The 110,715-nt window shown below is 63.5% G+C and carries 112 protein-coding genes, 1 other RNA gene, 2 pseudogenes and 1 riboswitch (2 of these 116 cut by a window edge); of the genes and pseudogenes, 58 read left to right on the forward strand and 57 right to left on the reverse strand.

Annotation, left to right across the window (positions count from 1 at the left end; genetic code table 11):
- The 5 genes in view from ABVK50_RS23105 to ABVK50_RS23125 are tightly spaced (at most 17 nt apart) and all read right to left on the reverse strand, a layout consistent with a single transcriptional unit that may run on beyond the window.
- Window positions 1–815, reverse strand: partial view of a VWA domain-containing protein gene (locus tag ABVK50_RS23105; RefSeq protein ID WP_353644362.1) — the 5' portion only. Its footprint begins 376 nt before the window's first position; the window shows 815 of its 1,191 coding nt (coding positions 1–815); it begins with the start codon at window positions 813–815; its stop codon lies beyond the left edge, outside the window.
- 7 nt (window positions 816–822) lie between these two features.
- On the reverse strand, window positions 823–1,254 hold the full coding sequence (locus tag ABVK50_RS23110; protein WP_353644361.1) for a YeeE/YedE family protein: 432 nt from the start codon (window positions 1,252–1,254) through the stop codon (window positions 823–825).
- 3 nt (window positions 1,255–1,257) lie between these two features.
- Window positions 1,258–1,686 carry a YeeE/YedE thiosulfate transporter family protein gene (locus ABVK50_RS23115; RefSeq protein WP_353644360.1) on the reverse strand — a complete coding sequence of 143 codons (429 nt, stop codon included), beginning with the start codon at window positions 1,684–1,686 and terminating at the stop codon, window positions 1,258–1,260.
- Window positions 1,687–1,703: 17 nt separating this feature from the next.
- Window positions 1,704–2,150, reverse strand: a complete 447-nt coding sequence (locus ABVK50_RS23120; RefSeq protein WP_353644359.1) for a GNAT family N-acetyltransferase — start codon at window positions 2,148–2,150, stop codon at window positions 1,704–1,706.
- 2 nt (window positions 2,151–2,152) lie between these two features.
- Window positions 2,153–2,992, reverse strand: a complete 840-nt coding sequence (locus ABVK50_RS23125) for a MoxR family ATPase (RefSeq protein WP_353644358.1) — start codon at window positions 2,990–2,992, stop codon at window positions 2,153–2,155.
- Between the two features lie 357 nt (window positions 2,993–3,349).
- On the opposite strand from ABVK50_RS23125, the gene ssrS reads away from it, so the two are divergent.
- From ssrS to ABVK50_RS23145, 4 genes are all read left to right on the forward strand, one after another.
- Window positions 3,350–3,506: non-coding RNA, 6S RNA (gene ssrS / locus ABVK50_RS23130), on the forward strand.
- Between the two features lie 117 nt (window positions 3,507–3,623).
- The gene (locus ABVK50_RS23135; protein ID WP_353644357.1) at window positions 3,624–4,217 is read left to right on the forward strand and encodes a 5-formyltetrahydrofolate cyclo-ligase; all 594 of its coding nucleotides are present in this window, start codon (window positions 3,624–3,626) and stop codon (window positions 4,215–4,217) included.
- Window positions 4,214–5,038 carry a TIGR00282 family metallophosphoesterase gene (locus ABVK50_RS23140; protein ID WP_353644356.1) on the forward strand — a complete coding sequence of 275 codons (825 nt, stop codon included), beginning with the start codon at window positions 4,214–4,216 and terminating at the stop codon, window positions 5,036–5,038. Before ABVK50_RS23135 ends, ABVK50_RS23140 begins: the two co-directional genes overlap by 4 nt.
- Before the next feature lie 164 nt (window positions 5,039–5,202).
- Window positions 5,203–5,970 carry a TerC family protein gene (locus ABVK50_RS23145; RefSeq protein ID WP_353644355.1) on the forward strand — a complete coding sequence of 256 codons (768 nt, stop codon included), beginning with the start codon at window positions 5,203–5,205 and terminating at the stop codon, window positions 5,968–5,970.
- A gap of 96 nt (window positions 5,971–6,066) precedes the next feature.
- Here ABVK50_RS23145 and ABVK50_RS23150 read toward each other — a convergent pair whose 3' ends face one another.
- Window positions 6,067–6,429 (reverse strand): hypothetical protein, encoded by a 363-nt coding sequence (locus ABVK50_RS23150; protein ID WP_353645839.1) that lies wholly within the window; start codon window positions 6,427–6,429, stop codon window positions 6,067–6,069.
- Between the two features lie 39 nt (window positions 6,430–6,468).
- Window positions 6,469–6,927 (reverse strand): annotated as a pseudogene (locus ABVK50_RS23155) (SRPBCC domain-containing protein); the annotation flags it as partial.
- Window positions 6,928–6,978: 51 nt separating this feature from the next.
- On the opposite strand from ABVK50_RS23155, the gene ABVK50_RS23160 reads away from it, so the two are divergent.
- Complete coding sequence (locus tag ABVK50_RS23160; protein WP_353644354.1) at window positions 6,979–7,302, forward strand: metalloregulator ArsR/SmtB family transcription factor; 324 nt, start codon at window positions 6,979–6,981, stop codon at window positions 7,300–7,302.
- Between the two features lie 63 nt (window positions 7,303–7,365).
- On the opposite strand, the gene ABVK50_RS23165 is transcribed toward ABVK50_RS23160, so the two are convergent.
- The gene (locus ABVK50_RS23165) at window positions 7,366–7,707 is read right to left on the reverse strand and encodes a helix-turn-helix domain-containing protein (protein WP_353644353.1); all 342 of its coding nucleotides are present in this window, start codon (window positions 7,705–7,707) and stop codon (window positions 7,366–7,368) included.
- 135 nt (window positions 7,708–7,842) lie between these two features.
- Here ABVK50_RS23165 and ABVK50_RS23170 point away from each other — a divergent pair, with 135 nt between their 5' ends.
- Window positions 7,843–8,550 (forward strand): glutathione S-transferase, encoded by a 708-nt coding sequence (locus ABVK50_RS23170; RefSeq protein ID WP_353644352.1) that lies wholly within the window; start codon window positions 7,843–7,845, stop codon window positions 8,548–8,550.
- 111 nt (window positions 8,551–8,661) lie between these two features.
- Window positions 8,662–9,171 (forward strand): metallophosphoesterase, encoded by a 510-nt coding sequence (locus tag ABVK50_RS23175; protein ID WP_353644351.1) that lies wholly within the window; start codon window positions 8,662–8,664, stop codon window positions 9,169–9,171.
- A 7-nt stretch (window positions 9,172–9,178) separates the two neighbouring features.
- Here ABVK50_RS23175 and ABVK50_RS23180 read toward each other — a convergent pair whose 3' ends face one another.
- Window positions 9,179–9,988, reverse strand: a complete 810-nt coding sequence (locus ABVK50_RS23180; protein WP_353644350.1) for an MBL fold metallo-hydrolase — start codon at window positions 9,986–9,988, stop codon at window positions 9,179–9,181.
- 112 nt (window positions 9,989–10,100) lie between these two features.
- Window positions 10,101–10,316, reverse strand: coding sequence for a ribbon-helix-helix protein, CopG family (locus ABVK50_RS23185; RefSeq protein WP_353644349.1), 216 nt, complete (start codon window positions 10,314–10,316; stop codon window positions 10,101–10,103).
- A gap of 140 nt (window positions 10,317–10,456) precedes the next feature.
- On the opposite strand from ABVK50_RS23185, the gene ABVK50_RS23190 reads away from it, so the two are divergent.
- Together ABVK50_RS23190 and ABVK50_RS23195 are read left to right on the forward strand one after the other, a co-directional pair.
- A complete protein-coding gene (locus ABVK50_RS23190; RefSeq protein WP_353644348.1) occupies window positions 10,457–11,206 on the forward strand; it encodes a YebC/PmpR family DNA-binding transcriptional regulator in 750 nt (249 codons plus the stop codon).
- Window positions 11,207–11,348: 142 nt separating this feature from the next.
- A complete protein-coding gene (locus ABVK50_RS23195; RefSeq protein ID WP_353644347.1) occupies window positions 11,349–11,657 on the forward strand; it encodes a SelT/SelW/SelH family protein in 309 nt (102 codons plus the stop codon).
- Here the strand turns inward: ABVK50_RS23195 and ABVK50_RS23200 are convergent, their stop codons facing one another.
- The 4 genes from ABVK50_RS23200 to rpmE all read right to left on the reverse strand — a co-directional run bounded on the left by ABVK50_RS23200 (window position 11,658) and on the right by rpmE (window position 13,217).
- Window positions 11,658–12,098 carry a GNAT family N-acetyltransferase gene (locus tag ABVK50_RS23200; RefSeq protein WP_353644346.1) on the reverse strand — a complete coding sequence of 147 codons (441 nt, stop codon included), beginning with the start codon at window positions 12,096–12,098 and terminating at the stop codon, window positions 11,658–11,660.
- Window positions 12,099–12,146: 48 nt separating this feature from the next.
- A complete protein-coding gene (locus tag ABVK50_RS23205) occupies window positions 12,147–12,308 on the reverse strand; it encodes a hypothetical protein (RefSeq protein WP_353646078.1) in 162 nt (53 codons plus the stop codon).
- A gap of 82 nt (window positions 12,309–12,390) precedes the next feature.
- Window positions 12,391–12,870: an anthrone oxygenase family protein gene (locus ABVK50_RS23210; RefSeq protein ID WP_353644345.1), complete on the reverse strand. Its 480-nt coding sequence runs from the start codon at window positions 12,868–12,870 to the stop codon at window positions 12,391–12,393.
- A gap of 125 nt (window positions 12,871–12,995) precedes the next feature.
- Window positions 12,996–13,217: a 50S ribosomal protein L31 gene (gene rpmE, locus ABVK50_RS23215; protein WP_353644344.1), complete on the reverse strand. Its 222-nt coding sequence runs from the start codon at window positions 13,215–13,217 to the stop codon at window positions 12,996–12,998.
- Window positions 13,218–13,405: 188 nt separating this feature from the next.
- Between rpmE and ABVK50_RS23220 the strand changes: the two genes are divergently transcribed.
- Both ABVK50_RS23220 and ABVK50_RS23225 read left to right on the forward strand, forming a co-directional pair.
- Window positions 13,406–15,211, forward strand: a complete 1,806-nt coding sequence (locus ABVK50_RS23220) for an ABC transporter transmembrane domain-containing protein (RefSeq protein ID WP_353644343.1) — start codon at window positions 13,406–13,408, stop codon at window positions 15,209–15,211.
- A gap of 97 nt (window positions 15,212–15,308) precedes the next feature.
- On the forward strand, window positions 15,309–15,914 hold the full coding sequence (locus ABVK50_RS23225) for a hypothetical protein (protein WP_353644342.1): 606 nt from the start codon (window positions 15,309–15,311) through the stop codon (window positions 15,912–15,914).
- A gap of 1 nt (window position 15,915) precedes the next feature.
- On the opposite strand, the gene ppa is transcribed toward ABVK50_RS23225, so the two are convergent.
- From ppa to ABVK50_RS23250, 5 genes are all read right to left on the reverse strand, one after another.
- Entirely contained in the window at window positions 15,916–16,449 is a 534-nt protein-coding gene (gene ppa / locus ABVK50_RS23230; RefSeq protein ID WP_353644341.1) for an inorganic diphosphatase, read from the reverse strand.
- 104 nt (window positions 16,450–16,553) lie between these two features.
- The gene (locus ABVK50_RS23235) at window positions 16,554–17,060 is read right to left on the reverse strand and encodes a GNAT family N-acetyltransferase (RefSeq protein WP_353644340.1); all 507 of its coding nucleotides are present in this window, start codon (window positions 17,058–17,060) and stop codon (window positions 16,554–16,556) included.
- A gap of 142 nt (window positions 17,061–17,202) precedes the next feature.
- Window positions 17,203–17,847, reverse strand: coding sequence for a TPM domain-containing protein (locus ABVK50_RS23240; protein WP_353644339.1), 645 nt, complete (start codon window positions 17,845–17,847; stop codon window positions 17,203–17,205).
- Window positions 17,848–18,660 (reverse strand): YgcG family protein, encoded by an 813-nt coding sequence (locus tag ABVK50_RS23245; RefSeq protein WP_353644338.1) that lies wholly within the window; start codon window positions 18,658–18,660, stop codon window positions 17,848–17,850.
- 61 nt (window positions 18,661–18,721) lie between these two features.
- Window positions 18,722–19,360 carry a LemA family protein gene (locus tag ABVK50_RS23250; RefSeq protein ID WP_353644337.1) on the reverse strand — a complete coding sequence of 213 codons (639 nt, stop codon included), beginning with the start codon at window positions 19,358–19,360 and terminating at the stop codon, window positions 18,722–18,724.
- Window positions 19,361–19,512: 152 nt separating this feature from the next.
- On the opposite strand from ABVK50_RS23250, the gene ABVK50_RS23255 reads away from it, so the two are divergent.
- Window positions 19,513–19,764 carry a hypothetical protein gene (locus ABVK50_RS23255; protein ID WP_353644336.1) on the forward strand — a complete coding sequence of 84 codons (252 nt, stop codon included), beginning with the start codon at window positions 19,513–19,515 and terminating at the stop codon, window positions 19,762–19,764.
- A 6-nt stretch (window positions 19,765–19,770) separates the two neighbouring features.
- On the forward strand, window positions 19,771–20,655 hold the full coding sequence (gene pdxY, locus ABVK50_RS23260) for a pyridoxal kinase PdxY (RefSeq protein WP_353644335.1): 885 nt from the start codon (window positions 19,771–19,773) through the stop codon (window positions 20,653–20,655).
- Between the two features lie 7 nt (window positions 20,656–20,662).
- On the opposite strand, the gene phnF is transcribed toward pdxY, so the two are convergent.
- On the reverse strand, window positions 20,663–21,415 hold the full coding sequence (gene phnF / locus ABVK50_RS23265; RefSeq protein WP_353644334.1) for a phosphonate metabolism transcriptional regulator PhnF: 753 nt from the start codon (window positions 21,413–21,415) through the stop codon (window positions 20,663–20,665).
- Between the two features lie 101 nt (window positions 21,416–21,516).
- On the opposite strand from phnF, the gene phnG reads away from it, so the two are divergent.
- The 8 genes from phnG (at window position 21,517) to ABVK50_RS23305 (ending at window position 27,600) form a co-directional block, all read left to right on the forward strand.
- The gene (gene phnG / locus ABVK50_RS23270) at window positions 21,517–21,987 is read left to right on the forward strand and encodes a phosphonate C-P lyase system protein PhnG (RefSeq protein ID WP_353644333.1); all 471 of its coding nucleotides are present in this window, start codon (window positions 21,517–21,519) and stop codon (window positions 21,985–21,987) included.
- Entirely contained in the window at window positions 21,987–22,598 is a 612-nt protein-coding gene (phnH, locus tag ABVK50_RS23275) for a phosphonate C-P lyase system protein PhnH (protein ID WP_353644332.1), read from the forward strand. The genes phnG and phnH overlap by 1 nt, the downstream gene beginning before the upstream one ends.
- 1 nt (window position 22,599) lies before the next feature.
- Window positions 22,600–23,706, forward strand: a complete 1,107-nt coding sequence (locus ABVK50_RS23280) for a carbon-phosphorus lyase complex subunit PhnI (RefSeq protein WP_353644331.1) — start codon at window positions 22,600–22,602, stop codon at window positions 23,704–23,706.
- A 150-nt stretch (window positions 23,707–23,856) separates the two neighbouring features.
- Complete coding sequence (locus ABVK50_RS23285) at window positions 23,857–24,762, forward strand: alpha-D-ribose 1-methylphosphonate 5-phosphate C-P-lyase PhnJ (RefSeq protein WP_353644330.1); 906 nt, start codon at window positions 23,857–23,859, stop codon at window positions 24,760–24,762.
- Complete coding sequence (gene phnK / locus ABVK50_RS23290; protein ID WP_353644329.1) at window positions 24,759–25,535, forward strand: phosphonate C-P lyase system protein PhnK; 777 nt, start codon at window positions 24,759–24,761, stop codon at window positions 25,533–25,535. Before ABVK50_RS23285 ends, phnK begins: the two co-directional genes overlap by 4 nt.
- Window positions 25,536–25,604: 69 nt before the next feature.
- The gene (gene phnL, locus ABVK50_RS23295; protein WP_353644328.1) at window positions 25,605–26,312 is read left to right on the forward strand and encodes a phosphonate C-P lyase system protein PhnL; all 708 of its coding nucleotides are present in this window, start codon (window positions 25,605–25,607) and stop codon (window positions 26,310–26,312) included.
- Complete coding sequence (locus tag ABVK50_RS23300) at window positions 26,309–26,926, forward strand: DapH/DapD/GlmU-related protein (RefSeq protein ID WP_353644327.1); 618 nt, start codon at window positions 26,309–26,311, stop codon at window positions 26,924–26,926. Before phnL ends, ABVK50_RS23300 begins: the two co-directional genes overlap by 4 nt.
- Before the next feature lie 59 nt (window positions 26,927–26,985).
- The gene (locus ABVK50_RS23305) at window positions 26,986–27,600 is read left to right on the forward strand and encodes a GyrI-like domain-containing protein (RefSeq protein WP_353644326.1); all 615 of its coding nucleotides are present in this window, start codon (window positions 26,986–26,988) and stop codon (window positions 27,598–27,600) included.
- A 44-nt stretch (window positions 27,601–27,644) separates the two neighbouring features.
- On the opposite strand, the gene ABVK50_RS23310 is transcribed toward ABVK50_RS23305, so the two are convergent.
- Window positions 27,645–28,634 (reverse strand): Tim44 domain-containing protein, encoded by a 990-nt coding sequence (locus tag ABVK50_RS23310; protein WP_353644325.1) that lies wholly within the window; start codon window positions 28,632–28,634, stop codon window positions 27,645–27,647.
- Window positions 28,635–28,785: 151 nt separating this feature from the next.
- Here ABVK50_RS23310 and ABVK50_RS23315 point away from each other — a divergent pair, with 151 nt between their 5' ends.
- A complete protein-coding gene (locus ABVK50_RS23315; protein ID WP_353647051.1) occupies window positions 28,786–29,007 on the forward strand; it encodes a DUF3016 domain-containing protein in 222 nt (73 codons plus the stop codon).
- A 150-nt stretch (window positions 29,008–29,157) separates the two neighbouring features.
- Here the strand turns inward: ABVK50_RS23315 and ABVK50_RS23320 are convergent, their stop codons facing one another.
- Complete coding sequence (locus tag ABVK50_RS23320; RefSeq protein WP_353644323.1) at window positions 29,158–29,553, reverse strand: hypothetical protein; 396 nt, start codon at window positions 29,551–29,553, stop codon at window positions 29,158–29,160.
- Window positions 29,554–29,804: 251 nt separating this feature from the next.
- Here ABVK50_RS23320 and phnC point away from each other — a divergent pair, with 251 nt between their 5' ends.
- The 4 genes and pseudogenes from phnC to phnE (ABVK50_RS23340) all read left to right on the forward strand — a co-directional run bounded on the left by phnC (window position 29,805) and on the right by phnE (ABVK50_RS23340) (window position 34,198).
- On the forward strand, window positions 29,805–30,647 hold the full coding sequence (gene phnC, locus ABVK50_RS23325; protein WP_353644322.1) for a phosphonate ABC transporter ATP-binding protein: 843 nt from the start codon (window positions 29,805–29,807) through the stop codon (window positions 30,645–30,647).
- Window positions 30,648–30,728: 81 nt separating this feature from the next.
- Window positions 30,729–31,640: a phosphonate ABC transporter substrate-binding protein gene (gene phnD, locus ABVK50_RS23330; RefSeq protein ID WP_353644321.1), complete on the forward strand. Its 912-nt coding sequence runs from the start codon at window positions 30,729–30,731 to the stop codon at window positions 31,638–31,640.
- 64 nt (window positions 31,641–31,704) lie between these two features.
- Window positions 31,705–32,658, forward strand: a complete 954-nt coding sequence (gene phnE, locus ABVK50_RS23335; protein WP_353644320.1) for a phosphonate ABC transporter, permease protein PhnE — start codon at window positions 31,705–31,707, stop codon at window positions 32,656–32,658.
- Between the two features lie 3 nt (window positions 32,659–32,661).
- Window positions 32,662–34,198: pseudogene (phnE, locus tag ABVK50_RS23340) on the forward strand (phosphonate ABC transporter, permease protein PhnE).
- A gap of 4 nt (window positions 34,199–34,202) precedes the next feature.
- On the opposite strand, the gene ABVK50_RS23345 reads toward phnE (ABVK50_RS23340), so the two are convergent.
- Window positions 34,203–35,426 (reverse strand): multidrug effflux MFS transporter, encoded by a 1,224-nt coding sequence (locus tag ABVK50_RS23345; protein ID WP_353644318.1) that lies wholly within the window; start codon window positions 35,424–35,426, stop codon window positions 34,203–34,205.
- A complete protein-coding gene (locus tag ABVK50_RS23350; protein WP_353644317.1) occupies window positions 35,423–35,899 on the reverse strand; it encodes a MarR family transcriptional regulator in 477 nt (158 codons plus the stop codon). The genes ABVK50_RS23345 and ABVK50_RS23350 overlap by 4 nt, the downstream gene beginning before the upstream one ends.
- Window positions 35,900–36,033: 134 nt before the next feature.
- Here ABVK50_RS23350 and ABVK50_RS23355 point away from each other — a divergent pair, with 134 nt between their 5' ends.
- Together ABVK50_RS23355 and ABVK50_RS23360 are read left to right on the forward strand one after the other, a co-directional pair.
- Complete coding sequence (locus tag ABVK50_RS23355) at window positions 36,034–38,112, forward strand: M3 family metallopeptidase (protein ID WP_353644316.1); 2,079 nt, start codon at window positions 36,034–36,036, stop codon at window positions 38,110–38,112.
- 123 nt (window positions 38,113–38,235) lie between these two features.
- Window positions 38,236–39,807: an alkaline phosphatase gene (locus tag ABVK50_RS23360; protein WP_353644315.1), complete on the forward strand. Its 1,572-nt coding sequence runs from the start codon at window positions 38,236–38,238 to the stop codon at window positions 39,805–39,807.
- Between the two features lie 68 nt (window positions 39,808–39,875).
- Here ABVK50_RS23360 and ABVK50_RS23365 read toward each other — a convergent pair whose 3' ends face one another.
- Entirely contained in the window at window positions 39,876–40,157 is a 282-nt protein-coding gene (locus tag ABVK50_RS23365) for a hypothetical protein (protein WP_353644314.1), read from the reverse strand.
- Window positions 40,158–40,341: 184 nt separating this feature from the next.
- Between ABVK50_RS23365 and typA the strand changes: the two genes are divergently transcribed.
- Entirely contained in the window at window positions 40,342–42,168 is a 1,827-nt protein-coding gene (typA, locus tag ABVK50_RS23370; RefSeq protein ID WP_353644313.1) for a translational GTPase TypA, read from the forward strand.
- Window positions 42,169–42,190: 22 nt separating this feature from the next.
- On the opposite strand, the gene ABVK50_RS23375 is transcribed toward typA, so the two are convergent.
- Window positions 42,191–43,054, reverse strand: a complete 864-nt coding sequence (locus ABVK50_RS23375) for an RNA polymerase factor sigma-32 (RefSeq protein ID WP_353644312.1) — start codon at window positions 43,052–43,054, stop codon at window positions 42,191–42,193.
- A 161-nt stretch (window positions 43,055–43,215) separates the two neighbouring features.
- Here ABVK50_RS23375 and ABVK50_RS23380 point away from each other — a divergent pair, with 161 nt between their 5' ends.
- Window positions 43,216–45,006 (forward strand): acyl-CoA dehydrogenase, encoded by a 1,791-nt coding sequence (locus ABVK50_RS23380; RefSeq protein WP_353644311.1) that lies wholly within the window; start codon window positions 43,216–43,218, stop codon window positions 45,004–45,006.
- An 81-nt stretch (window positions 45,007–45,087) separates the two neighbouring features.
- Here ABVK50_RS23380 and ABVK50_RS23385 read toward each other — a convergent pair whose 3' ends face one another.
- From ABVK50_RS23385 to ABVK50_RS23405, 5 genes are all read right to left on the reverse strand, one after another.
- Window positions 45,088–45,675, reverse strand: coding sequence for a CarD family transcriptional regulator (locus ABVK50_RS23385; RefSeq protein ID WP_353644310.1), 588 nt, complete (start codon window positions 45,673–45,675; stop codon window positions 45,088–45,090).
- Window positions 45,676–46,126: 451 nt separating this feature from the next.
- Window positions 46,127–46,465 carry a ferredoxin FdxA gene (fdxA, locus tag ABVK50_RS23390; RefSeq protein ID WP_353644309.1) on the reverse strand — a complete coding sequence of 113 codons (339 nt, stop codon included), beginning with the start codon at window positions 46,463–46,465 and terminating at the stop codon, window positions 46,127–46,129.
- Window positions 46,466–46,615: 150 nt separating this feature from the next.
- A complete protein-coding gene (locus tag ABVK50_RS23395; RefSeq protein WP_353644308.1) occupies window positions 46,616–47,005 on the reverse strand; it encodes an RNA-binding S4 domain-containing protein in 390 nt (129 codons plus the stop codon).
- Entirely contained in the window at window positions 47,006–50,506 is a 3,501-nt protein-coding gene (locus tag ABVK50_RS23400; protein WP_353644307.1) for a helicase-related protein, read from the reverse strand.
- Window positions 50,507–51,382: 876 nt separating this feature from the next.
- A complete protein-coding gene (locus tag ABVK50_RS23405) occupies window positions 51,383–52,264 on the reverse strand; it encodes a LysR family transcriptional regulator (RefSeq protein WP_353644306.1) in 882 nt (293 codons plus the stop codon).
- Between the two features lie 172 nt (window positions 52,265–52,436).
- Between ABVK50_RS23405 and ABVK50_RS23410 the strand changes: the two genes are divergently transcribed.
- Together ABVK50_RS23410 and ABVK50_RS23415 are read left to right on the forward strand one after the other, a co-directional pair.
- A complete protein-coding gene (locus ABVK50_RS23410; RefSeq protein ID WP_353644305.1) occupies window positions 52,437–53,933 on the forward strand; it encodes a CoA-acylating methylmalonate-semialdehyde dehydrogenase in 1,497 nt (498 codons plus the stop codon).
- A gap of 226 nt (window positions 53,934–54,159) precedes the next feature.
- Window positions 54,160–54,462 carry a hypothetical protein gene (locus ABVK50_RS23415; protein ID WP_353644304.1) on the forward strand — a complete coding sequence of 101 codons (303 nt, stop codon included), beginning with the start codon at window positions 54,160–54,162 and terminating at the stop codon, window positions 54,460–54,462.
- Between the two features lie 6 nt (window positions 54,463–54,468).
- Here the strand turns inward: ABVK50_RS23415 and ABVK50_RS23420 are convergent, their stop codons facing one another.
- A complete protein-coding gene (locus ABVK50_RS23420; RefSeq protein ID WP_353645838.1) occupies window positions 54,469–55,059 on the reverse strand; it encodes a GntR family transcriptional regulator in 591 nt (196 codons plus the stop codon).
- Window positions 55,060–55,220: 161 nt separating this feature from the next.
- On the opposite strand from ABVK50_RS23420, the gene ABVK50_RS23425 reads away from it, so the two are divergent.
- The 11 genes from ABVK50_RS23425 to ABVK50_RS23475 all read left to right on the forward strand — a co-directional run bounded on the left by ABVK50_RS23425 (window position 55,221) and on the right by ABVK50_RS23475 (window position 69,922).
- On the forward strand, window positions 55,221–56,114 hold the full coding sequence (locus ABVK50_RS23425) for a dihydrodipicolinate synthase family protein (RefSeq protein ID WP_353644303.1): 894 nt from the start codon (window positions 55,221–55,223) through the stop codon (window positions 56,112–56,114).
- 194 nt (window positions 56,115–56,308) lie between these two features.
- The gene (locus ABVK50_RS23430; RefSeq protein ID WP_353644302.1) at window positions 56,309–57,568 is read left to right on the forward strand and encodes an FAD-dependent oxidoreductase; all 1,260 of its coding nucleotides are present in this window, start codon (window positions 56,309–56,311) and stop codon (window positions 57,566–57,568) included.
- A 9-nt stretch (window positions 57,569–57,577) separates the two neighbouring features.
- A complete protein-coding gene (locus ABVK50_RS23435) occupies window positions 57,578–58,579 on the forward strand; it encodes a 4-hydroxyproline epimerase (RefSeq protein ID WP_353644301.1) in 1,002 nt (333 codons plus the stop codon).
- A 334-nt stretch (window positions 58,580–58,913) separates the two neighbouring features.
- Window positions 58,914–59,816, forward strand: coding sequence for a branched-chain amino acid ABC transporter permease LivH (locus ABVK50_RS23440; protein ID WP_353644300.1), 903 nt, complete (start codon window positions 58,914–58,916; stop codon window positions 59,814–59,816).
- Between the two features lie 4 nt (window positions 59,817–59,820).
- Window positions 59,821–61,215, forward strand: a complete 1,395-nt coding sequence (gene livM / locus ABVK50_RS23445; protein WP_353644299.1) for a high-affinity branched-chain amino acid ABC transporter permease LivM — start codon at window positions 59,821–59,823, stop codon at window positions 61,213–61,215.
- Between the two features lie 17 nt (window positions 61,216–61,232).
- Window positions 61,233–62,603: an ATP-binding cassette domain-containing protein gene (locus ABVK50_RS23450; protein ID WP_353644298.1), complete on the forward strand. Its 1,371-nt coding sequence runs from the start codon at window positions 61,233–61,235 to the stop codon at window positions 62,601–62,603.
- Window positions 62,603–63,331 carry an ABC transporter ATP-binding protein gene (locus tag ABVK50_RS23455; RefSeq protein ID WP_353644297.1) on the forward strand — a complete coding sequence of 243 codons (729 nt, stop codon included), beginning with the start codon at window positions 62,603–62,605 and terminating at the stop codon, window positions 63,329–63,331. Before ABVK50_RS23450 ends, ABVK50_RS23455 begins: the two co-directional genes overlap by 1 nt.
- Window positions 63,332–63,420: 89 nt before the next feature.
- Window positions 63,421–63,768 carry a DUF6867 family protein gene (locus ABVK50_RS23460; RefSeq protein ID WP_353644296.1) on the forward strand — a complete coding sequence of 116 codons (348 nt, stop codon included), beginning with the start codon at window positions 63,421–63,423 and terminating at the stop codon, window positions 63,766–63,768.
- A 146-nt stretch (window positions 63,769–63,914) separates the two neighbouring features.
- Complete coding sequence (locus ABVK50_RS23465; protein WP_353644295.1) at window positions 63,915–65,030, forward strand: branched-chain amino acid ABC transporter substrate-binding protein; 1,116 nt, start codon at window positions 63,915–63,917, stop codon at window positions 65,028–65,030.
- A gap of 146 nt (window positions 65,031–65,176) precedes the next feature.
- Window positions 65,177–68,635 (forward strand): pyruvate carboxylase, encoded by a 3,459-nt coding sequence (gene pyc, locus ABVK50_RS23470; protein WP_353644294.1) that lies wholly within the window; start codon window positions 65,177–65,179, stop codon window positions 68,633–68,635.
- A gap of 108 nt (window positions 68,636–68,743) precedes the next feature.
- A complete protein-coding gene (locus ABVK50_RS23475; RefSeq protein ID WP_353644293.1) occupies window positions 68,744–69,922 on the forward strand; it encodes an MFS transporter in 1,179 nt (392 codons plus the stop codon).
- A gap of 58 nt (window positions 69,923–69,980) precedes the next feature.
- On the opposite strand, the gene ABVK50_RS23480 is transcribed toward ABVK50_RS23475, so the two are convergent.
- The 5 genes from ABVK50_RS23480 to ABVK50_RS23500 form a co-directional block, all read right to left on the reverse strand.
- Entirely contained in the window at window positions 69,981–70,139 is a 159-nt protein-coding gene (locus ABVK50_RS23480; protein ID WP_008834744.1) for a DUF3309 family protein, read from the reverse strand.
- A 115-nt stretch (window positions 70,140–70,254) separates the two neighbouring features.
- Window positions 70,255–73,422 carry an efflux RND transporter permease subunit gene (locus tag ABVK50_RS23485; RefSeq protein ID WP_353644292.1) on the reverse strand — a complete coding sequence of 1,056 codons (3,168 nt, stop codon included), beginning with the start codon at window positions 73,420–73,422 and terminating at the stop codon, window positions 70,255–70,257.
- Window positions 73,423–73,426: 4 nt separating this feature from the next.
- The gene (locus ABVK50_RS23490) at window positions 73,427–74,560 is read right to left on the reverse strand and encodes an efflux RND transporter periplasmic adaptor subunit (protein WP_353644291.1); all 1,134 of its coding nucleotides are present in this window, start codon (window positions 74,558–74,560) and stop codon (window positions 73,427–73,429) included.
- A 285-nt stretch (window positions 74,561–74,845) separates the two neighbouring features.
- Window positions 74,846–77,122 carry a xanthine dehydrogenase family protein molybdopterin-binding subunit gene (locus ABVK50_RS23495; protein ID WP_353644290.1) on the reverse strand — a complete coding sequence of 759 codons (2,277 nt, stop codon included), beginning with the start codon at window positions 77,120–77,122 and terminating at the stop codon, window positions 74,846–74,848.
- 2 nt (window positions 77,123–77,124) lie between these two features.
- On the reverse strand, window positions 77,125–77,586 hold the full coding sequence (locus ABVK50_RS23500) for a (2Fe-2S)-binding protein (protein ID WP_353644289.1): 462 nt from the start codon (window positions 77,584–77,586) through the stop codon (window positions 77,125–77,127).
- Between the two features lie 96 nt (window positions 77,587–77,682).
- Here ABVK50_RS23500 and ABVK50_RS23505 point away from each other — a divergent pair, with 96 nt between their 5' ends.
- Complete coding sequence (locus ABVK50_RS23505) at window positions 77,683–78,285, forward strand: helix-turn-helix domain-containing protein (protein WP_353644288.1); 603 nt, start codon at window positions 77,683–77,685, stop codon at window positions 78,283–78,285.
- Window positions 78,286–78,295: 10 nt separating this feature from the next.
- Here ABVK50_RS23505 and ABVK50_RS23510 read toward each other — a convergent pair whose 3' ends face one another.
- The 5 genes from ABVK50_RS23510 to ABVK50_RS23530 form a co-directional block, all read right to left on the reverse strand.
- Window positions 78,296–79,426, reverse strand: coding sequence for a patatin-like phospholipase family protein (locus ABVK50_RS23510; protein WP_353644287.1), 1,131 nt, complete (start codon window positions 79,424–79,426; stop codon window positions 78,296–78,298).
- 10 nt (window positions 79,427–79,436) lie between these two features.
- Window positions 79,437–80,219 (reverse strand): 3-hydroxybutyrate dehydrogenase, encoded by a 783-nt coding sequence (locus ABVK50_RS23515; protein ID WP_353644286.1) that lies wholly within the window; start codon window positions 80,217–80,219, stop codon window positions 79,437–79,439.
- A 110-nt stretch (window positions 80,220–80,329) separates the two neighbouring features.
- Complete coding sequence (locus ABVK50_RS23520) at window positions 80,330–81,316, reverse strand: iron ABC transporter permease (RefSeq protein WP_353644285.1); 987 nt, start codon at window positions 81,314–81,316, stop codon at window positions 80,330–80,332.
- Window positions 81,317–81,345: 29 nt separating this feature from the next.
- A complete protein-coding gene (locus tag ABVK50_RS23525) occupies window positions 81,346–82,290 on the reverse strand; it encodes an ABC transporter substrate-binding protein (RefSeq protein WP_353644284.1) in 945 nt (314 codons plus the stop codon).
- Entirely contained in the window at window positions 82,287–83,090 is an 804-nt protein-coding gene (locus ABVK50_RS23530) for an ABC transporter ATP-binding protein (protein ID WP_353644283.1), read from the reverse strand. Before ABVK50_RS23530 ends, ABVK50_RS23525 begins: the two co-directional genes overlap by 4 nt.
- A gap of 171 nt (window positions 83,091–83,261) precedes the next feature.
- A riboswitch (cobalamin riboswitch) is annotated at window positions 83,262–83,471 on the reverse strand.
- 125 nt (window positions 83,472–83,596) lie between these two features.
- On the opposite strand from ABVK50_RS23530, the gene ABVK50_RS23535 reads away from it, so the two are divergent.
- The 5 genes from ABVK50_RS23535 (at window position 83,597) to ABVK50_RS23555 (ending at window position 88,676) form a co-directional block, all read left to right on the forward strand.
- The gene (locus ABVK50_RS23535) at window positions 83,597–84,637 is read left to right on the forward strand and encodes a zinc-dependent alcohol dehydrogenase family protein (RefSeq protein ID WP_353644282.1); all 1,041 of its coding nucleotides are present in this window, start codon (window positions 83,597–83,599) and stop codon (window positions 84,635–84,637) included.
- Window positions 84,638–84,712: 75 nt separating this feature from the next.
- Complete coding sequence (locus tag ABVK50_RS23540) at window positions 84,713–85,651, forward strand: bifunctional helix-turn-helix transcriptional regulator/GNAT family N-acetyltransferase (protein WP_353644281.1); 939 nt, start codon at window positions 84,713–84,715, stop codon at window positions 85,649–85,651.
- Window positions 85,652–85,732: 81 nt separating this feature from the next.
- Window positions 85,733–86,986, forward strand: a complete 1,254-nt coding sequence (gene ispG, locus ABVK50_RS23545) for a flavodoxin-dependent (E)-4-hydroxy-3-methylbut-2-enyl-diphosphate synthase (RefSeq protein WP_353644280.1) — start codon at window positions 85,733–85,735, stop codon at window positions 86,984–86,986.
- 4 nt (window positions 86,987–86,990) lie between these two features.
- A complete protein-coding gene (locus ABVK50_RS23550; RefSeq protein ID WP_353644279.1) occupies window positions 86,991–87,854 on the forward strand; it encodes a lytic transglycosylase domain-containing protein in 864 nt (287 codons plus the stop codon).
- Between the two features lie 66 nt (window positions 87,855–87,920).
- Window positions 87,921–88,676 carry a methyltransferase domain-containing protein gene (locus ABVK50_RS23555; RefSeq protein ID WP_353644278.1) on the forward strand — a complete coding sequence of 252 codons (756 nt, stop codon included), beginning with the start codon at window positions 87,921–87,923 and terminating at the stop codon, window positions 88,674–88,676.
- Between the two features lie 16 nt (window positions 88,677–88,692).
- Here ABVK50_RS23555 and ABVK50_RS23560 read toward each other — a convergent pair whose 3' ends face one another.
- Entirely contained in the window at window positions 88,693–91,029 is a 2,337-nt protein-coding gene (locus ABVK50_RS23560; RefSeq protein WP_353644277.1) for a response regulator, read from the reverse strand.
- Between the two features lie 125 nt (window positions 91,030–91,154).
- Window positions 91,155–92,096, reverse strand: a complete 942-nt coding sequence (locus ABVK50_RS23565; protein WP_353644276.1) for a polyprenyl synthetase family protein — start codon at window positions 92,094–92,096, stop codon at window positions 91,155–91,157.
- A 169-nt stretch (window positions 92,097–92,265) separates the two neighbouring features.
- Here ABVK50_RS23565 and ABVK50_RS23570 point away from each other — a divergent pair, with 169 nt between their 5' ends.
- The 5 genes from ABVK50_RS23570 to ABVK50_RS23590 all read left to right on the forward strand — a co-directional run bounded on the left by ABVK50_RS23570 (window position 92,266) and on the right by ABVK50_RS23590 (window position 95,279).
- Window positions 92,266–92,973 (forward strand): transglycosylase domain-containing protein, encoded by a 708-nt coding sequence (locus ABVK50_RS23570; RefSeq protein ID WP_353645837.1) that lies wholly within the window; start codon window positions 92,266–92,268, stop codon window positions 92,971–92,973.
- Window positions 92,974–93,206: 233 nt separating this feature from the next.
- Window positions 93,207–93,389, forward strand: a complete 183-nt coding sequence (rpmF, locus tag ABVK50_RS23575) for a 50S ribosomal protein L32 (RefSeq protein ID WP_008834724.1) — start codon at window positions 93,207–93,209, stop codon at window positions 93,387–93,389.
- A 181-nt stretch (window positions 93,390–93,570) separates the two neighbouring features.
- Window positions 93,571–93,978 carry a hypothetical protein gene (locus ABVK50_RS23580; protein ID WP_353644275.1) on the forward strand — a complete coding sequence of 136 codons (408 nt, stop codon included), beginning with the start codon at window positions 93,571–93,573 and terminating at the stop codon, window positions 93,976–93,978.
- 561 nt (window positions 93,979–94,539) lie between these two features.
- Window positions 94,540–94,812, forward strand: a complete 273-nt coding sequence (locus tag ABVK50_RS23585; protein ID WP_353646971.1) for a hypothetical protein — start codon at window positions 94,540–94,542, stop codon at window positions 94,810–94,812.
- Window positions 94,809–95,279: a VOC family protein gene (locus ABVK50_RS23590; protein ID WP_353644274.1), complete on the forward strand. Its 471-nt coding sequence runs from the start codon at window positions 94,809–94,811 to the stop codon at window positions 95,277–95,279. Before ABVK50_RS23585 ends, ABVK50_RS23590 begins: the two co-directional genes overlap by 4 nt.
- A 244-nt stretch (window positions 95,280–95,523) precedes the next feature.
- Here ABVK50_RS23590 and phaR read toward each other — a convergent pair whose 3' ends face one another.
- Window positions 95,524–96,129 carry a polyhydroxyalkanoate synthesis repressor PhaR gene (phaR, locus tag ABVK50_RS23595; protein ID WP_353644273.1) on the reverse strand — a complete coding sequence of 202 codons (606 nt, stop codon included), beginning with the start codon at window positions 96,127–96,129 and terminating at the stop codon, window positions 95,524–95,526.
- 270 nt (window positions 96,130–96,399) lie between these two features.
- Between phaR and ABVK50_RS23600 the strand changes: the two genes are divergently transcribed.
- A complete protein-coding gene (locus ABVK50_RS23600; RefSeq protein ID WP_353644272.1) occupies window positions 96,400–97,587 on the forward strand; it encodes an acetyl-CoA C-acetyltransferase in 1,188 nt (395 codons plus the stop codon).
- Window positions 97,588–97,716: 129 nt separating this feature from the next.
- Window positions 97,717–98,439 (forward strand): acetoacetyl-CoA reductase, encoded by a 723-nt coding sequence (gene phbB / locus ABVK50_RS23605; protein WP_353644271.1) that lies wholly within the window; start codon window positions 97,717–97,719, stop codon window positions 98,437–98,439.
- Window positions 98,440–98,515: 76 nt separating this feature from the next.
- On the opposite strand, the gene aqpZ is transcribed toward phbB, so the two are convergent.
- The 10 genes from aqpZ to rsfS all read right to left on the reverse strand — a co-directional run bounded on the left by aqpZ (window position 98,516) and on the right by rsfS (window position 108,165).
- Complete coding sequence (gene aqpZ / locus ABVK50_RS23610; protein ID WP_353644270.1) at window positions 98,516–99,232, reverse strand: aquaporin Z; 717 nt, start codon at window positions 99,230–99,232, stop codon at window positions 98,516–98,518.
- A 102-nt stretch (window positions 99,233–99,334) separates the two neighbouring features.
- A complete protein-coding gene (locus ABVK50_RS23615; protein ID WP_353646972.1) occupies window positions 99,335–99,865 on the reverse strand; it encodes a transglutaminase-like cysteine peptidase in 531 nt (176 codons plus the stop codon).
- A gap of 235 nt (window positions 99,866–100,100) precedes the next feature.
- Window positions 100,101–101,354, reverse strand: coding sequence for a D-amino acid dehydrogenase (locus ABVK50_RS23620; protein ID WP_353644268.1), 1,254 nt, complete (start codon window positions 101,352–101,354; stop codon window positions 100,101–100,103).
- Between the two features lie 43 nt (window positions 101,355–101,397).
- Entirely contained in the window at window positions 101,398–102,513 is a 1,116-nt protein-coding gene (gene alr, locus ABVK50_RS23625) for an alanine racemase (RefSeq protein WP_353644267.1), read from the reverse strand.
- 176 nt (window positions 102,514–102,689) lie between these two features.
- Window positions 102,690–103,211 (reverse strand): RNA pyrophosphohydrolase, encoded by a 522-nt coding sequence (locus tag ABVK50_RS23630; protein WP_353644266.1) that lies wholly within the window; start codon window positions 103,209–103,211, stop codon window positions 102,690–102,692.
- A 2-nt stretch (window positions 103,212–103,213) separates the two neighbouring features.
- Entirely contained in the window at window positions 103,214–104,377 is a 1,164-nt protein-coding gene (locus ABVK50_RS23635; protein ID WP_353644265.1) for a divergent polysaccharide deacetylase family protein, read from the reverse strand.
- A gap of 166 nt (window positions 104,378–104,543) precedes the next feature.
- Window positions 104,544–105,869, reverse strand: coding sequence for a S41 family peptidase (locus tag ABVK50_RS23640; protein ID WP_353644264.1), 1,326 nt, complete (start codon window positions 105,867–105,869; stop codon window positions 104,544–104,546).
- Window positions 105,859–107,178, reverse strand: coding sequence for a murein hydrolase activator EnvC (locus ABVK50_RS23645; protein ID WP_353645836.1), 1,320 nt, complete (start codon window positions 107,176–107,178; stop codon window positions 105,859–105,861). The genes ABVK50_RS23640 and ABVK50_RS23645 overlap by 11 nt, the downstream gene beginning before the upstream one ends.
- Window positions 107,179–107,283: 105 nt before the next feature.
- On the reverse strand, window positions 107,284–107,766 hold the full coding sequence (gene rlmH, locus ABVK50_RS23650; RefSeq protein WP_353644263.1) for a 23S rRNA (pseudouridine(1915)-N(3))-methyltransferase RlmH: 483 nt from the start codon (window positions 107,764–107,766) through the stop codon (window positions 107,284–107,286).
- A 21-nt stretch (window positions 107,767–107,787) separates the two neighbouring features.
- A complete protein-coding gene (gene rsfS, locus ABVK50_RS23655) occupies window positions 107,788–108,165 on the reverse strand; it encodes a ribosome silencing factor (protein ID WP_353644262.1) in 378 nt (125 codons plus the stop codon).
- Between the two features lie 239 nt (window positions 108,166–108,404).
- On the opposite strand from rsfS, the gene ABVK50_RS23660 reads away from it, so the two are divergent.
- Window positions 108,405–108,968 carry a mechanosensitive ion channel domain-containing protein gene (locus ABVK50_RS23660; protein WP_353644261.1) on the forward strand — a complete coding sequence of 188 codons (564 nt, stop codon included), beginning with the start codon at window positions 108,405–108,407 and terminating at the stop codon, window positions 108,966–108,968.
- Complete coding sequence (locus ABVK50_RS23665) at window positions 108,890–109,237, forward strand: hypothetical protein (protein WP_353644260.1); 348 nt, start codon at window positions 108,890–108,892, stop codon at window positions 109,235–109,237. The genes ABVK50_RS23660 and ABVK50_RS23665 overlap by 79 nt, the downstream gene beginning before the upstream one ends.
- Window positions 109,238–109,251: 14 nt before the next feature.
- Here the strand turns inward: ABVK50_RS23665 and ABVK50_RS23670 are convergent, their stop codons facing one another.
- Window positions 109,252–110,538: an MFS transporter gene (locus ABVK50_RS23670; RefSeq protein WP_353644259.1), complete on the reverse strand. Its 1,287-nt coding sequence runs from the start codon at window positions 110,536–110,538 to the stop codon at window positions 109,252–109,254.
- A gap of 98 nt (window positions 110,539–110,636) precedes the next feature.
- Window positions 110,637–110,715 carry the 3' portion of a nicotinate-nucleotide adenylyltransferase gene (locus tag ABVK50_RS23675; RefSeq protein WP_353644258.1) on the reverse strand. The gene runs 524 nt beyond the window's last position, so only the last 79 of its 603 coding nucleotides appear in the window; its start codon lies beyond the right edge, outside the window; the stop codon is at window positions 110,637–110,639.

Here is a 110,715-nt window from a genome sequence, read left to right on the forward strand (position 1 = left end):
AAGTAGAAATATTCGAGCTGGCGGAACTCCGCCCGGACCGCCGAAAACAGCTCTTCCACCACTTTGATGTGGTCGTCCATGGAGCCGCCGACGTCGAAGAACATCAGGAGCTTGACCGCATTGCGCCGCTCCGGCCGCGTCCTGACGTCGAGATAGCCGTGCTCGGCGGTGGCGTGGATCGTGCCGGGCAGGTCGAACTCCTCCTCCGCGCCCTCGCGCACCCAGCGGCGCAGGCGCTTCAGCGCGATCTTGATGTTGCGCGTGCCTAGCTCGACGGAATCGTCGAAGTTCCTGAATTCGCGCTTGTCCCAGACCTTCACCGCGCGGCGATGGCGGCTTTCGTGCTGGCCGATCCGCACGCCTTCCGGATTGTAGCCATAAGCGCCGAACGGCGAGGTGCCGCCCGTGCCGATCCATTTCGAGCCGCCCTGATGCCGGCCCTTCTGCTCTTCCAGCCGCTTCTTCAGCGTCTCCATCAGCTTCTCGAAACCGCCCAGCGCTTCGACCAGCTTCTTCTCTTCCTCGCTCAGGTGCTTTTCGGCCAGCCGGCGCAGCCATTCTTCCGGTATATTGGCGACGTCGATACCCGCCTCGCCGGAGACCGCTTCGACACCCTTGAAGACGTGCGAGAAAACCTGGTCGAACCGGTCGATATGGCGCTCGTCCTTCACCAGCGCCGACCGGGCGAGGTAGTAGAAACCTTCGACGTCGTACTGGACCAGCCCCGCATCCATGCCCTCGAGCAGCGTCAGATATTCCCGGAGCGAGACGGGAACACGCGCGGCCTTCAGTTCGACGAAAAAGGGGATGAACATTGTGATCTCACGCCTCGCGCACCCGGGCGGGAACGTCCGGCAGAGCGCGCGCCGCCCAGATGCCGGCAAACATGGCCGGCAGGAAAACCAGTACGCCCGGCGTGGCGAGACCAAGCGCGGTCAATGCCGGGCCAGGGCAGAAACCGCCGAGGCCCCAGCCGACACCGAAGATCGCGGCTCCGGCAACCAGGCGCCTGTCGACGTCCGTTCTAGTCGGCAAGTGAAGTGTCGCGGCCAGAAGCGGACGGTCGCGCTTGAGCACGAGGCGATAGCCGGTGAACGCGACCAGCACGGCGCCGGTCACGACAAAGGCCAGCGACGGATCCCAGTTGCCGAAAAAATCGAGGAAGTTGAGGACTTTGGCCGGGTCCGACATGCCGGACACGACGAGGCCGACACCGAACAGCAGGCCGAGCAGGAGATTGACGAGGAACGACATCGCTCAGCCTCCGACCACATGCCGGAGGATGAAGACGGTAGCGAAGGCGGCAGCCATGAAAGTGGCGGTGGCGATGAAGGAGCGCTTCGACAGGCGCGCGATGCCGCAGACGCCATGGCCGCTGGTGCAGCCGCTGCCGAGAGCGGCGCCGAAGCCGACCAGCAGGCCGGCGCCGACCATCAGCGGCAGGTTCGACGACACCGTCTGCGCCACGGGCTGCCCGGTCGTCGCCATGAAGGCGAAGGGCGCCAGAACGAGGCCGGCGACGAAGCCGAGCGCCGAGAGAGCGGAGCGGCTGCCATAGGGCGGCAGCAGGCGGGCGGCGATGCCGCTGACGCCCGCGATGCGGCCCTCGAGCGCGATCAGCAGAACGGCGGAAAGGCCGACCAATACCCCGCCGATGAAAGAAGCTAGAGGCGTAAATTCCGTCATGCTCTCTCCTCCCGCGGCTACAGCAGATCGTACTCGATGAAACCAGTCCTGCGCGCCACGCGGTCGTAGAGTCTTCGCGCTGTCGCGTTGGTCTCGTGGGTCATCCAGTAGACGTTGCGTACGCCACGCGTCTCGGCGTGCCCACGGACCGCCTCGATCAGAGCCGCGCCCGCCCCTGAGCCGCGCGCTTTCGGATCAGTGAACAGATCCTGCAGGTAGCAATTGCCCTCCAGCGACCAGCAAGAACGGTGGTAGAGGAAGTGCACGAGGCCGACTGGCTCGCCGTCGAGGAAGGCGAGGAAGCCCTTCGGTTCGAACTCGCCTTCGGTAAACAGGCGCTTCCACGTGGTGTGGTAGACCTCCTCGGGAACGCTCGTCTCGTAGAAGGTGAGGTAGTCGGTCCACAGCCGCCGCCAGTCGGCGTGGTCGGATTGTTCGAGCGGACGGATGGTGATTGCGGTCATTTCTACCCCTGTCTTCTCGCCATGAACGCCAGCCGCTCGAACAGATGCACGTCCTGCTCGTTCTTCAGGAGCGCGCCGTGCAGCTTGGGCAGCGCGTTCTTGGGATCGGCGCGCAGGTCTTCCGGCGCGATGTCATCGGCGACCAGAAGGCGTATCCAGTCGAGCGCCTCGGAGGTCGAGGGCTTCTTCTTCAGGCCGGGCACGTCGCGGATTTCGTAGAACTGAGTCAGCGCGGCGCGCACCAGGTTCTGCTTGATGCCGGGATAATGCACATCGACGATTTTCCCCAAAGTCTCGGCATCGGGAAAACGGATGTAGTGGAAGAAGCAGCGGCGCAGGAAGGCGTCCGGCAGTTCCTTCTCATTGTTGGAGGTGATGATGACGATCGGCCGGTTGGCGGCGCGGATCGTCTCGCTGGTCTCGTAGACGAAGAACTCCATGCGATCGAGTTCCTGCAAGAGGTCGTTCGGGAACTCGATGTCGGCCTTGTCGATCTCGTCGATCAGGAGCACCACCTTGCGGTCGGCGGCGAACGCGTCCCAGAGCTTGCCGCGCTTGATGTAGTTGCGGATGTCGTTGAAGCGCTCGTCGCCGAGCTGGCTGTCGCGCAGGCGCGACACCGCGTCGTACTCGTAGAGCCCCTGCTGCGCCTTGGTGGTCGACTTGACGTGCCATTCGATGAGGTCGAGCCCGAGCGCGGCGGCGATCTGCCGGGCAAGCTCGGTCTTGCCGGTGCCGGGCTCGCCCTTGACCAGCAGCGGCCGCTCCAGCGCGATCGCCGCATTGACGGCCACCATCAGATCCCTGTCGGCGACATAGGCCGCCGTGCCTTCGAAACGCATTCGATACTCCATCTTTTGCGCCGGACAGTAGGGTCGGGCTGGGGAGAGGGCAAGGGCGCGTCCGTGAAGCACCTGCAGGGTGTGGGACAAATCGAGTGCGAAGATTTTCGAGAATCTTTACAAGCCATTGCTCCGGAAACGATCTTTCTTCGCTTTGGCCGAAACAGGGGTGGATTCCATCCACAATGGCATCTCGGGTGGCGGGTCAGGAGCCCGCCCCTCCACCGCCTTCGGCGGAGGGGACAGAGAGAGATCATGCGGAGGCGAAAGGCGACCGATAGATATTTCCCTTCAAGAACGCTTCGACACCTGCGGTTCCTCTGGCGCGCAGGGGCCGGACGCATTATATTCATCCACGACGGTCTGTGCTTCGCGGCAGGAGAGACATATCCCCGGGGCCTTATCGATCTCGAAGGGAGCTGTCCCTGGGAAGACTCGTGGGTTTTCTCACACGGCGCCCACCTACTTTGTAGGTTCCCGGGATCGACTTCTCCACCGGTTGTGTGGATCGTCACTTTCCCGACATCGCTATTTCGAATGACCGCTGCATTGGGCATCCTGCCTGGCTGGCCGTTGCGGCAACTGCCGGTTTTGTGCCAAGGACGACAAAACAGCAGTTGAACCCGTCCTTATGAAGCAATCCAACCATATGAAGAAGGCGCTGCGCATGGAAGCGCTGGCGCGGCGCGACGCGCTCGACCCGGTCTGGCGCATCGAGGCGTCGGTCGGCATGGCCGACCACGCCGCCGGGCGGATCGAGGTGGAGCCGGGCAGCGTCGTTTCCGGCTTCTGGCCGATGCGCTCGGAAGTCGATGTGCGCCCGCTAATGTTCGCGCTGGCCGAAAAGGGCGCGCGGCTCTGCCTGCCTGCCATTATCGACCGGACCACCATCGTGTTTCGCGAACTGGTGCGCGGCGCCGAGATGGTCGACACGGGCTTCGGCACTTGCGGCCCGGCAGCCGACGCCGCGATCCTCGAGCCGGAACTGATGCTGGTGCCGCTCGCCGCCTTCGACGCGCGCGGCCACCGCATCGGCTATGGCGCGGGCTACTACGACCGCGCCATAGAGCGGCTGCACGATCTTGGCAAAAAGCCCCGGCTGATCGGCATCGCCTTCGACTGCCAGGAGGTCGGGCTGGTGCCTGACGAGCCACACGATGTCATTATCCCCGAAATCCTGACCGAGAGCGGATTGCGCCGCTTCGGCACGCAGGTGAACTCATGAGACTTCTCTTCCTCGGCGACATGGTCGGCAAATCCGGACGCACGGCGGTGTGGGAAAAACTGCCGGGGCTGATCGCCGACTTCCGGCTCGACTTCGTAATCGTCAACGGCGAGAACGCCGCCGGCGGCTTCGGCATCACCGAGGAGATCTTTCAGGAGACGCTTCGTGCCGGCGCCGACGTCGTGACCACCGGCAACCATGTCTGGGACCAGCGCGAGGCGCTGATGTTTGCCGCCCGGGAGGAAAGATTTCTGCGGCCGGCCAATTATCCCAAGGGCACGCCGGGCCGCGGCTCCGGCCTTTTCGTCGCCAGGAACGGGGCGCGCGTGCTGGTCTCAAACATTATGGGCCGGGTTTTCATGCACCCCGAACTCGACGACCCGTTCCAGGCTGTCGAACGCGAACTGGCCGCCTGCCCGCTCGGCGAACAGGCCGACGCGGTGGTGATCGACTTCCACGCCGAGGCGACATCGGAAAAAATGTGCTTCGCGCATTTCGTCGACGGCCGCGTGAGTTTCGTGGTCGGCACGCACACGCACCAGCCGACTGCCGACCACCAGATCCTCGATGGCGGCACCGCCTACATCACCGACGCCGGCATGTGCGGCGACTACGATTCCTCGCTCGGCATGGACAAGGAGGAACCGCTGAACCGCTTTCTGTCGAAGGTGCCGAAGGGGCGTTTCGAGGCGGCGTCCGGCCCGGCGACGATCTGCGGGGTGGGGGTGGACATATCCGACCGCACCGGGCTTGCGGAAAAAATCGCGCCGCTCAGGATCGGGCCGCGACTGGAGGAGACGGCGCCGGCGTTCTGGGGGTAATCTTTTCGCCGCGAGCTTCACTGCCGGACTGACGCCGCTTTCTTCTTCCAAGCGTGCGCCGCGACACATTGCGCTTCTGCCGCGCGCCACCGAAAGTTGACGTTTCCTGCGGCCAGACCTAACTCTGCCTGATCCTTTATCCCTTTTCGCCGAGCAAGCGCCCGATGCCGATAATCGAATTCCTCGCGCCGCACTTTGTCTGGCTCAACGATCCGACGGCATGGGTGGCGCTCGCCACGCTGGTCGTCCTCGAGGTGGTGCTCGGCATCGACAATCTCATCTTCATCGCCATCCTGACCAACAAGCTTCCGGTCGAGCAGCAGACCAGGGCCCGGCGGCTCGGCATAGGCGCGGCGCTCATCATGCGCCTGCTGCTTCTCGCCACCATCTCCATCATCGTGCGGCTGACCGACCCGGTTTTCACCGCGTTCGGGCACGGCTTCTCGTGGCGCGACCTCATCCTCATCGCCGGCGGGCTGTTCCTGGTCTGGAAGGCGACGCGCGAAATCCACCACACGGTCGATCCGGTCGACCACAAGGAAGACATGGTCGGCCATACCGTCACCATGACCATGGGCGCGGCGATCTTCCAGATCCTGCTGCTCGATCTCGTCTTCTCGATCGATTCGATCATCACCGCCGTCGGCATGACCGACGAGATCGCGATCATGTACATCGCCGTCATTACCGCCGTGACGGTCATGCTGCTGGCCGCCGATCCGCTGTCGAAATTCATCGCCAAGAACCCGACCATCGTGATGCTGGCGCTCGGCTTCCTGCTGATGATCGGCATGACGCTGATCGCCGACGGCTTCGGCTTCCACGTGCCGAAGGGCTACATCTACGCCGCCATGGGTTTCTCGGCGCTGGTCGAAGGGCTCAACATGCTGGCGCGGCGCAAGAGAGCGAAGCCGGAAGGCAAACAACCCTGAGGGTGCGTCCGTCGAGGTTCGCCCGGTTCAAGTTGAGCTGAACCCGCGTCCGCGCGGGTTCACACCTCAGGATGAGGACCGTTGCAGCCGCCGCTTTCACCAGGCGTCAGGCTCGCGCACCAGGTGCACGATATTGGCCGGGTTGACGATCCAGCCGCCCCGGAACCCTTCGCCAAGCGACTCGATCGCGTCGCAGCGGACCACGCCCGCTCTGGCGAGGTGTTCGGCGGCAGCCGGAAAATCATCGGTGAACAGTTCGAGCCATACTTCTGCCTGGCTCATCATCGGCGCTTCGTCGATCCACAGCCGGTTGGGGCCGAGCTCGAAGCCGATTGCCGGCGCCTTCGCGGTAAACGGCTTCAGGCCGATCACGTCGCGATAGAAGGCTATCGTCGCCTCGTACTGGTGCGGCGGCACCTTCATGGCGATGTTGACGCCGCCCTCGATCTTCGCAGTCATTTTTTCTCCCCACTGCTTGCGTTCGCTTGAGGTCGGCAACTCGCCGCGCATCTCGCTCGGATAGAAGCCCTCGCGCAGGTTGATGCCGTATTCGACATAGGCCTTCATGCAGGAGAGCATCTGCGACCAGCCCTCGCAGTTGCCGTAGGACGCTTTCCGGCCGGCCTCGTCCTCCCGCCAGCCGGATTCGGCTATGGTGACGAAGGTGCCGCCGTCGTCGAGCGGCTCGAAACCCATCTCGATACGGGTCTGATAGGGCGGCTTGTCGTCCGGGCCGCTGCCGTCCCAGCGCAGCACGATGCGCTTTTCGGGAACAACCTCGTCGACCTCGACGGGCACCTGCCCCCACCAGGTCACGGTGGTGCCGGCGACCAGCGGGGCGCTGGCGCCGCCAAGCGTGGTGAAATAGCCGCTGAGCTTCGCCGGATTGACCACGGCGTCGAACACCTCCGCGACCGGCTTGCCGATGCGCCCCGAAACCCTGAATCCGATAGACATATCCACAACTCCTCGCTTGTTTCGCACGGCATTATGTTATAAAAACATAACATGTCAAGCGGATCGAAAGAGGACAGCGTTTTCAAGGCTCTCGCCAACCACAAACGGCGCGCGATGCTCGATGCGCTGAAGGAGGAGCCGCGCACGACGGGGATGCTGTGCGAGGCGTTTCCGGAGATGGACCGCTGCACGGTGATGCAGCATTTGAAGGTGCTGGAAGAGGCGGATCTGATCGTCGTCAGGCGCGAGGGCCGCGAGCGCTGGAACCATCTGAACTCGATGCCGATCAAGGCGATTCACGACCGCTGGATCAGCGAATATGCGGCGCATGCAATGAGCATACTGGACCGGCTCAAAGCCGACCTGGAAGGCTAGGACGTATCGATATTCAGGTGAGGCCGGCCTGACCTGAATCTCAAAAACGCCCTGGAATGTTCTCTATTCCGCAGCCTTGGTCGCACCGATCCTGTCGGCGTGCTGCTCGCCCCATTCGGCGAGCGGCACCAGCGCGTCGTAGAGCGAGATGCCGAGCGGCGTGGCGGAATATTCGACGCGCGGAGGAACTTCGTGGAACACCTTGCGGTGAACCAGGCCGTGCGCCTCCATCTCCCGCAATTGCTGGATCAGCATCTTTTCGCTGATGTCGGGCACGAGCCGCTTCAATTCGCCGAAGCGGCGCGGCTCGGTGCGGATGAGCCACAGGATCAGCGCCTTCCATTTGCCGCCGATCACCGAGAAGGCGGGGCCGAGGCCGCAACTTTCCGCAAGTTTTTTTGCCATGGTTTTCCTCAATACTTACGCCCAGGTAGGTACCTTACTTTGCAGTCGGTACTTGCCTGAAATCAAGTATTGCATAGGTTTCAGCGACGCCGCGCCGTCAGTCCGCGCGCGGTTCGCAATCGAAAGGAAAGAACTATGGAACCTGTGCTCTTCTACGGCGTGCCGCATGGCTGCTCGTTCGGGTCGATCGTTGCCCTCGAATGGCTGGGCCAACCGTACCGGCTGTGCCGCATCGACATGCTCTCCAAGCCTGAGGGCGAGGCATTTTCTCGCATCAGTCCGCTCGGCGAGACCCCGGCGCTGCTTCTCGAAGACGGCCGCGCCCTGACCGAAAGCTTCGCCATCATGCAAAATATCGGCGCACGCAATCTCGAAACCAGGCTCGGCTTCGCGCAAGGCACGCCGGAATTCGACCGGCTGAACAGCGTGCTCGCCTATCTCCACACAACCTTCCACTCGGTCTTCTCGCCGGCCTGGGCAGCCTACAAGCTGGCCGAGAGCGACCCGAACCGGGAGGTGCTGCGAGCGCTCGCCCGCGACAAGGCGGCGCGCAGCTACGGGCATCTGCAGGACATGCTCGACGGCCGGGAGTGGCTGGCCGGCGGCGAGACGAAAAGCCTGGCCGACGCCTATTTCATCGGCATAGCCCGCTGGGGCGAGGATCTCGGCCTGTTCGACCTCCGCAAGGAATATCCGCGCCTCTACCAGCATATGCAGAAGCTGGAGGCCGACCCCGGCGTGATCTTCGCCCACGCGATCGAGGATGGTAATCCGGGGACGAGCAGCGGCGGCTTCCGCGGTCATGTCACGCTCGACGAACTGAACCCGCGGCTCGCGGCCTAGGCGCTTTGACAAATCCCTCCCGCTGAAAGGCGGGAGGGCTCGATCAGCCTGTCACTCGGCCCCGAGCCGCCTACATTGCCGCTGACAGTCCGCAACCGAAGGTGCCAGCAGATGCTGTTTTTCACCGGCGATACCCATTTCGGCGATACGAGAGTCCTGCGCATCGACCGCAGGCCGTTCGGCTCGGTCGCCGAGCACGACGAGGCGCTGGTCGGATACTGGAACGAGACGGTTGGGCCGGATGACGAGGTGTGGCACTTGGGAGATTTCACGAGAGGCAGCGGGAAGAGCCGCGCGGATGCGCTTCTCTCCGTCCTCAACGGGCGCAAGCACCTGATCATCGGCAACAATGACGACCATGCGACGGTCTCGTCCAGCGGCTGGGCCAGCACCCAGCATTATGCCGAGATGACGGTGGACGGGAAACTGCTCATCCTTTGCCACTATCCCTTCCGCACCTGGAACCAGATGGGCAAGGGTTCGATCAACCTGCATGGCCACTCGCATGGCAGGCTGAAACCTGTTCCTCGCCAGCATGATGTCGGCGTCGATGCCTGGGCATACAGACCCGTCACGCTCGACATGGTGCTCGGGCCACGGCGGGCGCGGGTGTCCGCGTAGGTCGAGTTTACACGCCCTCGAGTATGATGATCGTCGGACGGTCGGGCAGCGTGCGCAGCGAAAGCGTCATCGAGCGGCTGTCGCGGAACTCGACGGCAAAGCCCTCGCCGAGCCTGCCCAGAAATTCGCCGATCGGCGTCGAGTGGCGGTGCATGGGCAGCACCACCGACGAATAGAGGCGCTCGGTGATCTCGGTCATGGCATCAAGCGACAGCGTCATGCCGCCGTCGACCGGCGCCATCACCACGTCAAGCCGGCCGATCGCGCCGTAATGCGCATCCTCCAGCCGGTGATGGAGATGACCGAGATGGCCGATGCAGAGGCCTGCGACCTCGAAGATGAAGATGGAATTGCCGTCCTTGCCAAGATCGGCGGGGCCGCGAATGTCGGTCGGCACGTTGCGGATATAGACGTCGTCGACCACGACCGCATGCCTTGCCGGGCCGCCATCCGGGTTCCAGCCGCGCAGCACGTATTCGATGCCGTCGTCGGGAAAGTCGGTGAAATGGGTGCGGTGCGCCTTGTTCATGGTGGCCACGCGCGGCAGCGGATCGGAGCCGTAGGCGCCGGAGAAATCGGTGGCGACGCGGACGCCGGCCGGCGTTTCGATGATGTAGGTCGAATGCCCGGCATAGGTGATGGTCACCTCTCCTTCCACGGTCGCCTGGGCCGGTGTGAAATTGGCGTAGGTAACGTTCGGGATCCCTTGCGCGATGGCGACGCAGCGGCTCGGCACAGGCTCGTCCTGGGCGTGAGCCGGGGCGGCGAAGGAAAGGAACGCGGCGAGGCAGGCGGCAAGAAGGCGCAAGGCTGGCATGGCGGTCTCCCAGAGGCGGGCGTCGTGACAGCCTAGCAACTGATCGCGGCATGGCGAGCGGGCACGGGTCACATTTTCGCGAGAATGCCAACCTAAAGTCGATAAATCGTCTTCACCATTCGCTACGCGCCTTCTCCTGATAGACAAACCCGTCGGTCTTCCGCTCACCCCACAAACCAAAAGCATTGTCGAGGACATGCGGAGCGCGCCTGTCCAGATATTCGGCGATCGCCTCCCGAACCATCGCGGCGCGTGAGCGTCGTTCACGGCGTGCCAGACGATCCAACCTTCTCAGAAGCGGCTCATCAATGTCGACCAAGATGCGCATGCCCCATCTCCGACGTGTGATATCGGTAATATCGGCGATTTCAGGATTGCTGCAAGACGCAGAGCGGCTGGACCTTTGCGGGCATTTTATCTATAAGCGCCGCCATTCCAGATAGCCGTATAAAGACCAGAAGGGGCTCCATGGCCGGCCATTCACAATTCAAGAACATCATGCACCGCAAGGGCCGCCAGGACGCGGTGCGGTCGAAAATGTTTTCCAAGCTGGCGCGCGAGATCACCGTGGCGGCCAAGCAGGGGCTTCCCGACCCGGCGATGAACCCGCGCCTGAGGCTGGCGGTGCAGAACGCCAAGGCCGAGTCCATGCCCAAGGACAACATCCAGCGCGCCATCAACAAGGCCGTGGGCGGGGACGCCGACACTTACGAAGAGGTGCGCTATGAGGGCTACGGTCCCGGCGGCGTGGCGGTGATCGTGGAGGTGCTGACCGACAACCGCAACCGTTCGGCTTCCAACGTTCGTGCGGCCTTTACCAAGGCCGGCGGTGCGCTCGGCGAAACCGGCTCGGTGTCGTTCATGTGGGACCGCGTCGGCGAGATCGTCTATCCGGCGAAGGCCGGCAGCGCCGAGAAGGTGATGGACGCGGCGATCGAGGCCGGCGCCGACGACGTGCAGTCCGACGAGGACGGCCACACCATCATCTGCGCATTCGAGAATCTCGGCGACGTGTCGAAAGCGCTGGAAGCTTCGCTCGGCGAGGCCTCGTCAGTGAAGGTGATCTGGAAGCCGCAGAACAACATCCCGGTCGACGAGGATCGCGCGCAGTCGATCCTCAAGCTGGTGGCAACGCTCGAGGACGACGACGACGTGCAGAACGTCTACGCAAACTTCGAGGTCGACGAAGAAACGATGGCCAAGCTCAGCGCAGCTTGAGCGTATTGCCGCCCTCATCCGCCTGCCGGCCCTTCTCCCCGTGAAGAACGGGGAGAAGGGCGAAACTCCGACGCCGATGCCCCCTCTCCCCGTTCTTCGCGGGGAGAGGGTAAGGGTGAGGGGCGATAAAAAGTGATACAAAATGAGTATCTCTCTTCCCACCATCCGCATCACCTACTGCACTCAGTGCATGTGGCTCCTGAGGGCCGGATGGATGGCGCAGGAACTGCTGTCGACCTTCGGCCCCGAACTCGGCGAAGTCGCGCTCGTGCCCGGCACCGGCGGGATCTTTACCATCACCTGCGACGAGCACATGGTGTGGGACCGCAAGCGCGACGGCGGCTTTCCCGATGCGGCGAAGCTCAAGCAACTGGTCCGCGACATCATCGATCCGGAGCGCGATCTCGGCCATGCCGACCGCGCCGGCCACAAAGCCGACGATCCGTCCTGACTACTTCCCGAAGGAGAAGCGGTAGACATTGGTCGCCCGCTGCTCGAAACCAAGTTTCCGGTACAGCCTGTTGGCCGCTTCACGCGAGGGTCTTGAGGTCAGGTCCACCGTCCTGGCGCCGGCAGCCTCCGCTCGGGTCAGCGCGTCCGTTACAAGGGCAGCCGCAATACCCTGTCCCCGATGGCGCTCGTCGACCACCACGTCCTCTATGATTGCACGTGTTCCGGTCGGAACATGGAAAATGGCAAGGGTAAGCATGCCCTTCACCATGTCGTCCGACCTGGCGATCAGGAGCGTCGTCGCCGAGGACCCGACGACCCTCTGCAGGTCCTCGTTTCCCGGTGCAGCGGCGGATGAGGACAATTGTGGGACAAGAACGGCAATGGAATCGACGAAGGCCGGGGTGAGCGTGGATATCGGCTCTATCTTGAATTCCGCCATTCGATCTCTTCTCCTGATGTAGTAAAAGACGCACACAGTGCAGTTAGGTCACTTGTCCTTACGTGCGGCGAAAATCGCCCCTACCGCCGCGCCGATGGCAATGCCGATCGCGATTCCGATCGGCACATTGTCGAGCGTCGCCCCAATGACCGCTCCAACGCCGATGCCTACCGCCATTCCAAGCGCCATGCGCGAAAACTGATCACTCAAAATGAACTCCTTCCGGCGGCGGTCGCCAACCAGGAGTTCATATGGGGCAGCGACTTCCCTCGCCCAGCCTCAGGCCGGCGCTCTACCGCAGCGCCATGATGAAGCAGGCCAGCGAAGCGATCCCGCTCAGCGTGCGGACGTGGTTCCAGGGCAGCCATTCGGCGAGGTAGCGCGTCCACAGGGCTGCGCCCTCCGGCGTGTCGGCGCCGGTTGCTGCGAGCGCGTCGTTCAAAGGCACGTTGAAGATCATCGTCACCGCGATGATGCCGACGAGATAAAGGAGGCTGCCGGCCAGCAGCCAGGCAATTCCGGCATCGCCCCACCTGAACGCGGCGACCACCGCCAGCACAACCGACAGGACGGCTGTACCGAAGAACACCGCACCAAACGCCGGGTTGAGGATCGCGACATTGATCGACTGCATCGCCGCCATTCCCTGCCCGGAGGGCAGGCGGGCGAGCGCTGTCATCATGAAGGCCGAGAACACGAAGAACAGCCCGGCCATGAGCCCACTGCCGAGCGCGGCCAGGAAGGTGAGCGCGAAAATCCAGCCGCCGATCATTGGGCCCTCCAGATGTCTTCCGCGCCGCCCCGCCGGAATACAACCTCGAATAGCGGGAGCCTGAATCGCGGGCAACAAAAAACCCGCCTCGCGGCGGGTTTTCGAAATCGTGAATGCGCGCAGGCTTACATACCGAGGCCTTCGTAGCGCTTCTTGAACTTCGACAGGCGGCCGCCGCGGTCGAGCAGCGTCTGCTGGCCGCCGGTCCACGCCGGGTGGGTCGACGGGTCGATGTCGAGGTTCATCGTGTCGCCTTCCTTGCCCCAGGTCGAGCGCGTCGTATACTCGGTGCCGTTGGTCATGACGACCTTGATGTTGTGGTAGTCGGGATGGATATCGGTCTTCATCGGTCTGTTCCTGGCTGTCGCGGCGCGCGAGGCCGGCCTGCGGCGATGCGCCTCTTTTCTAAAACTCGAAGCCGCGGCTAATGAGAGGCGCGGCTTCGAAAAACGGTCGGCGAGCCTATACATCAGCCGAATTTGAATCACAAGGCCGGGCGCCGCCGTCATGACGACGGTCTGAAGGGAAAAACGCCATGGCGGAAACCGGCAGGAGCGCTGAGGATGCGCGCAGGCGCTCGCTGCGGCCCCTGAAGCGGCTCTTCCCCTACATTCTGCGCTATCGCAAGCTGGTCGCCGGCGCGCTTTTGTCGCTGACGGTAGCCGCGCTGATGACGCTGACCCTGCCGCTTGCGGTGCGCCGCATGATCGACCACGGCTTCTCCGGGTCGGATTCCGCGTTCATCGCCAACTATTTCTCAATGCTGGTGGTGATCGCGGCGATCCTAGCGCTGGCCTCGGCCTGCCGCTACTATTTCGTCATCACGCTGGGCGAGCGCGTGGTGGCGGATCTCCGCCGCGACGTGTTTTCGCACGCGACGAAGCTGTCGCCGGCCTTCTTCGACACGGCGCAGTCGGGCGAGATCGTCTCGCGGCTGACGGCCGACACCACGCAGATCAAATCCGCCGTCGGCGCCACCGCCTCCATCGCTCTGCGCAATGTGATCCTCGGCCTCGGCGCGGTCGCCATGATGGTCGTGACCAGCCCGAAACTGTCGAGCCTGGTGATCGCCGCCATCCCGCTGATCGTGCTGCCGCTGGTCGGTTTCGGCCGCTCGGTGCGGCGCAAATCGCGGGCCGCGCAGGATACGCTCGCCGAAGCCACTGCCTATGCCAGCGAGCATATCGGCTCGATGCGCACCTTGCAGGCCTTCACCAATGAAAGGCTGGTGACCAGCCGCTTCGGCCAAGCGGTTGAGTCGGCTTTCGCGGCGGCGCGCTCATCGGTCTTCGCGCGTTCCTTCCTGACTTTCTTCGCCATCTTCACCATCTTTTCCTCGGTGGTGGCCGTGCTGTGGTTCGGCTCGCGCGACGTGCTTTCGGGCGCGCTGTCGCCGGGCACGCTCGGCCAGTTCCTGCTCTATTCAGTGTTTGCCGCCGGCGCGCTCGGCGCGCTTTCGGAAGTGTGGGGCGAACTCAGCCAGGCGGCGGGCGCCGCCGAACGGCTGACCGAGATCCTTGCCGAGCAGCCGGCGATCGTCGCGCCGGCAAACCCGAAAGCCCTGCCCTCGCCGGCAAAGGGGCTGGTCGAATTCCGCGATATTTCCTTCTCCTATCCCGCCCGCCCCGACCTGCCGACGCTGCACGGATTGAGCTTTTCGGTGAAGACCGGCGAGACCGTCGCTATCGTCGGACCTTCGGGCGCAGGCAAAAGCACGGTGTTTTCGCTGCTCCTGCGCTTCTACGATCCGCAATATGGACAAATCCTGGTCGACGGCGTCGATGTGCGCGAAGCCGATCCGCAGGAGGTGCGCAACCGCATCGCCATCGTGCCGCAGGACACGACGATCTTTGCCGCGACCGCCCGCGAAAACATTGCCTTCGGCAGGCCGGATGCAACGGACGCTGAGATCGAGCAGGCGGCTCGCGAAGCGTTGGCAGACGAGTTCATCGAACGGCTGGACAGGGGCTACGACACGCCTGTCGGCGAGCGCGGCGTGATGTTGTCGGGCGGCCAGCGCCAGCGCGTCGCGATCGCGCGCGCGATCCTGCGCGATGCCCCCATCCTGCTGCTAGACGAGGCGACCTCGGCGCTCGACGCCGAAAGCGAGACGCTGGTGCAGACGGCGCTGGAGCGGCTGATGAGGGGGCGCACCACGATCGTCATTGCGCATCGGCTCGCGACCGTGCTGAAGGCCGACCGCATCCTGGTCATGGAAGCCGGCCGCATCGTCGAGGAAGGCACGCACAACAGCCTGGTCAAGAAGGGCGGCATCTACGCGCGGCTTGCGAAGCTGCAGTTCGAGACCGGCGCCCACGCCTTCAAGGGCGCGGCGGAATAGGCCGAACACAACTCGAAATCCTTGCGGCGTTGCTGCTTCAGGTTGTCTCCGGGCTGGGCCCGGGTTAGGTTTTGGCGGCCCCGATGGAGTGACCGCCGTGAAAGCAATCATGTTCGGATTGGTCTTTTTCAGCCTTTGCCATAATGCTTGGGCCGGCGAAATTTCCAGCGTGTACACCGAACTCGATTCCGAGGAGGACTGCACCACCTTCGCCGCGGCCGGGGAAGGCGAAGGCGATTGGTCCAATCTGGTCTGCACCGGCTATAGCGGCTACCCCATCATCATCTATTCGGCGGATTTGAGGGAATCGGTGTTCTACGGCTTCCCGCCCGCGGGCGACCTCGCGCCGGCCTGGGAGAGTTTTGCGGCGTTCAATTCGGCCGGCCCGAAAATCGAATGGCGCATCGAAATGGATGGCGACCGGGCCCAGCCCTTCGCCACAATCCACCGCTGGTTCATCAGCAATGATCCCGACGATGCGGAAAAGAAAACCGAGGTCCTGGTCGTCGCCAAGGTGGGCCAGATTGCCGAGCGCGAAGGCTGCGCCGTCGGGCTGGTCGTGGCGACGGGCAATCCGAAGGCCAACGAAACCGCGCGCAAGATCGCCGACGAGCAGGCGCGCGATTTCGCCTGCGGGGCCGACGAGCGCGTGCTGGTCAGCGGCGATGTGCCGATGCCGGAATTCAGCCGCGCCGATCAGTGATTTATTTCGTATTCTTGGCCCGCTCGATCGCCTCGACGATCATCTGCTTGGCGCGCGCCGAATCGTGCCAGCCGCCGATCTTGACCCATTTGCCGGGCTCCAGATCCTTGTAGTGTTCGAAGAAATGCTCGACCTGCTGCAGCGTGATCTCCGGCAGCTGGCTGTATTCAAAGATGTTCTCGTAGCGGCGCGTCAACTTCGGCGACGGGACGGCGATCACCTTCTCGTCCTGGCCGGCATTGTCTTCCATGATCAAGACGCCGATCGGGCGGACATTGATGACGCAGCCCGGGATCAGTTCGCGGGTGTTGCAGACGAGCACGTCGATCGGATCGCCGTCTCCGGAGAGCGTGTGCGGAACGAACCCGTAATTGCCCGGATAGGTCATCGGCGTATAGAGGAAACGGTCGACGAACAGCGTCCCGGCTTCCTTATCCATTTCGTACTTGATCGGCTGACCGCCGACCGGAACCTCGACGATGACGTTGACATCATCAGGCGGATTCTTGCCGATGGCGATGGCTTCAATGCGCATGGATGGTTTCCCGTTGTGCCCCGCGCGGGTCGATAGCCGCAGCAAGCGCCAAGCGCAACAGCAGACGGGTACGTTCAAAGGTCGCAGGTGAAAGATATTGGGCGTCAGTCCCAGACGAAAGCGACTTTTTTCAACGCCTTCTGGTCGAACACCTCGACGCCCTCGGCGACATCGCGGCCGCCGGCGCCGGCATAGAAGGACAGCGCATTCGTGTTGTCTTCCAGCGCCCAGACGACCATGCCCTTAAGGCCGTGGTCGGCGAGCTTCTGCCTGGCCGCGGCGAACAACCGGCTGCCCAGTCCGACGCCCTGATATTCCGGACGGAGGTACAGCTCGTAGATTTCGCCCTGCTGCGGCAGTTCGCGGGCGCGGTTTCGGCCGACGGTGGTATAGCCTGCGACCTTGCCGCCGATTTCCACGACAAGCACGGTGGCGGAACGGCGAATGGCGTTTGCCCACCATTGGCTGCCGCGCCGGCTGATCATCACATTCAGCGCCCGATGCGGGATGATGCCGGCATAGGCGCCCCGCCAGGCCTGATGATGCACATCGGCTATGGCCTGCGCGTCGCGCGGCTCTGCCCTTCGTATGTCGATGGTTACCGTATTCATGATTGGTTAACCATAAACGCGGCCGGACCGGCAAAGCAATAGTCGAATGGGGCCGGCCATGGCCGTGCACACAGGCATTCTGTTGATATTCAGGTGATGTCGGCTGACCCGAATCTCAAGCACATCACCTTAGTGGGAAAGTTCAAATCTCCACGAGGTGGTCGTCGAGTTCGTTGACGTCGCCCGCCTCCACCGGAAAATGCTCGCTCAGGAGCTTTCCGACCGTTCCCGTGGCCGAAACGAAGCCATCGGCCAATCGCCCTTCCCGCGCATCGGCCACGAGTAGGCCGACCACTTCATCCCAGACCGCCTGCGCAACGCGGCTGTTAATACCGCTGTCGGCGACGATCTCAGCGTATCGTTCCGCCAGAGAAACGAAAATAAGGACGCCGGTGCGCGCCGACGTGACGTGGACGTTTCGCGAGAGGAACTGCTTCAGCGCATTTTCGTGCGCTCGCCTGTAGCGCAGCTGCCGCGGCACCAGGATGATGCGCAACGGCGGAAACAACCAGAGCAGGATCAGCGCACAGCCGAGCGCCAGCATCTGCGCTGCGACGAACAGCGGCGCGCGCAGCGTCAGCCACCAATATTCGAGCGCGAAAGCGGCAACGAGGCTGGCTATGAGCATGGCCAGCATCAATGTGAAGGCGGCGGGAAAGAAATAGCTGTCACTCGAACGCGCGACGACGCAGTAGATTTCACCCGATGTGCTTTTTTCGGCAATCCGGATCGCTTCGGTGATGCGGGCGTGTTCCTTGGCGTTCAGCGGTCGTGACCTGTTGCGCATCTACCAACTCCCCGAAGAACCGCCGCCGCCCGACGAGCCGCCGCCGCCGGAAAACCCACCGCCTCCGCTGCTACCTGACGACCAGCCGCCTCCGGACGAGCCGCTCGAATAGCCCCCGCCGGAAGAGCCGCCACCAAGAGAAATATTCATTCCGAGCCAACGGTAGCGGCCCGGTCCGATCTTCCTGCCGAAAACCGGAGCCAGGAACGCCATGGCGAAGCCGCCGAAGAACAGCGTTCCCCAGACGATGAAGAACAGGACGACCACCAGATCGGGAAATTCGTCGCCGGTTTGCTGGTTGCGCTCGGCGCGCGCTTCCAGTTCGGCGGCGTTGCCCTCCAGCACCATGATGATGTCGTCGACGGCCCCGTTGATGCCGCCCGCAAATTCGCCGGCCCGGAAGGCGGGGACCATGGTGTTTTCGATGATCAGCTTCGAATGCAGATCGGTCAGCGTTCCTTCGAGGCCATAGCCTACCTCGATGCGCATCTTGCGGTCCGACTTGGCGACGATGAGCAGAATGCCATTGTCCTCGCCGGCCTGGCCGAGCCGCCAGGCGCGAAACAGCCGGTTGGCAAAGGGCTCGATCGCCTCGCCATCGAGGCTGTCGATGGTGGCGACGACGATCTGGTCGGAGGATTTTTGCTCGAAGGCGGCGAGCTTTTCCGTCAGTTCCGTCTCTTCGGCCGCGCTCATCAGGTCGGCATTGTCGACCACGCGGCCGGTGAGCGCGGGCAGTTCGGCGGCAAGGGCTGCCAGCGGGGAGAAGAGCAGGAAAGACAGAGCTGCCAGAAGCGTCAGGCCTGCGCCCAACGTTGCCCCCCTCTGTCCAGAGCTTTGCAAAGCTGACTTGTTCACGTTGGCCGCTGACAGACTACCCGCCCTGCTGGGCGCCGAAATCCACCTTCGGCGTCTCGATCTTGTCTTCCGCCACGGTGAAATTCTGGAACGGTTCGTTGTCGGTGAACCAGAACTTTGCCCAGAGCAGAGACGGGAAGGTCCGAAGCGAGGTGTTGTAGACCCGGACTGCCTCGATGTAGTCGCGGCGGGCGACCGCGATGCGGTTTTCAGTGCCTTCGAGTTGTGCCTGCAGAGCCAGGAAGTTCTGGTTTGCCTTCAGGTCGGGATAGTTCTCGACCACGGCGAGCAGCCGCGACAGCGCGCCGGTGAGCCCGGCCTGGCTTTGCTGGAAAGCCCTGAACGCCTCGGGATCCTCGAGCGCTTCAGGCGAAAGCGTGGTCTGGGTGGCCTTGGCCCTTGCTTCGACGACTGACTGCAGCACCTCCCTTTCGTGGGCGGCGTAGCCCTTCACTGTCTCGACCAGGTTCGGAATGAGATCGGCGCGCCGCTGATACTGGTTGAGCACCTCGCTCCACGCCGCCTTTGCCTGCTCCTCGGCCGTCGGAATGGTGTTGAAGCCGCAGGCCGACAGCGCAGGCAGGAAGAGAGCCAGGACCAGCACGGCCCGGAAACTGCGAAAAACGGAAGGGGAAAAGAGGCGCTGGGCGAGCATGGAAACTCCTTGGGTCATCACAGAATGGTGAACAGTTACCACATTGCCGGGCCAAAGGAATGGCTGGCCCCAACATATGCTGGACCATGCGTTGATCACTGTGCCCGCCCGCCGGAACGCGCTAGAGTCCCGGCGGCACAAAGGGCGCTTCAGTGGCAGGCAAGGAACCCGACAGGGACATCGAATCGCGGCGCATTCTAGACCGCATCGCGCGCGAGGCCGATTCGAGCACCCCGCCGCTGGTCTCGCGCACCGCTCAGCGAACGCGGGACCATTTGACGGCCGCGGATGCCGACCCCGCCGATCCAGTCGAATATTGGGGAACGCGCATCGGACGTGCTATTGGGCTGGTCGTGACAATCGGCCTGATCGTCTGGCTGGTGATTTTCGTGGTGCGCGGATAGGGTCGGATGAATTCGGTTGAAGCTGACGCGCCACGCGCGGTCATCGTCGTTTCCAGTCATGTCGCCCGCGGTTCCGTGGGCAATCGCGCAGCGGTCTTTGCGCTCGAGACGCTGGGCTATCCGGTGTGGGCCGTACCGACAGTCATCCTGCCCTGGCACCCGGGTCACGGCCGCGCTACAAGGATCGTGCCGGATCCGGAACAATTTGCGGCATTGATGAAGGACCTCGAGCAGGCGCCGTGGCTGGGCGAAGTCGCCGGCGTGCTGTCGGGTTATCTCGGCAATGTCGACCAGGCACAGGCTGTGGCCTCGCTGGTCCAGGCGGTACGCGCAAGGAACCCCCGCGCCATCTATATCTGCGACCCGATCATGGGCGACGCAGGCGGGCTCTACGTCGCCGAGCCGCTGGCCCGTGCGCTGCGCGACGTGCTGGTGCCGATCGCCGACATCGCCACGCCGAACCGCTATGAGCTGGAATGGATGGCGGGCACGAAACTCGACGACATGCGCTCGGTGATCGCGGCGGCCAACGAGGCCGGGCCGGCGACGATGCTGGTCACGTCAGCGCCGGCGATGATGACCGGCGGCATCGGCAATCTGCTCCTGACCCAGTCAGCGGCGCTGCTCGCCGAGCACCGGATCATAGAACAGCCGCCGAACGGGCTCGGCGACCTCACCGCCGCCGTGTTCCTGGCGCGGCTGCTCGACGGCCAGCCTGCGGCCAAGGCGCTGCAGTCGACCACCGCCGCCGTCTACGAGATTCTGGCGCGCACGGCGAAGCGCGGCGGCGACGAGTTGCAACTCGAGACCGACGCGCAAAGCCTCTCGCACCCTATGGCCATGGTCCAGTTGCGTCATCTGATGCATCCGGGGCGGGATCGGCGGGCATAAAGACGGGTCAGGCCTGACCCGAAACCGAAAGTTCGACGCGGTCGGCGGCGAAGCGCGTTTCGGAGAACTGCAGCGGCGAGCCGTCGAGGGTTTCGTTGATCGCGACCGTCACCAGCACGATCGCGCCCGGCGACAGGCGCAGATCCGCAAGGTCGGCGGAGTCGGCATGCCGCGCAGAGACGAGCGTCGAGCGGCGGACATAGTCGGAGACGCCAAATTCCTGGAGGGCGGCGGTGATGGAGCCGCTCCGGGCGAACGAATTTTCGAAACCGGCAAAACGGCTCGCGTCGAAAAAGCTCGTCGCCCGCGACACCGGCCGGCCGTCGGCCTCTCCCATGGTCTCCAGCCGCAGCACCGGCGCGCCCTGCGGCAGGTCCAGCGCCTCGGCCACCTGGCTGCTCGCAGGTTCGATCGCGTGGTACAGAAGATTGCTGCGGCGATCGCGCGCCTGGCCTTCCAGGCCTTCGGAAAAACGGGTGCGAGCGGCGATCGGATAAGAGAGGCGCTTGCGGCTTTCGACGAACGTCCCGCGGCCTTGCTCGGCTCGCAATACGCCTTCCTGAACCAGCGCCGCGATAGCGCTGCGCACCGTATGGCGATTGACGCCGAAGCGTTCCGACAGCGCCAGTTCCGGCGGCAGCCGGCCATCGGCGCCCAGCACGCCCGAGCCGATCGCCTGCCTGATCTGGTCGGCGATCTGGCGCCAAAGCGCGACGCCGCTCCTGCGCGTCACCTCCCGCTCGAGTCCGGTTCCGATCAATTTCTCTCTCCTGTCACGCACACGTCATGGACACGCGCTAGAAGCCAGCTATAATTTGTTTGGTTGTATAGAACAATAGACAAGTAAGCAGGCGCAGGCTCATGAAGAACGGCAGGCGGGAAGAAGCGGAACGGAACGCGGAGCGCAAGGGTGCAATGGCCGCCCTGGCGATGGCCTCGGCCGGCGAGATCAGGCGGCTCTGGGATGCGGCAGGCATCGAGACGGATGCGCAGGCGCTGCGCGGCCCGGAAACCGGGCTGGTGACGGTGCGCGGACGCATCGGCGGCGCCGGCGCACCGTTCAATTTCGGCGAGGCGACGGTGACGCGGGCGACGGTGCGGCTGCCCGGCGGCGAGGTCGGCCATGCTTATGCACTTGGCCGCGACAAGGAGAAGGCGAGGATTTCGGCAATCGCCGACGCGCTTTGGCAGAACCCCGCCCGCCGCGCCGAGATCGAGGAGAAGATCATCGCGCCGCTCAAGGCTGCGCAAGCGGGCGCCGACGAGAAACGCCGCACGGAGACGGCGGCCACCAAGGTCGACTTCTTCACCATGGTGCGCGGAGAGGATTGATGGACATGCTCGGCCAATCGATCGACGGCGGTTTTGCCGATCCTGTATTCGATGCGCAGTCGGTGTTCCGCGCGGTCATGGACGCCATGGCCCGGCCGGGAACGGTGCAGCCGATCGGCCGCTCCGCCTCACCGCCTGCCCCGCTGACGTCCACGGCAGCCGCGGTGGCGCTGACTTTGTGCGACCACGACACGCCGCTCTGGCTCGACGCAGCATTGCAGGCGTCGGATGCGGTGAAGACCTGGCTCGGCTTCCACACCGGCGCGCCTCTCGCGCACAATCCGGCGGAAGCGCATTTCGCGCTGGTCTGCGACCCGGCCGAGCTGATCGCGCTGGAGAATTTCGGACAAGGCACGCAGGAATATCCCGACCGCTCGGCAACGCTGATCCTTGCCGTAGGCAGCCTGACATCCGGGCCCCCGCTGCACCTCGAAGGTCCGGGCATCGAGACCGAGGCGACAATCTCGCCGACGCCGCTGCCGCGCCACTTCGTCGAGCAGTGGAAGCAGAACCACGGTCGTTTCCCGCGTGGCGTCGATGTGATCCTGGCGGCGCCGGAGCATGTCGCCTGCCTGCCGCGCACCACCTGCATCAAGACGATGGAGGCCTGACATGTATGTGGCCGTGAAGGGCGGCGAAGCCGCGATCGCCAATGCGCATGCGCTGCTCGCCGACCGCAGGCGCGGCGACCGCAACGTGCCGGCGCTGCGGCTCGACCAGATCGTCGAACAGCTTGGACTGGGCGTCGACCGGGTGATGGCGGAGGGCTCGCTCTACGACAGGGAGCTTGCCGCCCTTGCCGTCATGCAGGCGCGGGGCGACATGATCGAGGCGATCTTCCTGGTGCGCGCCTACCGCACGACGCTGCCGCGCTTCGGCTATACGCGCCCGATCGACACGGCGGTCATGGAGGTCGAGCGCCGCGTCTCGGCGACCTACAAGGACCTTCCGGGCGGGCAGTTGCTTGGCCCGACATTCGACTACACGCACCGCCTGCTTGATCCGGAACTGGCCGGCGGCGCGGATGTCGCCGAGCCAGAGCGGCGCGACACCGCTCCCGAGCCCATGCCGCGCGTCTCCGAGATTCTGGCGCATGAAGGCCTGATTGAGCCGGACGGCAATCTGCCCGACGGCCACGTTACCGGCGACATCACGCGCGAGCCGCTGGAATTTCCGATGGAGCGCGACATCCGCCTGCAGGCGCTGTCGCGCGGCGACGAGGGCTTTCTGCTGGCGCTCGGCTATTCGACGCAGCGCGGCTATGGCCGCAGCCATCCCTTTGTCGGCGAAATACGCATCGGCGAGGTCGAGCTGGAACTCGACGTGCCGGAGTTGCCGTTTCCGGTAACTCTGGGACGCATCCGGGTCACAGAATGCCAGATGGTCAACCAGTTCAAGGGCTCGGCCAAGGCGCCGCCTCAATTCACCCGCGGCTACGGCCTGGTCTTCGGCCAATCCGAGCGCAAGGCGATGGCGATGTCGCTCTGCGACCGGGCTCTGCGCGCCCGCGAATTCGGCGAGGATGTCGCCGCCGCGCAGGACGAGGAGTTCGTCATCTCGCATTCCGACAATGTCCAGGCGACCGGCTTCGTCGAGCATCTGAAGCTACCCCACTATGTCGACTTCCAGGCCGAGCTTGACCTGGTGCGGCGCATGCGCGCCGAGCACGAGGCGGGCGAAAATTCCGGGACCGAGGGCCAGAAGGAGGCCGCGGAATGAAAGGCCTATTGTTCTTGATCGGGTGTCCTGCGCCCGCGCGCCCGAGCCGCATAGCCCCGATAGATGACGTAGGCGGTCAACAGCAGCGCCAGGATCACCGGTACGATCATAAGGTCCATTTCGGTCTCCTTTCTCTCAAGGAAACGCGCCATGTCGACTAGCGTTGCGCCCGTCGCCGAACCGATCGCCACCTACAACTTCGCTTATCTCGACGAGCAGACGAAGCGGATGATCCGCCGGGCGATCCTGAAGGGCATCGCCATTCCCGGTTACCAGGTGCCGTTCGCCAGCCGCGAAATGCCGATGCCCTATGGTTGGGGCACCGGCGGCGTGCAGGTGACCGCCTCGATCATCGGGCCGGACGATGTGCTGAAGGTCATCGACCAGGGCGCCGACGACACCACCAACGCCGTCTCGATCCGCGCCTTCTTCAGGAAGGTCGCCGATGTCGCTGTGACGATGGAGACGGCGAAGGCCACGATCATCCAGACGCGGCACCGGATCCCGGAATACCCGCTCACCGCGGGGCAGGTGCTCGTCTACCAGGTGCCTATCCCCGAGCCATTGCGGTTCCTGGAACCGCGCGAGACCGAAACGCGAAAAATGCACGCGCTCGAGGAATACGGGCTGATGCACGTCAAGCTCTATGAGGACATCGCCAAGCACGGCCGCATCGCCACCACCTATGCCTATCCGGTCAAGGTCGAGGGCCGCTATGTGATGGACCCTTCGCCGACGCCGAAATTCGACAATCCGAAAATGCACATGTCGCCGGCGCTGCAATTGTTCGGGGCGGGCCGCGAGAAGCGCATCTATGCGATACCGCCGTTTACCGAGGTCGTCAGCCTCGATTTCGAGGACCATCCGTTCGAGGTGCAGAGTTTCGACCAACCATGCGCGCTGTGCGGGGCGGAGCAGGTCTATCTCGACGAGGTCATCCTCGACGACCATGGCGGGCACATGTTCGTCTGCTCCGATACCGACCATTGCGAGAAGCGGCGGGAGAACGGGCACACGGGGGCGATGGCAGCCGGCGGCAAGGAAGCAGTTGAATGACCGACGAACCCCTCCTTCGCGTCAACTCCCTCTCAAAGTTCTACGGCTCGCGCGTCGGCTGTGAGGACATCTCTTTCGACCTCTGGCCGGGAGAAGTCCTGGCCGTGGTGGGCGAATCCGGCTCCGGCAAGACGACGCTGCTCAACTGCCTGTCGACGCGGCTGATGCCGACTTCGGGCGCGGTCACCTACCGCATGCGCGACGGCGTCTTTCGCGACCTCTACCGCATGAGCGAGGCGGAGCGCCGCTTCCTGATGCGCACCGACTGGGGCTTTGTCCACCAGAACCCTGCGGATGGGCTCCGCATGACCGTCTCGGCCGGCGCCAATGTCGGCGAGCGGCTGATGGCGGTCGGCGACCGGCATTATGGCAATATCCGCGCCACCGCCGTCGATTGGCTGTCCCGCGTCGAGATCGCCGAGGATCGTATCGACGACGAGCCCCGCGCCTTCTCCGGAGGCATGCGCCAGCGCCTGCAGATCGCCCGCAATCTGGTAACCGGCCCGCGCCTCGTTTTCATGGACGAGCCGACGGGCGGGCTGGACGTCTCGGTGCAGGCGCGCCTGCTCGACCTGCTGCGCGGCCTCGTCACCGATCTCGGCCTGGCGGCGATCGTCGTCACGCACGACCTCGCCGTAGCCAGGCTTTTGTCGCAGCGCATGATGGTGATGAAGGACGGCCGGGTCGTCGAGACCGGCCTTACCGATCGGGTGCTCGACGATCCGCGCGCGCCTTACACGCAACTTCTCGTATCCTCGATCTTGCAGGTGTAGCCGCATGATCCCGAAAAGTGGACGCCGGTTTTCGGAAGAGATCATGCGGCAAAGCAAAGGACTCTAACCATGGCAACCCCGCTCGTCGTTTCGCAGCTCGCCAAGAGCTTCACCATGCATTTGCGCGACGGCATCCGGCTGCCGGTCGTCGCCGGCGTGTCATTTTCGATCAGGGCAGGCGAATGCGCCGTGCTCGGCGGGCCGTCGGGCGCCGGCAAGAGCTCCATCCTGAAGATGCTCTACGGCAATTATTCCGCCGACGAGGGCCAGATCATTGTCGATCACGCCGGCCACCTCGTCGATCTGGCCAAGGCCAGCCCGCGAACCATCCTGCAGATCCGGCGAGACACGATCGGTTATGTCAGCCAATTCCTGCGCACCGTGCCGCGGGTCTCGGCGCTGGACGTGGTGGCCGAGCCGCTGGTGGCGCGAGGCGAAACCCGCGAGGCGGCGCATGGCCGTGCCCGCGAACTGCTTGGCCGGCTCAATCTGCCCGAAAAGCTCTGGGCGCTGCCGCCGGCGACCTTCTCCGGCGGCGAGCAACAGCGCGTCAACATCGCGCGCGGCTTCATCACTCCGCATCCGGTGCTGCTGCTCGACGAGCCGACGGCATCGCTGGACGCAAAAAACCGCGAAGTGGTGATCGAGCTGATCGCCGACAAGAAAGCCGCCGGCGTGGCGCTGCTCGGCATCTTCCATGATTCGGACGTGCGTGAAGCGGTCGCCGACCGCATCATCGACGTGACCGAATTCGCAGCCGGAAAGGTCGCGGCATGAGCGGGAAACTTTCCGAGCAGCCGACGATCCATCCGACGGCGGACGTGACCGGCTCGACGCTTGGCCGCTACACCGAAATCGGAGAGCGCACGCGCTTCATCGAATCGTCCCTCGGCGACTATTCCTACCTCGTCCAGGATTGCGGCGTCTGGTGCGCGACGATCGGCAAGTTCGCCAATATCGCGGCCGCGGTCCGCATCAACGCCACCAACCATCCGACCTGGCGGCCAACACTGCACCATTTCACCTATCGCGCCTCGGACTACTGGGACGACGCGGAGCAAGAGACCGATTTCTTCGATTGGCGGCGCTCGAACGCCGTCACGATCGGCCACGACACCTGGCTCGGCCATGGCTCGACGATGCTGCCGGGCGTCACCATAGGCGACGGAGCAGTGGTCGGGGCCGGCGCTGTCGTATCGAAGGATGTAGCGCCCTACACGATCGTCGGCGGCGTGCCGGCGAGGCCGATCCGAGAGCGCTTCGACCGCAGGACGGCGGAGCGCTACCAGGCGCTCGCCTGGTGGGATTGGGATCATGCGAAATTGCGTTCGGCGCTCGATGATTTCCGCGCGCTTTCGGCCGAAGCATTTTTGGAAAAGCACGGCGGCTGACCCGTTTCGCCTCGTCGCGCGGCTTGTTATTCTAGACCGAGCTTGGCTTGGGTAACGCTTTGGAAAAAATCGATTTCAAGAAAACTCTCAAGGCGCTCTACAACCCGCCGGCCGGGGAATTCGTCACCGTTAACGTGCCCGCTATGCGGTTCGTCAAGATCGACGGCGAGGGCGACCCGAACACGTCCCCTGCCTACAAGGCCGCGCTCGAATGGCTCTATTCGGTCAGCTACGCGATGAAATTCGCGGCCAGGGCCGCGCACGGCCAGGACTACACGGTGCCGCCGCTGGAGGGGCTGTGGTGGGCTGACGACCATGCCGCCTTCACTGCCCGCCGCAAGGACGAGTGGAAATGGACCATGATGATCATGGTGCCGGATTTTGTCGGGCAGGCGGTATTCGATCAGGCCGTCGCCAAGGCGGCGAAGAAGCTCGGCGAGGCGCCGTCGACGCTACGTCTCGAACCCAATGAGGAGGGGCTCTGCCTGCAGACGCTGCATATTGGCAGCTATGATGACGAGACGCCGGTGCTCGCCCGGCTCCATGACGAAGTGATGCCTGAGAATGGTTTTACCTTCAATGGCCTGCATCACGAGATTTACCTGTCCGACGCCCGCAAGGTCGAGCCGACGAAGCTGCGGACCATTCTACGCCAACCTGTAAAGCCGATCTGAACATTGCCGTCGCGGACAGCGCCGCGGCGGCGCAGAAGCGACGGTCAGGTCTCCTGTATCGCCGAAAGTTTCCAGTCGTCACCCCGCTGCCGCACGAAGGTCCAGAGTTCCGTCGTCTCTGTCGGCTCGTCGGGATTGCCCTCGACAACCCTGCCGGTCGCGCGATCCACTATTACGTCGCGAGACGAATATTGCAGCGCCGCCGTGGCATAGTCGCTGTCGCCCTCGCGCCAGCTTTCGGCGATGTCGGCCTGATGAAGCTGAACGTCGGAAACGTCGTTGCGGACGCCCTTTTGCGCATTATCGGCCAGTTCTTCGGAAAGGTAGGATACCATCTCCGGCGTCACCAGCCGGCGCAGCGCGGCATGGTCCTCACGGCAGAAGGCTTCCTGCACTTCGGTCAGGCGCCGCTGGAAAGTGTCGAGGTCATCCTGCTGTAGGCTGATTTCCTGGCTTGCAGCCTGCTGAGGCGGCACCTGCGAACTCGAACCGATGTTCGGTATGCTGAAGGAGCGGCCGTTACCGCCTCCGCGTGGCGACGCATCCCGATAGGCAAAATCACCGCGGCCGGAAGCACCGGCCATGGCGGGCTCGCGCGAACCCGCCGGCTGCGAACGAAACAGGCGCACGGCCAGCCAGATCGCGCCGCCGATCAGAAGCGCCTGCAACAGGAAGCCGAACATGCCGGCAAGGCCGCCGAAGCCATGGCCGAGCAGCAGGCCGATCAGGCCGCCGAGCATTAAGCCGCGCAGCATCGAGCCGCCGAAGCCGTTCATGAAGCCGGGCCGTTGCTGGGAAATTTGCGTCTGCCGCGCGGCGTTGGTCGGCGCCGTGTTTGGCGTCATCGAGCGCTCGACAGGAGCGGTCGGCTGTGGCGCAGTCCTGGTCGGCGGAGCCGATTGGAACGTGCGCATGCCGCGGCTGCCGAAGCTGCCGCCGCGGCGGGCGTCGGCGTGATCGACGGCTATCATCGAGAATGCAAGGAACAACCCTGCGAAAAGCGTGGCAAATCGGGTCGTGCTGGAGAGCCGCATCGGTTCCTCATGGATCGGTGATATCGGCCCTTCATATAATGATAAACTGGCCTTGCGCCAGTCGATCGCAAGAGCACGAACACCGCTCTCGTCACCCAAGTTGAAGAAACGCGCGTTGGCGAGTCTGGCGGCGCGGGTGTAGCATCGCCTGATCGCATCGCGACGTCACCCCACCCCACCCCGGTTTAAGCTGCGCTATGCGCTCGTCGACCGCGGTAAGCTGCTGATGCGTGCCGAGGAAAACGTTACCGACATGACTTACCTTTGGGGCGCCGGCTCAACCTATAGCGACCGGCGCCTCGGCTACGAGAAGAAGATGCTGCGCGATTGGTTCCGCAGGCGCTTCGTGCATCTCAGTCCGCCGCGCGGATGACCTTTTCTTGCCTCTACCGCTGTGAATTCGGCGGCGCAGGCTCAGCTTCGATGCCGGTCACGGCTCTGCCGCTGCGATCAGCCACGGCTGATCTCATCCGGACATCGCAGCTTTGTGCGGTTCCGCTAGCGGGACCGGCCGAGCGAATGCTCAATCCGTACCTATCATACCCTTGAGCTCCGTCACCTTCTGCATGCAGCCGGCCTCGTCGCCGGCCTCCGCCATCTCGCGGGCTTCGGTCATCAGTGCCGCCACCTGATCGGCTTCATCGCCGGCGGTTCCGCGCGTCACCTCTTCCTGATGAGGCGTGATCGTTTCCACCTGATCGGACGTAGATCCCGTGATCTCCGGGGTTGTTCCCTGGGCGCCCGGCAGGAGCTCTTCCTGATGCTGCGTCGCGGGCATGCCGGGCTCGTTGGTGGCCGCGCCTGTTTCGGCTGTGACGGTCGGCTGCTCGAGCTTCGTGAGTTCCTCCCGGCAATCCGCGAAAGCCGGCGCTGCCAGCATGACCGATAAAGCAGTGAAAGTCGCCAAACGTATCGACATCAGACTCTCCTTTCATAAGAGGCTTCTTTGATGATTGGAGAGAACGACCGGATACTCGAACTGTTCCGGTGCGCGGACGATTTTCCCAAGCGCGCAGCAGCGTCCACCTTCGCTTTCGGGCGCGAGCGACGCAGGCGCCGAAGGGCTGTGGAATGTAACGAAACTGACATCGAACCGACATTCCCCGTTCATGCGGCTGGCTTAGGCGAAAGCCTGCAAATGCGAAAAGCCCCCGTCGCAAGGAAGCCATCATGCTCGAAATCCGCAATGTCACGCGCCGGTTCGGCAAGACAACTGCCGTCAACGGCGTCGCGCTGGAAATCCCGCAAGGCCAGATGGTCGGCATCATCGGCCGCTCCGGCGCCGGCAAATCCACCCTGCTGCGCATGATCAACCGCCTCATCGATCCAAGCCAGGGATCGATCTTGTTTGCCGGCACCGAGGTGTCCGGCCTGCGCGGCTCCACCCTGCGGCGTTGGCAGCGCGACTGCGCCATGATCTTCCAGCAGTTCAACCTGGTGCCGCGTCTCGACGTCCTCACCAATGTCCTTTTGGGCCGCCTCAACCACCGGCCGACTGCGCTGAACCTCCTCAACATCTTCTCGCGCGAAGAGCGTGCGATGGCGATTTCGGCGCTGGAGCGTCTAGACATCGCACAGACGGCGCTGCAGCGCGCCGGCACGCTATCTGGCGGCCAGCAGCAGCGCGTGGCGATCGCGCGGGCCTTGATGCAGCAGCCGAGGATGATCCTTGCCGACGAACCGATCGCGTCGCTCGACCCGCTCAACGCCAAAGTGGTGATGGACGCGCTGCGCGACATCAATTTGCGCGAGGGCATCACGGTCATTACCAATCTGCACACGCTCGATACGGCGCGAAACTATTGCGAGCGGATCGTCGGCATGGCCGCCGGCAAGGTCGTATTCGACGGGGCGCCGGAGGAATTGACCCGCGAGGCCGTCCGCATGGTCTATGGCGCCGAAAGCGACGGGGCGGAGATTTCCGAGGCCATCACCTCGACCAGCATCCGCGGCGAAAAGCCCCGGAAGATCGCAGCCCAGACCGCACTGAAGCCGGCCCTGGCCAGCGCCTGAGGCCGCGGTCGCATCGCCCGCGTCAAGGGCTCGTCAGCACATCAGCGACCGGCCGTAAGCCGGATAAACAGGAGAGACCTCATGTTCAGAAAAGCATTTCTAGGCGCCGTTTCGCTCGTCGCCGTTGCGGTCGGGACGGCTCAGGCCGAAGACCTCAAGGAATTCCGCATCGGCATACTCGGCGGCGAGAACGAGGCCGATCGCCTGCGCAATTTCCAGTGCATGGTCGACAAGCTTCCCTCCGTGCTGGGTGTCGAGAAAGTGTCGCTGTTCCCGGCTTCCGATTACGACGGCGTCGTGCAGGGCCTGCTCGGCGGCACGCTGGACTATGCCGAACTCGGCGCTTCGGCCTACGCCAAGGTCTATCTCGAAGATCCCAAGGCAGTCGAGCCGATCCTGACCACGGTGCAGACCGACGGCTCGACCGGTTACTACTCGATCATGGTGGCGCGCAAGGATTCCGGCTTCACCAGGCTCGAAGACCTCAAGGGCAAGAAGCTCGGCTACGCCGACCCGGATTCGACCTCGGGCTATCTCGTTCCCGCCGTCACCCTGCCGGCCGCTTTGGGCGGCGTCGCAGTCAAGGATTTCTTCGCCGAGACCGGCTTCGGCGGCGGCCATGAGAACCTGGTGCTCGAAGTGGTGAAGGGCACGTTCGACGCCGGCACGACCTGGGGTTCGGGCGTGGGCGATTTCAAGGACGGCTACACCTCCGGCAATCTCGCCAAGATGGTCGACAAGGGCGTGCTCGACATGGACGATCTTGTCGAGATCTGGAAATCGCCGCTGATCCCGAACGGCCCGATCGTCATTCGCTCGTCGATGGATGCCGACATGAAGACCAAATTCAAGGAGTTCATGCTCGGCCTGCCGAAGTCCGATCCGGACTGCTTCTCCGCCATCCAGGGCGGCGACTTCACCGGCTTCACCGAAGTGACGCCGGAGTTCTACCAGCCGATCATCGACGCGCGCAAAGCGCAGATCGGCAGCTGAGCTATCAGGCAACCGGAACGCGTCGCGGGAGCCGCGGCGCGTTCTCGCTTTGCAGGAATCTCCCATGAGCGTGACACTTTCCGAAGCCGGGCTGGCGGTCGAGCGGCACTGGCGCGAACTGGCGGGCCGCCGCAGGCTCTACACGATCGGCGGTGTGCTGTTCATGGTGGTCGCCATGAGCGGCTCCCTCTGGTTTGCTAATGAGAGCAATGCCGGCAAGTTCTGGGACCGCCTGCCCCATCTGTTCGATTTCGTCGGGCAGCTTTTGCCGCGCGACGGCATGGAAGTGTGGCGCGCAATGTTCGACCTGTCCTCGCCCTATGACGACGGCAGCTTGAAATACAACTATCCCGAAGGCCGCATCTACCTGACGGAGACGTTCTACGTCCCCGAATATCTCTACAAGATGCTCGAGACGATCAACATCGCCCTGGTCTCCACACTGATCGGCTTTGCGATCGGCTTCGTCCTCTGCTTTCTGGCGGCTTCCAATGTCGTCACGCAGCGCTGGCTGCGCTTCTTCGTGCGCCGCTTCATGGAAGTGCTGCGCGCTTTTCCCGAAATCGTCATCGCCGGTTTCTTCCTTGCCGTGCTGTCGCTCGGCGCCGTGCCTGCAATCATCGCAGTCTCGATCCACACCATCGGCGCGCTCGGCAAGATGTTCTTCGAGGTGGTCGAGAACGCCGATATGCGCCCCGACGAGGGCCTGCGCGCGGCCGGCGCCAACCGGCTCGAGCGTGTGTGGTTCGGCATCGTGCCGCAGGTCATGCCGAATTTCTTGAGCTACGGTCTGCTGCGCCTCGAAATCAATGTCCGCGCCTCGACGATCATCGGCGCAGTCGGCGGCGGCGGCATAGGCGAGGCGCTGCGCCTGTCGATCAGCCAGACGCACGAGGCCAAGACGCTGGCCATCGTGTGCCTGCTCCTCATCACCATTATTGCGGTCGACCAGTTTTCCGCCTGGCTGCGGCAGAGGCTTGTCGGCGAGCAGGCGTTCGCCTTCGGCCGGGGAGGCTGATTCATGGCCGTACTATCGCTTTCCGAAGTCGACGAGATCGCCGCCCGCCACCCGCAGGTCTTTGCAGGCTCGCTGCGCAAGCGGCTGGCCGGCTGGGCGATCGGCCTTGGCGTCGCGGCCTACCTGGCGTTCGCCTGGTGGTTCTTCGCCATCGGCACGGTATTCGCCAACGGAAACTGGGACATAGCCGGCGCCTACCTGGCCGACTGGGTTACCTATGAGGCCCGGCCGACCATCGGGATCGAAGAAAACCATCTCGAGATCTCGTTCCCGCGCTTCGACCCGGTCGGAGAGCGAGGCAGCGTCGACTGGTTGACCAGCGAAACCGCGATGGTCGAGCGGGCCGCCGCGGCGCCCGCCGGCAACGCCAATTCCAGTGCGGGCGGCGGTTCGGCGGGAAGCTTCTTGGGACCCGTCGGCGGCAAGCCGGCGCCGACGGGAAAGCTCGGCGGCCGCCGCGCCTTCTCCGGCGACCGGCGGCGCGGCCATACGCCAGGAAGAGACCGTCCGCGCGACCGTAGAAATCGGTTCCCGCAATCTGATCGAAATCGTTCCGGGCCTCGTCACGGTGACGCGCGGATCGGAAACGCTGGTGGCCGACATCGCCAAGGGCCAGTCGGTGACGGCGCGTGGTCCGCTGCCCGATTGGGCGGAGCAGAAAGCGCCGGGAGCAAAGATAATCGTCCGTTTCGGCTTTGCCGGCCGCGCCGAAATCGAAGACGACGAGGTCAAGATCCGCCATCGCTTCTGGGGCTGGGCGAACTTCGTCTTCGACACCAATTCGCCTTTCTGGGGCAAATCGGCCGGCGAGGTGTTCTCGCTGATCGCGTCCGGCGAGCGCGCCGATCCGAAGCGGTCGAACCTGGCGCTGGCGTGGGACAACATCCTCAACAATTCCGAATGGCAGCATCTCGATGTCTGGACCAAGCTGCTGCAGACCATCGTCATGGCGTTCGTCGGCACCGTTTTTGCCTCGCTCCTGGCGTTTCCGCTGGCCTTCGCCGCTGCCCGCAACATCACGCGGAGCCGCATCGCCAATCAGGCAGCCAAGCGCCTGTTCGACTTCCTGCGCTCGGTCGACATGCTGATCTGGGCGCTGTTCTTCACGCGCGCCTTCGGCCCGGGGCCGCTGGCCGGCATTTCGGCGATCTTCTTCACCGACACCGGCACGTTCGGAAAGCTTTATTCGGAGACGCTGGAGAATATCGACGACAAGCAGCGCGAAGGCATCCGCTCGGTGGGGGCTGCGCCGTCCCTGGTTCAGCGCTACGGCGTGGTGCCGCAGGTTCTGCCGGTATTCCTCAGCCAGTCGCTGTATTTCTGGGAATCCAACACGCGTTCGGCGACCATCATCGGCGCAGTCGGCGCAGGCGGCATCGGCCTCAAGCTCTGGGAAGCCATGCGCACCAATTCCGACTGGGAGAACGTCGCCTATATGGTACTGCTCATCCTCATCGTCGTCTTTGTCTTCGACAACATCTCCAACGCCCTGCGCCGGCGGCTGATGGGCGGAGATCCGGCCAGCACACAACCGGTCTGATGCGTCAGGCGATGGGCAGCGCCGGCTCCGGCAATATTCGCCAGGCGAGCCAGGACAGAATAGCGATCAGCCCCATCACCGGGATAACGGCCGCAAGCGCGGCCACCGGCTCGCCTATCAGTGCGGCGGCCGAACCCCCGAGCAGGCCAAACCCCATCTGGAGAAAACCCATTAGCGACGACGCGGCGCCAGCGCGATGCGGAAAGGGCGCCATTGCCGCGGTCATCATCGCCGGCATGACGAAGGCGATGCCGAAGGCATAGAGCCCGACCGGACCCATCACATTCACGAATGTCGGCTCCTGCAGCCTGAGCAGAACCGCCAGAGCGAGACTGCCTGCGGCGACGAAAACCAGCCCCACCGGCACCAGGCGAAAAGCGCCCAGGCGCCCGAGAAGGGCGCGCACGGCCAGCGATCCGGCGAAGAACATGCCCGACTGGGCAAGCATACCGATGCCGAACTGCGACGGGGTCAGGCCGACGCGGTTCATCATGATGAAGGGCAGGACGGTCGCCTGCGCGTAAAGCGCACCCGACGTTCCAGCGACCACCAGGCTGGACAGCATGAAATACCGGTTGACGAGGAGCGCGCCGTAGGAGCGGACCAATGCCGACGGGCTGATCCGCGAAAGGTCGCGGACCACCGTCTCGCGCATGGAGAAGATGGTGACCGCCACGACGGTCATGCCCATCGCCACCATCAGCAGGAAGATGGCGTGCCATCCGAACAGCTCCATGGTCAGACCGCCCAGCGTCGGCGCGAAGGCCGGGCCGACGGCCAGGATGATGCCGATCAGGTTCATGATTCGGGCTGAGCGTTCCTGGGTGAAGAGATCGCGCACCAGCGCCCGCGAAATCGCGACGCCGACGGCGGCCCCGACGCCTTGCAGGAAACGGGCGGCGATCAGCATCTCAATCGTCGGGGCAAGCAGGGCGAGGACGCTGGCGGCCAGATAGATGGCCATGAAGGCGATGGTGACGGGACGACGGCCGAAGCCGTCGGACAAGGGCCCGCAGACGAGCTGGGCGAAGGCGAAGCCGGCAAAGTAAAGCGACAGCGTCATCTTCACGGCGGCTTCCGTCGTGCCGAAAGCGTGGACGATTTCAGGCATCGCCGGCGTGAACAGCGCCATCGAGACAGGACCGATCGCGACCAGCAGCGCGCCGATCAGCGAGACGCGCCGTTCCGTCATCACGGGCGCCGGCAGGGTGGTGGACTGCATGTTCATGCCGCGGAACTTTCCAGCCGGGCGCTTTCGGATTTCGTCGTGGTCAGATTGGCGCGGATCATTTTCAGCGTGTCGAGCAGACGCGCCCAATCGTTCGGATCGATGCCGGCCGACGCATCGGCGCGCAGAGCGGCGCTGAGCGGAGCGACGCGGTCCAGCGCCTCCCCTGCTGCGTCGGTCAGTTGGACGAGCTTGGCGCGGCGGTCAGTCGGATCGGCAAGGCGCTCGATCAGGCCGCGCGCCTCAAGCCGGTCGAGCGAAGCGCTGAGCGTCATCGCTTCTACACCCATGCGTTCAGCGAGGGCGTTCTGGCGAACCGCGCCGGCGCGCGCAGCATGGCTCAAGGTGCGGCTCTCGCTCGGCGTCAGGCCGAGGCCCGCCTCGCCGATGCGCCGGTCCATCTCGGAGCGGATCAGCCGCGCCACGTCGGTGACGAGGAAACCAAAACTGTCGGGGTCGATCTTCCGGTCCATGACTGTAAGCTCACCTTATTGTAAGCGTCACTTATTAATTGACCAGCTCCGCGTCAAGTGTTGCGCCGAACGAGGGACAGCCTTACATCCGACCGGCCCGCCCGCCGGTCCAGCATGAACCCACGAGAGACCCAATGCCGTCTGAAAACGCCGTCGACCTGAACAACAATCCGCTGACGCTATGGAATGGCCCGTTCGGCTTGCCGGACTTCTCCCGCATCGGCAGCGGCGATTTCGGACCGGTGTTCGACGCCGCACTCGCGGCCCACGCGGAAGAGATCGATGGCATCGCCGATAATGTTGAGGCGGCCACGATTGAAAACACGCTGGCTGCGCTGGAGCTTGCCGGCGAACCGCTCGACCGCGTCTCGGCGATCTTCTGGTGCATGGCCGGCGCCAACACCAACGATGTCATCCAGGCGACGGAGCGGGAGATCTCGCCGAAGATGGCGCGTCATTTCTCCGCCATCTCGATGAACGCGAAACTGTTCGCGCGCATCGACGGCCTTTATCAGCGCCGGGCATCGCTGGGCCTCGACCCGGAGACGCTGCGGGTTCTGGAGAAGACCTGGAAGCGCTTCGTAAAGGCCGGCGCGAAGCTCGACGAGGCCGGAAAGAAGCGCCTGGCGGCGATCAACGAGGAATTGGCCTCGCTCGGCGCGAAGTTCGGCCAGAACGTCCTTGCCGACGAGCGCGACTGGGTGCTGTTCCTCGACGCGGACGACCTCGCCGGCCTGCCAGAATTCCTGAAGAACGCGATGGCCGAGGCGGCCGAAATGCGCGGCCAGAAGGGTCGGTTCGCGGTCACCCTGTCGCGCTCGATTTACGAGCCCTTCACCACCTATTCGGAACGGCGCGATTTGCGCGAAAAAGCGTTTCGCGCCTTCATCGGCCGCGGCGAGACCGGCGGGCCGACAGACAATCGCGAAGTGGTCAAGAACACGCTGCGCCTGCGCGCTGAGAAGGCGAAGCTCGTCGGCTATGACAGCTATGCCGACCTGAAGCTCGACGACACCATGGCCAAGACCCCGCCAGCGGTGCTCGAACTGCTTGGACCGGTGTGGAAAAAGGCGCGCGAGAAGGCAGCCATCGACCAGGCAGGACTGGAGCGGCTCGCCGCTGCCGAGGGCAGCAACAACCCGCTCGCGGCCTGGGACTGGCGTCACTACCAGGAAAAGCTGCGCGCCGAGAAGTTCGCCTTCGATGAAGCAGAGCTGAAGCCGTACCTGCAGCTCGAACGCATCATCGAAGCCTGCTTCGACGTCGCTGGACGGCTGTTCGGCCTGTCTTTTGTGGAGAAGAAGGGCATCACCGCCTGGCACCCCGACGTGCGCGTCTTCGAGGTCAGGAATGCCGACGGCAGCTATCGCGGCCTGTTCATGGCCGACTATTTCGCCCGGCCCTCGAAGCGCTCCGGCGCCTGGATGAGCTCGCTGCAATCGGGCTATCGGCTCGGCAAGGGCTCGACCCCTGTGATCTATAACGTCATGAACTTCGCCAAGGCGGCGGAGGGGCAGCCATGCCTGCTTTCGCTGGACGAAGCCAAAACGCTTTTCCACGAATTCGGCCATGCGCTGCACGGCATGCTGACCGACGTGACCTGGCCCTCGATCGCGGGAACGTCGGTGCCGCGCGACTTCGTCGAACTGCCCTCGCAACTCTACGAGCACTGGCTCACTGTGCCGGAAGTGCTCGAAAAGCACGCGCTGCACTACGAGACCGGCGATCCGATGCCGAAGGAACTGCTCGACAAGATGCTGGCGGCACGCACATTCGGCGCAGGCTTTGCCACGGTCGAGTTCACCGCATCGGCGCTGGTCGACATGGCCTATCATTCGCGCTCGGATGCGCCGGAGAATCCGCTCGCCTTCGAAGCGCAGACGCTGGAAAGGATCGGCATGCCGGACGCGATCGCCATGCGCCACCGCACGCCGCACTTCCAGCACATCTTCTCCGGCGACGGCTATTCGGCCGGCTACTATTCCTATCTCTGGTCGGAAGTGCTGGACGCCGACGCCTTCGCGGCCTTCGATGAAACCGGCGATCCGTTCAATCCCGAGCTCGCGGAAAAGCTGCGCCGGAACATCTATGCGTCCGGCGGCTCTGCCGATCCGAAGGAGCTCTACACCGCATTCCGTGGCAAGATGCCGACGCCGGATTCGATGCTGAAGAAGCGTGGGCTGCTCCCGATGATGGCAGGCGAAGAGCTCTGATCGCTGCGGCGGCTTCATCTGGCCGTCATCAAACGGTCAGCGAAGTTTCATCAAAACGCAATCGCCCTGCAACATAGCGGGGCGAAGGCTTTTCCTGCATATTCAGCCATCCAGGAGACAGCCATGAACAGAAGTCTTTCCAGGCGCGCCTTCGTGACGTCGGCCAGCGCCTTGGGCCTCGTCGGCGTTTCGGGGCTCGCGCTCCCTTACTATTCCCGCGCCAACACGCGGCCAGTTTTCACTCATGGCGTTCAGTCCGGCGACGTGGATACCGTCTCCGGAATGGTCTGGACGCGCGTCGATCGCCCCTCGCGCGTGATGTTTGAAGTTTCGACGACAGAGGGCTTCTCGAATCCCGTGAAACTGCCGACGCTCGACGCGGTGCCCGAAAGCGATTTTGCCGTGAAGCGGCTCTTGACCGATCTCGCCTCGGACCAGGACATTTTCTACCGCATGAGCGCGGTCGACCTGTCGGATGTCAGCGCCGTTTCCGAGCCGATTGTCGGCCGCTTCAAGACCGCGCCCGCCTCGAAGCGCAACATCCGCTTCACCTGGTCCGGAGATACGGCAGGGCAGGGTTGGGGCATCGACGACAAGGGCATGTACACCTATGCGACAATGGCCAGGCATACGCCGGATTTCTTCCTGCATTCCGGCGACACGATCTATGCCGATGGTCCGCTGAAGGCCGAAGTCGAGCTGAAGGACGGCACGAAGTGGATCAACAAGGTGCTGACCGATGAGAAGAGGAAGGTGGCCGAAACACTCGCCGAATATCGCGGCCAGTGGAAATACAACATGATGGACGAGCATTGCCGCGCGATGAACGCGGTCTGCCCGACCTTCTTCCAGTGGGACGACCACGAAGTCGTCAACAACTGGTCGGGCTCCAAGGACCTGACCGCAGACGACCGCTACACTGAAAAATCAGTGGGGCTGCTGCAATCGCGCGCCGCACGCGCGTTCCATGAAATGACGCCGATCCGCTTCACGCCGGCGGAGCCTGGCCGCGTCTACCGCAAGATCGCCTATGGCCCCCTGCTCGATGTCTTCTTCCTGGATCTCCGCTCCTATCGCGGGCCGAATGGCGATGCGGTGGAGACCGAGATGACGCCGCAGTCGCGCATTATCGGCGAGGAGCAGATCAAATGGCTGAAGCGCGAACTGGCGAACTCCAAAGCGACCTGGAAGGTCATCGCTTCCGATATGCCTATCGGCATTATCGTCTGGAACGATGCGGCAAATAAAAAAGGCGCCGAGGCGATCGCGAACGGGCAGCCTGGCTCCGCTAGCGGCCGCGAATTGGAGATCGCCGACCTGCTGCGCTACATCAAGAACGCCGGCATCGACAATACGGTCTGGCTGACCGCGGATGTCCACTACACTGCCGCGCATTACTACAATCCAGAGAAAGCGGCCTTCCAGGACTTCAATCCGTTCTGGGAGTTTGTTTCGGGCCCGCTCCATGCCGGCACCTTCGGGCCCGGCGACCTCGACATGACGTTCGGCCCCGAGCTGAAATATGTGAAGGCGCCGACCGCCGAGCAGGGCCAGAACCTGCCTCCTTCAGCGGGGCTGCAGTTCTTCGGATTGGTCGACATTGACGGCGCGACCGAGCAGATGACGGTGCGGCTGATGGATCGCGACGACAGCGAGCTCTACAAGGTCACGCTCGATCCCGTCCATTCGGCCTGAGCGGCCTGGTGGCTGCTTACAACAACAAGCCCGGTCCGCCATCAGGCGGATCGGCACCTGCCTGCGTGCTAGCGGTTGGGATAGCAGGCGAGCGGAATGTTCGGCCAGACTGCTTCGGCGCACCGGGCAGCGGACTGGCGTTGCTCAAACGAAGCGCTCGTCGGCCCGGTGACCATGGGATCTACGCCATAGGGCGCATCGGGGAAGGCCTGTTCCGCCGCGGTGTCAAACTGCACGGCAGGTTTTTCCAGATGCCGTGTGCCGGTCGAATGCGCCACGCCGATCGCGCCGCCCGCCGAGACGGAAGCTGCGACAAAGATACCAAGAAGCTTGAATTTGCTGATTGTCATACCACTTGAACCGTTCTGGCGCCAAAACGATCCGCTTTGGTTAAGGATTTATTGTCGCATGCAGATGCCTAATTTTCGGTAACCATCCGCCCCTTTCGCATCTGCGAAAAAACATGTATGAGCGCGCCAACCGAAAAGGCGGCGCTGACCATCGTGCGCCCAAAGCACCCCTGAGACAGATTTTATGAACCTCCGCAATATCGCGATCATCGCGCACGTCGACCATGGCAAAACCACTCTCGTCGACCAGCTTCTGAAGCAGTCCGGCTCGTTCCGCGAAAACCAGCGCGTCGCAGAGCGCGCAATGGATTCGAACGACCTGGAAAAGGAGCGCGGCATCACTATCCTGGCGAAGGCGACCTCGGTCGACTGGAAGGAAACCCGCATCAACATCGTCGACACGCCGGGCCACGCCGATTTCGGCGGTGAGGTCGAGCGCATCCTATCGATGGTCGATTCGGCCATCGTTCTGGTCGACGCCGCCGAAGGCCCGATGCCGCAGACCAAGTTCGTCGTCGGCAAGGCGCTGAAGGTCGGGCTGAAGCCAATCGTGGTGATCAACAAGATCGACCGGCCGGACGCCCGTCACGTCGAAGTCGTCAATGAGGTGTTCGACCTGTTCGCAGCCCTCGACGCGACCGACGAGCAGCTCGACTTCCCGATCCTCTATGGCTCGGGCCGCGACGGCTGGGTCTCGGAGAATCCGGAAGGCCCGAAGGATCAGGGCCTGGCGCCGCTGTTCGACCTCGTTCTGAAGCACGTGCCGGCGCCTACCGTTCATCCCGGCCCGTTCCGCATGATCGGCACCATCCTGGAAGCCAATCCATTTCTCGGGCGCATCATCACCGGCCGCATCGAATCCGGCACGCTGAAGGCCAACCAGCAGGTCAAGGTGCTTCACCATGACGGCTCGTTGCTCGAAACCGGTCGCGTCTCGAAGATTCTCGCCTTCCGCGGCCTCGAGCGCCAGCCGATCGAGGAAGCGCAAGCCGGAGACATCGTCGCCATCGCCGGCCTGTCGAAGGGCACCGTCGCCGACACGTTCTGCGACCCGTCTGTGACCGAGCCGCTGCATGCGCAGCCGATCGATCCGCCGACCGTCACCATGTCCTTCATCGTCAACGACAGCCCGCTGGCCGGCACCGAAGGCGACAAGGTGACCAGCCGCGTCATCCGTGACCGCCTGCTGCGCGAAGCCGAGGGCAATGTTGCGCTGAAGATCGAGGAGTCGCCGGACAAGGATTCGTTCTTCGTCTCGGGCCGCGGCGAATTGCAGCTTGCGGTGCTGATCGAAACGATGCGCCGCGAAGGTTTCGAGCTTGCCGTTTCGCGTCCGCGCGTTGTCATGCAGAAGGGCGAGAACGGCGAATTGCTGGAGCCGGTCGAAGAGGTCGTGATCGACGTCGACGAGGAGCATGCCGGGGTGGTCGTGCAAAAAATGTCGGAGCGCAAGGCCGAAATGGTGGAACTGCGCCCCTCCGGTGGCAATCGCCAGCGCCTGGTCTTCCACGCGCCGACGCGCGGCCTCATAGGCTACCAGTCCGAGCTTCTGACCGATACGCGCGGCACGGCGGTGATGAACCGGCTGTTCCACGCCTATGAGCCTTACAAGGGCGACATTGGCGGCCGCACCAACGGCGTGCTGATCTCCAACGACCAGGGCGAGTCGGTGGCATTCGCCATGTGGAACCTGGAAGACCGCGGGCCGATGGTCATCGACGCCGGCGTCAAGGTCTATCAGGGCATGATCATCGGCATTCACTCTAGAGACAACGATCTCGAAGTGAACGTGCTGAAGGGCAAGAAGCTCACCAACATCCGCGCCGCCGGCAAGGATGAGGCGGTAAAGCTGACGCCGCCGATCCGCATGACGCTGGAGCGGGCGCTTGCCTGGATCCAGGACGACGAACTGGTCGAGGTGACGCCGAAGACCATCCGTCTGCGCAAGCTCTATCTCGACCCGAATGAGCGCAAGCGTTTCGAAAAGCAGAAGACGGCGGGCGCGGCTTAACGCGCCGCCCCATCTCGGCGGCTCACGCCGCCGATGACAGGAAGGCCGGGCTTTCCTTGACGAGCGCGGATTTCAGCTTCTCCAGCGCCCGGCTTTCGATCTGGCGCACGCGCTCCTTGGAGATGCCGAGCGTTTCACCGAGCGCCTCCAGCGTCGCGCCGTCGTCCTGCAGCCGTCTTTCGGCGATGATGCGCATTTCTCGCTCATTGAGCACGCCGAGCGCATTTTTGAGCCAACCCGAGCGGCGCTCGATGTCGATCGTCTCGCCGACGATCTCATCGGGAAGCGGCGCATCGGAAACGAGGAAATCCATGCGGTCGGCTGAGCCGCCGCCATCGTCGACCAATGGCGCGTTGAGCGAGGTGTCGGGTCCGGACAGGCGCGAGTCCATCATCGCCACATCCGCTTCCGAAACGCCGAGCGCGTTGGAAATCTCCTTGTAGAGCGCCGACCCGGACATTGTTTCCGGCCCTTGCGCCAGCCGCGCCCTGAGCCGCCTCAGATTGAAGAACAGCGCCTTCTGCGCCGAACTGGTGCCGCCGCGCACGATCGACCAGTTCCGCAAGATGTAATCCTGCATCGATGCGCGTATCCACCACGTCGCATAGGTGGAGAAGCGCACCTCGCGTTCCGGCTCGAAGCGGGCCGCCGCCTCCAGCAAGCCGACATGGCCCTCCTGGATCAGGTCGCCCATCGACAGCCCGAAATAGCGGAATTTCATCGCCATGGAGATGACCAGCCGCATATGCGCGGTGGTGATCCGGTGCATGGCGTCCTGGTCGCGATGCTCCTTCCAGCGCAGCGCAAGCTCATGCTCCTCGCCGCGGTCGAGATATGGCGCCTTCATCGCCGCCCGGATCATCGCTCTCTTGGCCTTGTCTCGCATTTGGCGCTCCCAAACTCTGGCGCAATTGCCCGCTAGTTCATTGTTTCCCGATCCTCGAGGGGACCACGCTCCGATTTCCGGGGCGCCGTCCGGGACATGGCCTTGACCTCAAGGCGAAGCGCCCTAGACGCCCTCCAACGCCCCGTGCCCAGGAATGTTCCATGATCTCGGTCGACCGCGCAGACATCGCCTTCCAGCTTTTCAACGCTCTCCCCACGGCGAGCCTCTCCGCATTGCCGCGTTTTGCGGATTATGACCGCGCCGCGATCGACGGCGTTCTCGACATGGCGGAACGGATCGCTATGGATCATTTCCTGCCGCACGCTGCCGATCTCGACATGAACGAACCGAAATTCGTCGATGGAAAAGTGGTCATGGACGAGCGCATCGGCGCCGCACTCGCGGCCTATCGCGAGGCCGGGTTCTTCGGCGCCGGCTTCGATCATGAACTGGGCGGCGCGCAGATGCCGGAAACCGTGCGCAGCGCCATGGGCTTCATCTTCTCCATGGCCAATATCGCCACCGCCGCCTATCCGTTCCTGACTACGGCCGCCGCCAATCTGATCGACGCCTTCGGCTCGCCGGAGCAGAAGGCGCGCTTCCTGAAGCCCATGGCGGAGGGACGATTTTTCGGCACCATGTGCCTTTCGGAGCCGCAAGCCGGCTCCTCGCTTGCCGACATCACGACCAGAGCCGAACCGCAGGAGGACGGCTCCTATTTCCTGACCGGCAGGAAGATGTGGATCTCGGGCGGCGACCAGGAGATTTCCGAAAACATCGTCCACATGGTGCTGGCGAAAATCCCCGGCAGCCCGCCCGGCGTGAAGGGCATCTCGCTTTTCATCGTGCCGAAGTTCCTGGTCGAGGAGGACGGCTCGATCGGTGCACTCAACGGCGTGGCGCTTGCCGGCCTGAACCACAAGATGGGCTATTGCGGCACGACCAACGCCGCGCTCAATTTAGGCGAGGACGGCCCCTGCCGCGGCTATCTGGTCGGCGATCCCGACAAGGGCCTGGTCTACATGTTCCAGATGATGAACGAGGCGCGTATCGGCGTCGGGCTGGGCGCCACAGCTCTCGGCGCGGCTGGTTACCGCGCCTCGCTGGCCTATGCCCGCGAGCGCCTGCAAGGCCGTCATCCGGACGACAAGGATGCCGCGTCGCCGCAAATCCCGATCATCGAGCACGCCGACGTGAAGCGTCTGCTGCTCGCCCAGAAAACCGCCGTGGAAGGCTCGCTGGCGCTGCTGCTCTACGCCGCTTTCCTGGTCGACGCGATCAAGGCGGCGCCCAGCGAGGAGGCGCGGCACGAGACGCGTATCCTGCTCGACCTTCTGACCCCGATCGCAAAATCCTGGCCGTCGGAATTCTGCCTCGAAGCCAACAAGCACGCGATCCAGGTGCTCGGCGGATATGGCTACACGCGCGACTATCCCGTCGAGCGGCTCTATCGCGACAATCGCCTGAACCCGATCCATGAAGGCACGCATGGCATCCAGGCGCTCGACCTGCTCGGCCGCAAGGTGATGCAGGAGAACGGCGCCGGCATGAAGACGCTCGCCGCAAGGATCATGGCCGATGTTACGCAGGCACATGGCGTCGAGGGCTTGACCGCCCATGCCGCCGATCTGGCCGCGCACCTCGCCGAAACCGTCGCCACCACCGGCAAGCTCGCGGCAAAGGTCGGCTCCGACCCACGCCTCGGCCTCGCCAATGCGACGATCTACCTCGACATGATGGGCCATGTGGTGATCGCCTGGATGTGGCTGCGCCAGGCGATGGCTGCGACGCGCAAGCTCGGCTCGCCGGATCCGGACCGGAATTTCCTCGACGGCAAACTGGCCGCCTGCCGCTATTTCTTCACCTACGAACTGCCGAAGACCCGCACCCAGCGCGCACTCCTCGACAGCCTTGACGACACCACGCTGAAGATGCGGCCGGAGTGGTTCTGAACGGGATAGCAACAGGTCGCCAGGCAACAAAAAAACCCGGCGTCGCCGCCGGGTTCTTGTCGGTTGCGTGGGTGAAGGCGTTTATGCGGCTTCTTCCTGTTCCGCGACCTCGGCTTCCTCATTGTCAGCCTTGGCGCCGCGCTTCGGACCCTTGTTCAGGTTGGTCTCGATCATCCGCACCGCTTCGGTCTCGGAGACGCGATTGACCGCGGCGATCTCGCGCGCCATGCGGTCGAGCGCCGCTTCGTAGAGCTGGCGTTCGGAATAAGACTGCTCGGGCTGGTTATCGGCGCGGTACAGGTCGCGCACCACTTCCGAGATAGAAAGCAGGTCGCCCGAATTGATCTTCGCATCGTATTCCTGCGCCCGGCGCGACCACATGGTGCGCTTGACGCGCGCACGGCCCTGCAGGACCTTGAGCGCGCGGTCGACATAGTCGGTCTCGGACAGCTTGCGCATGCCGATGGCGGTCGCCTTGGCGACCGGCACTTTCAGCCGCATCTTGTCCTTGGCGAAATCGATGACGAAGAGCTCAAGCTTGTGGCCCGCGACTTCCTGCTCGTCGATCGACACGATCTGGCCGACGCCATGCGCCGGATAAACGATGTATTCGCTGGTCTTGAACCCGTGCCGGACTGCGGACTTCTTCTGCGGGGTTGTGGTTGCCATTACGCCCTGAACTCCTTGTTATGGCCGGCTGTATCGCCGGTTGAGCTGCTGCGCGGCCGATTGGCCGCATCTAGTGCCGCAAACAGACGAAACCACCGGAAAAAGCCAAGGCCCGGGCAATACGCTTCAAAACAGCGTTGCCTGGCCCAAGTTGCCTTGGTCCGGATTAGGGTTTCCACCTTTCAGTGATTAAGGCTCAGCGCCATATATATCGACGGTGTGTCAGCGGCATATTCCGATTGCATACCACAAAAACCGGCGAGAATCAACAATTTGCTGCACGCGCGAAGCAGCCCCGTGTCAAGCGGCGGCAACGCCTGTCATGACAGCCAGCTTGAGAAAATCTTGTTGGCAAGGTTTAGCGCATGACGCCGAAAACCGGAATAGGTTTTCTGAAAGGATCATGCGCAGGTTAAAAGTCTAGAGAGCGTCCTTGCGCATCCGAAAGGCTCTAGTCTCCCTCGCCGGGATTTTCCGAAAAATACTTCTCGAACTTGCCTTCCATGCCGTCAAATTCCTTAGCGTCCTCGGGCGGCTCCTTTTTCGAGGTTATGTTGGGCCATTTCGAGGCGTATTCGGTATTGATCTGCAGCCATTTGTCGAGCCCGGGCTCGGTGTCAGGCTTGATCGCATCGGCCGGGCATTCCGGCTCGCAGACGCCGCAGTCTATGCATTCGTCCGGGTGGATGACGAGCATATTTTCGCCTTCGTAGAAGCAGTCGACCGGACAGACTTCAATGCAATCCATATATTTGCATTTGATGCAGTTGTCGGTGACGATATAGGTCATGCTGCGGCTCCGGAGCCCTGCTTTTTCTCGACTAATATGGGCGGTGAGGTACCGCCTTTACAGGCCTGTTGCAAGGGCGGCCATTCCCCGCAGGCGCCTCTTGGCGGAACGCAATTTCAAGGCCGTCCGGCTTGATGGTGATGAGGACCGCTATTCCTCTCCGTTGCGCAACCGGTCGGTCTCGCGCCGCTCCTTCTTGGTCGGGCGGCCGCTGCCTGCCTCGCGCACTGGCGGCAGCGCGTCGGGAAGAGCCTCGCCCTTCGGAGCGGGCGGCGGCGACAGATCCTCATAGAGCGCCCGCGCCTCCTCGGCGGGACCGCGGCGGCTACCCTGCTGCAGCACCTTGTAGACCAATATCCGCCGCTCGAGCGTGATGGTCAGCACGTCACCTGGCTTAACCGAATCCGACGCCTGGCCGGCCTTGTCGCCATTGATGCGGACCCGCCCCGCGACCGCCAGCTTCGCGGCCAGCGAACGCGACTTGACCACGCGCGCGAAGAACAGCCACTTGTCGACGCGCTGCCGGCCTTCGGCGACCATCTACTTCTTGAGCTGGTCGCGCAGCGCAGCGAGCTTGGCGAAAGGCGAATCCGGATCGACGCGAACCGGGCGCTCCTCGCGCGGGGGCCTGGCCTGGAAGGGCTGCTTGCCCTGGAAGCCGCCTTTGTCACCCGGATGGTTATCGCGGCGATCCGGCCGTTGCCCATCGGCATTCGGCTTGCCCTTGAACTTGCCGCGCTCGAAACGCTCCTTGCCGCCATTTTTTTCGCGGGGCGGCCGGGCGTCGTTGCGCTGAGGCCGATCGCCCTGCGCCTTGCCGTCGGCGGCGGCAGCGCCGTCACGCTGGCCGCGACGGCGGTTGTCCTGCCTGTGGTGGCGGGGCCGCTGCTCGAACCTAGCCGGCCGCCACAAGAGGATCGGCTTAGGCTCCTCCGCCTCCTCACCGTCGCCTTTAGGCGCCGGCTTGGTGTTTGTCGCTTCGGCAGACTCCGCGACAGGGGCGGTCTCCACGCCTTCCGGACCGACTTTTGCCGAATGGGCGGCGACTTCGCCGGCGCTCTCCGAACCGGGCACGGCGGGCATCAGGTCAGCGGGCAGCTCCTCCGCATCAGGCTTCCAGGTCGCAGCCTCGAGCGGCGGCGCGGCGGCTTCCGTCGAAGATTCGGCTTCTGCAGGCTGCTCCTCTGTGACCGGCTCATCCTGCACGACCGGCGCGATCGCCTCTGTGGCGGATGTCAAAGGTTCAGAAGCGACAGCTTCTCCCTCCGACGCAGTCAGTTCGGGTGCGGACGGTGAAGAACCCAGCACGTCGTCTCCACCCTCCGGCGACACCTCCCCTGCAAGGGAGGAAGAAGGCGCGGCAACGTTTGCCACTTCATCCGCTCCAGCGGAGGGCATATCACCGCCGGCGGCGATCGCCGCTTTGACTGGCTCACTAGCGGCCTTCTCGGCCTCTGCTTTCTTAGCCTCCGCCTTCTCGGCTTCCTTCGCCGCCTTTTCTGCTTCTCGCTTCGCGGCTGCGGCTTCCGCGGCCTCGCGTGCGGCTTGGTCCAGCGCCTCGAGCCGCGTCTTCACCTCGGCTGCCGGCTTCGGCTCGGCGCGGTAGCCGAGGCCTTTCAGGATCTCCTCGATGTCGTCGGCGTTGGCGCCAAGGATCGACATCATCGCCGGCGTCACCAGGAAGGCGCTGCCGTCGAACGCGCCGTCAGGCCGCGGGCCGGTTCCGGCCTTCCACGCCAGCGCCGGACGGATCAGATCGGCAAGCCGCTCCAGAATGTCGACGCGCACGGCGCGGCGTCCGAGCATGCGGAATCCGGCGAGCTTGTAGAAGGCGCGGTCGAAGGCCGGGTCGACCACCACGGAAGTCCTGCCGGCGGCGAGCGCATGGACGACATCGCCGAAACCGGGCTTGTCCTTGCCGTCGTTCTGCAGTGCCCAGAGCAGCGTCACCAGGCCGGCGGGACCGGGCTTGAGCAGGCTCGGCACGAAAACATGGTACGCGCCGAAGCGCACGCCGAGGCGTCGCAGCCCCGCGCGCCCTTCCTGGTCCAGAGATTTGATGTCGTCAGCGATCTCGCGCCGGTTTATTAGCCCGAAATTCTCGACCAGCTGGAAGGCGATGCCGCGCGCAATTCCCGAAAGCTGCTCGGCATTCTTCAGTTCGATCAGCGGCTTCAGCGCCGTCTCGATCTGGAAGTTCACGAAGCGCTCGGCGCGCGCCGCGACCTTGTCTCGGGCCGGGCCGGTGAGCTGTTCGTCGGCGAGCAGGATGACGCGCGGCCGGAGCGCATCCTCGGTCGCGGCCAGCGTTCCGATCGGTGCGCCGATCCAGCGCAGAATGCCGTCGGAGCCGAGCGCGATGTCGCTGTTGCCGGAGGCGGAAAACCGCTCGGCGCGGCTGTCGAATTCCAGCGCCAGCGCCTTCTGCGCCGCAGCCTTGATCGCCTTGCCCTCTTCGCCGCCGGCGGACTGGTCGGCAGTGAATCGGAACCCCTGCAGTTCCCCGACATGGTGGCCCTCGACTAGGACCGTTCCGGCAGGGCTAATTTCGGCTTCAAGCATCGTATTTTCTCTAAGGCGGCGCATGAGGACGGAAGTCCTGCGGTCTACGAAGCGTTTCGTCAACCGCTCATGCAGCGCATCCGACAATCTGTCTTCGATCTCGCGCGTTTTTTGTTGCCAGTGCTGCGGATCGGCCAGCCATCCCGGCCGATTGGAGACGTAGGTCCAGGTCCGGATCTGGGCGATGCGATGCGACAGCGTGTCGATATCGCCCTCGACCGTGTCGGCCCGGCGCACCTGCTCGGCCATGTAGTTCTCATCGACATGCCCATGACGCGCAATGTCGAGGTAGATCGAGGCGACGAGCTCCGAATGCTGGGCGGGCGCGATCTTGCGGTAATCCGGCAGCGCGCAGACTTCCCACAGGCGCGCCACGCGCTCGCGCCCGGTAGCAAGCGCACGGACGTCCGGATCCTGCGAAAGATGCTCCAGCGCCCGGCCGTCCACCGCCGGCAGCGCCCGCGTCAGCCCCTCGACCGGCGCGGTCGTATCGATCGAGCGCTTGAGCGCGTCGATGCTGGAAAAATCGAACTGCGCGGTGCGCCATTGCAGCACCTTCACCGGATCGAAATCGTGGCTCTCGATCTTCTCGACCAGTTCGTCCGGGAAGGGATCGACCTGGCCGGTGACGCCGAAGGTGCCGTCGCGCAGATGCCGCCCGGCGCGGCCCGCGATCTGGCCGAGTTCGGAAGCGTTCAGATTGCGATACTGGAAACCGTCGAACTTTCGGTTCTGCGCGAAGGCGACATGATCGAGGTCGAGGTTCAACCCCATGCCGATCGCGTCGGTCGCCACCAGGAAATCGACGTCGCCCGATTGGTAGATGGCGACCTGGGCGTTGCGGGTGCGCGGGCTGAGCGCGCCGAGCACCACGGCGACGCCGCCTCGCTGGCGGCGGATCAACTCGCCGATCGCATAAACCTCGTCGGCCGAGAAAGCGACGATGGCCGAGCGCGGCGGCAGCCGGGTCAGCTTTTTCGAGCCGGAATAGGCGAGGTGCGACAGCCGCGGCCGCGTCACCACCGAAACGCCGCGCAGCAGCCGCTGGAGGATGCCCTGCATGGTCGCCGCACCAAGAAGCAGCGTCTCCTGGCGGCCGCGCAGATGCAGGATGCGGTCGGTGAAGATGTGCCCGCGCTCGAGGTCGCCGGCGAGTTGCACCTCGTCGATCGCCACGAAGGCGGCGTCGGTCTCCCGCGGCATGGCCTCGACCGTGCACACCGAATATTTCGCGCCCGGCGGCAGGATTTTCTCCTCGCCGGTTACCAGCGCCACCTTGCTCGCGCCTACCTTTTCGCAGACCCGGCCATAGACCTCGCGCGCCAGCAGCCTGAGCGGCAGGCCGATCAGGCCGCTCTCATGCGCCACCAGGCGCTCGATCGCCAGATGCGTCTTGCCGGTATTGGTCGGGCCGAGCACGGCCGTCACGTCTCGTCCTGAAAGGATGAGCGGATCGTTCTTTGGCTGCTGCAGATTCATCGGAAGGGGAAGCGGCCTTTCTGGCTCGGCTTGGCGGCTCGGTGTTCTGCGAACCGGCTGAATGAGGGCCGCTGCGGCGGCAATGGCGATGAGGCGACAAATAGGGTTTCGATCCCGGAAACGGAAGCGGCAAGCGTCAAAATTAACGTTGGAACGAGTCTGGAACGAATCGGAGACGAATCAGTGACTCCAAGAGATTCAGGATTTGTTCACGGCCACATGTAGCTGGGCTGGAGCACTCGCGCACCAGATCGTGAATCGGGTTGTGAGTGCCGCGACGTGACGCCTCTCTTCGGCGTTAACTTCTATCGCAAGAACGTTCAGGCGCGCCTTGCTTGATAGGAGAACCTCTTGATTCACCGACAAATTTTACTTTGGATGCGCGGAGATTCCAAAGGCAACCCGGGCGCCGGTTAACTTCTCGGCCAAACACGGAACGAATCGGCGACGAATCGCTGATTCCGCCGTTTTCCTGCTTTGTTCGACACAACATCTGGGCCTTGACAGGTTTTTCGACTCCAGATGGTGAATCGCAATTTGCCACCTGGCGGGACATTTTCTGCGGCGTGTTAACCTTTGATCCGGCGGACGCCGCCTGGAACTGATTTGATGGGCCGCGACGCCTGCCCGTTTGCCGAATGTTGCCGCGCCATTTCCGCCGAAGCGGCGTCCGGTGCGATTTTCGTTAACGTTCCGGCTAAAGAGGGAACGAAGCGGCGACGAATCGCTGATCGGCCGGATTTCCGGCTTTGTTCACCGCAACATGTTGTGCCGATAGGCAGGCCGGGCAACCAACGAACCCTCGCAGGCCGGCGGGCAAGCAGCTTCTGACGCGTCTTCGGTAACGGAATTGTGCCGCATCGGCACAGCGCCGGTTCAAACGAAAAGCGCCCGCTCCCGCTCGACAGCTCTCGTGATGAACTCCGCCACGGTCTGGATGCGGCGCAGTGGCCGCATGGATTCGTGATAGACCAGCCAGTAGGCGCGGCGGATCGGCGGGGCGGCGGGGACGGGCACAAGCTCAGGCAGCGAGCGCGCGATGAAGGTGTGCACAATGCCGATGCCAGCGCCTGAGCGCACCGCTTCGGCCTGCCCAAGCGCGGAGGAGATGGAAAAGCCGGCGTTCCAGTTCGGGCTGAATTCACCGGCGTAGTCGAGCGAGGGACTGACGACGAGGTCCGGCACATAGCCGACCAGCCGGTGCGCGGCGAGTTCGCCGACTGTTTGCGGCAGGCCGTGCTGTTCGGCATAGGCGCGCGAGGCGAAAAGGCCGAGCGTGTAGTCGACCAGCTTTCCCGCCACCAGCCTGCCTTCGGAAGGCCGCTCGACGGTGATGGCGATATCGGCCTCGCGCCGCGACAGCGAGAATGAACGTGGCACCGGCACCAACTGGATCTTCAGTTCGCGGTGCTTTTCGGTGAGGCGGCCAAGCCGGGAAGCCAGGAAGGCGACGCCGAAGCCGTCCGGCGCGCCGATGCGCACCGCGCCCGACACTTCGTCGCCCTCGCCGGCGATCTCGGCGCGCGCGGTTATCATGTCGGCTTCCATGCGTTCGGCCATTTCGAGGAAGCGTTCGCCGGCCGGCGTCAGTTCGCTGCCGGTGGTCAGCCGGCGGAACAGCTTTGTATTGAGCGCCTGTTCGAGAGCCGCGACCCTGCGCGAGACGGTGGCGTGATTGAGTTCCAACCGCCTCGCTGCGCCCAGAATCTGCCCAGCGCGGGCGACGGCGAGAAAGATGCGGACGTCATCCCAGTTCATGGGGCGATCGTCGGATGAGTGTAGGTATCCATACGCCCCTTATGCAGAAAATCGAATAGCCTGCAATCTCGTTATCGATTTTCCGCACAACGGTTGCTTTTCCGCTCGCGTTGCAATGCACGTCGCAAAGCGGGACAATACGGCAACTCAACGGAATTCAGGGAGAGAGATCATGGTCGAGTACAGTCATTACATCGGCGGCAAGCGCGTCGCCGGCACGAGCGGACGCGCTCAGAACGTCATGCAGCCCATGGACGGCTCGGTGCGCGGCACAGTGGCGCTGGCCTCGAAGTCGGAATTGCGCGCCGCGGTCGAAAACGCCAAGGCCGCGCAGCCGGCTTGGGGGGCAACCAATCCGCAGCGCCGCGTCCGCGTCCTGATGAAGTTCCTGGAACTGGTGCAGCGCGACTATGACGAGCTTGCCGACATTCTGGCTCGCGAGCACGGCAAGACCATCGCGGACGCCAAGGGCGACATCCAGCGCGGCCTCGAAGTGGTCGAGGTCTGTATCGGCGCGCCGCACATGATGAAGGGTGAATTCACTGACGGCGCCGGTCCCGGCATCGACGTCTATTCGATGCGCCAGCCGCTCGGCGTCGTCGCCGGCATTACCCCGTTCAACTTTCCAGCGATGATCCCGCTGTGGAAGATCGCACCCGCCATCGCCTGCGGCAACGCCTTCATCCTGAAGCCTTCCGAGCGCGACCCCGGCGTGCCTCTGAGGATCGCCGAACTGTTCCTCGAAGCGGGCTTGCCAGCCGGCATCCTGAACGTCGTGAACGGCGACAAGGAAGTTGTCGACGCCATCCTCGACGATCCGGACATCAAGGCGATAGGCTTCGTTGGCTCGACCCCGATCGCGCAATACATCTATTCGCGCGCCACCGCCAACGGCAAACGTGCGCAGTGCTTCGGCGGCGCCAAGAACCATATGATCATCATGCCCGATGCCGACATGGACCAGACCGTCGACGCGCTGATCGGCGCCGGCTACGGCTCGGCCGGCGAACGCTGCATGGCGATCTCGGTGGCGGTTCCGGTCGGCCACGAGACGGCGGAGCGGCTTTTCGAAAAGCTCATCCCCCGAGTCGAGAGCCTGAAGGTCGGCCCGTCGACCGATTCCTCGGCCGATTTCGGTCCGCTGGTCACCAAGGAGGCGCTCGAGCGCGTCAAGAATTACGTCGACATCGGCGTCAAGGAAGGCGCCAAGCTCGTCGTCGACGGCCGCGGCTTCAAGATGCAGGGCTATGAGGACGGCTACTATATGGGCGGCTGCCTGTTCGACAATGTCACCGCCGACATGCGCATCTACAAGGAAGAGATTTTTGGGCCCGTGCTCTCGGTGGTGCGCGCACCGACCTACGAGAACGCGATCAAGCTCGCCAACGACCACGAGATGGGCAACGGCGTCGCGATCTTCACCCGTGACGGCGACGCAGCCCGCGACTTCGCGTCCAGGGTCCAGGTCGGCATGGTCGGCGTCAACGTGCCGATCCCGGTGCCGATCGCTTACTATACGTTCGGCGGCTGGAAGGCCTCGTCCTTCGGCGATCTGAATCAGCACGGCCCCGACGCATTCCGCTTTTACACGAAGACCAAGACCGTGACCTCGCGCTGGCCGTCGGGCATCAAGGATGGCGCGGAATTCGTAATTCCGACGATGAATTAACGGGCCGGTTTTTTACATAAAAAGGGCCGCGCATTGCGCGGCCCTTTTTATGTACGGAATAGAACAAAACTTTTTTTTATGTTCCGTGATGGAACGGCCATGGCCGTATCCGGCTTCCTTTTCCGAGCGACCGAGAAGCTTGCGTGGCAGTTCGGTAGATGAACAGCTTGAACCCGCATCCTGGGATTTACTGTGGAAATCCTTTGTTGCCGGAAGGAGGTGCGTCATGGCACGAATTTTACGCCTAATCGCGGCAGCCGCCGTATCGGTGATGCTGTTGCCTCTGGCTTCCGCCTCTGCCGGAGTCCCCTGCGCCGAACGCGGCGAAATCGTCAAGAAGCTCTCGGACGAATACAAGGAGAAGGCGCAGGCGGTGGGTGTCATCAATCCCGAGGCGGTGGTCGAGATCTTCGTTTCGGAGAACGGCACCTGGACCATTCTGGCGACCGGAACCGACGGCAAGAGCTGCGTGCTTTCGGCCGGCGAAGGCTTTGACGGCAATCTGATGGCGGCGTTGCCCGACGCCTGACGCCGTTTAGCGTGAAGCCACCAGCTCCGCATGTCCGCGGAGCAGTGACATAAGGCGGTCGGCTTCCTGAGCGGCCGCCTTTTCATCCCTCTCGAGGATTGCGCCTATCAGCCGGACGTGATGTTCGGCTGACTCGCCAAGCCCGGTCTCGGCCTGATAACGGAACCAGAACCGGCGACTGTGGGTCTGCAGCGGAGCTGCTACGCGAACGGCGAAGGGATTGTCGGCCGCCCCTGCCATTGCCTCATCGAGCGCCTTGTCGGCTTCCAGGAAACCCAGGACATCCCTCGCGGCGACGGCTTTCTGCATAGCAACGGCCGCCGCGTGAAACCGGTCCGCGGCGTCGCGCGTGACATAGCGCGCGGCCGAGCGAGCCAGCACGACTTCCACACCGCGGCGCGCATCGAGCACCCGCAGCCAGTCGGCGGGATGCAGCGGCGCAATGGCGAGCCCGGCGCGAGGACGCACCTCGACGAGCCCTTCCCAGGCCAGCCGCTGGATCGCCTCGCGGACCGGCGTCCTGCCGAGGCCGAGCCTCTCGATCAGCGCGCCCTCGGTCGCAACGCTTCCGGGTGCGAGTTCGAGCGTTACGATCATGCCTTCCAGCGCGCGGTAAGCCGTGGCGCTCGCCGATTTAATACCGGTCTCCAAACCCTTCAGCCCTCATTGATATATTTTTGATATATCACCTGCCGGAAGCGATTGACAGAGTCTTCGGCCTAGAGATATATCACTGATATATCTGATGGAGAAGAGCTATGTGGACCGGGGTATTCCCAGCAGTCACCACCAAATTCACCGAGGAAGACCGCCTCGACCACGCCGAGATGGAGCGCTGCTTCGCGCTGCAGATGGAGGCCGGCTGCGACGGCATCATCGTCGCGGGCTCGCTCGGCGAAGGCCCGATGCTTTCGCATGACGAGAAGCTCGAGGTGATGGCGACGGCGAAGAAGGTCGCCGGCGGAAAGCCGGTGCTGATGACCGTCAATGAGGCCGCAACGCGCGATGGCGCTACGCTTGCCAGGCGGGCGGCAAAGGCCGGCGCCGACGGCCTGATGGTGGTGCCGAGCCCGATCTACCACACCAATCCGCAGGAAACAGTGGCGACGCTGAAGGCAGTGGCCGCAGCCGGCGGCCTGCCGGTGATGATCTACTCCAACCGCCTCGCCTACCGCGTCGACGTTACCGTTGACGTGATGGAGGAGCTCGCGTCCGATCCGCTATTCGTTGCGGTCAAGGAATCGTCCGACGACATTCGCCGCTCGACCGAGATCATCAACCGCTTCGGCGGCCGTTTCGACCTTTTCACCGGTGTGGACAATCTGGCTTTCGAGGCGCTGTCCGTCGGCGCCATCGGTTGGGTCGCCGGTCTGGTCACCGCCTTCCCGCGCGAAACCGTGGCCATTTATCAATTGATGAAGCAGGGCCGGCGGGAAGAGGCGCTGTCGATCTATCGCTGGTTCCGGCCGCTGCTCGACCTCGACGTCTCGACCTATCTGGTCCAGAACATCAAGCTTGCCGAAGTGCATGCGATCGCCACCAACGACCGCGTGCGCATGCCGCGCCTTCCGCTCTCGGGCGAGCGCCGCGCGACCGTGGAGAAGATCGTCAAGGACGCGCTCGCCGTCCGGCCGGCGCTGCCGAGGTTTTGAGAAAGCTGGTACTTTGTCGAACGGCATGGTCTTTGGTCGAGGCGAAGCAGCTTCACTGGTTTGGCGCTGCCCCTCATCCGCCTGCCGACACCTTCTCCCCGTAAGAGACGGGGAGGAGGGAGAAGCTCCAGCGCCGACGCTCCCCTCTCCCCGTTCTTTACGGGGAGGTTACATTTGTTCAGATCGCTCCAAGCATGATGGCTGAGCCAGCGACGAAATCAGACACCATCGCCATCATCGGCGGCGGCATTATCGGCGTCTGCATTGCCGCCTATCTCGCCGAAGCCGGGCGGCGCGTCACCGTCTACGACCGCACCGGCATTTGCGAGGAGACGAGTTCGGGCAACGCCGCCGCCCTGGCATTTTCCGACGTGCTGCCGCTGGCCCATAAGGGCATGCTCGGGCAAGTCCCGAAATGGCTCATGGACCCGCTCGGGCCGCTTTCCATTCCGCCCGCTTATCTGCCGAAACTTCTGCCGTGGCTGGTGCGCTTCTGGCGCGCCGGCGCGGCGGACAGATACGAAGGCGGCCTCAAGGCGCAGGCTGCGATGATGAAGCTCGCCGAAGCCGAATGGGCCGGGCTGATGGCGCGGTCGGCGACAAAGGACATGCTGCGCGAGGACGGCTCGCTCGAACTTTATGAGAGCAAAGCCGAATTCGAGGCATCGCTGCCCGGCTGGGCAGCCCGCGACCGCTTCGGCATAGAATACCGGCATCTCAGGCAGCATGAACTTGCCGCCTTTCAGCCCGGCCTGTCGGGCCGGCTCGTCCGCGGCACCTTCGTTCCGGTCTGGAAGACCGTCGCCGATCCCAAGCTTCTCGGCAAGGCGATCTGGCGCTATGCGGAGGAGAAGGGCGCGACCTTCGTTAAAGGCGATGTCGGGCTCGTCATGCCGTCGAAAGGCGGCATCGTCGTCCAGCTTCGCGACGGCCGCACGCTGAATGCCGGCCATCTGGTGCTCGCGGCGGGCGCATGGTCGCATTTGCTGGCACGGCAGCTCGGCGACCGCATTCCGCTGGAAACAGAGCGCGGCTACAACACCACCCTGCCGGTCGACGCATTCGACGTAAAGCGTCAGCTCATCTTTTCCGGTCAGGGTTTTGTCATCACGCCGCTCGCCACCGGTCTTCGCATCGGCGGGGCGGTCGAACTCGGCGGCCTGCGCCGCCCGCCCAACTATGCCCGCTCGAAGGCGATGCTCGAGAAAGCCAAAAAATTCCTGCCCGGGCTCGACACCCGCGGTGGGCGCGAATGGATGGGGTTCCGGCCATCGCTGCCGGATTCGCTGCCGGTGATCGGCGGACCCAGGCACCACCGCAACGTTCACTATGCCTTCGGCCACGGTCATCTCGGCCTGACTCAGGCCGCCGCCACAGCAAGCTTGATCCGCGATCTGCTTTCGGGGCAGGCTCCGGCAATCGACCTTTCACCATTTTCCGCACAGCGATTCTGAAGGCATTCAATGGCGCGGCATTCATTTTTCTGCATCGACGGGCACACATGCGGTAATCCGGTGCGGCTGGTCGCCGGCGGCGGTCCGTTGCTGAAGGGCGCGACCATGATGGAGCGGCGGGCGCATTTCCTCGCCGAATACGACTGGATCCGGACCGGCCTTATGTTCGAGCCGCGCGGCCATGACGTGATGTCCGGCTCGATTCTCTACCCGCCGACGCGCGACGATTGCGACCTCGCCATCCTGTTCATCGAAACTTCAGGCTGCCTGCCAATGTGCGGCCACGGCACCATCGGCACGGTCACAATGGCGATCGAGCACGGTCTCGTGCGACCGCGAAAACCCGGCGTGTTGCGCCTCGATACGCCTGCGGGCCTGGTGATTGCCGAGTACAAGCAGGTCGGCGAATATGTCGAGGAGGTGCGCATCACCAACGTACCGTCGTTCCTCTACGCGGAAGGCCTCGCCGTTGAATGCCCGGTTCTCGGATCTCTCAAGGTCGATGTCGCCTATGGCGGCAATTTCTATGCGATCGTCGAGCCGCAGGAGAATTATCGCGACATGGACGACCACTCGGCCGGCGACCTCATCGCCTGGAGCCCGGTGCTCCGCGAGCGCCTGAACGAACAATACTCCTTCGTGCATCCCGAAAATCCAAGCATCAACAGGCTGTCGCACATATTGTGGACCGGCGCGCCGAAGCATCCGGACGCGCATGCGCGCAACGCTGTGTTCTACGGCGACAAGGCCATCGACCGCTCGCCCTGCGGCACCGGCACCTCGGCGCGCATGGCGCAGCTCCATGCCAAGGGCAGGTTGAAGGTTGGCGACGACTTCGTCCATGAATCGATCATCGGCTCGCTGTTCAAGGGGCGGGTGGAGAGCGAAACGGAAATGGGCGGGAAAAGCGCGATCATCCCGTCGATCGGGGGCTGGGCGCGCATGACCGGACTGAACACCATTTTCATCGACGACCGCGATCCGTTCGCGCACGGATTTGTCGTCAGATGAGCGGCGGAAATGCCTTGCCTGCGCTTCTCCGGCCAAATGAGTCCGATACGCCGGACGCAACAAAACCTTGTATCAGGGACACACCGCACCGGATTCTTCGATTTGAGGAAAAAGAATCTCCGGATTCGTCAAAGACATTGCGTTGGGCCAATGATAGCTTGCCGCCTAGTCCAGCGACCTTGAGCCAGAAACAACGCAAGCAGTTTGGGCAGGGGCTTGAAGGGCGGACCCGCTGCAAAATGACGTTGCAATCCGGGCTCGAAACTTTAGGACTAGGGGAAAGCAAGAAAAGGAACGCGTCCACGTGGCGACGTTCCAGGGGAGCCGTTTAAATATGGAATATTTCGTCCAGCAGCTTGTCAACGGGCTGACGCTGGGATCGATCTATGGGCTGATCGCGATCGGCTATACGATGGTCTACGGCATCATCGGCATGATCAATTTCGCCCATGGCGACATCTTCATGATCGGGTCGTTCGTAGCGCTGATCGTCTTCCTGGTCCTGACCGCCGTCTTCTATTCGCTGCCGGTGGTGCTGTTCCTGCTGGTCATGATGATCGTGGCGATGCTGACCACCAGCCTCTACAACTGGACGATCGAGAAGGTCGCTTACCGGCCGCTGCGCGGCTCGTTCCGGCTGGCGCCGCTGATCACGGCGATCGGCATGTCGATCGTGCTGTCGAACTTCGTGCAGGTCACCCAGGGCCCGCGCAACAAGCCGATCCCGCCGATGATCTCCAAAGTCTACAACATTTTCGGCATCTCGGTTTCGCAGAAGCAGATCGTCATCGTCGTCGTCACCATCGCGCTGCTCGCCATCTTCTGGTACCTGGTCAACAAGACGGCGCTGGGCCGCGCCCAGAGAGCCTGCGAGCAGGACCGCAAGATGGCCGCCCTGCTCGGCATCGACGTCGACCGCACCATCTCGATCACCTTCATCATGGGCGCCTCGTTGGCGGCCGTCGCTGGCACGCTCTACCTCATGTATTACGGCGTCGTGGTGTTCTCAGACGGCTTCGTTCCGGGCGTCAAGGCGTTCACGGCCGCGGTGCTTGGCGGCATCGGCTCCATCCCCGGCGCCGTGCTTGGCGGGCTGATGATCGGCTTCATAGAATCGATGTGGTCGGCCTATTTCTCCATCGATTACAAAGATGTGGCGGCGTTCTCGATCCTCGCCATCGTGCTGATCTTCCTGCCGTCGGGCATTCTCGGCCGGCCCGAAGTGGAAAAGGTCTGACATCATGGTGCAAGCCGTTTCCACAAACCGCGTCGAGGCGGGAAGCCCCTTTCCTCGGGCAATCCGCGAGGCGCTCTATGCCGGCGCGATCTCCTTCGGCCTGTTCGTCCTTCTGGTCGGATTGAAGACCGACCAGAACATCCGCAACGAACTGATCATCGTCCAGCGCTGGGGCCTGCTGGCCATCGTCGTCGCGTTGACCATGATCGGGCGCTTCCTCTATGTCGCCTTCGTCAGCCCCGCGATCGAGGAGCGCAGGCGGACGAAGGGCAAGGCCGTTCCCGTCATCGCCGCCGAGCCGAGCTATCTCCGCCGGAACCTCATCAATCTCTCCATCGTCGGGCTGTTCCTCTATCCGGTAGTGATCGTCCTGTTCTTCGGCTTCCAGGGCTCGCTGAAATGGGTCGATAATTTCGGCATCCAGATCCTGATCTATGTAATGCTCGCCTGGGGCCTGAACATCGTCGTCGGTCTCGCCGGTCTGCTCGACCTCGGTTACGTCGCCTTCTACGCCGTCGGCGCCTATTCCTACGCGCTGCTCGGGACCGAATTCGGCTGGTCGTTCTGGATCCTGCTGCCGGCCGCCGGCGCCATGGCGGCGTTCTGGGGCGTCATTCTCGGTTTTCCGGTGCTGCGCCTGCGCGGCGACTACCTCGCCATTGTGACGCTCGCCTTCGGCGAGATCATCCGCCTCGTGCTGATCAATTGGCGCGAGGTGACCAACGGCTCGGCCGGCATTTCCGGCATCCCGAAAGTCTCGTTCTTCGGTCTGATCTCGTTCAACGTGTCGGACGACAATTACATCGCCAAAGTGTTCGACATCGCCCAATCGGGCGCCTACTACAAGATTTTCCTCTACTATCTCATCCTGTTGCTGGCGCTGCTTACCGCCTTCGTCACCATCAGGCTGCGCCGCATGCCGGTCGGTCGGGCGTGGGAAGCCTTGCGCGAGGACGAGATCGCCTGCCGCTCGCTGGGCATCAACACCACCAACACCAAGCTCACCGCCTTCGCCATCGGCGCCATGTTCGGAGGCTTCGCCGGCTCGTTCTTCGCCGCGCGGCAGGGCTTCGTCAGTCCCGAATCCTTCATCTTCCTGGAATCGGCGATCATCCTGGCCATCGTCGTTCTCGGCGGCATGGGCTCGCTGCCCGGCATCGCCGTAGCGGCGTTGGTGATGATCGGCGGCACCGAGATCCTGCGCGAGATGCAATTCCTCAAGATGATATTCGGTCCTGATTTCACACCCGAACTTTACCGAATGCTGCTCTTTGGAATGGCGATGGTCATCGTCATGATATGGAAGCCGCGCGGCTTCGTCGGCAGCCGCGAACCCACGGCCTTCCTGCACAAGAGCAAGGCCGTTGCCGGTTCCTTCACCAAGGAAGGACACGGCTGATGAATTCGGAACCGTCCATGAACACTTCGATTCTTGCGGTCGAGCATTTGTCGATGAAATTCGGCGGGTTGGTCGCGATCGGCGACCTGTCCTTCGAGGCTCGGCGCGGCGACATCACCGCGCTGATCGGCCCCAACGGGGCCGGAAAGACCACGGTCTTCAACTGCATCACCGGCTTCTACAAGCCGACCGAAGGCATGATCCGGCTGGCCGGCAGGAGCGGCCAGCAATTCCTGCTCGAACGCATGCCCGGCCACGAGATCACGGCCAAGGCCAAGGTGGCGCGCACGTTCCAGAACATCCGCCTGTTTTCGGGCATGACGCTTCTGGAGAACCTGCTGGTGGCGCAGCACAATAAATTGATGCTGGCATCAGGCTATACGGTGCTCGGCCTATTGGGCTTCAGCGGCTACCGCCGGGCGTCGGCCGAATCCATCGAAGTTGCCAAATTTTGGCTGGAAAAGGCCAATCTCATCGACCGCGCCGACGATCCCGCCGGCGACCTGCCCTATGGTGCGCAGCGGCGTCTGGAGATCGCCCGCGCAATGTGCACCGGCCCGGAGCTTCTGTGCCTGGACGAGCCGGCAGCCGGCCTCAACCCGAGGGAATCGCATGCACTCAACGCGCTGCTGATGGACATCAAGGACACCACCGGCACGTCGATCCTTTTGATCGAGCACGACATGTCGGTGGTCATGCAGATTTCCGACCACGTGGTCGTGCTCGAATACGGCCGCAAAATTTCCGACGGCAATCCCGATTTCGTGAAAAGCGACCCTCGCGTCATTGCCGCCTATCTCGGCGTCGAGGACGAGGAAGTCGAGGAGGTGCTGATCGAGGTCGGCGACGAGCAGGTCATCGAGCAGTTCGACGCCGAGCCGGACAGGGAACACGGCCCGGCGGATTCGTCTTCGATGATGGCCGGCGCGGTATCAGACACGATCGGCCACAGCGACGATCAAGGCGAACGCATCACCGTCTCCAAACGCGCGTCCAAGGCGCAGCAGGTGGACGATCGCGAAGCGCGCGCCAAGGCAAAAGCCGCGGCCGCAAAGCCAGCAGCCGCCAAGGCGAAACCGTCGGCTCCTAAAACCAGGACCGTCGCCAACACGCTCCCCGCGCCGCGCGGCGGCGTCGCCGACAGGCTGGTGCTGATCAAGGGCATCGGCCCCGTGAACGAAAAGAAGCTCAACGAACACGGCATCTTCCATTTCGACCAGATCGCGGCATGGAAGAAGGCCGACATAGAAGCTGTCGAAGCCTATCTGGCCTTTGACGGACGCATAGCACGCGAGGATTGGGTCGGCCAGGCCAGGAAGCTTGCCCGGACCGCCGCCAAACCCGCAGCCGCCAAGCCTGCAACCGGAAAGCGCGGAGAAAGTCGCTAATGGCTACGAAAGCGTTGCTGCAGGTCGAGGGCGTGCAGACCTACTATGGCAATATCCGCGCGCTGAACGGTGTCAACGTGTCGGTCACCGAGGGCGAGATCGTCGCCTTGATCGGCGCCAACGGCGCCGGCAAGTCGACGCTGATGATGACGATTTTCGGCAGCCCGCGGGCGCGGTCCGGCAGGATCACCTTCTCCGGGACTGACATCACGGAGATGCCGACCCACGAGATAGCACGCATGCGTATTGCGCAATCGCCGGAAGGGCGGCGCATCTTTCCGCGCATGACCGTCATGGAAAACCTCCAGATGGGTGCGAGCCTCGACAATCTGAAGTTTTTCAACGAGGACGCGGAGAAGGTGTTCACGCTGTTTCCGCGCCTCAAGGAGCGCATCGCCCAGCGCGGCGGCACGCTTTCGGGCGGCGAGCAGCAGATGCTGTCGATCGGCCGCGCCCTGATGGCCAGGCCCAAGCTACTGCTGCTCGATGAGCCATCGCTCGGGCTGGCGCCGCTGATCGTGAAGCAGATTTTCGACGCGATCCGTGAACTCAACAAGACCGAGGGATTGACCGTGTTCCTGGTCGAGCAGAACGCGTTCGGTGCCTTGAAGCTCGCCAATCGCGGCTACGTCATGGTCAACGGCAACGTTACGCTCAGCGGTTCCGGCGCGGAGCTTCTCGCAAATCCGGACGTGCGGGCAGCCTATCTCGAGGGCGGGCGGCACTAGACGATGTTGCGGGGGCGGAAAGCGCCTTCCGCAGCTAACTGAAAACAGAAAGATGGACAGCGCCCAAGGCTGTCTGGAGGTTGGCGAAAATGCAGGGAATTCTCTACGAGGAACCTTCGGTCTGGCAGTTCTTCTTCGTCACCTGTCTGCTCGGCGGCTGGGCGGCCTGGATGACCGGCAGGGCCTGCGCCCAGACCTGGCGGCCGATGCCCGCTCTCGTCATGTATCTCCTGCTGCTCGGCATCGCTGTGCGCTTTATTCATCATGCCCTCTTCGACGGCACGATGTTCAGCCTGCACTACTACATCGTCGACGCAATCGTTCTGCTGATTATCGGTATTCTTGGCTACCAATACACGCGCACCAACCAGATGGTGACGCAGTATCACTGGCTATACGAGCGGGCATCGCTGCTGAGTTGGAAGCCGAAAGGTTAAGCTTAATCATGAACAAGACGTAACTCTCTGCCGAGGTGAATCGGCGTGACAAGCGCCTGAAAATCGGCAAAGTAGCGCTTTCTGCGATATGGGTGGGCATCGCATGAAAGCTTCATCCAGCCCGCTCAGCTAATGGGAGTGTTTCAATGAAAAAGTCACTTTTGTCCGCTGTTGCACTGACCGCCCTCGTGGCGTTCAGCGGCAGCGCGTGGGCGGACATCATCATCGGCGTCGCCGGCCCGATCACTGGCCCGAATGCCGCTTTCGGCGCTCAGCTCCAGAAGGGCGCCGAGCAGGCGGCCGCCGACATCAATGCCGCGGGAGGCATTAACGGCGAGCAGATCAAGGTCGTCGTCGGCGACGACGTCTCCGATCCGAAGCAGGGTATTTCGGTTGCCAACAAGTTCGTTGCCGATGGCGTCAAGTTTGTTGTCGGTCACTTCAACTCCGGCGTCTCGATCCCCGCGTCGGAAGTCTATGCCGAAAACGGCATCATGCAGATCACGCCTGCCTCGACCAACCCGCAATTCACCGAACGCGGCCTGTGGAACACCTTCCGCACCTGCGGTCGCGACGATCAGCAGGGCAAGGTTGCCGGCGACTATCTCGCCGCCAACTTCAAGGACGCCAAGGTCGCCATCATCCACGACAAGACTCCTTACGGCCAGGGCCTTGCGGACGAGACCAAGAAGGCAGCCAACGCCGCCGGCGTCACTGAAGCCATGTATGAAGGCGTCAATGTCGGCGACAAGGACTTCTCGGCGCTGATAGCCAAGATGAAGGAAGCCGGTGTCACCGTCGTTTACTGGGGCGGCCTGCACACCGAAGCCGGCCTGATCATGCGCCAGCTGGCCGACCAGGGGCTGGACGCTACCTTTATGTCGGGCGACGGCATCGTGTCGAACGAGCTCGCTTCCATCGCAGGCGACGCGGTCGACGGCACGCTGATGACGTTCGCGCCCGATCCGCGCAAGAACCCGAACGCGAAGGAACTCGTCGAGAAGTTCCGCGCTGCCGGTTTCGAACCGGAAGCCTACACGCTCTACTCCTACGCCGCCGTGCAGATCATCGCCGATGCCGCCAAGGCAGCCGGCGAGAACGATCCCATGAAGGTCGCAGAAGCAGCCAAGGCCAATGGCCCGTTCACGACCGCTATCGGCGAGATCGGCTTCGACGAGAAGGGCGACATCACCCGTCCGGACTACGTGATGTACGAATGGAAGAAGGGTGACGACGGCAAGTACAACTACTTCGAAATGTAAGCCGACAAGGCACATCCTGTAAGAGATGCCCGGCGCTTGCGCCGGGCATTTTTTGTTGCGTGCGGCACGGCGTGACGGAAACAAAAGTTTGCACTGCACCATTTTGGCGATAAGCAGGAGACGTAGCTTCCTTCCGGAGTGCGCCCGTGCCCATAGCCAAGATCCTCGTCGCCAACCGTTCCGAAATCGCCATCCGGGTTTTCCGGGCCGCCAATGAGCTCGGCCTGAAAACCGTGGCTATCTGGGCGGAAGAGGACAAATATTCGCTGCACCGTTTCAAGGCAGACGAATCCTACCAGGTCGGGCGAGGACCGCACCTCGCAAAGGACATGGGGCCGATCGAAAGCTATCTTTCGATTGAGGAGGTCATCCGGGTCGCGAAACTCTCCGGGGCGGACGCGATCCATCCCGGCTACGGCCTGCTCTCCGAAAGCCCGGAGTTCGCGGAAGCTTGCGCCGAGAACGGGCTGGTATTTATCGGCCCGAAGCCAGAGACCATGCGGCGGCTGGGCAACAAGGTGGCGGCGCGCAATCTCGCCATCGAAGTCGACGTGCCTGTGGTGCCGGCGACGGAGCCACTGCCCGACAACATTGCGGAGGTGAAGAAGCTCGCCGAAAAGATCGGCTACCCGGTGATGCTGAAGGCATCGTGGGGTGGCGGCGGGCGCGGCATGCGCGCCATCCGCTCGGAAGCCGACCTTGCCCGCGAAGTGACGGAAGGCAAACGCGAGGCCAGGGCCGCCTTTGGCAAGGACGAGGTCTATCTCGAAAAACTGATCGAGCGCGCCCGCCATGTCGAGGTGCAGATCCTCGGCGATACGCACGGCAACGCCGTACACCTGTTCGAGCGCGACTGCTCGATCCAGCGCCGCAACCAGAAGGTCGTCGAGCGCGCGCCGGCTCCCTATCTCGACGCAGCGCAGCGCGAGGAGCTGTGCGGCTACGCGCTGAAGATCGCGCGCGAGACCGACTATATCGGCGCCGGAACGGTCGAGTTCCTGATGGACGCCGACACCGGCAAATTCTACTTCATCGAGGTCAACCCGCGCATCCAGGTCGAACACACCGTCACCGAACAGGTGACCGGCATCGACATCGTCAAGGCGCAGATCCACATTCTCGACGGCTTCGCAATCGGCACGCCGGAATCGGGCGTGCCGGCGCAGGACGAGATCAGGCTGAACGGTCACGCCCTGCAGTGCCGCATCACCACGGAAGATCCCGAGCAGAACTTCATCCCGGATTACGGCCGCATCACCGCCTATCGCGGCGCCACCGGCTTTGGTATCCGGCTGGATGGCGGCACCGCCTATTCCGGCGCGGTCATTACCCGCTTCTACGATCCGCTGCTGGAAAAGGTGACGGCCTGGGCGCCGACGCCGCAGGAAGCGATCGCGCGAATGCACCGCGCCCTGCGTGAGTTCCGCATCCGCGGGGTAGCGACCAACCTCACCTTCCTCGAGGCGATCATCGCGCATCCGAGTTTTCACGACAATTCCTACACGACCAAGTTCATCGACACGACACCGGAACTGTTCGCGCAGGTTAAGCGGCAGGATCGGGCGACGAAGCTGCTCAACTATCTGGCCGATGTAACGGTCAACGGCCATCCCGAAACGCGCGGCCGGCCGCTGCCCAAGGCGGACGCCGCTGCCCCCGTCGTTCCCTATCTCAACGGCACGATTCCGAGCGGAACCAAGCAGCGCTTCGATATGCTCGGACCGGAAAAATTCGCGGAGTGGATGAGGGAGCAAAGCCGCGTCCTGGTCACCGATACGACCATGCGCGACGGCCACCAATCGCTGCTCGCCACCCGCATGCGCACCTATGACATTGCCCGCATCGCCGGAACCTACGCGCGGGCGCTGCCGCAATTGTTCTCGCTCGAATGCTGGGGCGGCGCGACGTTCGACGTTGCCATGCGCTTCCTGACCGAGGACCCGTGGGAACGGCTTTCACTCGTGCGCGAGGCTGCCCCCAACCTTCTGCTTCAGATGCTGCTGCGCGGCGCCAACGGCGTCGGCTACACCAACTATCCCGACAATGTGGTGCAGCACTTCGTCAGCCAGGCGGCCAGGGGCGGCATCGATCTGTTCCGGGTGTTCGATTGTCTGAACTGGGTCGAAAACATGCGCGTCGCCATGGATGCGGTACGCGCGGAAGGCAAGCTTTGCGAGGCGGCGATCTGCTACACCGGCGACATACTCGACCCGGCCCGCGCCAAATACGACCTGAAATACTATGTCGGCCTGGCCAAGGAGCTTGAGGCCGCCGGCGCCAATATCATCGCAGTCAAGGACATGGCCGGGCTGTTGAAGCCTGCTGCGGCCAAGGCGCTGTTCAAGGCGCTGCGCGACGCAACCCCGCTGCCGCTGCATTTCCACACGCATGACACGTCGGGCCTGTCGGCGGCGACGGTGCTTGCCGCAGTCGAGGCGGGCGTCGATGCCGTCGACGCGGCGATGGATGCTCTCTCGGGCAACACTTCACAGCCCTGCCTGGGCTCGATCGTCGAGGCGCTGAAAGGCGACGAGCGCGATCCCGGGCTCGATCCCGAATGGATCCGGCGCATCTCCTTCTACTGGGAAGCGGTGCGCAACCAGTATGCGGCCTTCGAGAGCGATCTGAAGGGACCGGCTTCGGAAGTCTACCTGCACGAAATGCCCGGCGGCCAGTTCACCAATCTGAAGGAACAGGCGCGTTCGCTTGGGCTGGAGACCCGCTGGCACGAGGTGGCGCAGGCCTATCACGACGTCAACCTGATGTTCGGCGACATCGTCAAGGTCACGCCCTCCTCGAAGGTCGTGGGCGATATGGCGCTGATGATGGTCAGCCAGGACCTGACGGTGGCCGATGTCGAGAACCCGGCCAGGGACATTGCTTTCCCGGATTCGGTCGTCTCCATGCTGCGCGGCGATCTCGGCCAGTCGCCCGGAGGCTGGCCCGCCGCCCTGCAGAAGAAGGCGCTGAAAGGTGAGAAGCCGATCACCGTGCGGCCGGGCTCGCTGCTCAAAGCCGCCGATTTGAAGGCAAGCCGCAAGGAGATCGAGGACAGGCTGGAGCGTCAGCTCAGCGAATACGAGTTCGCCTCGTGGCTGATGTACCCGAAAGTGTTTTCCGACTTCTGCGGCGCACAGGAGACTTACGGCCCCGTCAGCGTGTTGCCGACGCCGGTTTATTTCTACGGGATGAAGCCGCAGGACGAGATCTTCGTCGACATCGAGAAGGGCAAGACGCTGGTGATCCGCTGCTTCGCCATCGGCGAGGTCGACGACAAGGGCATGGTCACCGTTTTCTTCGAACTCAACGGCCAGCCGCGGCGCATAAAGGTGCCGGACCGCGCCCATGGCGCATCGGCGACCAGGGCACGGCGCAAGGCCGAGCCAGGCAATGACGCTCATGTCGGCGCGCCGATGCCGGGTGTGGTTTCGGCCCTTGCAGTGGCGACGGGACAGGCAGTGAAGGCCGGAGACGTGCTCCTGTCTATTGAGGCCATGAAGATGGAAACCGCGCTCCACGCCGAACGCGACGGCACGATCGCCGAAGTCCTGGTCAAGGCAGGCGACCAGATCGACGCCAAGGATCTGCTGGTGCTGTTCGGGTAGGGGTCGGCGCCCTCTTTCCCCTGGCCCAACATTTGACCACACCTTCGGGTTGACTCAGCCCTAAACCGATTTAGCTTCCGCCGCGCCCTCCAACGCCCGGAACTCGCCATGGACGCCACCAACCTGATCGCGACCGCTATCCGAGCCCGCTGGGCGGTCGGCGCGGTATTCTTCGTCAATGGCTTCCTCACCGGAAGCTGGGCGCCGCAGATTCCGGTGTTCCTCACCCGCCTCGGCATCAGCGAATTCACGCTTGGCCTGCTCATCCTTCTGTTCGGTGCGGGCGCGATCACGGCGATGACCTGGTGCGGCCACCTGATTTCGCGTTATGGCTCACGGCCGGTGGTGCGATGGTTCGGCGCGATCGGCGCCTTCGGCCTGCTCGTAGTGGCGGCCGCGCCCAATCTGCCGCTCGCCGCCGCCGCAATGTTCCTGTTCGGCGGCCTGATCGGCGGCATGGACGTCGCCATGAACGCCAATGCGGTGGAGGTCGAGAAGCGGCTGGGCCGAGCCATCATGTCGTCTTCGCACGGCTTCTGGAGCCTTGGCGGCTTTGCCGGAGGCGGCCTTGGCGGCATCGCCATCCAGTCCTGGGGTCACCTCCCCCATGCAGCGGCGGTCACCGTGGTGGCGATCGGGATCATGGCGTGGGCGCTCAGCCGCCTCATCGCCGAGCAAAGACCGCTGGCGCATGAGCACCACAAATTCACGCTGCCGAAGAACCCGCTGATCTATCTGGTCGGTGTGGTGGCGCTGTTCTCGATGGTGCCGGAAGGCGCGGTGCTCGACTGGGCGGCGCTCTACCTGCACCAGGAACTGGGCGCCGACCTCGCCACCGCCGGCTTCGCCTTTGCTTTCTTCGCCGGCACCATGGCCATCATTCGTTTCCTGGGTGACGCGGTCCGGAACCGCTTCGGCGCGGTGACGACGCTGCGTGTATCCAGCCTGATCGCGGCGGCGGGCATGTTGGTGGCGGGCCTGTCGCCCTGGCCGTGGTTGACCATCGCTGCGTTCGCCTTTTGCGGCCTCGGCGTCGCCAATATGGTGCCGATCGCGTTTTCCGCCGCCGGCAACCAGCCGGGCACGTCTCCCGGGGCAGGGATGAGTGTGGTGACGACAATGGGCTATTCGGGCCTGCTCGTCGCCCCTTCGGCCATCGGTTTCGTCGGCGAGCGCACCGGCTTCGGGCCGGTCTTCATCGCCTTGGCGGGCCTTTTAATCGTTGTCTGCCTGATGGCTGGACTGGCGCGCACTGCCGATTTCGCGCCGGCGCAACCGGCCGAATGAATTCAGTGAACGACAAATGAAACAGGCGCCGCAGCGGCGCCTGTTTCATTTGATTACGTCAGATCCGCCCCATCAAAAGCAGGATCAAAAGCACCACCAGAATAAGACCGACGATGCCGGAGGGTCCATAGCCCCAGCTGCGCGAATACGGCCACGCGGGCACGGCGCCTATCAGGATAAGAATGAGAATGATGATCAAAATGGTCGTCAGTGTCATGGCATGTTCCCTCGGAGCGGGTGTTGCAATGAGACAACAATGCGCAATTGGCCCCGCCGGTTCCCGGCGGGGCCTTCCTTATCTCACCTGGACCGCTTTCTGACACAGCTTGCGCCTATTCCGCGGCTTTCGGGAAAGCGACCTCGCCTGGAATTGCAACCGGCTTGGCGGCTGCCGGTGTTTCGGCCTTTCCGCTGCGGCGGAACAGCCGGGAGATCCAGCCGGGCTTGCCCTTCCTGTGGGTCTCGCGGGTGAACACCATGAGCATCGACGGCGTCACGATCAGGGTCAGCACGGTCGCGAAGGACAGGCCGAACACGATCGCCGACGACAGCGCAATCCACCACTGGGTCGAGGGCGCATTGATCGTCGTCTCGTGATGGAAAATCTCCAGCCCGAGACCGAAAGCGATAGGCAGCACGCCGAGAATGGCCGACAGCGCCGTCAGCACCACCGGACGGGCACGCTCGCGGCAGGTTTGGAGCACGGCGTCGTATTTGCTCCAGCCCTCTTCGCGGAGACGGTCGTAGGTGTCGATCAGCACGATGTTGTTGTTAACAACGACCCCGGCAAGCGCGATGACCCCGATGCCCGACATCACGATCACGAAAGCCTGACCCGTTAACATCATGCCGAGCAGCGCGCCGATCGTCGCCATGATGACGCAGGAAAGCACAAGCAGGACGCTGGTGAATTTGTTGAACTGCGCCAGCAGTACGATGAAGATCAGGAAGATCGCCGCGCCGAAGGCGTTGCTCAGGAAGGCGCTGGCCTCCTCGCTGTCTTCGTTGGAACCGGCCAGCTTCCAGTCGATGCCGGGCAAGGTCATGCCGCCGACGACATTAGAGACCTCGGCCTGGACAGCCGCGACTTGAAAGCCGGATGCAACGTTGCCCTGAATGGTGATCGTTCGCTTGCCGTCGATGCGGTTCAGGATGCCCGTGGTCTTTTCCGCCTTGCGCGAGACGAAGTTCGAGATCGGCACGGAACCTTGCGCCGTCTCTACCCTGAGCTGGTCGAGCGTCGCCAGGGTACGGCGGTCCTCGGGCAGGCGCAGGCGGATGTCTACCGCATCGTCAACTCCGGCCGGCCGATAGTCGGTCAGTTTCAGGCCGGTGGTGACGAGTTGCACGACGGTGCCGACGGATGTCGGGCTGATACCGTATTGCGCCGCCTTCGAGCGGTCGACCTCCAGCGCCCAGTCGACGCCGGGCGGCGGCAGGCCGTCCGAAACGTCGATCACGCCCGGAACCTTCTTGACCGCCTCCGCGACTTCGGCCGCCCTCTCGTTCAGGCCTTCGGGATTGACCGCCGAGAGCTGCACCTGGATTGGCTTGCCGGTCGGCGGGCCGGCATCCGGCACACGGACCTCGATATCGACGCCGGGAATGCCGGCCATGGCCACGCGCAATTCGTCCAGTATCTGGTGCGCGGACTTGCGCTCGCGCCAGTCGACGAATTCGTACTGGATCACGCCGATCACGTCTTCCGGGATGTCGGCGCCGCCGCCTCGCGTCTTGCCGACCCGAGTGTAGACCGATGTGATGCCCGGCCAGCCGAGGATGCGCCTTTCCGCCTCGCGCGTGGCGGTATCCATCTCCTCGAGGGACAGGTTGCCGCGCGCATGCACGTAGAGCAGGCCGTAGTCGGGCTCGACGGTGGGGAAGAACTCAACGCCCGCGCCGTATTTCGAATAGGCGACCGGCACCGCAACCAGCAGCGCAAGCGTCAACACCAGCACCGTCTTGGGGTATTGTACGGCGCGCTTGACGACCGCCATGTAGGCGCCGTCGCGTTGGTCGTTCTCATCGTGCAGCGGCGCCTTGGCGAACAGGGCGCCGATGGTCGGCGCGAAGATCAGTGCGTAGGCCATGGAGGCCGTCAGCGTGACGATCAGCGTGATCGGCAGGTATTTCATGAAATCGCCGATGATGCCCGGCCAGAACAGCAGCGGCGAGAAAGCCGCGATCCGGGTCATGGTCGCGGCAATAACCGGACCTGCCATGCGCTTGGCGGCAAGTTCGAAAGCCTGCTCCTTCGCCATGCCTTCCGACATACGCCGCTCGGCGAACTCGGTGACGATGATTGCGTCGTCCACCAGCATGCCGACCGCCAGGATCAGGCTGAACAGCACGATCATATTGATGGTGTAGCCCATCAGCGCCAACGCCAGTATGCCCATCAGGAACGAGGACGGGATGGCGAGGCCGATAAGCAGCGATGCGCGGCCCGACAGCGCGTACAGGATAACGATGAAGACCAGGATCACCGCAATGATGACGTGGTTCTGCAAGTCGTTGAGAAGCTGGTTGACGAAGACGGACTTGTCCTGCGTGTAAGTGACTTCGGTACCTTCCGGCATGCTCTTCACGAACTCGTCGGCGACCTTCTTGGCGCCTTCAATGGTATCTACCACGTTGGCGCCGATGCGCTTCTTGACCTCGATGGCTATAGCCGGCTTACCGTCGAGCCGCGTGATCGTTTCCGCGTCCTTGAAGGTGGACCGGACCAGGGCGAGGTCCTGCACGCGCACCACGGCGTTCTGCCCGGCGACGACAGGCAGGTTGGCGACGTCCAGCGGCGTCTCGATCAGGGCCGGGATCTTGATGGCATATTTGCCCTCCGAGCCTTCGATCGCGCCGGCGGCGACCAGGCTATTGGACGCGCCTATGCCCTGGATCAACTGCTCGAGCTGCAGCCCGTAGGACGAAAGCTTGGCCGGATCGATGATCGCTTCGACAAGCTCTTCGCGCGATCCCTGTATGACCCCCTCGAGCACGCCCGGCACTTCCTCGATGCGGTCGCGCAAGGCCTTGGCGGCCGTCGTCAGCGCCCGCTCGGGCACATTGCCCGACAGAGTCACGACAAGGACGGGAAATTCCGAGATGTTGACCTCGTTGACGGTCGGCTCCTCGACGCCCTCGGGCAAATCGGGCTTTGCGTCCTGCACCTTGTTGCGGGTGTCGATGAGGGCGTCGCCGAGGTCGGTCGAAGGATCGAATTCAACCAGAACATATCCGCCGCCTTCATAGGCGGCGGACTTCATCTCTTTCAGCCCCTTGAGATTCTTGAGCTGGGATTCCACCGGCCTGAGCAGCAGGCGCTCGGAATCCTCGGGCGAGATCCCCTGGTAGACGAGGCTCACATACATGATCGGAATGGCGACGTCGGGTTCCGCCTCCTTGGGCACCGACTGATAGGCAACCGCCCCCGCGATCACCATGAACAGCAGGACCGAAAGCGTCAGACGTGCATTGCGTATCGCAAGCTTGACTATGTCCATTGGATTACTGCGTCCCACCCTGGGCTTCGCCGACGAGCTTGTTGATCGCCTCCTGATCGGCTTCGACCGGCTTCACCGTGTCGCCCTCGGTGACGAGATCCTGCCCGGCGACGATGACGCGGGCATCGGCCGGAATCCCGCCAAGCACCAGGCCCTTCGGCGTGTCGTCGACGAGATCGATCGGGAAGAACACGACCTTATCATCTTTGTCGACGGCTCGTATGCCAAGATCGCCGGCGCCTGAGAGCGTGACGACGGAGCGCGGCAGAACCACCGCGTCAGTGCGCTCGGCGAGCAGCTTGATCTCGGCTGTCATGCCGGCCGGCAGCTCCTTGTTCTCGTTGGGAATTGCAACTTCGATGCGGAAGGTGCGGGTCGCAGACGAAGCATCGCGGCTGATGTACCGCAACGTGCCGGTCACGGTCGTGCCGTCGACCAGCCGAATTTCCGCCGTGTCGCCGAGTTTCAGGTAGCGCAGATCGCGTTCGCTCACCTCGCCGATGGCGAGCAACGGGTCGAGGTTGATCAGCGTCGCCACCTCGGCGCCCGCCAGGATGGTGCTGCCGGGCTGGACGGGAACCCGATCGACAACGCCGTTGTAGGGAGCGTACATCTCGTACTGGGCAAGCTCGGCTTTGGCGCTCTCCAGCTGCGACTTGGCCGTAGCCAGCGCGGCGCGCGCCTGGTCGGCCTGGAGCTTGGGCGCGTTGCCACCCCCCACCAGCCGCTCGGCGGCGTCAGCCTCGGCCTGCCGCTGTGCGACCACGGTTTCGGCCGTCCGGACCGCTGCTTCCTTGTCACGAGCGTCCAGACGCATCACCAGATCGCCGCGCTCGACGCGCTGGCCCTGCTTCACAGGCAGGCTTTCTATGACGCCCATGACGCGGGTGGCGAGCGTGACGCGCTTCTCCGCATCGGTCTTGCCCGAAACGCGTATCGCGCGTGCATGCTGCACGCGCGGCGGCGTCACCACGGCCACCGTGCGCAACGGCGCTGCCGGTTGCTCGGCGGCTTCCGTCTTTTTCTCGTCTTCATTGGCGGCGCTGCCCACCGAGGAAAATTCCCCTGTCGCAGTCCAGGCGACAAAACCCGCTAGCACAACCAACGCGGCAAGCTTGTGGAACCTGAATCTCGACATTATCGTTTTCCGTTGTCGGGCCGGCCAGACCGCGTCCTGCAAGGGCGCCCCCGATATGGTATCGCGCCGGGCCATGTTCAATCGCTCCGCGAAGCGACGCTTTGCGGGCGCGCGATACCTACATCAAAGTCGCGCCGCAAAACAGTCAGAAAAATTCATGCCACTATCACAGGTAGCATTTTCCTGACATTTCCAGGCCCCGCGCCCGGCCTCCTGACGCGCCGCGATATGCCCCAGATTGCAACCTGCCGGATTGGCAGCAGGAGTCAGCATGATTCGATGACTTCATGCGAAGGCGACCTCCTTCGACAGCGGAAGCGTGCGGATGCGCTTGCCGGTAAGGGCGAACACCGCGTTGGCAAGTGCGGGCGCCGCAGGGGGCGTGCCGATTTCGCCGACGCCGCCCATCCGTTCCGCATTCTCCAGTATGGCGATTTCGAACGCGGGACATTGAGAAATCCGCATCGCGTCGAAATCATGGAAATTCGACTGCTCGATCATGCCGTCGGCGATGGTGATTTCCTGCCCCATGGCGGCGGAGAGGCCGAACACCGTACCTGAAACCAACTGCGCCTCAATGATGCCCGGATCGAGCGCGGTCCCGACATCGGCGGCGATCCAGACCTTCTCGATGCGGATGCCGGCCGGCGTGTCGGCGACCTGCACGATCTCCGCGACCCAGCCGCCGAAGGAGAGCGTGAAGGCGAAGCCCTTCGCTCTGCCCGGGGCCAGCGGCTCGCCCCATTTCGCCATCGCCGCCACTCTGTCGACGACCTCCACAGCTGTTGGCCAGTCGCCCATTAAGCTCCGGCGCATCTCGACCGGGTCGGTTTTGCCGGCGATCGCGATCTCGTCCATGAAGCATTCGTGGAAAAAGCCGTTGTAGGAATTGCCGACCGATCGCCAGAAGCCGACCGGAATGCCGATGTCGGCCGGTATTGCGGCGACGCGGTAGTTCGGGATCGCGTAGGGCTGGTTGTGCGACCCGTCGGTGATTGTCCGGTCCGGGCCCAGCGGCGAGATCGAGGGGAACATGCGCCGCAGCGCGCTTCCGATCACCGAAGGCGAAGCGATGCGCATGTCGAGCGCTTCCGGCAGCCCGTCATCGCCGAGCCGGGCCTGGAACCTGCCCGCCGCCGCCGGCCGGTATGTGTCGTGCCGCATGTCTTCCTCGCGCGTCCAGGTGACCTTCACCGCCCGCCCGCCCGCTTCCTTCGCCAGCATCGCGGCGTAGATGGAAAAATCCATCTCGCCGCGCCGGCCGAAGCCGCCGCCGAGATGCGTGGTGTGAACATTGACCTTGTCGCGCTCGATGCCGACTGCTTCCGAGCAGAGATAGCGGGTTATCGTCGGCATCTGGTTGGGCGACCAGATTTCGAGCACGCCGTCCCTGAACTGCGCGGTCGCGTTCATCGGCTCCATGCAGGCATGGGCGAGATAGGGCACTTCATAGGCCGCCTCGACCAGTCTTTCGCGCGGCGCGTCGGCGAAGACGATGTCGACATCGCCATCGTCGCGCAGCGCCGAGCCCTCGCCTGACGCGAGCGCATCCTGCAGCGCCCGCGAGACCGCGGCGCTGTCGGCCGGATAGCCGGCCGCGTCCCATTCGACCTCGATGGCTTCCGCCGCCTGGAACGCCGCCCAGGTATTTTCGGCGATCACGCCAAAGCCGTGGCCGTAGCTCGTATCGAGCGCCACGATCTTCATCACGCCCGGCATCTTCTCCGCATTGGAGATGTCGGCCTTGACCGGCTTCGCCCAGAAGCGCGGGCTCATCTTCACGGTGCCGTAAAGCATGTCCGGCAGCACCACGTCGACGCCGAAGATCGGCACGCCGGTCACCTTGGCCAGCATATCGACGCGCGGCTGCGGTTTGCCGAGCAGCTTCCAGTCGGCCTTTTCCTTCAGCCGCACGGTCGAAGGCGGCTCGATCATCGCTGCCGCGGCAGCCACTTCGCCATAGGTCAAGCTCCTGCCGGACCCCTTATGGGTAATCACGCCATTAACGATTTCGAGTTCCGAGGCGGCGACGCCGAGCTTCTCTGCCGCGGCCTCGACCAGAACATGGCGCGCCGCCGCGCCCGCCTGGCGCATCTTGTCGAACGCATCGCGAATCGAGGACGAGCCGCCGGTGCCCTGGAAGCCAAGCACCTTGGATACGCCGCCGAGCGCCCCCCGCACTGTCTCCGCCATCAGGCTCCGGTCGTAGAACGGGAACGGACCGCCCTCTTCGAGCATGGCGGCGTTGTAATAGGCGAAGGAGGCAGGGCCGTGCTCTACGCTAACCGCCGCAAGATCCACATCCAGTTCCTCGGCCACCAGCGCGGCGAGGGTCGTGGAGACGCCCTGGCCCATTTCGGCGCGCGGCGCGATCACCGTGATCGTGTTATCGGGAGCGATCTTCACATAGGGATTGAAGGTCGCCTCGCCCTCGGCAAGCTCGCCGTCGAGCGGGTTCGCATAGGGCCGGGAGACGTACCAGTAGCCGACCGCCACGCCGCCGGCGACGGCTGCTGCGCCGATGAGGAACGTCCGCCGGGCGATCTTTGCGACGCTGGCCATGATCAGATCCCCGCCGTCTTGAGGGCGGCGGCCTTCTTGATCGCCGCGCGGATGCGCGGATACGTGCCGCAGCGGCACAGATTGCCGTTCATCGCCTCGTCGATGTCCTGGTCGGTCGGGTCGGGATTGGCTTCGAGCAGCGCCGCCGCGCTCATGATCTGGCCGGCCTGGCAGTAGCCGCATTGCGCCACCTGCTCGTCCAGCCAGGCCTGCTGCACCGGATGCAGCTTGCCGCGGACCGCGAGCCCCTCGATCGTGGTGACCTCGCCCTCGACCTGGCCCACCGGCAGCGTGCAAGAACGCACCGCCTCGCCGCCTATATGCACCGTGCATGCGCCGCAGGCGGCAATGCCGCAGCCGAATTTCGGCCCAGTCTTGCCGGCGAGATCGCGCAGCGCCCACAGGAGCGGCATTTCCGGGTCTGCTTCGAACTCTATTGATTTTCCGTCGACAATGAGGCGCATGGGGGATGCCTTTGGCTTTCCGTCCGAAACGGGCGTGAGACGCCGATCTCTGACAACTTGACAAATTCTGTTATATTGTCAATGGACCATGACGAAGTGAACAAAGTGACGACAGACGCCGAACCCGCCGACCCCAAGCGAGCCCGCATTCTCGAGGCTGCGATGAGGCTCGTCCTCGCCTACGGCTTCTCTCGCACCACGATGGACGACATAGCCCGCGCCGCGGAAATGTCTCGGCCGGCCCTTTATCTCCTGTTCAAGAACAAGACCGAAATCTACCGGGCCATCGCCGCGCAACATTTGGATCAGGCGGTATCGCGCGCCGAAGCGGTACTGCGCCAGGACGGAGCTTTTTCCGACCGCGTGATGTCGATGATCGAGGAGTGCCTGATCGGGATGATGCGCCAGATCGCTGAATCGCCGCACGGCGCCGAGATACTCGACATGAAGAGCACCCTGGCCGGCGATATCGTTTCCGGCTGGAAACAGCGGCTCGGCGCTCTCATCGCGGCGGCGGTCGAAGCCGAGGCGAATGCGAACGGCGTCGATCTCGAAGCCCGCGGCCTGTCGGCGCGGCTTCTCGCGACATTGCTGCTCGACGGCCTCGAAGGCGTGAAGACGCGTATGCGCAATCCCGACGAACAGCGCACCGCCGCCCGCGGGCTGGTCAGAGTGGTCGAGATCGCAATTCAGCCTTAGTGCGTATTCGCTAAGTCCTGCGCCGCGCCGCTGCGGGCTTCTTGTGCGTCGCCATGAATTCCTGGACCCGTTTGCCGAGGCCCTTGCTGCGCATCGGGCGGAACTCCTCGTCGAGGTCGCCGGAGAGATCGAGCGTCGGCCTTTCGCCCACCGCATCGTAATTTTCCTCGAGCCAGTCGCTGGCGGCGGTGCGGCCGAGATCGCGCAGATATTCCAGGAACGCCCATTCGGCATTGATCTTGGACGAGGCCGAAAGATCCTTGAACGCCTCGTCGGCGTCGATCCGGTGCATGCGGATGTCGCGGAATTCCCCGTGCGGCAGGCGACCGGCGGCGATCAATTCCTTGATAAAGGCTATGGCGCGGAATTCCCGCAGAAGCCCCGCATTGAAGGTGATCTCGTCGATGCGATTCTGGATCTCGTTGGCGGATTTCGGGGTACCCTCGCGGATCACCGGATTGATCTGCACCAAAAGCACATCCTCGGTCTCCGTCGCCTTGAAGAACGGGTAGATCGCAGGATTTCCTCCGTATCCGCCGTCCCAATAGGGCGTGCCGCCGATCTCGACCGCCTGGAAAAGCTGCGGCAGGCAGGCCGAGGCCATCACCACGTCGATGTCGATCTCGTCCGGGTTGAAGACGCGAAGCTGGCCGGTCTCGACATTCGTCGCCGAAATGAACAGCTTGATCTCCTTGCAGGCGCGGACATTGTCGAAGTCGATCTCGTCCCGGACCGCATCGCGCAGCGGATTCAGGTTGAGCGGATTGGCGACATAGGGCGAAAGCATGCGCGACACCGTGTCGTACCAGATGTAGCCCGGCGTGTTCTCCACCGACCAGTTGCCCCAGGCGACGTCCCAGGGCGTGCGCTGCACCGGGCTGAAGCGGCCCTTGCGCGCCACGGCTCGCCAGAAATCGTAAAGCTTCTGCCGCGCTCCGTCGGCGCCGCCGCGCACCCAGCCGTCGGCCAGCGCCGCCGCGTTCATCGCGCCGGCGCTTGTGCCGGAGATGGCGGCGAATTCCAGCCGCCCGTCCTCGATCAGCCGGTCGAGCACGCCCCAGGAAAACGCCCCGTGCGAGCCGCCGCCCTGCAGCGCTATGTTGATCGGTTTCTTGTTCGGCGCATGGCCGTTGATGGTCATTGCGGTGTCCTCACTCAGCCGTCCAGCCGCCGTCAACCGAGATATGCGTGCCGTTGATCTGGGCTGCGGCCGGCGAGCACAGGAACGAAACCGTCGCCGCGATCTCCTCCACCGTGACAAACTGCTTGGTCGGCTGGCGATCCAGCATGACCTCGCGGATCACTGTCTCGCGGTCCATGCCGTGCGCTTTCATCTGGTCGGGGATTTGCGCTTCGACCAGCGGCGTCAGCACATAGCCGGGGCAGATCGCGTTGCACGTTATCTTGTCGCGGGCGAGTTCCAGCGCGACGGTCTTGGTCAGGCCCATAATGCCGTGCTTGGCCGAGACATAGGCCGACTTGAACGGCGAAGCGACAAGCCCGTGCGCCGAAGCGATGTTGACGATGCGCCCGCCGCCGGCCTTTTTCATCAGCGGGACAGCGGCCGCGATGGTGTGGAAGGCCGAGGTCAAGTTGATCGCGATGATCGCATCCCATTTCTCGATCGGGAATTCTTCCACCGGCGCGACATGCTGGATGCCGGCATTGTTGACGAGGATGTCGACCGAGCCGAATTTCTCCGCCGCCCGCTCCACCAGGGCCCGGCATTCGAAGGCGTTCGACATGTCGGCCTTGATATAGACGGCCTCGCCTGGATGCTCCTTGGCGATTGTCTCGGCGATCGCGTGATCCTGCGGCGTATCCGAAAAGGAATTGACGACGACATTGCAGCCCTCGGCAGCAAGTGCATGGGCAATTGCCAGGCCGATGCCCGAGGTCGAGCCGGTGACGATGGCGGTCCTTCTTGCGGTCATGATGCTTCTCCGATGATGTTGCGTCGCAGCATACATATTGCATTGCAGCGAAATTGCGAAGCGTATCCGGCCGAACCGCCGGTTCATGCAAGCCGGTGGCGCCGATGGCCTCAACCCGCCCGGCGCAGCAGCATGGCCACCACGAACAACGCACCGATCGAACTGGTTACGATGCCTATCGGCAATTCCTGTGGCGGCAGAAGCGTCCGGGCGACAAGATCGCTGGCGAGGATCAGCACCGCGCCGAACACGGCGGAGGCGGCTATCAGCCGGGCGTGGAGCGGACCGGCAAAACCACGCGCAAGGTGCGGGACCATCAGGCCGACGAAGCCGATGACGCCGGCAACGGAGACGAGGAGGGCCGTCGAGAACGCCGACGCGATGAAAACCTTGGCGCGAAACCGCGCAACGTCCACACCGAGGCTTTCGGCCGTGCTTTCGCCGGCCAGTAGCGCGTCCAGCCTGCGGTTGTTGTACAGGGCAAAGGCGAGGATGAGCAGGCTGCCGGCCGTCGCCAGCAAGATGTTGTCCCAGCGGGCGAGCCCGAGACCGCCCATCGTCCAGAACAGAACCGAATGTGCGGCGCGCTGGTCGCCCGCGAAAACCATGTAATTGGTCAGGGCGATGAAAAGGAAGGAGACCGCGAGGCCGGCGAGGATCAGCCGCTCCGGTCCTTGCCCACGAACACGGCTGACCAGCAGCAGGACGACTCCGGCGGCCAGGATTCCGCCAGTGAAAGCGGCCGCAGGCAGCGTCCAGACACCGAATCTATCGCCGAACATGGTTATGACCGAGACGGCGCCGGCGGCAGCCCCGGACGACAGGCCGAATAGGAAGGGGTCGGCCAGGTCGTTGCGTGTTACCGTCTGCAGGAGAGCGCCGACGGTTCCAAGGCCTGCGCCGACTGATATGGCGAGCAGCATCCGCGGCAGGCGCAGATCGAGAATGATCCTGCCGACCGGACCCGATACGCTTCCATCCACGAAACCGAGCGAAGCAGCCAGCGCCGCGACCACCTCGGACACCGGGATGACCGTCGAGCCATAGGCTATTGAAAGCAGCGCCAGGGCGGCGATTGCCGCCGTCCCTGCCACCATGCTCAGGCGGTATCGTGCCTGCATCGCCGTCAAAACGCGTCCGGATGCATGGCCTTTGCGACCTTGCCGATGGCCTTGATGTTGGCGGGCCCGGGCGTGAGTTCAGCGTAACGCAGAGCAACGAACCGTTCGTTCCTGACCGCATCCGTTTCCTTCATCGCCGGATGCGCCTTCAGGAAGTTAAGGAGCTTGCGATAGCCGGCGTCGTCCTGGTAGTCGAGCAGGATCAGGAATTCGGGATTGCGGGTCGCCACGGTCTCCCAATCCGTCGTGCCCCAGCTGGTTTCCAGATCCGCCATGATGTTCCGGCCGCCGGCCGCTTCGATCATCGCCGTCGGAATCGCGAACTTGCCTGCTGTGAAGGGTTTGTCTTCGCCGGAATCGTAGAGAAAGACTCGGGTTTCACCTGCTGGTGTCTTGCTCCTGATCTCTTCGAGCTCGTTTTTCCATTTCCCGATCAAAGCTTCGGCCTCGCGCTCCTTGCCGAAAATTTTTCCTAGCTTCTCCATGTCGCCGAAAAGCAGATCGAGCGAGGCGGCGGACCGGTTCTTTTGGAGGTGGACACAGCTTTCGGTCAGCACCAGCGTCTTGATGCCGTAGGGGGCGAGCGTGTCGGGCGTCACGTCGCCTCCCGGCTTCATGCCGTAGTACCAGCCGGCGAAGAAGAAGTCCGGCTGAACCGCCACGAGATTCTCGATGGTCGGATATTTCGGGGCGAGTTCCGGGATGGAGCCCTGCTCGGCGGCAAATTCCGGGCCGACCTTGTACCAGCCGGTAATCCCGGTCAGGCCAACGATCGAAGACTGCAGATCCAGGGCGAACGCCATTTCCGCCATGTTGAGATCCTGAATGACGGCGCGCGTGGGGGCGTTTTCAAAGGTCAGCGGAGTTCCGCAATTGTCCACCGTCACCGGAAATGCCCATGCGGGGGCGGCGAACAATGCAAATGCGAGTGAAAGAGAGCAGGTCTTCATGTCCTCGGGTCTCCTTTTGTGCGTTCAAGGGTTGGGATGTCGAACACCGTCAGTTCGCGATCCTCGGCCGGATGGCGCACACGGAAGACGTCGATTGAGAAAACCTGCCGCACGATGGACTGGGTCAGCGTTTCGCGGGGTGTGCCGTAGGCATGAAGCCTGCCCTCTGTCATAACCGCGACCCTAGTGGCGAACGGGGCGACCAGGGGCAGGTCGTGCAGCACCGCTACGACCGTGATCGGCAGGCGGGACACAAGGTCCAGCAATTCGGCGCGCGCCCTCGGATCGAGGTGGTTGGTCGGCTCGTCGAGGAAGAGGATTTTCGGTTCCTGCGCCATGGCACGGGCCAGTTGCGCACGCTGCCTCTCTCCACCGGAAAGGAAGCCGATCGGGCGATCGCTGAAACCGTCGATCGAAGTGCAGTCAAGCGCATTCTGCACGATTCCAGCGTCATCACGCGGATTTCGCCCAGACGAATGCGGGATGCGGCCGAGCGACACGTAGTCGACGACCGACAGACGCGGATCGGGCTGGTCGATCTGGCCGACGATGGCAACGCTGCGCGCTCTTTCGACGTTAGACAGATCGCGCAGGCGACGACCGCCGAGAAGTACATCGCCACTGGCAGGGACGAGCGCGCCGGCCAGCATGCGCAGGAGCGTGGTTTTGCCCGCGCCGTTCGGGCCGATGATCGCCAGCCTTTCGCCCGCCTCTATCCGCAGATCGACATTATCGACGAGCAACCGCCCCGACTGCGAGCGATAGCTGAGTTCGCATGCGGTCATCAGGGGAGAGGTCATGGCCGCTCTCCGACTTCAACGCCGGATAGCCGACACATTCCGGTGGGAGCGCTCGACAGGGCTGAATCATTCTTCTGCAACCGCGTTTTCCTTCCGAATGACTGCGGAAGGAAGCGGATCGCACGGGTCGAGACGGCCGCGCATCGTTTCCTCCCGGCACACCCCGTCCGGTTCAAGTACTCAGGTGATGGCAGGTCTCCTGGCTCGCGGGTCTCGGCATTGCTCGGCCTTCCCGATCGTCGGATCAGTGGCGTTATCGAGCGTTGCTCACCGCTTACAGTTGCGGGGGCAGCCACGGCATTGGCTCGAAAGAGCCGCACCGTGTTCCCTTTTCACCCCTGGCGCTCGCGCGTTCGGGGAACCATCACGGGTGACGCTATCGGGAGTCGCGGACCGGGACAAGATGGGTCTCACAATTTCGCCTCCGTCACGACGCACCGTTTGTGCCGCTGTGATTGCGGCGATATACCGGAGTCTCGCACGCCGGAACCAACCAGGAAAACTCCATGAAAGCCGTCGTCTTCGAGAAATTCGGCACGCCGCCAAGCCTGCAAAACGTCCCCGATCCCACGCCCTCGCCCGACGGCGTGGTGGTAAAGGTCGAGGCGACCGGGCTCTGCCGTAGCGACTGGCACGGCTGGATGGGCCATGACCCGGACATCACGCTGCCGCATGTACCGGGCCACGAGCTTGCCGGGACTATCCAGGCGGTTGGCGGGCACGTCAGGAATTGGAACATCGGCGACCGCGTCACCGTGCCGTTCGTGGCCGGCTGCGGCCATTGCTTCGAATGTAATTCGGGCAACCACCAGGTCTGCGAGCGCCAGTTCCAGCCTGGTTTCAGCGCGTGGGGATCGTTTGCCGAATATGTTGCGCTCGACTTCGCCGACACCAATCTCGTCCGCCTGCCGGATGAACTGGATTTCGCCACCGCGGCCGCCCTCGGCTGCCGCTTCGTCACCTCGTTCCGCGCAATAGTCGACCAGGGTCGGACGAAACCCGGTGAATGGGTCGCGGTGCATGGCTGCGGCGGCGTCGGCCTGTCGGCGATCATGATCGCCACAGCGATGGGCGCCAACGTCGTCGCCATCGATCTGACCGACGAGAAGCTTGATTTCGCCCGGCAAATGGGCGCGGTCGCCACCATAAACGCCGCCAAAACCGAAAATGTGGTGCGCGCGGTCAAGCAGGTCACCAGGGGCGGCGCCCATGTTTCGATCGACGCGCTCGGCCATCCCGCGACCTGCTACAATTCTATCTCCAATCTGCGCCGGCGCGGCCGTCACGTTCAGGTCGGGCTGATGCTGGGCGACCATGCCAGGGCACAGGTGCCGATGAGCAAGGTCATCGCCTTCGAGCTTGAAATTCTCGGCAGCCACGGCATGCAGGCATTCCGCTACGGCGCGATGATGGACATGATCGCGACCGGCAAGCTTGCGCCGCAAAAACTCGTTGGAAGAAAGATCAGCCTCGCCGAAGCGCCGCAAGCGCTGATGGCCATGGACAAGTTCGAGGGGCTGGGCATCGGCGTCATCACGAGTTTTTGACACCCGGCGCTCTCACGCAATTACTTGACTCAGTCAACTATTTCCATGACATTGATCGGAGCAGCGGAGGCTCCGATGACCGAAATCGCGATCCCATCCAAAGAACAGATCGCGGATGTTCGGGCGTTTACCCGGTTCTACACGCGCCAGATCGGCCTGCTCCAGGAGCGGCTGCACAAAAGCGCTTTTTCGCTGACCGAAGCCCGAGTGCTCTACGAACTCGCCCACCGCGATGGCCTGACCGCAACCGATCTCGGCCGCGACCTGGGGCTGGACGCCGGCTATCTCAGCCGTCTTCTGAAGAAATTCGAAAGCCGCGGGCTTGTGACCAAGGCACCGTCGCCGGCGGATGCACGCCAGTCCATGCTGACGATCACGGAGGCGGGCCGCAAGGCTTTCGAGCCGCTTGACCAGGCGTCGCGGGAAGAAGTTGCGGGATTGCTCGGCCGCCTTTCCACGGAACACCGCGAGGCCGTCGTCTCGGCCATGCAGCGGGTTCAGCGCCTGCTCGGCCAGGATCAGAAGCCGGAGAAAGTCTCCTATAGCCTGCGGCCGCTTCAGGTCGGCGATATCGGCTGGATCGTCCACCGGCAGGGCGTCCTCTACGCGCGGGAATATGGCTGGGACGAAAGCTACGAGGCGCTGGCGGCCGAAATTCTCGCCGGCTTCGTCAAGTCATTCGACCCGGAACACGAGAATGCCTGGATCGCGGAGCGCGAAGGCAAGGTGGTCGGCTCGGTCTTTCTCATGCGCAAATCCGCCGACGTGGCGAAACTGCGCCTGCTCTATGTCGAGCCCTCGGCGCGCGGTCTCGGCGTCGGCCGCCGGCTGGTCGACGAGTGCATCGGATTCGCCCGCGCCAAGGGCTACAAGACCCTGACGCTGTGGACCAATGACGTGCTCGTCTCGGCGCGCCGCATCTATCAGGCTGCCGGCTTCCGATTGGTCGGTGAGGAGCGCCACCATTCCTTCGGCAAGGATCTTGTCGGCCAGACCTGGGACCTCGCGCTCTGACCTGCGAATCGACTTCGCCATTGACATAACGAGCGCCGTCCTCCACCTCATGGCGGAATTTTCGCTCGAAGAGGCCGCCCGATGACCGGGTATTTTTCCGCCCCCTTTGCCCGCCGCAAGTCGGTCGGCGTTGATGTCGGCGGCGTGATGGTCGGCGGCGGCGCGCCGGTCGTCGTCCAGTCGATGACCAATACCGACACCGCCGATGTCGACCAGACGGTGCGCCAAGTCGCGGCGCTGCACCGCGCCGGTTCCGAGATCGTGCGCATCACCGTCGATCGCGACGAGGCCGCCGCCGCCGTGCCCGGCATTCGCGAGCGGCTCGACCGGCTCGGCATCAACGTGCCGCTGGTCGGCGACTTCCACTATATCGGCCACCGCCTGCTTGCCGATCATCCCGAATGCGCCGAGGCGCTGGCGAAGTACCGCATCAACCCGGGCAATGTCGGCTTCAAGGAAAAGAAGGACAAGCAGTTCGGCGCCATCGTCGAAATGGCGATACGCTACGGCAAGCCGGTGCGCATCGGCGTCAATTGGGGGTCGCTCGACGCCGACCTTCTGACCCGGCTTATGGACGAGAACCAGAAGCAAGGCTCGCCGCTGACGGCGCAGGAGGTGACGCGCGAAGCGATCGTGCAGTCGGCGCTGCTTTCCGCGCATGCGGCCGAGGAGATTGGGCTTGCCCGCGATAAGATCATCCTGTCGGCGAAGGTCAGCCAGGTGCAGGATCTGATCGCCGTCTATACCGAGTTGGCGAAGCGCTCCGACCACGCCCTGCATCTCGGCCTGACCGAGGCCGGCATGGGCTCCAAGGGCATCGTCGCCTCCTCGGCGGCAATGGGCATATTGCTGCAGCAGGGCATCGGCGACACGATCCGCGTCTCGCTGACGCCCGAACCGAACGGTGACCGCACCCGCGAAGTGCAGGTGGCGCAGGAACTCCTGCAGACCATGGGCTTCCGCCAGTTCGTGCCGACCGTGGCGGCCTGCCCCGGCTGCGGCCGCACCACCTCGACCGTGTTCCAGGAACTGGCGCAGAACATCCAGGCGGATCTGCGCAAGAACATGCCTCTCTGGCGCGAGAAATATCCGGGCGTCGAGGACCTGAAGGTTGCGGTGATGGGCTGCATCGTCAACGGACCGGGCGAATCGAAACATGCCGACATCGGCATTTCGCTGCCCGGCACCGGCGAGATGCCGACCGCGCCGGTGTTCATCGACGGCCGCAAGGCTGCGACGCTGCGCGGTCCCGACATCGCCGAGGAATTCGAAAAGATGGTCGCGGACTATATCGAGCAGCGCTTCGGGCGCAGCGGCAAGGCCGCGGCGGAGTAGAACGATGCGGGCTGCCCGGCGAACGCTGCGCCTGGCCTCTGCAGTACTCCTTGCGGCCTGCGCTCCGGCCGGGGCCGAACCTTCGTCGGCGCTCGGACCGCCGCCCGTGACGATCGACCGGGTTTGCGACCTGATCGAAATCCATGCCGAGCGCAACAACCTGCCCAAGGATTTTTTCGCGCGGCTGATCTGGAAGGAAAGCCGCTTCGACGCAAATGCCGTCAGCCCTGCGGGCGCGGAGGGCATCGCGCAGTTCATGCCGGGCACGGCTGCGCTGCGAGGCCTCGACGACAGTTTCGACATCGAGAAGGCGATACCGGCCTCGGCGCGATACCTCGGCGAGTTGAGATTGGGCTTCGGAAATCTCGGACTCGCGGCGGCGGCCTACAATGCCGGCGAGAACCGCGTCTCGCGCTGGCTGTCCTCCGGTGGTTTCCTGCCGCTCGAAACGGAGGATTACGTGCTCGACATCATGGGCGAGTATGCGGAAAATTTTACCAATGCGGCATACACGGGAACGATCCGGCCGCTCGACCCGAAGGCGCCGTTCGACGAATCCTGCCGGCGCCTGCCGGCTATCCAGTCGGCGGTGACCGCCATGGCGACCGTCAACATCAAGCCCTGGGGCGTCCAGGTGGCGGGAAATTTCCGCCGCGCAGCCGCGATAAAGCAGTGGCAGCGTCTGAAGGGCCGGTTTTCGGCGCTGCTCGCCGATTACGAGCCGGTCGTCAGCCGCGTGCGCACGCCGATCGGCCGGCGTGGCATCTATGCAGTCAGGATCGGCGTCGACAACCGCGCCAACGCCGACATCATCTGCCAGCAGTTGCGCGGCGCCGGCGGATCGTGCGTCGTGGTGCGGAACCGCTAGATGGGCGTTTCTGATCGGCCGTCGCGGTGCTAAAGAGCGGGTCGCCGCACCAGGTTTGGATTTTAAATGCTCCACAATGCATCAGTTGATGACCGTCTCTACAGAGATCCGGATCTTGTTCAGTTCTACGACATCGAGAATGAAGGCGGCGAGGATCTGGCTTATTGCCTTCGACTGGCTGAAGGCAGGCAATCGGTTCTTGATCTGGGATGCGGCACCGGTCAACTCGCAGCAGCCCTGGCGAATGGCAGATCTGTCACAGGCGTCGATCCGGCAGCCGCCATGCTCGAAATTGCTCGACATCGCTCAAATGGACATAAGGTCAGCTGGGTCGAAGCGGATGCACGCGATGTCCGGCTTGGGCTGAAGTTCGATCTGGTGCTTTTGACCGGACATGCCTTCCAGGTGTTTCTCACAAGGAGCGATCAAGAGGCGGTTCTGCGGACCATCGCTTGCCATCTAGCACCCGCAGGACGCTTCATCTTCGACAGCCGAAATCCCGCGATGGAAGAGTGGCGGACCTGGAATCCGCAACAATCGGAAAGAATCCTTGAGCATCCACGGCTTGGCGCCGTCAAGGCATGGAACGATTCGAGCCAGGATGCAGCCACAGGCGTAGTGACTTACGAGACGCATTATGAAGTTTTGGCGAGCGGGCGGCGCCTCTCTGCCAAGTCGGACATATCGTTCCCGACCAAGGAAGCTCTAGCCGAAATGCTTGACGGCGCTGGCCTCGTCGTCGAGGAATGGCTGGGCGACTGGCTAGGCGGGCCCTATCGCCAGACCTCGCCCGAGATCATCCCGATCGGCCGTTTGCGCTAACCCCTGTCTCTGCTCTTCACGCCGTTTTCGCCAGCGCGCTCTCGCTGAGCCAGGAGCCGATCTTGGCACCGAGGCGGTCCGGCGAGACCGGCTTCGGGATATAATCGTCCATGCCGGATTCCAGGCATTTTTCGCGATCGCCCTTCAGCGCATGCGCGGTGACGCCGATGATCGGAATGTGCGCGCCGGTGGATTTCTCGAACTCCCGGATGGCGTGCGCGGCCTCGTAGCCGTTCATTTCCGGCATCGAGACGTCCATCAGGATCAGCTTCGGCTGCAGCGAGCGGTGCATCTCGACAGCGGTGCGGCCATTGGCGGCGATGCGATAGGAGAGGCCTAGGCCGGAGAGTATCTGTCCGAACACCATCTGGTTCACCTCATTGTCCTCGGCGACCAGAATGTCGAGCGGCGCATTGCCGGGGAGGGCCGCATCGCGCTCTTGCCCGGCAGCCGGCCCGCCGCGCAGCGTCGTGAAGGCCGACGCGACGGCGTTCTGCAACTGCTGTACCGGCTCGCGGACGAACTGGGCCTTGCCAACCTGAGTGCGGGCGCGCTGGATCACGGCGATCACCGTGCCGAGAAGCATGGCCGAGCGGGCGGGCTTAGTCAGGTGCGCGGCAATGCCGTAATCGACGACCAGCCGGCCGAAATCGATGTGATCCACCGACGTCAGGAGCACCACGGGAATGCCGGAAAGCCGGACATCGGAGCTTATCGCCTTGGCGACGTCGGCGCCGCTCATGCCGGGCATCTGGTAGTCGAGGATGATGCAGTCGACCGCCGCCCCGAGCTGGCTGGCGCGATCAAGGAAGGCGAGGCCGACGGCGCCGCTTTCGGCGGCCGCGCAATCGAAGCCCCAGCTTCTCAACTGCTCCAGCAGGATCTCACGGTTCACCGGATTGTCGTCGATGACCAGCACACGTGCGCCGGTGACGTCGACCGGGACGATCTCGTTCTTCGTGCCTGCCTCGTGGACGGGCAGCGGCACGGAGAACCAGAAGACGGAGCCGCGGCCGACCTCGCTCTCTATGCCGATCGTGCCGCCCATAAGGTCGACCAGCCTGGCGGCGATCGCCAAACCTAGCCCGGTGCCTTCGTGCCGGCGGGTCGACGATCCGTCGACCTGGGCGAATTTCTCGAACACGGTCTGCAGCTTGTCGGCCGGTATGCCGATGCCGGTATCCTCGACCCGGACCTTGAGCTGGACCGTCTCCTCGATCACCTCGCCGGATACGTCGATCAGGACATGACCCTTTTCGGTGAACTTCACCGCGTTGCCGACCATGTTGGTGACGATCTGGCGAAAGCGGCCGACGTCACCCACAACGTCGCTTGGCAGCCGGGGGTCTACACGAACGATGAGTTCGAGGTTCTTCTCGGCGACGCGGGCCGAGATCAGCGTGGCGACATCCTCGACCGCTTCGGCCAGCCGGAACGGCGCAGGATCGAGAGTCAGCTGGCCGGCATTGATCTTCGAGAAGTCGAGAATGTCGTTGATGATGGTGATCAGCGCATTGCCGGATTTGACGATGACCTCGGTGAAAGTCTTCTGGCGCGGCGTGAGTTCGGTTTTGGCCAAGAGTTCGGCCATGCCTAGCACGCCGTTCATCGGCGTGCGGATCTCGTGACTCATATTGGCAAGAAATTCGGACTTGGCGCGGTCGGCAGCCTCGGCCTTGAACAGCGATTCCGATGACTGGGCGAAAGCCCGACGGATGGCCTCTTCCATCGGCCGGAAAATCCAGACGGCGACGCTCGCGAGTACAGCCAGCAATGCAGCACTCGCCCAGAGCAGAAGCGCGTTGCCGCGCGCCTCGACCAGCTTGTGTTCGGCGTCCAGCGCCGCGCCGGCGCGTATAAGCGACGGCTGGGCAAAAAACTTGTTCTGGTTATTGATCTCGCGATAGGCGGCTTCGTCCGGGGCCTGGGCCGTGGCCAATACTCCTAGATTGCGGACCATATCGCGGGCCGACCAGAACAGATCGCCATTGATGGAGGCGGAATCGAGTTCGTCCGCGGTCCCCTTGGAGAGGCGTGACCTGACATTCGCCACAGCTGCGGTCAGCGCCTCTATGCTGGCGTTCAGGCGCTCGGCGTGGCCGTGGGCCGCAGATTTGAGCGCGTCGCGCGTCTCGGCTCGCCACGCCGTAGTGGTGGTATCGGCGAAGTTGGTGGCGTTGCGCAAATCGCGCGCAAGCGAGACCATCTGTTCGCTGATCGCGTCTATATCGTGCCGGAATGCGTTGACGCCGTTGAGCGCATAGATGATCGCGGCGGAGGTCAGCGCGAAGGCAAGCAGACCAGAAAGATACCGGATCCGGACGGACCGGATGAACGATGAATAGTCGGGCAACGCACTCTCCGGACACATACGCAAAACTTTACAGATCCGGATTACGCCTCATTACCATTAAAAAAACGTTCAAGCGCAAGGCTTTGGCCAATATCACCGCAGCAGCGTTGCGATTCGAAGGCCGCTCAGTTCCGGCGATCTGCTATGAAGCTTGCGGCGGACTTCAGAATCGCCGCGCGCTCGCCATAGGGTTCCAGTATCGCATGGGCCTGTCCGATCAGGCCGGAAAGCTGGCTGCGCGCCCATTCCACGCCGTGCAGTGCCGCAAGCGTCGCCTTGCCGGCCGCCTGGTCCTTGCCGGTCGCCTTGCCCATGGTCTCGGCATTGGCAGTGAGGTCGAGGAGGTCGTCGGCGAGTTGGAAGGCCAGCCCGATGGCCGAGCCGAATTCGGCCAGGCGTTCGCGATCAGGCGCCGGCGCGCCGCCGACGATCGCACCCGCCTCGCAGGCAAAGCGGATCAATGCGCCCGTCTTCATCGCCTGCAGAGTGATGATGCCGGTCTCGTCCGGCGGTTTGCGCGCAGCCTGCAGGTCCAGCGCTTGCCCTCCGACCATGCCGCCGACACCGGCGGCGCGCGCCAGCCCGAGGACAAGGTCGAGCCGTGTCTGCGCAGACAGATTTCCGTCGCGCCGCTCGGCGGCCGCGCCATCGGCCAATATGTCAAAGGCCAGCGTCAAGAGACCGTCGCCGGCGAGAATGGCGGTCGCCTCGTCAAATGCCCTGTGGACGGTCGGTTGGCCGCGGCGGAGATCGTCGTTGTCCATCGCCGGCAAATCGTCATGGATCAGCGAATAGCAATGCACACATTCCAACGCCGCAGCGGCCCACAACGCGGCTTCGCTGCCGGATTCGGGATCGAACAGGGCCGAACTTTCCAGCACCAGAAAAGGCCGCAAGCGCTTGCCGCCATTGAGCACGCCGTGCCGCATCGCCGCCATGAGGCTCGCCGGCCGCGCGATCTCGCCGCTGCGGGCGCGGTCGTCGAGCAGCCGCCGCAACAGCGCCTCGACTGCTTCGGCGTGTGCCTCAAGAATGGCCTCGAACGGCAATTCGGCTGAAATCGTCATGATCCGACCGTTTACGGCAATCGCGCACCCGGTCAAGCGTCCGCAATCCTCTCTGTTGCCGGCCAGACGTTGCGCGAAAGGCCAAGCACCATTATGCCGGATCGGAAGAGAGGCAGAGGCAGGCGGCTTGGACGAACCGATAGTCGATCCCGAGACCGAGAGGCTGGCGATGGCGCCGAAGCGGAGACGAAGATCGCGCGCCGCGACAGGCCTGTGGGTCCGCCGCACAGTGATGGCTGCGCTTGCGCTCGCGCTTCTGCCGGTGGTGCTGACGCTCCTCTATCTCCTGCCCTTCGTGCATCCGGTCTCGACGCTCATGCTGAAGGATCTGGCGACGTTTTCGGGCTATGACAGGCGCTGGGTGCCGCTTGAAGACATCGCGCCGGTGCTCGCCCATTCCGTCATCATGTCGGAGGACGGGCAGTTCTGCTCGCATCACGGCATCGATCTCGGCGAATTGAAGGTAGTGCTCGACGATGCGCTGGCCGGCGAAGCGACGCGCGGCGCCTCCACTATCCCGATGCAGACGGTGAAGAACCTCTATCTGTGGAACGGCCGCTCCGTGGTGCGCAAGGCGCTCGAACTGCCGCTGGCGGTGTATTTCGATATGGTGATGCCCAAGTGGCGGATCATGGAAATTTACCTGAACATCGCGGAATGGGCGCCGAACGTCTATGGTATCGAGGCCGCCGCACAGCACCATTTCGGTGTTTCGGCCAGCCAACTGACGCCCCGCCAAGCTGCCCTGCTGGCGGTGACGCTGCCCAATCCGGCTGCACGTAACCCGGCCCGGCCCGGCCCAGGCCTGAAGCGGCTCGCCAACACGATCGAACGGCGGGCGGCGCGATCGGGTGGTTATGTCCGCTGCCTCGAATGACGGGCCTGTGAGCTTCAGGTGATGCCGACCTTACCTGAATCTCGGCACGCCCGAGCCAGTCGTCAGACTCGCCCAGCGGGCATAGCGCCGCACGCTTCAAAAAATTTCGCGGCGGGCTGGTCAATCGCGGCTTTGCCGTGTATAGGCTCGCCGACTTTCTCAGATTCCGGTCCGGATCGAACAACTCTTCAACAAGAGCATGCCGGACCTTTACCGATAGATGGAGCAATTCCATGGCTGTGCCAAAACGAAAAACTTCGCCGTCCAAGCGCGGCATGCGCCGTTCGGCCGATGCGCTGAAGGCCCCGACCTATGTCGAGGACAAGAATTCCGGCGAGATGCGCCGCCCGCATCACATCGACCTGAAGACCGGCATGTATCGCGGCCGCCAGGTGCTGACGCCGAAGGAAAGCTGAGCGCTTACAGCGTCCATGCCTAGACGAATAAGGGACCGGCCAAGCGCCGGTCCTTTTCGTTTGGGCGGGTGCTTGACGCTGCAAAATCCTGCCTTCATAGGCCGTCAATCCAATGTCGGGCGCATGATCTGATCCGAAGGATCTGCAACTTTTCGGGACCATGCCAGGTGGGAGATTCCAAATGCTTTCCAGCATTCCGCTGCTGATCGTGCCGTTCATTCTCTACAATATGGGCCTGGCCGGCTTTTTCGGCGGCGGTCCGGAAGGCGATCCCTGGGCGACGGAGATATTCTCGTTCACCATGATGTCCGGCGGCGAGTTTTCGATGACGCTCGGCATTTCGCTGATCGTGGTCGCACTCCTGCTGCTCTTCATTGAGATAGTGAAGTCGACGCGCACCTCGAATGCCTCGGTGGTCGATCATCTGCTTTCCACTTTCGTTTTCGCGGCTTTCCTGGTCGAGTTCCTGCTGGTCAAAGGCGCGGCCCATCCGGTGTTCTTCACGCTGATGGTGATCACCCTGGTCGACGTGCTGGCTGGATTCTCGGTGTCGCTGCGCGCCTCCGGGCGCGACGTTCATCTGGGGTAGCAGGGTACTACGTTTCCTTCCCGTCGAGGGCGGCACGCTCCCGCAGGGGACAGTTTACTTTTTTCCGCCCGCGCCAACCTCTCGACTGCCGCGGCCTTTCCGCGGAAAGTAAACTGTCCCCGGCTCGCACCTCTCCGTCGCCACGCCCGCTGCCGCGTCTGACCATTGTCAAAGAACGCTCCTCATTGGCGAGGAGTAGTCGGGAAGCGGGGCGCGAGGCCGTGCCTCCTAAAGTAAAATAACGTGGCGCGGTCTCCACGCCCCGCCGGCGCTTTGTCGTTTCCATCCGTTCCGCTGGGCGGTTTGCCGGGACCGAAGCCGGTCGCCTCATCGACATTCGGCTTCACGCGGGAGCGTGCCAGTGTTGGCCCCTCAGCCCGCTGATCCCGGGCCGCCCTGTGTGCTCGTCCAGCACTCCGGGACCGTAGTGTCCCGGCGGGAACCCTTGGACGGAACCTGCCCGGGCCTGCCGGCTACGTTGGTGGCAGGACGGAGGCGCCGGTTCCTCCCCACAGATCACCGTCGCGACCGGTGTTCCCGCGGGAGAAACTGCCGGTGATAATGCGCGACAGCCAGGATGCGTGGACAAATCAGCGTGCCAAGATTCTTCAAGAATCTTACATCCCATTGATCTGGAAGGAAGATTTCTTCAACTGGCTCGATACGAGGGCGGGTTTTGTCCACATCCACAACAAACTCCCCGCTCGAGCCGCCAAAAAAAATCGTCCCATTTGTCGGAAAGACATCTCCTCGTTCGTCCTTGAGACGAGAGACGGCTGCGTCGGGCACGCGCCGTTCGGCTCAACACGATCTCAAGAAAGGATCCTGCGATGAAGGTTACTCAACATCTCTGGTTCGAGAAGGACATGGAGGCGGCCATCGGCTTCTACACCTCCCTCATTCCCGGCTCGTCGGTCCACTGGGTCTCGGCAGTGCCCGCCGACAACCCGAGCGGACCCGCGGGCAGCGTCAAGATCGCGGCCTTCACGCTCGGCGACCAGCGCTACATGGCGATCGAGGCGGGTCCGCTCGACCCGTTCAACCACAGCTTCTCAATCATGGTCGAATGTGAAACCCAGGCCGAGATCGACCGGCTTTGGGACGCTCTGAAGGAGGGCGGCTCGACAGAGCAATGCGGCTGGTTGAGGGACCGTTGGGGCCTTTCCTGGCAGATCGCGCCCCAGCAGCTCGGCGAACTCATGAACGATCCCGATCAGGCCAAGGCCAAACGGGTCACCGAAGCGATGCTCAAGATGGTGAAGTTCGACATTGCCGAGCTTGAGGCTGCGGCAAAAGGCTGAGCTGTCGGTGTTGGCCGGCCTTCCTGCCTACCTGCCGGGTTCCCGCTGCTTCGTGGCGTCCCGGCGTTGCCCAGCCCTCCGCTAGGGCTCCGGGCGTTCGTCATTCGAAAAGCCAAATCGTTGGCTTTTCGTCCGCTACGCGGACCATTCCTGCCGGGTCCCCGCTGCTGCGCAGCGTCCCGGCGTTCGCTCGCCTTTCGCCATGCCACCGGCATGGCGAATTCGCGTTCCGCGAACCGGCGGCTCACCCCATAGAATCGATCTTGCGCTGCATGGCGGCGATCTGGTCCTTCAATTCCTGAAGGTCGTCGGATTTTGGCGAAGATTCCTTCTTTTCCGGCTCGGGTGGCGGCGGGGCGGAGGATCCGGCCGGCGGGAAGGGCGTGAACAGGCGCATGGCGTTCTGGAACATTTCCATGTTGCGCCGCGTCTGCTCCTCCAGCGCCTTGAGCGGCGGCGGCATCTTCATCATGTCGATCGAGCCTTTGCCGAGGGCCGACTTCATCTGCTCGCGAAAGCGCTCCTGCTCCTTGGCGAAGGCGCTCATCGACTGCTCGAGGAAGCTCGGCACGATCATCTGCATCTGGTCGCCGTAGAAAGCGATAAGCTGGCGCAGGAACGGGATCGGCAGCATGTTCTGCCCGTCCTTGTTCTCCAGCTCGAAGATGATCTGCGTCAGCACCGGATGGGTGATATCGTCGCCGGTCTTGGCGTCCTGGACGGTGAAATCCTCGCCCTTCTTGACCATCTCGGCCAAATCTTCCAGCGTCACATAGGTGCTGGTGCCCGTGTTGTAGAGCCGTCGGTTGGCGTATTTTTTTATTACCACCGGATCGTCTTTTGCGGGCATCCATATTCCTCCCAGGAACTCCGGGGCTTGCGTAAGCAGCCGGTAACGATTGCGCCGAAAACAGGATATGCGCAAAAGCGTCACGAATCCAAGCGCTTTGTGCAGTGCGAAAGTTCATGCTGCAGTCATGCTGCGGCTAACGGCGCAGCATGCCGCCGCCCCGCCGCCTGACGCAGGGCTGCCGGCCGGCAATTCGATTTGACTCGGCTGGAGGAAAGGGCAAGAAAAGCCTGACCGCTCGACACTTCCAGCACCAGCCCGGAGACGAAAATGTCCGCTTCCAACGCAATCGTAGTCGCCAGCGCCGCCCGCACGCCTGTCGGTTCCTTCAACGGCGCCTTCGCCAACACCACGGCGCACGAACTCGGCACGGTCGTGATCAAAGAAGTGCTGGCGCGCGCCGGCGTCGACGGGCAGGAGGTCGACGAGGTCATCCTCGGCCAGGTGCTGACAGCGGGCGAAGGCCAGAACCCGGCCCGGCAGGCCTCGATCGGCGCCGGCCTGCCCAAGGAAACCACTGCCTGGGGTCTCAACCAGGTTTGCGGATCGGGCTTGCGCGCCATCGCGCTCGGCATGCAGCAGATCGCCACCGGCGACGCCAAGATCATCGTGGCCGGCGGCCAGGAATCGATGTCGATGTCGCCGCACTGCCAGCATATGCGCGCCGGCGTGAAGATGGGCGATTTCAAGCTGATCGACACCATGATCAAGGACGGACTGTGGGACGCCTTCCACGGCTATCATATGGGCATCACCGCCGAGAACGTGGCGCGCCAGTGGCAGTTGAGCCGCGAGACGCAGGACGAGTTCGCGCTTCGCTCCCAGAACAAAGCCGAGGCCGCGCAGAAGGCCGGAAAATTCAAGGACGAGATCGTCGCGGTGACGGTGAAGGGACGCAAGGGCGACACCATCGTCGACCAGGATGAATATATCCGCCATGGCGCGACCATCGACGCCATGCAGAAGCTGCGCCCCGCCTTCGACAAGGAAGGCACGGTGACGGCCGGCAACGCATCGGGGTTGAACGACGGCGCGGCGGCGACTGTGCTGATGACCGAGGCTGAAGCTTCGCGCCGCGGGATCACGCCGCTGGTGCGCATCGTTTCCTGGGCGACCGCCGGCGTGGATCCGCAGATCATGGGCACCGGACCCATTCCCGCCTCGCGCCGCGCGCTGGAGAAGGCCGGCTGGTCGGTCGGCGACCTCGATCTGGTCGAGGCCAACGAAGCGTTCGCCGCACAGGCCTGCGCCGTGAACAAGGATATGGGCTGGGATCCGGAGATCGTGAACGTCAATGGCGGCGCCATCGCCATCGGACATCCGATCGGCGCATCCGGCGCGCGCATCTTCAACACGCTGGCCTTCGAGATGCGCAGACGCGGCGCGAAGAAGGGCCTGGCCACGCTTTGCATCGGCGGCGGTATGGGCGTGGCGATGTGCGTGGAGGCAATGAACTGAGAAGCAAGGCAGTCGGGAATAGGCAGTAGGCAGTGGGAGAGCAAAAGCGCGCAGTCGAAGACGCAGTTCTTTTGCCTACTGCCTACTGCCGCTACCGGTTTCGGATAAGAACATCGAGGGAGGAAAGATATGACCAGAACGGCACTCGTCACGGGCGGATCGCGCGGCATAGGCGCGGCGATCGCCATCGCGTTGAAAAAGGCCGGCTATAACGTTGCCGCGAACTATGCCGGCAATGACGAGGCGGCCAAGAAATTCACCGACGAGACCGGGATCGGCACCTACAGATGGTCGGTGGCAGACTATGAAGCCTGCGTCGCCGGCATCAAGGCGGTCGAGGACGATGTCGGGCCGGTCGACATTCTGGTCAACAATGCCGGCATCACGCGCGACGCGCCTTTCCACAAGATGACGCCGCAGCAGTGGCGCGAGGTCATGGACACCAACCTCAACGGCGTCTTCAACATGACGCACCCGCTGTGGAACGGCATGCGGGAGAGAAAATTCGGCCGTGTCATCACCATCTCGTCGATCAACGGCCAGAAAGGCCAGTTCGCCCAAGCGAACTACTCGGCGGCAAAGGCGGGCGATCTTGGCTTCACCAAGGCGCTGGCGCAGGAAGGCGCCCGCGCCGGCATAACCGTCAACGCGGTCTGCCCCGGCTATATCGCTACCGATATGGTGATGGCGGTGCCCGAAAAGGTTCGCGAATCAATCATCGCGCAGATCCCGGTCGGGCGGCTCGGCGAAGCCGGCGAAATCGCGCGCTGCGTCGTCTTCCTTGCATCGGATGAAGCCGGCTTCATCACCGGCTCGACGATTACCGCCAATGGCGGGCAGTATTTCGCCTGATCGGCAACATCACAGGACATGAAAACGGCGCCCAAGGGCGCCGTTTTCTCGACCGTGCCGATGGTTCAGGCCGGCGTCAGGCCGGCGTGCCGGCGACCACGCCCGGCCGCTTCTCGAACAGGACGTTATTGGCCAAGCCTGCGAGCGCAGCGCCGACGATCGGCGCAACCCAGAACAGCCAGAGTTGCTGGATTGCCCAGCCTCCAACGAACAGGGCAGGCCCGGTCGAGCGGGCCGGATTCACCGAAGTGTTGGTCACCGGTATCGATATCAGATGGATCAGCGTCAGCGTGAGCCCGATGGCGATCGGCGCGAAGCCGGCCGGCACGTCGCCTGAGGTGACACGCAGGATGATCATCAGGAACATGAAGGTCAGCACGATCTCGGCCAGGAGCGCCGCACCCATCGAATAGCCGCCGGGCGAATGCTCGCCATAGCCGTTCGAGGCGAAGCCGCCTGCCAGCGAGAAATCCGCCTTGCCGGTGGCGATCAGGTAGAGGACCGCCGAGCCCACGACCGCGCCGACGATCTGGGCGGCGACATAGGGGAGAAGATCTTTTGCCGGAAAGCGGCCAGCGACGAGCAGGCCGACCGAGACGGCCGGATTGAAGTGGCCGCCGGAAATGCCGCCGACAGCATAGGCCATCGTCAGAACCGTCAGGCCGAAGGCCAGCGAAACACCAAGCAGCCCGATGCCGACATCGGGGAACGCGGCGGCGAGAACGGCGCTGCCGCAGCCGCCGAAGACAAGCCAGAAAGTGCCGAGAAATTCGGCGAAGAGACGTTTAGACATGGTGATGCCCTCCAGGTACCAAGGACCTGATGAAGCCACCAAATCGCGAAAAATACAATCGGAGCGCGAAAGTTTCCGGTGCGGAAAGTCTTTGCCGGGTCCTTACGGCTTGCTGCCTGCCGACAGAACGGGCGCCGGGCCGGGGTCGCCGATCGCGACCCATGCGGCTGCGTTTTCGGAGGACTGGCGCTTGACGAATTTGTACCCCTTCGCGGCCTCCCAGCTCCGAACCGCCGGATGAAGATTGTCGAGCACGAAGTCTCCTTCCGTGGTTCGTAGCGTCAGGATGGCGTGGCCTTCCCCGCTTTGTCTCTTCACCACCGTCAAAAGCACGTTCGAAGGCGACAAGCCCTGTTCCTCGATCAGGATGCGGCGCTTGAGCAGCGCAAAATCCTCGCAATCGCCGGCAATCTTGGGAAAGGTCCACAACTCTTCCTTGCCGAAGAGTTCCCGGTCCGTCTTCGGAGCAATCTCAGAATTGATGCGATCGTTGATCCGCCTGACGGCCGCCCACGCCGCTTCGTCCAGCGCCTCAGGACCGGACGGCTCCGCGATCCTGGCACATTCTTCGCGCCATTTCTTGCAGAATTCGAAATGGCCGATCGGCGAACTGGTCGGGCCGCCGATGTCCATCGGACGTGCAGCGGCATCCGGCGCAAACGCCGCCAAAGCCAAAATCGCAGCCACCAGCCTGAACAGGATCGGATCCCCCTTAGATTGCTATCGAGCCGAGCACGCAAGAGACGTGCCAATGTCGGCAAACGATGTCGGGTAAATTCGTTGACGAATTTCGTGTGGGACCGCGCTGGCGTTTGCGCATGCCCAAAATTTAGGCACATGGGCGAAAATCGCGGCAGCGAAGCGCTTCCTATCCATACCGGCTCAACCCGAGCTCGCTCACATCGATCTCAGGACGACGGCCGGAGATGATGTCGGCGAGCATGCGGCCCGAACCGCAGGCCATGGTCCAGCCCAGCGTGCCATGGCCTGTGTTGAGGAACAGCCCCCCAATGCCGCTTTCGCCGATTATCGGCGGGCCGTCCGGCGTCATCGGCCTCAAGCCGCACCAGAATTTTGCGTCCTTGAGTGAACCGCCGTTCGGAAAAAGCTCGCCGACCGAATGCTCAAGCGTGTCGCGGCGTGCCTCGTGGAGCCTCAGATCGTAGCCGGAGATCTCGGCCGTACCGCCGGCGCGGATGCGGCCGCCGAGTCTCGTGATCGCGACCTTGTAGCTCTCGTCCATGACGGTCGAGACCGGTGCGCCGTCAGGATCGGTGATCGGCACGGTGATCGAATAGCCCTTGACCGGATAGACCGGGACCGAAAGCCCGAGCGGCTTCAGGATCAGCGGCGAATAGCTGCCCAGCGCCACGACATAGGCATCCGCGGTCAATAGCCCGGCGCTGGTCGCAACGCCGGTCACGGCGTTGCCTTCGACGACGATCCGCTCGATCGCGGTCTCGAAGCGGAACTTCACACCGCGCCCGGCGCACATAGCTGCCAGCCGTTCGGTAAACATCTGGCAGTCGCCGGTCTCGTCGCCGGGAAGACGGAGGCCGCCCTTGATCTTTTCGCGCACTTGGGCGAGCGCCGGCTCGGCCGCGATGCAGCCAGCCGGATCGAGCACCTCGAACGGCACGCCGAACTGTTTCAGCACCTCGATGTCGCCGCCGGTGCCGTCGACCTGCGCCTGCGTGCGGAACAATTGGAGCGTCCCGCGGCTGCGCTCATCATAGGCAATGCCGGTTTCCCGGCGCAGTTCACGCAGGCTGTCGCGGCTGTATTCTGCGATCGGCACCATGCGGGCCTTGTTGACGGCGTAGCGGGCAGAGGTGCAATTGCGCAGCATCTTCAGGAGCCACGACCACATCGCCGGGTCTAATTTCGGCCGCACCACCAGCGGGCCGTGCCGCATCAGAAGCCATTTGATCGCCTTCAGCGGGATGCCGGGGCCGGCCCAAGGCGAGGAATAGCCGGGAGAAACCTCGCCGGCATTGGCGAAGCTCGTTTCGAGCGCCGGCCCGCTGCAGCGGTCGATCACCTCGACTTCGTGCCCCGCCTGCGCGAGGTAATAAGCGGTGGTGACGCCGATCACCCCGCCGCCCAGAACCAGAACCTTCACTCGTCAAAACCCCTCTATCTGTCCTCGGCTACGGCAAAGCCGCTCACCCGCCCTCGTAGATGCGGTGAAAGCGGCTGCCGAGCCCGGTCAGGATCTCGTAGCCGATCGTGCCGGCCAGCGCGGCGACATCGTCCACCGTTTGATGCGCGCCGATCAGTTCGACCGCATCGCCCGCGCGTAGCGTGCCGGCCGGCAGCGCCGAAATGTCCAGAACGATGCTGTCCATCGACACGCGGCCGGCGAAGGGCAAGGGCACGCCGTCATGGAAAGCGCGCGACGCCGCATGCCTCGGCCAGCCATCGGCGTAACCGAGCGAGATGGTGGCGACGCTCAAGCCGCCGCCGGCGCGATAGGAATGGCCGTAGCCGACGCCGGCGCCCTCCTCCAGCGTTCGCGTCTGGATAACCTTGGCAGCAAGGCTCACGACCTGCCGCATCGGGTTCGGTTTGTAGGGCGTCGGATTGACGCCGTAGAGCGCTGCACCCGGCCGGGCGAGGTCGAAATGAATGCCGCCGCCGAGAAATATGCCGGAGGAATTGGCGAGTGAAGCCGGCGCCGGCGGAAGCTTCGCCCGCAGCGCTTCGAAGTTGCGGAGCTGCAGGGCATTCGCCGGGCTGCCGGGTTCGTCGGCGCAGGCGAGATGGCTCATGACAAGCTTCAGCTCGATCCCGTCCAGCGCGGCAGGATCAGCGGTGATCGCATCAACCTCCGAGGGCGAAAGGCCGAGCCGCGACATGCCGCTGTCTACCTGGAGAGCGGCGGGCAGCGCTTTGCCGAGACGGCGGGATGTGTCGCGCCAAGCATAAAGTTGCTCAATGCCGTTGAGAACGGGGATCAGTCCGGCGGCCGCGCACTGCGCTTCCGCGCCGGGAGGGATGCCGTTCAAAATGTAGATGGCGACGTTCCGCCCGACCGCGCGCTCAAGTTCGATGCCTTCCGCCACATGGGCGACGAAGAACGTATCGCAGCCATCCTCCATCAAGGATTTCGCGACCTGCGCCGCGCCCAGCCCATAGCCGTTTGCCTTGACCACGGCAGCGCATCGGCCGCGCGTCAGCCGGCTCCGGAGCGTGCGGTAATTTTGCCGGATCGCGCCAAGGTCAATGGAAAGGATCGCACCGGCCTGGTTTACGTCCGGCGTTTCGGATGAGTTTTGCACGTCAAGCGTCCGCTTCCCGCAGCTTTCGCAGCCTCAATAATGATCCAGCGCTTTCAACGCAATGTCTCGCGGCAGAATTGCTAAACTATGCAAAACTTCGTTATTTCACACCTCAACAGCAACAGAATTCTCCTCAAGCAACGCATTGAACCATTGTTTCTTGCGCAGATACTCGTTCAGTCCGCCAGATGCCGGAAGGCTCCGACCACTTCTTCATAGACCTTGCGCTTGAACGGCACGATCAGGCCGGTCAGTTCGTCCATCCTCTTCCAGTCCCAGCGGTCGAATTCGGGCGAGTGGCCGCCGGGCGGCGGGTTGATGCGAATCTCACTCACGTCGCCGTGGAAGCGGAAGGCGAACCATTTTTGCCTCTGGCCGCGGTACTTTCCCTTCCAGACGATGCCGACAAGTTCGGGGGGCAGGTCATAGTTGATCCAGTCCGGCGTCTCGGCGAGCAGCTTCAGGCTTTCCATGCCCGTTTCCTCAAAGAGCTCGCGGCGCGCGGCCTCCAGGGGTTCCTCGCCGGCATCGATGCCGCCTTGCGGCATCTGCCAGAGCTGATGCGAAGTCGCCATTTCGCCGTCGGGCTCGGCAAGGCGATGCCCAACCCAAACGCGGCCCTCGGCATTCAGCACCATGGCCCCGACACAGGGCCGATATGGAAGATCCTCGGCCCTGACGTTGCGCTTTTTTTGCATGGTCAACCTCGTTCCGGATCTGTCGTCAGCGCGGAAACGGGAACGATCTCGATGCCGCGCTTCTTCGCCTCCCGCGCCCAGGAAGCGACCGCATCGACGGTAACGTCGAATGCCGAGCCGGTGCCGATGGCATAGCCCTTGGCGCGCGCCGTGCGTTCAAGCTCGTCGAGCCTCTTCAGTATTTCGCCTCGATTGCGGACCGCATCGATGGCCGTGTCGCCGACCGCGAAGGGAACGCGGTTCTTCAGGGCGAGTTCGGGCGCCACGCTGCGCGCCGTCGAGCCGTCGTCGAGATAGAGAAGGCCGCGCTTGCCGATCTCGGCGAGGAAAGGGCCCATGGCCGAGGCGTCCGCCGAGAAGCGCGCGCCCATATAGTTCATCACGCCGGTATAATTGGTGGTGCGCGACAGCGCCCAGTGCAGATTCTTCAGGTTCTCCGCCGTCGCCGCGTCCACCGTCAGCGTGTTGCGGCCCGGATTGACATTGGGGAAGTCGAACGGCTCTAGCGGCACTTGCATCATGATCTCGTGGCCGGTGCGGCGCGCCTCCTGCATCCAGCGGCCGATGCTGTTGCCCTGCGGCGCAAAGGCCAGCGTGATCTCGCCGGGCAGCTTGCCGATCGCTTCCTGCGTGCCGGTCTGCGACAGGCCGAGGCCGCCGATCACGATGGCAACGCGTGCGCCGCGCGTTCCGGACCATGGCCGGGCGTAGACATCTACGGGACGCCTGCCGTCCTCGCCGCGCACCGGCAGCGGACCGGTCTCGCTCTGTTCGATCAGCGCCTTGTCGGGAAGGTGCGCGACCCGCAGATTCTGGCCGATCTCCGACGGGTCGCGAATAATGACGACGCCCTTGCCGGCGCCGTCGGGCGGATTGACGTTGATGATCGAGGGCCCGTCGGGAACAGCCGCCGGCTTGACCGGCGCGGCAGCGACCTCAGATGCGTTCGATTGCGCCGGCGCTTCGGCCTGTGGGGTCGAAACCACAATCGCCGCCGGATTGCGGAAAGGCCTTTCGCGCAGCGCGATGGCGCCGGAAAAGGCGACGACGCACAGCGCCGCAGTAACTGCTGCGACCTGCCCGACGCGGAAATGCGGCCACACCCGGCGCGCCGGGCGCACCGCCTGCCCGAGAGGGCGTTCGATGTCCTTGTCTTCTGGCGTCACGCCAAATCCCCCGCCGGCGGAACAGTCCCTGAATCAAACTGCCGGAACCTTACGGTCCCGGCAGCAACGCATTGCACAAGTGAACTCCGAGTTACCGCCGACCCATTCTGCCGGACGAAAGCACGGAAACCGCGCCAGACGACCGGCCGAAGAGTAGCAGCCAATCTTACTGGTTCATCACGGCCTTTTCCGGATTGGGCGGAAACGCCGGATCCGTCTTCTCGCCGCGCAGCAGCTCGAGCGCATACTGGAGCTGGATGTCGTCCTTGGGCTCCGGCGGCACATAGGCTGCCGAACCCGAACCCTCGTCGCTCTCCTCCACGCCCTTGATATGCCCTTTCAGGTCGGACTCGCCACGGGAAACATCACGGCCCTGCAGCTCTTCCGGCAGCGGCTGCTCGACCTTGATGTCGGGTGCGATGCCCTTGCCCTGGATCGATTTGCCGGCCGGCGTGTAGTAGAGCGCGGTCGTCAGGCGCAGCGCGCCGTTCTCGGCGAGCGGGATGATCGTCTGGACCGAGCCCTTGCCGAACGAGGTCGTGCCGACCACGGTCGCGCGGCGGTGATCCTGCAGCGCACCGGCGACGATTTCCGACGCGCTGGCCGAACCGCCATTGACGAGCACGACCAGCGGCTTGCCGTCGATCATGTCGCCAGGACGCGAATCGAAGCGGGTGATGTCCTTCGGATCGCGGCCACGGGTCGAAACTATCTCGCCGCGGTCGAGGAAAGTGTCGGAGACGCTGACCGCCTGGTCGAGCAGACCGCCAGGGTTCAGGCGCAGGTCGAGCACATAGCCCTTGAGCTTGTCGTCCGGCACCTGGCTCTTGATCGAATTGATCGCGGTTTCCAGATCGTCGAAGGTCTTCTCGGTGAACGAGGTGATCTTCATGTAGCCGACATCGTTCTCTACGCGGAACTTAACCGCCTTCACCTTGATGATGTCACGCACGATGGTGATATCGATCGGCTTGTCGGCGCCTTCGCGCAGGATGGTCAGCTTGATCGGCGTGTTGACCAGGCCGCGCATCTTTTCGACGGCGTCGCTCAGCGTCAGACCACGTACTTGCTCGCCATCGATCTCAGTAATGAAATCGCCAGCGCGCACGCCGGCCTTGGCGGCCGGGGTGTCGTCGATCGGCGTAATGACCTTGACCAGCTCGTTTTCCATGGTGACCTCGATGCCGAGGCCGCCGAACTCACCCTTGGTCTGGACCCGCATGTCCTTGGCGGCGTCCGGATTGAGATATGAGGAATGCGGATCGAGCGAGGTCAGCATGCCGTTGATGGCGTTTTCCACCAGCGACTTCTCCTCGGGCGGGGTCACATACTGTGCCCGCACGCGCTCGAAAATGTCGCCGAAGATCGCCAGCTGACGATAAGTATCCGAGCCCGCCGCGTTGGCTGTCGAACCGGGCGCGCCATAGACAAGGCTCATGGCGGATGCGCCCATCAGCGCACCGGCAAACAGAAGCGACAATTTACGTACCATTTCCTGTCCTTCCAGAAAGACGCTCCGCCCACCACGGGGCCGGATCGACGGGTTTTCCATCCTTGCGGAACTCAATATAGAGTTCCGGCGCGGTATTTGCACTTGCAGCCGAGGCGTTAGCCACCCTGGCTTCCCCCATCGCTCCGATCGGTTCGCCGGCTAGGACGGACTGACCGAGAGTGACGTTGATTCTGCTCATGCCCGCCAGAACCACATGATAGCCGTCTCCGGCATCCAGGATCAAGAGTTGTCCATACGAACGGAACGGCCCCGCATAAAGAACACTGCCATCGGCAGGCGCGGTGACGATGGCTCCCGATTGTGTCGCAACCATGTCGCCGAGCATCACGCCGCCGTTACCATCCTTGGCGCCGAAACGCCGCTTCATGCGGCCCGCGACCGGCATCGCCACCTGCCCTCGAAGCGACGCGAAAGGCGCGGCGGAAAGCAGCCGATTGGCATCGGGCAGGGCTGCGATTTCAGCCTCGCGCTCGGCCTTTTCCTTCTCGGCCTCGCGCCGCGCCTCTTCGGCCAGGCGGTTTTCCTCAGCCTGCTTTTCCAGCGCCGCGATCAGGTCCTTGAGGCTCGACGCCTTAGCGGCGAGCTGCTCGGACTTGCGCTGCTCCTCGGCGAGCGCGGTTTCGGCTTCGCTCTGCAGCTTCTGCTTCTCCCGGAGAAGGAGGTTCAGCCGCTCCTTTTCGGCGACCTGCTCGCCGATGGATGCCACGAGACGGCCGCGCTCGGCCTCGATGGAAGCTGAAAGCCGCATCATCTCCTTCATATCGGCCAGCAAGATGTCGGTCTCCGCACGCAGTTCCGGCACCACGGCGCCGAGCAGGATGGCGCTGCGCACTGAAGACAGTGCGTCTTCCGGCTTTACCAGGATCGCCGGCGGCGGGTTCAGGCCCATGCGCTGCAACGCGCCAAGCACCTCGGCGAGCACGCCGCGCCGGGCGCTCAGCGAACGCCTTATGCCGTCCTCCTGGTCCTTCAGCGCTTCCAGCCTGCCGGTGATGTCGTCTATGTCCTGGCTGAGCTTCTGCTCGGTCTTGGCCGACTGGATAAGGCTGGCGGTTATCGAGGCATGATCCTTTTTGACGTCCGCGATCTCGGCCGCGAGTTCTTCCAGCCGCTCGGCCGAAAGCTCGGATTCGCGCAGCACGCGCTCATATTCCGCGCGCCGCAGATCGGGCGCTGCCGCTTCGGGAACGCGGTTCTGGCCATGGGCGAAACCTGCGGCAAGCAGCAGCATCGCGGCGGCAAAGATGCCGCGGCGCAGAAGCTCCGCTTTCCGTCCCTTCACCATCATCACAATTCGCGCCACATGCCGCCCGGATTCTATCGGCTCGTTCGTTAACGCACCATCAACCATAGCGACAGGGGCAAGACACGCTTTTGACGAAACACAGCGAGGTCAAGCCCGATGGTAGGGATGGCCCGACAGTATGGTGGCGGCGCGGTAAAGCTGCTCGGCAAGCATGATGCGGACAAGCTGATGCGGCCATGTCATCGCGCCGAACGACAGGACCAAGGCCGCCTGTTCGCGCAACGAAGCCTCGTGACCGTCCGCCCCGCCTATGGCGATGACGAGGTCGCGCCGGCCATCGTCGCGCATCGAACCGATCTTTCGGGCGAATTCCTCGGATGAAAGGCTCTTGCCGCGTTCGTCGAGCAGGATCAGGGAAGTGCCGGGGCCAAGCTGCGCCTGAAGCCTCTGCGCTTCCTCGCGGCGACGCTCGCCGGCGGTCTGGGCGCGGCTTTCCGCGATCTCCGCCACGCCGGAAAATTCAAGGCCCAGCGCCGGGCCGCTTTTGGAAAAGCGGTCAAAATAGCGCTCGGCCAATTCCTTGTCGGGGCCGGACTTCATCCGGCCCACGGCATGTACGGCTATGCGCATCCTGTCCCGGCCGTGAACGGTTCAGTGAACCGTTTCTTCCTCGAGATCCGGCGTCTGCCACATCTTTTCGAGATTGTAGAATTCGCGGACTTCGGGACGGAAGACATGGACGATGATATCGCCTGAATCGATCAGAACCCAGTCGGCGCCCGCCAGGCCTTCGACGCGCGCAGTGCCGAGGCCGGCATCCTTGAGCGCCGTAAGCAGTTGGTCGGCAACCGCCGCGACATGACGGTGGGAACGGCCCGAAGCGACGACCATGTAGTCACCGAGGCTCGATTTCCGCTGAATGTCGATGGAGACGATATTTTCGGCCTTGGAGTCTTCCAGACTGGCAAGGACGGTGTCGAGGGCGCGGGACACGGCTGCGTTTCCGCTAATCCCGGCCGGCGAAGGCATGACTACTGCCTTCTTCCGTAGTGCTGTTCTCAGTGTCTTTCCTTTCGAAACAGGAACAACCAACATCCGCATTATTGCGGAATAATGAATAGATAGGCAGAGTCGGGTAACAGTTTCAAGACGCGGGCCTGCAAAGTACGACCAGCGATGGGACAGCGGTCATCGCGACCCTCTCGACAAACAAGAAACTCATCGCGTTCCAATTGTTACCGAGGGATCAGCCGCCGGATGAGACAATCATGGATATGAATCCCCAGGACGCCATGCTCGCCTTTGAGACCGGACTTGCCCGAATAACGGCGCTGCTGGTTTCGTACTCGCTTTCTGTCGTCGGCGGGGTAGTCCTTCTTGTCGTCGGCTATATCGTCGCCGGACTAGCCGAACGTTACCTGCTTTCGGGCTTAAGCCGAATTCACGGCTTCGATCCAACGCTTTGCCGGTTCTTTTCGAAGCTTGCCCGCTATGCCGTCCTTACGCTGGTCGCGGTCATGGTGCTCGGCCAGCTCGGCGTTCAGACGGCTTCGATTATCGCCGCAATTGGTACCGTCGGCCTGGCGATAGGGCTTGCGCTGCAAGGAACGCTTCAAAACATTGCCGCCGGCATCATGCTGCTTGTGCTCAGACCGTTCCGCATCGGCGAGGATGTCGAGATCGGGGCGATAGCAGGAACGATCGAGGAAATAGGGCTCTTTGCAACGCGGCTACGGACAGCGGACGGGTTTACATGCTCGCGCCGAACTCGACGTTGTGGAACCAGCCTGTCAGAAATTTTTCCCGCAATGGCATCTGGCGCAACGACCTGACCATCCGTATCGGCAATGACCAAGATGTCGATAGGATTCGAAAAAGGCTTGTCGACCTTGCCGTCTCTGACGGGCGCATCAGGAAAGAGCTGCCGCCCACCGCGCTGGTGACCGAACTCGGGGACGATCGTGTCGGCATCACCTTGCGCTACTGGACGTCAACCGCCGACTTCGCCGCCACCAAGCTGGATTTGAACAGACGTGTGAAGTCGGCTCTCGACGAGGAACCCAGCCGGTCAGACGCCACCAGATCGCCTGCCGAGACATAGACGGGAAGGCCGGCTCATTCCGGCTTTGGATCCTCAGAAGAAAAGGCGAGTTCGACCGGCAGCGGCGCCTGCGCGGTCATCGGCGAATAGCCGACTGCGGTTGCGTCGGCGACCCGCTCCGTGGTGAGCACGCGCCAGGCGACGAAAAGGCAGAATGCGGCGCCTATCGCGACGGCGACATACATGAAGGATTGCGTGCCGTAGACTGCGGTAAGCACCGTTCCCAGCCCGGGCACGAGGAACCCCGACAGCGACCAGGCAAACAGCATCGTCGAAGACAGGGTGACTAGATCGTCCTTGGAGGCGCGGTCGTTGGCGTGCGCGCTCGACAGCGAGTAGATGGATTCGCTCGACCCGCTCCACACGACATAGATCGCGATCATGATAGCCAGCGCGCTGCCGTCCATGCGGCTCGCGACGATGCCGGCCAGGACGACGAGCAGCGACGCCGCAATCAGCACATAGCGCCGGTCGGTGCGATCGGACGCCCAGCCGAGCGGAATCTGGAACAGCAGCGTGCCGAGCGGCATGGCGAACATCAGCGTCGCCACCTCCTGCTGAGAATAGCCCTTTGCGGTGGCGTGGATCGGCGCGAAACCGGCGACCATCATCGACAGGCCGCCCACGGCCAGCATGCCGGCCATGCCGACGGGCGAGATGCGCCACGCACGCCCGAGCGCCACGGAAGCGGATTCAGGCGGAGGCGGCGGCCGCAGCCTCGTCAGCCCGACCGGAAGGATCGACAGGGCTGTGAAGGCGATGCCGATCAGCGGCGCACCCGAAGTCGTTATGTCGATGAAGCTCAACATGTACGAGCCAACACCCAGCCCGACGATGTAGCTGACATAGAAGATTGCCATAACCCGGCCGCGGATCGAATTGGCGACGACGTCGTTCAGCCAGCTCTGCGCCACGATGAACACGCCGCTGATGGCGAAGCCGTATAGCGCTCGGGCAACAATCCACAGCACCGGATAGGTGCCGGCGCCCACGAGGGCGTTGGAGAGCACGATCAGCGCCGAAAACACCATGAAGGCGCGAGCGTGGCCGACGCGGCGTACGATGCGTCCGGTCAGCAGGCAGCCGGCCATGCCGCCGGCCGACAGGCCGGTCAGGATGCTCCCGGCCCAGGTCGGCGGGAATCCTTCCGCGCCGAGCCGCACCGGTATGTAGGCGAACATCAATCCGTTGCCGACGGCGACCAGCGCAAGCGCCACGATGACGCTTGCGACCGCGATTGCCGGGGCCGGCGCATCGCGGACCTCGGTCTCGGTTGTCTGTATCTGGTGCGCGGCGTCCATGTCGAGGCGAGCTTGCCCGCAGCACGGGGATCAGGAAGCGTCAAATACGACATCGGCGCGCGGCTGGCGCGCTGGACCGCCGGATTGGCGAGCCTGGATCATCCCGGCGTGTTTTTGGCCTTCGCTCCATTGCGGATGGCGGTGGATGAAAGCGAGGAGCGCGGTCCGTGGATGAAG

The sequence above is a fragment of the Mesorhizobium sp. WSM2240 genome (assembly GCF_040438645.1).
In the GTDB taxonomy this organism is placed as follows: Bacteria; Pseudomonadota; Alphaproteobacteria; order Rhizobiales; family Rhizobiaceae; genus Allomesorhizobium.

What these genes read in the sequence shown, in the direction of transcription:
- ABVK50_RS23510 (WP_353644287.1), bottom strand. Translation starts at nt 79,426, where the DNA reads ATGACCATCAACGGCCATGCGCCGAACAAGAAACCGATCAACATAGCG.
- rpmF (WP_008834724.1), top strand. Translation starts at nt 93,207, where the DNA reads ATGGCTGTGCCAAAACGAAAAACTTCGCCGTCCAAGCGCGGCATGCGC.
- ABVK50_RS23520 (WP_353644285.1), bottom strand. Translation starts at nt 81,316, where the DNA reads ATGGTGGCAGGGACGGCGGCAATCGCCGCCCTGGCGCTGCTTTCAATA.
- ABVK50_RS23365 (WP_353644314.1), bottom strand. Translation starts at nt 40,157, where the DNA reads ATGACAATCAGCAAATTCAAGCTTCTTGGTATCTTTGTCGCAGCTTCC.
- ABVK50_RS23110 (WP_353644361.1), bottom strand. Translation starts at nt 1,254, where the DNA reads ATGTCGTTCCTCGTCAATCTCCTGCTCGGCCTGCTGTTCGGTGTCGGC.
- ABVK50_RS23195 (WP_353644347.1), top strand. Translation starts at nt 11,349, where the DNA reads ATGAGTATCTCTCTTCCCACCATCCGCATCACCTACTGCACTCAGTGC.
- ABVK50_RS23185 (WP_353644349.1), bottom strand. Translation starts at nt 10,316, where the DNA reads ATGCGCATCTTGGTCGACATTGATGAGCCGCTTCTGAGAAGGTTGGAT.
- ABVK50_RS23435 (WP_353644301.1), top strand. Translation starts at nt 57,578, where the DNA reads ATGGCGCGGCATTCATTTTTCTGCATCGACGGGCACACATGCGGTAAT.
- ABVK50_RS23165 (WP_353644353.1), bottom strand. Translation starts at nt 7,707, where the DNA reads ATGGCAAAAAAACTTGCGGAAAGTTGCGGCCTCGGCCCCGCCTTCTCG.
- ABVK50_RS23235 (WP_353644340.1), bottom strand. Translation starts at nt 17,060, where the DNA reads ATGAATACGGTAACCATCGACATACGAAGGGCAGAGCCGCGCGACGCG.
- ABVK50_RS23310 (WP_353644325.1), bottom strand. Translation starts at nt 28,634, where the DNA reads ATGCGGCTCTCCAGCACGACCCGATTTGCCACGCTTTTCGCAGGGTTG.
- ABVK50_RS23200 (WP_353644346.1), bottom strand. Translation starts at nt 12,098, where the DNA reads ATGGCGGAATTCAAGATAGAGCCGATATCCACGCTCACCCCGGCCTTC.
- ABVK50_RS23580 (WP_353644275.1), top strand. Translation starts at nt 93,571, where the DNA reads ATGCTTTCCAGCATTCCGCTGCTGATCGTGCCGTTCATTCTCTACAAT.
- ABVK50_RS23175 (WP_353644351.1), top strand. Translation starts at nt 8,662, where the DNA reads ATGCTGTTTTTCACCGGCGATACCCATTTCGGCGATACGAGAGTCCTG.
- ABVK50_RS23125 (WP_353644358.1), bottom strand. Translation starts at nt 2,992, where the DNA reads ATGCGTTTCGAAGGCACGGCGGCCTATGTCGCCGACAGGGATCTGATG.
- ABVK50_RS23570 (WP_353645837.1), top strand. Translation starts at nt 92,266, where the DNA reads ATGGCGCCGAAGCGGAGACGAAGATCGCGCGCCGCGACAGGCCTGTGG.
- phnD (WP_353644321.1), top strand. Translation starts at nt 30,729, where the DNA reads ATGTTCAGAAAAGCATTTCTAGGCGCCGTTTCGCTCGTCGCCGTTGCG.
- phnC (WP_353644322.1), top strand. Translation starts at nt 29,805, where the DNA reads ATGCTCGAAATCCGCAATGTCACGCGCCGGTTCGGCAAGACAACTGCC.
- ABVK50_RS23405 (WP_353644306.1), bottom strand. Translation starts at nt 52,264, where the DNA reads ATGAACTGGGATGACGTCCGCATCTTTCTCGCCGTCGCCCGCGCTGGG.
- ABVK50_RS23550 (WP_353644279.1), top strand. Translation starts at nt 86,991, where the DNA reads ATGCGGGCTGCCCGGCGAACGCTGCGCCTGGCCTCTGCAGTACTCCTT.
- ABVK50_RS23210 (WP_353644345.1), bottom strand. Translation starts at nt 12,870, where the DNA reads ATGATCGGCGGCTGGATTTTCGCGCTCACCTTCCTGGCCGCGCTCGGC.
- ABVK50_RS23465 (WP_353644295.1), top strand. Translation starts at nt 63,915, where the DNA reads ATGAAAAAGTCACTTTTGTCCGCTGTTGCACTGACCGCCCTCGTGGCG.
- fdxA (WP_353644309.1), bottom strand. Translation starts at nt 46,465, where the DNA reads ATGACCTATATCGTCACCGACAACTGCATCAAATGCAAATATATGGAT.
- ABVK50_RS23160 (WP_353644354.1), top strand. Translation starts at nt 6,979, where the DNA reads ATGTCAAGCGGATCGAAAGAGGACAGCGTTTTCAAGGCTCTCGCCAAC.
- ABVK50_RS23645 (WP_353645836.1), bottom strand. Translation starts at nt 107,178, where the DNA reads ATGATGGTGAAGGGACGGAAAGCGGAGCTTCTGCGCCGCGGCATCTTT.
- livM (WP_353644299.1), top strand. Translation starts at nt 59,821, where the DNA reads ATGGTGCAAGCCGTTTCCACAAACCGCGTCGAGGCGGGAAGCCCCTTT.
- ABVK50_RS23640 (WP_353644264.1), bottom strand. Translation starts at nt 105,869, where the DNA reads ATGGTACGTAAATTGTCGCTTCTGTTTGCCGGTGCGCTGATGGGCGCA.
- ABVK50_RS23485 (WP_353644292.1), bottom strand. Translation starts at nt 73,422, where the DNA reads ATGGACATAGTCAAGCTTGCGATACGCAATGCACGTCTGACGCTTTCG.
- rpmE (WP_353644344.1), bottom strand. Translation starts at nt 13,217, where the DNA reads ATGAAGACCGATATCCATCCCGACTACCACAACATCAAGGTCGTCATG.
- ABVK50_RS23540 (WP_353644281.1), top strand. Translation starts at nt 84,713, where the DNA reads ATGACCGAAATCGCGATCCCATCCAAAGAACAGATCGCGGATGTTCGG.
- ABVK50_RS23375 (WP_353644312.1), bottom strand. Translation starts at nt 43,054, where the DNA reads ATGCGAGACAAGGCCAAGAGAGCGATGATCCGGGCGGCGATGAAGGCG.
- ABVK50_RS23425 (WP_353644303.1), top strand. Translation starts at nt 55,221, where the DNA reads ATGTGGACCGGGGTATTCCCAGCAGTCACCACCAAATTCACCGAGGAA.
- pdxY (WP_353644335.1), top strand. Translation starts at nt 19,771, where the DNA reads ATGAATTCGGTTGAAGCTGACGCGCCACGCGCGGTCATCGTCGTTTCC.
- phnG (WP_353644333.1), top strand. Translation starts at nt 21,517, where the DNA reads ATGAAGAACGGCAGGCGGGAAGAAGCGGAACGGAACGCGGAGCGCAAG.
- ABVK50_RS23285 (WP_353644330.1), top strand. Translation starts at nt 23,857, where the DNA reads ATGTCGACTAGCGTTGCGCCCGTCGCCGAACCGATCGCCACCTACAAC.
- typA (WP_353644313.1), top strand. Translation starts at nt 40,342, where the DNA reads ATGAACCTCCGCAATATCGCGATCATCGCGCACGTCGACCATGGCAAA.
- rlmH (WP_353644263.1), bottom strand. Translation starts at nt 107,766, where the DNA reads ATGCGCATAGCCGTACATGCCGTGGGCCGGATGAAGTCCGGCCCCGAC.
- ABVK50_RS23525 (WP_353644284.1), bottom strand. Translation starts at nt 82,290, where the DNA reads ATGAAGACCTGCTCTCTTTCACTCGCATTTGCATTGTTCGCCGCCCCC.
- ABVK50_RS23385 (WP_353644310.1), bottom strand. Translation starts at nt 45,675, where the DNA reads ATGGCAACCACAACCCCGCAGAAGAAGTCCGCAGTCCGGCACGGGTTC.
- phnK (WP_353644329.1), top strand. Translation starts at nt 24,759, where the DNA reads ATGACCGACGAACCCCTCCTTCGCGTCAACTCCCTCTCAAAGTTCTAC.
- ABVK50_RS23450 (WP_353644298.1), top strand. Translation starts at nt 61,233, where the DNA reads ATGAACACTTCGATTCTTGCGGTCGAGCATTTGTCGATGAAATTCGGC.
- ABVK50_RS23460 (WP_353644296.1), top strand. Translation starts at nt 63,421, where the DNA reads ATGCAGGGAATTCTCTACGAGGAACCTTCGGTCTGGCAGTTCTTCTTC.
- ABVK50_RS23300 (WP_353644327.1), top strand. Translation starts at nt 26,309, where the DNA reads ATGAGCGGGAAACTTTCCGAGCAGCCGACGATCCATCCGACGGCGGAC.
- ABVK50_RS23250 (WP_353644337.1), bottom strand. Translation starts at nt 19,360, where the DNA reads ATGCTCGCCCAGCGCCTCTTTTCCCCTTCCGTTTTTCGCAGTTTCCGG.
- ABVK50_RS23360 (WP_353644315.1), top strand. Translation starts at nt 38,236, where the DNA reads ATGAACAGAAGTCTTTCCAGGCGCGCCTTCGTGACGTCGGCCAGCGCC.
- ABVK50_RS23280 (WP_353644331.1), top strand. Translation starts at nt 22,600, where the DNA reads ATGTATGTGGCCGTGAAGGGCGGCGAAGCCGCGATCGCCAATGCGCAT.
- ABVK50_RS23455 (WP_353644297.1), top strand. Translation starts at nt 62,603, where the DNA reads ATGGCTACGAAAGCGTTGCTGCAGGTCGAGGGCGTGCAGACCTACTAT.
- phnE (WP_353644320.1), top strand. Translation starts at nt 31,705, where the DNA reads ATGAGCGTGACACTTTCCGAAGCCGGGCTGGCGGTCGAGCGGCACTGG.
- ABVK50_RS23530 (WP_353644283.1), bottom strand. Translation starts at nt 83,090, where the DNA reads ATGACCTCTCCCCTGATGACCGCATGCGAACTCAGCTATCGCTCGCAG.
- ABVK50_RS23420 (WP_353645838.1), bottom strand. Translation starts at nt 55,059, where the DNA reads ATGATCGTAACGCTCGAACTCGCACCCGGAAGCGTTGCGACCGAGGGC.
- ABVK50_RS23475 (WP_353644293.1), top strand. Translation starts at nt 68,744, where the DNA reads ATGGACGCCACCAACCTGATCGCGACCGCTATCCGAGCCCGCTGGGCG.
- ABVK50_RS23670 (WP_353644259.1), bottom strand. Translation starts at nt 110,538, where the DNA reads ATGGACGCCGCGCACCAGATACAGACAACCGAGACCGAGGTCCGCGAT.
- ABVK50_RS23430 (WP_353644302.1), top strand. Translation starts at nt 56,309, where the DNA reads ATGATGGCTGAGCCAGCGACGAAATCAGACACCATCGCCATCATCGGC.
- ABVK50_RS23145 (WP_353644355.1), top strand. Translation starts at nt 5,203, where the DNA reads ATGCCGATAATCGAATTCCTCGCGCCGCACTTTGTCTGGCTCAACGAT.
- rsfS (WP_353644262.1), bottom strand. Translation starts at nt 108,165, where the DNA reads ATGCCTTCGCCGGCCGGGATTAGCGGAAACGCAGCCGTGTCCCGCGCC.
- phnH (WP_353644332.1), top strand. Translation starts at nt 21,987, where the DNA reads ATGGACATGCTCGGCCAATCGATCGACGGCGGTTTTGCCGATCCTGTA.
- ABVK50_RS23150 (WP_353645839.1), bottom strand. Translation starts at nt 6,429, where the DNA reads ATGACTGCGAAGATCGAGGGCGGCGTCAACATCGCCATGAAGGTGCCG.
- phbB (WP_353644271.1), top strand. Translation starts at nt 97,717, where the DNA reads ATGACCAGAACGGCACTCGTCACGGGCGGATCGCGCGGCATAGGCGCG.
- aqpZ (WP_353644270.1), bottom strand. Translation starts at nt 99,232, where the DNA reads ATGTCTAAACGTCTCTTCGCCGAATTTCTCGGCACTTTCTGGCTTGTC.
- ABVK50_RS23400 (WP_353644307.1), bottom strand. Translation starts at nt 50,506, where the DNA reads ATGAATCTGCAGCAGCCAAAGAACGATCCGCTCATCCTTTCAGGACGA.
- ABVK50_RS23490 (WP_353644291.1), bottom strand. Translation starts at nt 74,560, where the DNA reads ATGTCGAGATTCAGGTTCCACAAGCTTGCCGCGTTGGTTGTGCTAGCG.
- ABVK50_RS23585 (WP_353646971.1), top strand. Translation starts at nt 94,540, where the DNA reads ATGCGCGACAGCCAGGATGCGTGGACAAATCAGCGTGCCAAGATTCTT.
- ABVK50_RS23660 (WP_353644261.1), top strand. Translation starts at nt 108,405, where the DNA reads ATGGATATGAATCCCCAGGACGCCATGCTCGCCTTTGAGACCGGACTT.
- ABVK50_RS23190 (WP_353644348.1), top strand. Translation starts at nt 10,457, where the DNA reads ATGGCCGGCCATTCACAATTCAAGAACATCATGCACCGCAAGGGCCGC.
- ABVK50_RS23410 (WP_353644305.1), top strand. Translation starts at nt 52,437, where the DNA reads ATGGTCGAGTACAGTCATTACATCGGCGGCAAGCGCGTCGCCGGCACG.
- ABVK50_RS23590 (WP_353644274.1), top strand. Translation starts at nt 94,809, where the DNA reads ATGAAGGTTACTCAACATCTCTGGTTCGAGAAGGACATGGAGGCGGCC.
- ABVK50_RS23345 (WP_353644318.1), bottom strand. Translation starts at nt 35,426, where the DNA reads ATGAACATGCAGTCCACCACCCTGCCGGCGCCCGTGATGACGGAACGG.
- ABVK50_RS23415 (WP_353644304.1), top strand. Translation starts at nt 54,160, where the DNA reads ATGGCACGAATTTTACGCCTAATCGCGGCAGCCGCCGTATCGGTGATG.
- ispG (WP_353644280.1), top strand. Translation starts at nt 85,733, where the DNA reads ATGACCGGGTATTTTTCCGCCCCCTTTGCCCGCCGCAAGTCGGTCGGC.
- ABVK50_RS23140 (WP_353644356.1), top strand. Translation starts at nt 4,214, where the DNA reads ATGAGACTTCTCTTCCTCGGCGACATGGTCGGCAAATCCGGACGCACG.
- ppa (WP_353644341.1), bottom strand. Translation starts at nt 16,449, where the DNA reads ATGCGCATTGAAGCCATCGCCATCGGCAAGAATCCGCCTGATGATGTC.
- ABVK50_RS23180 (WP_353644350.1), bottom strand. Translation starts at nt 9,988, where the DNA reads ATGCCAGCCTTGCGCCTTCTTGCCGCCTGCCTCGCCGCGTTCCTTTCC.
- ABVK50_RS23240 (WP_353644339.1), bottom strand. Translation starts at nt 17,847, where the DNA reads ATGCGCAACAGGTCACGACCGCTGAACGCCAAGGAACACGCCCGCATC.
- ABVK50_RS23565 (WP_353644276.1), bottom strand. Translation starts at nt 92,096, where the DNA reads ATGACGATTTCAGCCGAATTGCCGTTCGAGGCCATTCTTGAGGCACAC.
- ABVK50_RS23120 (WP_353644359.1), bottom strand. Translation starts at nt 2,150, where the DNA reads ATGACCGCAATCACCATCCGTCCGCTCGAACAATCCGACCACGCCGAC.
- ABVK50_RS23535 (WP_353644282.1), top strand. Translation starts at nt 83,597, where the DNA reads ATGAAAGCCGTCGTCTTCGAGAAATTCGGCACGCCGCCAAGCCTGCAA.
- ABVK50_RS23515 (WP_353644286.1), bottom strand. Translation starts at nt 80,219, where the DNA reads ATGACCGCAAGAAGGACCGCCATCGTCACCGGCTCGACCTCGGGCATC.
- ABVK50_RS23170 (WP_353644352.1), top strand. Translation starts at nt 7,843, where the DNA reads ATGGAACCTGTGCTCTTCTACGGCGTGCCGCATGGCTGCTCGTTCGGG.
- phaR (WP_353644273.1), bottom strand. Translation starts at nt 96,129, where the DNA reads ATGCCCGCAAAAGACGATCCGGTGGTAATAAAAAAATACGCCAACCGA.
- ABVK50_RS23615 (WP_353646972.1), bottom strand. Translation starts at nt 99,865, where the DNA reads ATGGACATCGGCGGCCCGACCAGTTCGCCGATCGGCCATTTCGAATTC.
- ABVK50_RS23135 (WP_353644357.1), top strand. Translation starts at nt 3,624, where the DNA reads ATGAAGCAATCCAACCATATGAAGAAGGCGCTGCGCATGGAAGCGCTG.
- ABVK50_RS23440 (WP_353644300.1), top strand. Translation starts at nt 58,914, where the DNA reads ATGGAATATTTCGTCCAGCAGCTTGTCAACGGGCTGACGCTGGGATCG.
- ABVK50_RS23355 (WP_353644316.1), top strand. Translation starts at nt 36,034, where the DNA reads ATGCCGTCTGAAAACGCCGTCGACCTGAACAACAATCCGCTGACGCTA.
- phnL (WP_353644328.1), top strand. Translation starts at nt 25,605, where the DNA reads ATGGCAACCCCGCTCGTCGTTTCGCAGCTCGCCAAGAGCTTCACCATG.
- ABVK50_RS23115 (WP_353644360.1), bottom strand. Translation starts at nt 1,686, where the DNA reads ATGACGGAATTTACGCCTCTAGCTTCTTTCATCGGCGGGGTATTGGTC.
- ABVK50_RS23600 (WP_353644272.1), top strand. Translation starts at nt 96,400, where the DNA reads ATGTCCGCTTCCAACGCAATCGTAGTCGCCAGCGCCGCCCGCACGCCT.
- ABVK50_RS23500 (WP_353644289.1), bottom strand. Translation starts at nt 77,586, where the DNA reads ATGCGCCTCATTGTCGACGGAAAATCAATAGAGTTCGAAGCAGACCCG.
- ABVK50_RS23220 (WP_353644343.1), top strand. Translation starts at nt 13,406, where the DNA reads ATGGCGGAAACCGGCAGGAGCGCTGAGGATGCGCGCAGGCGCTCGCTG.
- ABVK50_RS23350 (WP_353644317.1), bottom strand. Translation starts at nt 35,899, where the DNA reads ATGGACCGGAAGATCGACCCCGACAGTTTTGGTTTCCTCGTCACCGAC.
- ABVK50_RS23630 (WP_353644266.1), bottom strand. Translation starts at nt 103,211, where the DNA reads ATGCAAAAAAAGCGCAACGTCAGGGCCGAGGATCTTCCATATCGGCCC.
- ABVK50_RS23320 (WP_353644323.1), bottom strand. Translation starts at nt 29,553, where the DNA reads ATGTCGATACGTTTGGCGACTTTCACTGCTTTATCGGTCATGCTGGCA.
- ABVK50_RS23395 (WP_353644308.1), bottom strand. Translation starts at nt 47,005, where the DNA reads ATGGTCGCCGAAGGCCGGCAGCGCGTCGACAAGTGGCTGTTCTTCGCG.
- ABVK50_RS23380 (WP_353644311.1), top strand. Translation starts at nt 43,216, where the DNA reads ATGATCTCGGTCGACCGCGCAGACATCGCCTTCCAGCTTTTCAACGCT.
- ABVK50_RS23555 (WP_353644278.1), top strand. Translation starts at nt 87,921, where the DNA reads ATGCTCCACAATGCATCAGTTGATGACCGTCTCTACAGAGATCCGGAT.
- ABVK50_RS23665 (WP_353644260.1), top strand. Translation starts at nt 108,890, where the DNA reads ATGCTCGCGCCGAACTCGACGTTGTGGAACCAGCCTGTCAGAAATTTT.
- ABVK50_RS23495 (WP_353644290.1), bottom strand. Translation starts at nt 77,122, where the DNA reads ATGGCCAGCGTCGCAAAGATCGCCCGGCGGACGTTCCTCATCGGCGCA.
- ABVK50_RS23480 (WP_008834744.1), bottom strand. Translation starts at nt 70,139, where the DNA reads ATGACACTGACGACCATTTTGATCATCATTCTCATTCTTATCCTGATA.